Genomic DNA, 107490 nt, shown 5'->3' on the forward strand with positions numbered 1-107490 from the left:
GACTGTCCTCCAGCACCGCGACCTTGGTGGACTCGGCGCCGGCCGGCAGGGTGTCCGCGGCTTTGTCGGTGGTGACCGAACTCAGCTTTCCGCTCAACGGCCCCATGACGACCGTCAGCACCAACCACAAGCCGATCACCAGCCACGGCACCCACCGGCCTGCCAGCCGACCGGCCGGTGTTTTCCCGGACGGCGCTGCGTTGACTGCCATTCACGAGCCTCCTACGTACGTGTCACTTCGCCTGTCTGGCGACGACTTCCTACCGAGCGAATCTGAGAGGACCGTTAATGCGGTGCTCAGGCCCGTCGGTAGTCCTAAGAGGACTCAGGGAGTAGTACCGTCGTACCGCCTCCCTCCCGAAGTGACGACCGCGGTACGACGAAACGGAACGGATTTGGCCCTAGCGTTCAGGCCATGACCAAACGTGATAGTCCACTGTGGAGGTTTGGGGCGGCCACCGTGGCGCTGGCGACGGCGTTCGCTGTCGTGGCCTGCGGGTCGAACACCGGCAACGGTGCGGCGCCCGTCCCGTCCGGCTCGCACCACGCGCACACAGGTGAGTCATCGGCCCCACCGCAGCCACTGCGCGCCGGCGAGCGGTTCCTCGACCTGAAGATGGCCGAGGCCTACACGCCCGCGCCACCGGAGGGCGGCGGCACGGACGAGTACCGGTGCCAGGTCATCGATCCGGGCCTGACCAAGGCGGCGTTCGTGACCGGGACGCAGGTCACGCCGGAGAACGTCGCCATCGCACACCACGGCATCGTGTACGCGGTGCCGCCGGGCGGTGCTGCCGCCGTGCGCGAGCACGACGAGAAGACCCCCGGCCTCGGCTGGCAGTGCTTCGGCGGGACCGGCGTGGACGGTGCCGAAGTGGAGGAGGGGGACGCGACCTGGGTGGACACCTGGGCGCCGGGCGCCGCGGAGACGCTGCTCGACCAGGACGCCGGCTTCAAGCTGGAGCCAGGCAGCCTGATCGTCCTCCAGATGCACTACAACCTGCTCGCGACCGACGGCAAGCCGGGCGGGTCGGACCGCTCGGCGGTGCGGCTGCGGCTGACGGACGGCACCCCGCAGACCCGGGAACTCGACACGTGGCCGCTCTCCGCGCCGACCGAGCTGCCCTGCACCGCCGGCGAGTCGGGTCCGCTCTGCGACCGCGCGGCCTCGATCGCGGACGTGACGAAGCGGTTCGGGGCGGACACCGGCGAGATGGCGGACCGCCAGGTGCAGGAGTGCAACCAGGGCGGCGCGCCGAAGCCCGGCAACACCCAGACCTGCGACCACGAGGTGGAGGCGCCGATGACGCTGTTCGCCGGTTTCGGCCACATGCACCTGCTCGGCCGGGCCATCAAGGTCGAACTCAACCCGGGCAAGCCGAACGCCAAGGTCCTGCTGGACGTGCCGCAGTTCGACTTCGACAACCAGCGGCTGCTGAAGCTGCCGTCACCGGTGGACATCAATCCGGGAGACACGCTGCGGGTGACGTGCACGCACGACGCGGGGCTGCGCAAACAGCTGCCGCAGCTGAGCAAGCTGCCGCCTCGCTACGTGGTGTGGGGCGACGGCACCAGCGACGAGATGTGCACGGGCATCATGACGGTCTCCCCCCGCAAGTCCTGACGTGAGGGTCGAACATGCGTGAAATCACTGAGGTGTCTCAGCCCACGACGGTGTGCCCGGCCACGACATGACCCGGCTGCGTTTGGATTCCCCGAGGCGGTCGCCGGTCTGGGTGTTGTTGCCGCTGCGTGCTTTTCTGGGTGGCACCTTCGCCTACGCCGGTCTCTCCAAGCTCCTCGACACGCACTACTTGGACGACACCTCCCCACTCGGTGTCCACGCGCAGATGGTGAACGCCGCCGCGACCTCCCCGATCGGCCCGCTGGTCTCGCTGGCCGCCGACCACGCGACCGTCGCCGGGCTGGCGATCGCTTTCGGGGAGATCGCGGTCGGGCTCGCCACCCTGCTCGGGCTGTTCACCCGGCTCGCCGCGCTCGGCGGTGTCCTCCTCTCGCTCAGCTTCCTCCTGACGGTGAGCTGGACGACTCGCCCGTACTACGTCGGGGCCGACATCGTGTTCGCCTTCGCCTGGACCCCGTTGCTGATCGCGGGCGACGCCGGGGTGTTGTCACTGAGTGCCCGGCTGCGTGCGAGGGTGCGGCACGGGCTCGGCCTGCCGGTGCACCCCACGCCGGAGGAAGACGGGACGGTGCGGGACGACGTCGAGCGGCGCACGGTGCTGCGGAGCGGCCTGATCGCGGGGGCGGCGACCGCCGCCGGGGTCACCGCGGGCAGCGTGCTGGCACTCGCCCGGCGCCCTGCCGGCTCGCCTGCGGACTCGGTGAGCCACGGCCCGGTGATCGCCGCGGTCGACGACATCGCCGTCGGCTCGTCGAAGAGCTTCACGATGCCGGACGGGACGCCCGCCCATCTCCTGCGCCCGGCGCAGGACACCTTCCTGGCGTTCAACGCCACCTGCAGTCATCAGGGCTGCCCGGTCTCCTACGTCGGCCCTGGATTCCGGTGCCCTTGCCACGGCGCCACCTACGACGAGAAAGGACAGGTGACCGGAGGGCCGGCACCCACACCGCTGACCAAGATCCCGATCAAGGTCGTCGAGGGCCAGGTCGTGCTCGCCTGATCTTCGTGGCTGGGAACCGCGGTCGCACCCCCGGCGGACGCGCGAGGTGAAGCGCTAAACCGGCCGGGTGAGTCTCAGGTCGTAGGCGAGGATGACGGCCTGGATCCGGTCCCGTGCACCGATCTTGGTGAAGACCCGTCCGACGTGGGTCTTCACCGTCGACTCCGACAGCGTGAACCGTCGCGCGATCTCGCCGTTGGTGAGGCCGTGGCCGATGGCGACGAGGATCTCGCGCTCGCGGCAGGTCAGGGAGGCAAGCCGGGGATCCTCCCGCACGGGCCCGCAGAGGTCGTCGTCGAGCCGGTCGAGCAGCCGCCGGGTCAGCGCGGGCGCGATCACCGCGTCCCCGGCGGCGACGGCCCGGATGCCGGCGAGCAGCTCCTCCGGGCGGGTGTCCTCGAGCAGGAAACCGCTCGCCCCGGCCCGCAGCACGGCGAACGCGTACCGGTCCACGTCGAACGTCGTCAGCACGAGGATCCGCGAACGCCCACCGGCGGCGGCGATGCGCCGGGTGGCCTCGATCCCGTCGACGCCCGGCATGCGGATGTCCATCAGCACCACGTCGGGACGCAGCTCGGTGGTCCGCCGAACGGCCTCGGCGCCGGTCTCGGCCTCGCCGACGATCTCGGTGTCGGGGCTGCTCTCCAGCAGCACGCGAAACCCGAAGCGCTGCAGCGGCTGGGCGTCCACCACGAGCACAGAGATCATGACTTGCCGCCTTCCAGGGTCGCGTGGACGGTCCAGCCGCCGTCCGGTGCGGAGCCGGCGCTGACCGTGCCGCCGTAGCGCGGCAGTTCGGCGATGCCGCCGAGGCCGAGACCGCGTCGCCCGGCGACGCCTACTTCATACCGAGCGGACCTGAGACGACTGTTAGAACGCCAACCCCGGCGACCTCTGTCAGTGACGGCTCACTGGAAGAACCGGAAGTCGTAGTCGTCCCAGGCGGCGCGTTCCGCCTCGCGCGGGGCGAACGCGAGGCGGGACGGTGTGTCCCAGATCCGGGTGGCGCGCCCCTGGCGGTACTGCGGCCAGCCGGGGTCACCGGTGCGGGCGAACGACGTCCACGCGTGGCGCATGCCGGCCGACAGCGCGCGTGCGGCGCCGGGGTTCGCGTGGAACGCCTCGGCGCCTCCTGCGATCCCGGTGAAGCTCAGGGTCCCGAAGACGAACGGCAGTTCGGCGGTGTGCACGGCCGGGCCCCAGTCGAACTGGTAGAGGTAGCTCCTGGCCCAGCGTGCCTGGGCCTGTGCGAGCCGGGTCGCGGGGACGCGCATGGTCTGGTCGGTGAGCATCTCCAGGGACTTGCCCGGTCCGTCCGGGTAGGCGGCGGCGACCTTGTCCAGATTGAGTTCAGCCGGGAAGAACACCCGGTACTGCTCCGGTGTCAGGTGCGCGATGGACGGGTCGAACTGGGCGAAGTAGGCGATCTCGTCGCGGTTGGAGCCGATCAGGACGTCGACGCCGCGGGCGTTTCCGGCTTCGACGGCGTCGATCACGGGTTGGCGCACCAGGTCGCCGTCGACGTGGGGTCCGAAGTAGACGGCGCCGGTCAGCGGTTGGGTGCCGACGAGTTCTTCCTGTCGTTGCAGCACTTGCAGGGTGCTCATGCCGGTCAGGTCGACGTGCTGCTGCGGCTTGGAGTGCACGAGGTAGCCGGAGCCGCTCTGCAGGACCACCCGGCGGAACAGGCGTTGCGGGTGGTCGGTCGCGAGCATCGCGCTCAGCGAGAACGCGCCCTCGGACTCGCCCATCGCCGTGACGTTGCCGGCGTCACCGCCGAAGGAGCCGATGTGGTCGCGCACCCAGTCCAGCGCGGTGATCTGGTCGCGCAGGAACAGGTTGTTCGCGCCCAGCAGGCCCAGGCGGTAGTTGATCGTCACCACGACCGCGTCGCGGGCGAGTCCGGAGCCGTCGTAGCGCGGTTCGCCGGCCGTGCCGAACCGCGCGGCGCCGCCGTGGATGAAGACGATCACCGGGTGCCTGCCGGGGGTGCGCGGGGCCCACACGTTCAGGCGCAGGCAGTCCTCGTCGAGGTAGACCGGCCGGTCGTCGGGATATTCCTCGGAGATCGAGTCGCGGAACTGGGGGCAGACGGCGCTGGTGTCCGTCGCCTGGAACGTGCCGTGCCAGGGCTTCGCCGGGACGGGTGGCTGGGATCGGGGCGCGTCGGCGTAGCGGATGCCGCGGTAGACGCAGAGTCCGCCGGCGACCCGGCCCGCGACGGTGCCCAGCGAGGTCGTCGTGGTGCAAATGGGTGCTGCTGCCACGGCCGCGGGTGCGTGTGAGAGCAGCAGCGCGGCCACGAGGATGATCAGTTTCATGCGTTCAGGCTCTGCTCCCGCGGCCTCTGGCGGATCGCCGGTGAGAGCGGTTCAGTGCTCGCCCGCGATGACCAGACCCGACTCGTAGGCGAACACGACGGCCTGGGCGCGGTCGCGCAGCCCGAGCTTGCCCAGCAGGTTGCTGACGTGGGTTTTCACCGTGTGCTCGCTGAGGAACAACGCCGCGGCGATCTCCGCGTTGGACAGGCCGCGGGCGAGTTGCCGCAACGTGTCGCGCTCGCGTTCGGTCAGCTCTGCCAGCCGTGCCACCAGTGCCGGGACCGCGTGGCCGCGCCGGGAGAGGTCCGCGACGAGCCGGCGGGTCACGCTGGGGGCGAGCAGCGCGTCCCCGGCGGCGACGACGCGGACGCCGTCGACGAGCTGGTAGCGCCGGATGTCCTTGAGCAGGAACCCGCTCGCGCCCGCCGCGAGCGCGGCGTAGACGTACTCGTCGACGTCGAACATCGTCAGCACGAGCACCCTGGCTTTCGTGCGCGCGCAGATCTCGTGGGTCGCGGTGACCCCGTCCACGCCGGGCATCCGGATGTCCATCAGCACGATGTCGGGTTCCAGTTCGACGGCCAGTCTGACGGCCTCGGCGCCGTCGGCCGCCTCGCCCGCGACGGTCATGTCCGGTTGCGCGTCGAGGATCATCGCGAAGCCGCCGCGGAACAGGTCCTGGTCGTCGACCACCAGCACGCGCAGCATCAGGTCGTCGGCAGAGTCGCGTGCACGGCGAACCCCGTCCCCCGCGGGCCGGGCCCGGTCCGCACACTCCCTCCGCAGGCGGCCACCCGTTCCCGCATGCCGAGCAACCCGAACCCGTCCCCGCCCGCGGGCCCTCTGCCGTCGTCGACCACGTCCACCGCCACCGTCCGCCGCTGCCACCGCACCCGCACGCTCACCGCCCGCGCCCGCGCGTGCCGGGTGGCGTTGGTCAGCGACTCCTGGACGATCCGGTACACCGCGGCGTCCACTTCGGACGACACCGGTCGCGGCACGCCCACCACCTCCAGCGACGCTCGTCCGGCGACCAGTTCGTCGAGCGAGTCGATTCCTGGTGACCGCAACGCGTGCACGACCTCGCGCAGCTGGGCGACGGCACCGCGCCCGGTGGTCGCGATCGCCTCGAACGCGGCCACCGCCCGGTCCGGATCAGACGACACGACCAGCGGCCCCGCTTCGGCCTGCACGATCATCATGCCCACGGAGTGCGTGAGCACGTCGTGCATCTCGCGGGCGATCCGGGTGCGTTCCCGCGCGGCGGCCTCGGCGGCCTGTGCCCGCCGCGCCCTCGTGCTGGTGCCGAGCACGTAGGCCGCCGCGTACGCCACGGCCAGGTAGCGGTAGGTGGCCAGGTCGTCGTCGCCGGGCACGACCAGCGACACCGTCACGCCGCCGGCCGCGAGCAGCACCGAGGCGAGCCGCCACGGGGCCGGGCTCGACGCCGCGATCACGTACAGCGCGGCCAGCGGACCGGCGGGGATGACCGGCGCCACGTAGAACGTCGCGAGCGCCGTGGTCGCGAGTCCGACGGTCAGCCCGACGAGCAGCGGGCTGCGATGCAGCCACAACACCGGCACGGACGCGCCCACCGCGAGGGCGATCGCCTGCCAGCCCGCGTTCAGCGCGACCGGCATCACCGTCGCGGCCACCACCACCGCGGCCAACACCAGGTCACGTGTGCGCACGCCGCCAGTATGCCGACAGGCCCTCTCGCTGACCTCGCTCTCGCGAATGAGGTGCTGCTAGTCCCTGCGACCCCGTGTCCGCTGGCGAGCAGACCGAATTGTCGCGCAGCTTTGTGCTGCGTGTGTGGCGTACCTGGACGAGGTGCCGGCGCGGCGCGGTGGCCGTTGCGCTCAGGCCGTGCCGCGCAGGACGCCGACGGCTACACCGGCAGCTCGACGTGCTCCGTGTACTCCCGTGCCCCTCGCTCGTGGAACACCGACCGGGCATGCGTGAACGCCGTGTCCGCCGCCTCCGCGTCACCCCGGCGCCGGTGCAGCAGCGCCAGGTCGTACTCGGTGCGCGCCCGCCACAGTGGTGTCTCCATGGCGTCCCAGATCGACATCGCCGCGTCGAGGTAGTCCTGCGCGAGGTCCAACCGTCCCTCTGCCAGGTGCAGCTGGCCCAGGACGCGCAGGGTGATGGCCTGGCCCCAGCGGTCGTCCTTGCCGCGGACTGTGGCGAGCGCCGCTTCGAGCCGGGGCAACGCCTCCGCGCTGCGGCCCATCCGCATCTGCGCCTTGGCGTGTGCGCGCACGGCGTAGGAGTGCATGGTGAGCGAGGCGGCCTGGCCTCGCACGTCGTGCAGGTCGCGGTAGCGGCCCAGCGCCTCGCCGAAGATCTGGCGGGCCTCGGCGAAACGGTCCTGGAAGAACCGCAGGCGCGCCAGTTCGGCCAGCACGTCCGCGGCGAGGCCGGGGTCGCCGACGTGCCGGGCCGACGTCATCGCGACGCCGATGATCCGGTCGCGGAGGTCGTAGGAGTTGGACGCCTGCTCGATCGCGGCGTGGGCCGAGACGAAGTCGCACACGTGCCGGCGCAGGCCGGTGGCGGCGGCGCGTTCGACCGCCACCGCGAGCGCCGGTTCCTCGCCCCGCAGCCAGGCGCCGAGGTCGTCGGACAGGCGTTCGGCCATGGCCAGGAGATCGGCCACGGCTGGAACGGCTTCGACATCGTCCTGACCGCGGACGTGACCGGTGACGGCTACACGGACATGGTGGCGCGCAAGCCCGCCGACGGCTCGATGTGGCTGTACGCCAACAACATCATCCGCGACAACGGCCGGCCCTACAGCCAGGGCGAGGAACTCGGCTTCGGCTGGAGCATGTTCGACATCATCATGTGACGCGGTTCTCCGAAGACGCGCCTCGGCGTGTGCTCAGAGGTTCCGGTACGGCCTGCTGAAGAACCCGACCGCGAAGGCCGCCGCCACGCCCAGTCCGGCGAGGATGATCACGACCTCCGGGTCGGTCGTGCCCAGTGCGGTTCCCGTGAGCAACGCGGAGGCGGGGTAGGCGAGACCGGCGCAGGTGGCCAGCAGGCTCATCACTCTCCCCAGCGCTCGGGCGGGCACTGTCTGCTGGAGCATCGTCATGTAGAAGACGTTCACCGCGGCTTGCAAGGACGCGGCGGTGAACATCGCCGCGGTTGCCGTCGCCAGCGACGGGCCCACCGGGATGGCCGTCATGGCAAGTCCCTCTGCGATGCCGAGGCAGAGCGCGATCAGTCCGCGGCGGCGCAGGCGCAGGAGTGCCGGGCCCAGCAGTGCTCCGATGACCGAGCCGGCACCGAGGCCGGTCATCATGACCCCGAACCCCAGGGCTCCTCGGTTCAGCGAGTCCTGGGCGAAGATCGGGAGTGCGACCTCGATCAAGCCGACAGCGGCGAGGTTGAACACGAGCGTGGTCAGCAGGGTCATCCTCACCAGGGGTGAGCCGGCGGCATACCCCAGCACCGATCGCCAAGTCCGCAGTGGGTCGCTGTCTTCGGTGTGCTGAGTGGCTGTTCCCACCGTCGTTCTGGACGGTCGGATCGCCATCAGGGTCAGGCTGGACACCAGGAAGGTGATCGCGTCGATCAGCAGCCCCACACCGCTTTTGAGTGACGCGACGAGCATTCCACCCAGCGCGGGGCCGGTGATCCTCGACGTGCTCTGCATGATCTGGATCAGGGAGTTGCCCGCGGCGAGCGACTCAGGACGCACGATTCGCGGTAGTACGGCGAACGAGGCCGGCATGAAGATTCCGCCGAGGACGCCGAACGGGACCGCGACCGTGATCATGGCCCAGAGGGGGATGTGGCCATTGGCGGTGAGGACGACGAAACCGAGCACGACGACGGCTCGGAGCGCGTCCGCGGCGAGCATCACCGGGCGGGCGCCCAAGCGGTCGGCCAGTGCTCCGCCCACCGGGAGGAAGGCAAGCCTGGCCGCTCCGTAACAGGCCAGCACCACGCCCAGGTTCGCGGGGCCGCCGCCCTGGTTGAGCACGACGAAGGGCAGCGTGACGAGGTAGATGCCGTCACCGATCTGGGAGAGCAGCTGGCCGATCAGGTACAGCGCGAAGCGTCGTTCCCGCAGTGGAGTCAGCAAGCGGACGGCAGGCTCTCCGGAGGTCACGGCCGCGCGTCGCGGTCGAAGTCGGGTTCGCTGGACGGGCTGAGACGTTATCACCCGAGCTTTGCCCGCCTGAGGGGAACAACCGCTCGCGAAGTTCGTGGCCGGGGATGCAGCCCTACGCGGTAGCGGTGGTGGTAGTGCCTGCCGACGAGCCACAGTCCCCGGCCGCGATGCCCCCGATCACCTGGTCGCGGCCTGTCGGCAGTTCGGCGACGGTGATGGCGGTGAGGTCGGCGTCCGCGGTCACGGTGCCGGAGGCGAGGTTCACGCGGATCATCCAGTCCGTGCTCGTGACCGCCGCCCACACCTGCGGACGACCGTCGGCGGTCGCGCAGCGGAGTTCGCCGAGCCTTGCGGCTCGTCGGCGAGAAACGCTGGAACAAGGGAGACGCCGGGGCGTACAGGGCGCCCCGGCGTCGGGTACGGATGTCACACGACTGGCGTCAGGCGCGGTGCCACTTCTGGTTGGCGCCGCCCACGCAGTCCCACATGTGCAGGACCGCGTCGTTGTTCGGGTTCCAGTCCGCGATGTCCACGCACTTGTTCGCCTGCGGGTTCACCAGGTCGCCCGCGCTGGACAGCACGAACTGCTGGGCCGGGTTTCCGGAGCAGGTCGCGAGCTGCACGGCCGCGCCGTTGGCCGTGGAGCCCCATGCCACGTCCACGCACTTGTTGTTCTCGGTGCGGAGGGTGCCGTTCGCGAACTCGAACTTCTGGTTCGTGCCGCCCGTGCAGTTCCACACGATCAGGCGCTGGCCGTCGGCGAAGTTCCAGTTCGGCACGTCGATGCACTTGCCGTGCCAGTCGCTGACGATGCTGCTGAAGTTGCTCGCGGGCGGAGGGGTGGAGCCGCCGCTGAACGGGGTGAGGATGATGCCCGCCGAGCGCGGGTCGCCGTCGTGCACCAGTGACTCCTGGGCCTGCACGTCGTCGAAGGCGAAGCCGTAGGCCTTGCCGTCCACCATGTTCTGGTGCACCAGTCGCGAGTAGTGGTTGGTGATGGTGCCCTGGTAGAAGTCGGCCGGGCCGCCGCCGGGCTGGACGTCGATGCGGCCCAGCGTGGTGCGGTGCAGGGCTGCGCACAGGGTGCGGGCGATCGGGCCCACCACCTGGTCGTTGGGTGCGCCCAGTGCGCCGTCACAGCCCCACACGTTCGCCGTGGACGGCTTGGTGAACGATGCCACCTGCTGTCCGGCGGAGTTCGTGAAGTTCATGGTGTTGCCGGAGGTGCGGCCGAAGTACTTCACGTCCGGGCGGTCGCCGAACGGTTGCACGGTCAGCGTTTTGGTCGTGTACGCGTTCCAGGCCTGGGTGATGTACGAGTCCAGGTAGTTGCGGTCGAAGTTGCCGACGTCGGCCGCCTTGCCCGGCGCCAGCACGCGCAGGACGGTGCCGTCCGAACGGGACATGATCGACCCGGCCCAGCCCGCCTGGTTGCGGATGCCGTTGATGACGGCGTCACGGCCGCCGGACTTCAGTTCGCCGGTCTTCTTCGTCGTGCCGCTCGCGCCCGTCACGGTCACGGCGTGCGGGACGGCGAACATGTCCACCTGGGAGCTGTTCAGCCACAGGCCTGCGTCGTTGTAGGTGAACTCGCTCCAGTCGAACAGGATGCCGCTGTTCGGGTCGCCGGACGCCCACGGCGCCGGCTGCACCAGGCCGTCGGGCGTCAGGAAGAACTTCAGCTTGTCGCCGAAGGACATGTAGACGCGGCCGGAGATGAACCGGGGCACGCGCAGCGTGGCGGTGCCGCCGGGACCGGGGCCGGCGATCGACACGTCCGGTGCGGGGGTGGGCGGGTTGCCGCCGGGCGACCACGGCGTGAAGGCGCCCGCCTGGTTGACGTAGCCGAGGCGCCCGCTGCGGATGTCGGTGCCCAGGACGTACAGGTGCACGGCCTCGGATCGGCCGCTGTTGTTGGTGACGTTGAGCGGCAGCAGGTCGGGGCCTATCGCCTGTGCCTGTGGGATCGCGACAGCCGCCGCCGCGGTCGCCGCCAGTGCGGCGAGCGCGCTCAACCACTTCGTTCGGGTGCGCATGTGACTCCTTGTGCAGGGGTGCTCTGTCCGCAGACCCCCGACCGGCTTCAGGGCGGTCGGGTGCCTCCGCTCCGAGAACTGGTCCAGACCGGTTATGAGAGCGCTTCCATGGTTGTTCGCACAGGGGAGCTCTGTCAATACCGGGAAGGGAGAACGAGAGCCACCCGACCGCGGAGCACCAGGTCACCGCACGGGCGCGGCTCCGCCGACGAGGCTCGCGGCCCGCTCCGCGATCGCGATCACGGTCGCGTAGGTGTTGGCCGACGGGATCCGCGGGATCACCGAGGCGTCCGCGATCCGCAGGCCCTCGATGCCGTGCACGCGCAGATCGTGGTCCACTACGGACATCTCGTCCGTGCCCAGCTTGCACGTGCCGACGTAGTGGTAGTACGGCCCCGTGGTCGCTCTGACGTAGTCCTCGCCGCCTGACTCGAGTTCCTGTCCACGCCACGGTTTCAGGGCGCTCGCCGCGCCGATCTCGCGTGCCAGCCGCATTCCGCTGACCATCGCGGTCATGTCCCGCGCATCGGTCAGGTACCGCGGTTCCAGCGCGACTCCCCGGTCGCTCAGGCGAAGCCGTCCGCGGCTGTACGGGGTCATCAGGGACACCGTGATCACGTAGCCGTTCTCGCCCGCCGGCGCCGACAGGCAGGACTGCAGGTCCGGAGCGTCCAGTCCGGGATCGCTGCGCAGCAACGCGAGCACCTCGACGTTGTTGTTCGAGCCCTCCGGTATCGGTCGCGCACCGGTGTACATCACGAACGAAAGGGGATGATCGTGCACATTCTCGCCCACGCCCGGCAGGTCCGCGACGACGTCGATGCCCCTGTCACGCAGGTGGCCGGCGGGGCCGATCCCGCTCAGCATCATCAGCTGAGCGGTGCCGATGGTGCCCGCGCACAGCACGACTTCGCCGGCTTCGGCACGGATCCGTTGCCCGCCAACGGTGTAGTCGACGCCGGTGGCCCTGCGTCCGTCCAGCACCACGCGCTGGACCACCGCATCCGTCACCACCTCGAGGGTGGCGCGCGAGCCCAGGTAGGCGTCGGCGGCGCTCTGCCTGACTCCGTCGACGATGTTCAGGTCGACCCAGCCGACGCCCTCCTCCAGGCCTCCGCTGATGTCCGCCGCACGCCGGTGCCCCGTTTCCACGGCCGCGTCCACGAACGCCGCTGCCGCCGGATGCCGGTGCTCGGCCGGGGCGACCTTCAGGGGGCCGCCGACGCCGCGCAGGGCCGGGTCGCGCGTGGGAGCGTGCTCACTGCGCTGGAAGAACGGCAGCAGGTCGTCGAACTCCCAGCCCTTGCCCCAGTCGTAGCTGCTCCGATGACCTCGGACGAAGATCATCCCGTTGATGGCGGACGAGCCGCCCAGCGCTTTCCCGCGCGGCCAGGCGAGGGTCCTGCCCAGTTCCGGCTCCGGCAGGGTCGTGTCCCGCCAGTCCGATTCGGATCCCAGCAGGGAGAGCCACCTGTTCGGCGGGGCGGTCACCGGAGACGCGCTCCCCGCCTCCAGCAGCAGTACGTTCGCGTTCTCGGCCAGGCGAGCGGCGACCACGCATCCCGCGCTTCCGCCACCCACCACGATGTAGTCGTACTCGCTCACGTTCAGGAGACCTCGGAATCAGTTGATGGCTGTCAGGCTCCGCAGGGCCGTCACGTACTTGCGGAGCAGGGACCGGGACAGGTGCGGGATGTCACCGGTCTCCCGGACGGCCTCCCGGAAACGGGCCGACGGGACGTCCGAACCGGGCACCGCCGGTTCCGGTTCCCGGAAGCCGTGCAGCAGCGGGAGGATCGAGTACTGCCGCTGGGCCTCGGGCAGGGTGCGCAGGGCGGCTTCGACGCGCACGAGCCAGTCGCCGTGGTCCGCGATCCGTTCGATGCCGTGGCCGTCCTCGACGAGCCACTCCACGAACGTGTCGAGCGAGATGCCGTCGTCGTGCGGGTTCGCCAGGCTGAAGGTCCGGAACCCGGAGGTGTTCTGCCCCAGCGCGACGATCGACGCCGCGGTGAAGTCGACCGGCAGGCCGTCGTAGTGAGCCCCTTCACCGCGGTAGAAGGAGCGCGGGGCCACGCCCGTGGTGAGGATGCTGAACACCAACCGGCTGAACATGTCGTGCACGTTCAGCTGCCCGGCGTACCTGCTGTGCGCGAGGATCATGGTGGAGCGGAACACCGTCACCGGCAGGCCGCACAGGTCGTGCGCCTCCCGCAGCAGCACCTCCCCCGCCCACTTGCTCGTGGTGTACCCGCTGGCGTACCCGCCGTCGACGGGCTGGAGCGGCAGCGCGGCGCGCACGTCGGAGTCCTCGTCGAGGGGCTGCCCCTTGCGCGCCCTGGCCACCGCCACGCTGGAGACGAACGTGACCGGCTTGAGCCGGGCGGTCAGGGACAGGCGGATGACCTCCGCGGTCCCGAGGACGTTGGCGTCGAACAGATGCCGGTAGGGCAGCACGTGGTTCACCAGGGCGCCCGCGTGGACGATCAGGTCCACCTCACCGGTCAGCCGTTCCCACGTCGCCTCGTCCAAGCCCAGCCGCGGCTCGGCGATGTCGCCTGCCAGCACCTCCAGGTGCTCCGCGGCCAGTTCCTCGAACGTGTGCGTCAGATCGGGGTCGTTGCCGAAGGCGTCGATCAGGCGCTGCCTGGCGGCGTCCGGGTCCTTGCCGCGGACCACGACGGTCAGCTTGCCGCCGGCCGGAGCCAGTCGCTGGAGCCAGCCGAGGGCGAGGAAACGCCCCAGGTACCCGCTCGCGCCCGTCAGCAGGACGTGGCGCGGCTCCCCGGCCAAAATCGGTAGGTCGCGGGCGCCGTCCAGAGTCGCCGCGTCGATGAACCGGTCGAGGGTGAGATCCTCGGCGTGCGCCTCGTCGGCGTTCTCGCCGTGCACTGACGCGAAGGTGGGCCGTGTCGCGGTGGCCGTGCGCTTGGCCTCGACGTAGGCCGCCAGCTGCCGCAGGTCGTGCGCCGGGCTGATGATGACGTCGACCGGTACCCGGACGCCGAACGTGTCGTGCACCAGGTTCGACAGCGACACCGCCGACAGCGAGTCGCCGCCGAGGTCGCGGAAGTACGCGGAGGGACTCACCTCCGCCGTCGAGTCGGCCAGCAGCGCCCGCGCGGCCCGCTGCACGGTCTCCAGAACCGGCCGGTCGGCACCCGTGCGACGCAGGTCGAGCAGCTCCTGGGTCTCGCGGGCCGCGATCTCGTCGTACAGCTGTTCCAGTCGTTCGCCGTACCGCTCGACGAGCTTGGGCCACAACAACTTGCGCTGGTCCGACAGCAGCCCGTTGGCCTGGCTGAACGGCTCGGTCTCGACCAGCAGGCCACGCGGGATCTCGTAGGACTTCAGGCCCGTGTCCTTCGCGATCTGCCGGAACGACTCGATCAGCGACGGTTCGAGGCCGTCCCCGTACCGCTCCAGGGCATCCGCGGTGGGCACGACGACCGCGAGCAGGTACGAGCGTTCGCTGTTGCCGTACAAGAAGATCTGCCGCACCAACGGACTGGCGGCGAAGACGGACTCGAGCCGGGCGACGGCCACGAACTCGCCCTGGGACAGCTTCAGGACGCTCTTCAGGCGGTCCACGACGGCGATGCGACGTGGGCCGAGCTCCGCGACGATGTCGCCGGTCTTGTAGTACCCGTCCTCGTCGAACAGGTCCGCCGTCAGTTCGGGCTGCCTGTAATAGCCGGGGATGCCGTCCGCCTTCACCCGCAGCTCGCCGCGCGGGTGCGGGGTGTCGGTGCGGAAGTAGCCGAGCTCGGGCACGTCGGCCAGCTTGTAGTCGATCACGGGCGGGTTCATCAGGACGCCGTTGACGGCGATGCCCGGGACCTCCGTGGAGCCGTACATGTCGTACAGGGGAACGCCGAGGAGTGACTCGACGAACTCGGTCAGCGTGGCCGACAGCGGCGCGGAACCACAGGTGGCGAAGGAGACGCGCCCTCCGAGGACGTCCTCGCGCAGCCGAGTGAGCACCTCGGCCGGGTCGGCGCCGTCCAGTTCGCTCTGGTAGCGCTGGTAGAGCATCTCGCACACCCGCGGCACCAGCGACAGCTCGGTGGGCCGCACGAGAGCGACATCTTCGAGGAACGTCGAGAGGTCGCTGCTGGCCGTGAAGCAGCTGGTTCCCCCGCGCGCCAAGGTGTTCGTCAGCGTGAAGTAGCCCGCGAAATGGCTCAGCGGTGTGTAGTGGACGGTGACCAGGCCCCCGTCGGGGGTCCGTTTCGCCCTGTCCTCCCACGTCACCCTGGCCAACCGCTCGGTGTAGATCGCGCCCTTGGGCGTTCCGGTGCTCCCCGAGGTGTACACGAGCTTCGCGAGCGGGTCCTCGTCGTCGCCGGGGACGTACGGCGGTGCCTCGGGCAGGACCGCGCCGCGGTCGAGGACCTCGGACAACGCGACGACGTCCACATCGCGTCCGGCTTCGGCCAGGCTGTCACGGGCGGCGGCGAACCGTTCCGCCTGCTCCTCGGCGCGCGGGTGGTAGTCGAACACCACCAGCCGCCGGACGGAAGGCGTGCGCAGGACCAGTTCGGACGCCACGGCCAGGCGCTCGATGCTCGCGGCGACGAGGACCGGTTCGGTCTCCGCCGTGATCGCCATCAGGTTCTCGGCCGACGCACTGGTCTGCAACGGGACGCTGACGACGCCCAGATAGGCGCAGACCAAGTCCAGAGTCGCGTAGTCGCGGCTCGTGAAGCCGAGGAGGGCCACCCGGTCGCCCGCCACGAGAGGGCGGCGCGGGTGGTGGTGCCATTCGCTCGCCACCGCGCGGATGCGGCTCCACAGTTCGCGGTAGGTGGTCATCTCATAACCGGGCAGCAAACGGACCGAAACGCGCCCCGTCCGGGCGTCCCGCGCGAACTCCCTCGCGCGTTCACCGACAGCGGGCCGCTCACCGTAGCGCTCGAAGACGTCCGCCATTACTCGCGCAAGTCGCAATGTGCTCTCCGAGTCGCGAATGGGAACAGCGCCGAACGCTAGCAGCAACCGGCTGGGCAGTCACGCGATTCGAGACGCGCTTAGGCTTTTTGATAGCCGTCATTGCGACCGGCGATGGTCCTTGATAGGGATTCCAGGAGGACAGCCTTCGTTTCGAGGACGTGCCCATGGACCACGATTCCACCCTTCTGGAACTCGACGACGCGTTCGTGCAGGACCCGTACTCGGTGTACGCGAAACTCGGTGCCGAAGGCTCGGCGCACCGCGTGCGGATGCCCCCCGGGGTTCCCCTGATCGGCGGACTGCCGGTCTGGATCGTCACCGGCTACGACGCCGTGCGCTCCGCACTGGCGGACCCCCGGCTGAGCACCGACCTGAACAGGATCGACGGGCTGTTCGCCCAGAAGGAGCCGGACCGCACCAAGCGCGGCGGCTTCTCGTCGGCCATCGCCAGCCACATGATGCACACCGACCCGCCGGACCACACCAGGCTGCGCAAGCTCGTGAGCAAGGCCTTCACCGTCCGCGCGATCCAGGCACTGCGGCCGGAGATCCAGAGGATCACCGACGAGCTGGTCGAGGACCTCTCGGACCACGACGAGGTCGACCTGCTGGAGGCGTTCGCGTTCCCGCTGCCGATCAGGGTGATCTGCCTGCTGCTGGGCGTGCCGGTCGCGGAGCAGCAGGAGTTCAAGTCGTGGTCCAGGGCGCTCGTCTCCGGGGAGTCCCCGGAAGCGGCGACGGCCGCCGCGACGGCGGTGGCCGGTTACCTCGGTGACCTGGTCGAGCGCAAGCGCCGCGCGACCACCGACGACCTGCTCACCGCCCTGGTAGCGGCACGCGACGTCGACGACCGGCTCAGCGAGACCGAACTGGTCTCCACGGCCTACCTGCTGTTCATCGCCGGTTTCGAGACCACCCTCAACGCCCTCGGCAACGGCACCCTCCACCTGATGCGGAACTGGAACCAGTGGGAGGCGCTGCGCGAGGACCGGACCCTCCTGCCCGGCGCGGTCGAGGAGTTCCTGCGGCTGGAGAGCCCGCTCAAGCACGCCACCTTCCGCTGTGCGACGGAGCCGGTGAGCGTCGGTGACGTGGAGATCCCGGCCGGCGACTTCGTGCTGCTGGCGATCGCCTCCGCCAACCGCGACCCCCGGCGCTTCGACGACCCGCACGCGCTGGACGTCCGCCGCCCCGCCGCCGGGCACCTGGCGTTCGGGCACGGCATCCACCACTGCCTCGGGGCGCCGCTCGCGCGGGTGGAGGTGCAGATGGCGTTCAACGCCCTTCTCGACGCCTTTCCCGCCATGAGGCTCGCCGCCGACCCGGAGGACCTGCGGTGGCGCAACAGCACGATCATTCGCGGGCTCGATTCACTGCCGGTGCGGCTGAACCACCGTTAGACGCTTTCTCACTTTTTCCGAAAAGGTGTGGCTGACCAATGCGCATATGCGGAATCAAGGCATCACACGACGGCGGGGTCGCGGTCATCGAGGACGGCCGCCTTCTCTTCAGCTACGAGATCGAGAAGCTGCGGAACGGCGAGCGGTACAGCTCGCTGGGAGATCTCGGACGCGTGACCGAGATCCTCGCCGCGGAGGGTCTGGCGCTCACCGACATCGACCAGTTCGTGGTCGACGGCTGGTACACGAAGGACGCCGAGGGCGAGGTCGCCGTCGACGTGAACGCCGACGGTCTGCCAGTGCAGCTCCGGGTCGCGCCGTACCTCGAGAGCCCCGGCGACGACGGCCCGCTGCAACGCCACACCTTCAGCGGCCACGGTCTCGGCGACTACGCCAGCTACACCCACGTCGCCAACCACCTCATCGGCACCTACTGCTCCAGCCCGTTCGCGGCCAGGGGCGAGGACGCGTTCGTCCTGGTCTGGGACGGCCTCATCACGCCGCGCCTCTACCGGGTGCGGGCCGCGACCCGCGAGGTGGAATTCGTCGAGGCCCTCATGCCCGTCTTCGGAGGCAGCTTCGCCGCTTTCTGCGCGCGGTTCGAGCCGTACCTGCCCGACACCGACGACATCGCGTCGGACCGGTTCATCCGCCACCACCTCTCCGTCGCGGGCAAGGCCATGGCCTACGCGGCCAAGGGCCGGGTCGAGACCGGCGCGTTCGCCGTCTTCGACGACCTCATGGCCGAGTTCCACGACATCACCGTCGACAGGGTCGGGGTGCTGGGCGACAAGGTCGCCGCGAACAGGGACGAGCTGCTGCCGGGCCTGTCCAACGCGGACCTCATCGCCACCTACCAGGCCTACCTCGGCCACCACCTGCTCGAACGGCTCACCTCCGCGGTGCGCAGCCGCTTCCCGGACGGCGGCCACAACCTGGTGCTCGGCGGCGGCTGCGCGCTGAACATCAAGTGGAACACCGCGATCCGCGCCAGCGGGGTGTTCGGGGAGGTCTTCATCCCGCCCTTCCCCAACGACGCGGGGGCGGCGATCGGCACAGCGGCCTGCGAGATGTTCCGGCGCGGCACGACGGCGCTGGAGTGGAACGTCTACAGCGGACCGCGGATCACCACGGGAACCCTCCCCGACGGGTGGCGCGCACAACCCTGCGACGAACGGCAGCTCGCCGTCCTCCTGCACGCCGAGGACGAACCGGTGGTCGTCCTGTCCGGCCGGGCGGAGCTGGGCCCGCGCGCCCTGGGCAACCGCAGCATCATCGCGCCCGCGACCAGCACCCGGATGAAGGACCGGCTCAACGACGTCAAGAACCGCGCCCAGTACCGGCCCGTCGCGCCGATCTGCCTGGAGGACCGCGCGCAGGAGGTCTTCGACCCCGGCACGCCCGACCCGTACATGATCTTCGAGCACCGCATGCGGCCGGGCTGGGCCGAGCGCGTCCCGGCGATCGTGCACCTGGACGGCACCGCCCGGCTCCAGACCATCGCGTCCACTCAGGACACGGCCACGGTGCGCATCCTCACCGCCTACGCGGAGATCAGCGGGATTCCCGTGCTGTGCAACACCAGCGCGAACCTGGAGGGACGGGGCTTCTTCCCCGACGTCGAGTCGGCGGCCAGGTGGGGCGGGACCCGGTACATCTGGTCAGAGGGAACGCTGTACACGAACCCGGCCTGATCGCTCGCCTTCCTGGTCACCGGAGCATTTCGGCGACCAGGAAGGCGAGCTCGAGCGCCTGGCCGGCGTTGAGACGGGGGTCGCACGCCGACTCGTAGTCGCGGTGCAGGTCGTCGAAGCCCACTCCGCGGCCGACGCACTCGGTCACGTCCTCACCGGTCAGTTCGACGTGCAGGCCACCGGGGTGGGTGCCGAGCGCCCGGTGCACCTCGACGAAGCCCGCCACCTCGGCGAGGACGTCGGTGAAACGCCGCGTCTTGTACCCGTTGGGCGCTTGGAACGTGTTGCCGTGCATGGGATCGCACACCCACGCCACCGGTGCTCCCGAGGCGGTGACCTTCTCCACCAGTTCCGGCAGCAGGTCCCGCACCCGGCGGACACCCATGCGCACGATGAACGTCAGCCTGCCCGGCCGGCGGTCGGGGTCGAGGCGGTCGATCAGGGCCAGCGCGTGCTCGGGTGTGGTGCTCGGGCCCAGCTTCACGGCGACGGGGTTGTCGATGGACGCGAAGTAGGCGACGTGGGCACCGTCGAGCTGTCTGGTGCGGTCGCCGATCCACAGCAGGTGGCCGCTGCCCGCGTAGCGCCGGCCAGAACGCGGGTCTCGGCGGGTCAGAGCTTCCTCGTAGTCGAGCAGCAGACCCTCGTGGCTCGTGCGCAACTCCCCTCGCAGCACGTCCACCGTGTACCGCGAGGCGTCGTACACACGACGCAACCGGGCCGGATCCGGCTGCCGTTCGGCCGGGGTGAAACCGATGCCGTTCACCGCGTCACCCCGGTACACCGGCAGCGTGCGCCCGTCGACGGTCTCGGTCGGCGAGGACCTGGGCTTGGCGTACTGGCCGGCGATCCGGCCCACGGTGACCACCGGGAGCGTCGAGGCGGACGTGAGGATCGTGGACATTTGTCGCAGCAGGAGGAGTTTGCGCCGGATCGCCTGCGTCGAGAGGGTGTCGAGACGTTCGGCGCAGTCGCCGCCCTGCAACAGAAACGCTGTGCCTTCGGCGACCTGGGCGAGCTGTGCGGTGAGCGCGTCGCATTCCTGGGGTGTGACCAGCGAGGGCGAGGCCGCCAGGTCGTCGACCACCTCGTCGAGCCGGGCCCGGTCCGGCCACTCCGGTTGCTGGCAGGCGACGAGCGTCCGCCAGTCCTCGGCAGACCTCACGTCTCGACGAGGTCGTGGCTGACGCCGAGGTCGTCGAGCAGCAGCTGCAACGGTCCGGTGTCCCGCTTGGGCACGGGACGGGACGCGGCCCACTCGCGCAGCTGGTCGACGCCGATCTCGAAGCCGCCCTGGGCCGCGACGGTCACCCACGGCTCCAGGTCTGCGGAGCGGAACGCGGTCAGGCCGCTGACGAGCGCTTCGCGGAACATCCGCTGCTGCGCGCTGTCGAGACTCCGGTAGAGCGAGCCGCACAACTCTCGGAACACCACCGCGTGGCCGCTCTCGTCCCGCCGGTGCATGTCGGTGGTGATCCGGTTCATCGGCTGGATCTCCTGGGCGGTGGAGAGCGCGGAGAGGAACCCGCTGATCGTCGTCTCGGCGGCCAGGGAGAACGCGATGTCGACGATGTCGCGGTCGAACCCGGACAGCCCGGCGCGTGCCGCCGCCCGCCCCCGCACCACCGACCACGCGTCCGGAGCGAACCGCACGTCCGCCATGTCCCGGCGTCGCCGCGTGACGCCGACGGCGTTGTGGCACATCAGGATGTGGTAGTGCTCGTCGATGATCGTCTGGTGCAGCGCGTCGACGGCGACGTCGTCGCGGCGGACGGGAATCCGCTCCTGGAGCATCAACCGGCAGGCCGGCAGGATGATCTCGTCCTCGATGGCCGCGGTCTTGGCGTTGTAGGCGATCCACGCCGCGGAGAGGATGCGGTCGCGGGCGTCCCGGTCGAGCCGGTCGGCGCCCGGCAGGGCGAGCACCGGCACGAGGTGGTCCGGGAAGTCCGGCAGCGCCGCGTCGAAGTGCCCGTCCAGGTCGAGCTCGTCCTTCTTGACGGCCACCCGCCTGCCCCAGCGGCGGGTCAGCTGGACCAGCAGGTCGCGCTCGAGGTCAGCGGGCATCGGAGCCTCCTTCACGTGGTCACCACAGGGATCGAGGCGAGCGCCTCCAGTCGCGACTGCCAGCGCTCGGCCACCGTCAGATCCGCTTCGAGGAACCGGCCCAGGCCTTCGGTGACCGGCCGGACGCCGTGCAGGGCGTTCACCGTCCACACCGGAACGTCGGTCAGCTCTGCCGGAGTGGCGCACTCGGAGACGACGTCCTCCCCTGCCAGCTCACCGAGCAGGACGCGGGTGACTCCCGGCAGCAGGCCGGGGCCGGGCGGCGGGCCGTGGAGAACGTCGCCGCGCCACCAGACGATGCTCGTCGTGGATCCTTCGAGCACGTGCCCTTCCGGTGAGAGCAGCAGCGCCTCGTCGGCCCCGGCCGCGACCGCGGCGGCGCGCAGGGCGGTCAGGTGGTCCAGGTCGACGCCCTTGACCGCGGGCAGGCTTCGGCGGTCGGTCCCCGAGTTCCACAACCGGACGGTCCTGGTGCGCGGGGGCGCGGGACGCCGCCACAGCCGCAGTCGCGTCCGGGAACCGGTCTCCACGAGCTCGACGCGCGGGAACCACCGGCCCCGCGCGGGCAACGACTCGGCGACCGCGCGCAGGAACCCGTCCGTTCCCGGTCCGGAGAACCGGGAGCAGGCCTCGGCGAAGCGCTGGGCGTGCCGGCCGAATCCCCGCACTCGCCCCTCGTCCACGAGCCACGAGTCGATGACCCGCACCGACCCGGTCTCGCCGGACGGCGACCACGCGCCGTCGTCCCACCACTGGCGGCTCATCGCTGCGAACCCACGTCCGACACCGCGGGCGCACGCCACGCGCGGAGCGACGCCGCGGCCTTGAGCAGCATCTCCTCGTACTCCTCCTGGGCGTCGGAGTCGAGCACGATCGCCCCGCCCGCGCCGATGGTCAGCTGGTCGCCGACGCGGACCGCGGTGCGGATCACGATGTTGAGGTCGGTGCCGCCGGAGAGGCCGAAGTAGCCGAGGGTGCCGGAGTACACGCCCCTGGCCTCCGTCTCCAGTCCGTCGATGATCTCCATCGTGCGCAGCTTCGGCGCCCCGGTCATCGACCCGCCGGGGAAGCACTGGCGGACGCAGTCCATCGCGCTGACGCCGTCCCTGAGCCGTCCGTGCACAGTGGACACGAGCTGGTGCACGGTCTGGTAGCTCTCGACGGCCAGGTACGGGTCGACGTCGATGCTGCCCACCTCGCACACCCGGCCCAGGTCGTTGCGCAGCAGGTCGACGATCATCAGGTTCTCGGCCTGCGTCTTGGCGCTGGAGGCCAGGGTGGCGGCGATCTCGGCGTCGCGCACGGGGTCGGCGTCACGCGGAGCGGTGCCCTTGATCGGCTTGCTGGTGACCGTGCGATCCCGCTCGACGCGCAGGAACCTTTCCGGCGACGAGCAGAAGATCGTGACGTCGTCGAGGCGCAGCAACGCGGCGTACGGCGCCGGGTTCGCCCGGCGCAGCCTCCGGTAGAAGGAGGTGTCGTCGTCCCGGAACGGCAGGTGCAGCTTGTTCGTCAGGCAGATCTCGTAGCTCTCGCCCAGGCGCAGCTGCCGCTGGCACTCCGCGATGTCCGCCAGGTACCGGTTCCGGTCGCGGACCAGGAACTCCTCGGCGTCAGGAGGCGCGCACGGTTCGCCCGCGGGTTCGTCGTCGACCGGCCGCAGCCCGGTGAGGACGCCGGCCGTCCGGTCCACCCACTCCTGGGCGTCGCGCCGGGTGGCCTCGTCGTGCACGGCGACCAGGTAGGTCAGTCCCTCCTGGTGGTCGACCGCGACGATCCGGTCGGCGAACATCCAGGCGGCGTCCGGGGTTTCGGCGCTGTGGCGGGCAGTGGCACCGCACTCCGCCTTGAGCTCGTACCCGAAGTAGCCGACGTACCCGCCGGTCAGGTCGAACGGCAGGGTCGTGCCGGGAACCCGCCGCTCGCGCAGCCGCCGCTCCAGGAAGTCGAACACGCTGCCGGGGACGTCGCGCACCCCGTCGGCGTCGCGCACCTCCACCACCCCGCTGCCGCTGCGGTAGGTCACGACCTCGCTGAGCGGCCCGGACGTGTCGCCCAGGAACGAGAACCGGGACAGCCCCTCCTCGACCCGGCTGCTGTCGAGCCAGAAGCAGTGGGGGCTCTCGTCGAACAGCTCCAGGAAAACGGACTCGGCATCGGCGGCCGTCGGGACGACGGTGCTGATGAGCCCCAGCTCCCCGGACGCCGACGCGTGGAACCGGCGGGTCAGGTCGGCGAAGTTCCGCAGGATCTCCCTGCCGTAGCCGGAGGCGACCGACTCGGGGTGGAACTGCACGCCCCACTGCGGCCGGTCCCGGTGCCGCAAGGCCATCAGCACGCCGTCGTCCGCCCACGCGATCGGGACGAGCTCCTCCGGCAGGGGCTCCCGCACGCACAGCGAGTGGTACCGCACCGCGACGAACTCACGGGGCACCCCGGCGAACAACGGATCCCCGTCGTGGGAGACCTTCGCGAGGTGCCCGTGCCGCGGCTCGGGCGCGGCGGACACGGTCGCGCCCGCGAGGTGCCCGATGATCTGGTGGCCGAGGCAGACGCCCAGCACCGGCAGCGTGGTGCGGCGCAGGAGCTCCCCGACGAGCCCGACGTCGCGGGAGTTCTGCGGCCGGCCGGGGCCGGGAGAGACGACGACGTTGTCGAACTCCTCCAGCCGCAGGTCGAGCAGCGCAGGGTCGTCGTTGACCACGACCGCCGGCGCCTCGCCGTTGATCTCGGCGATCAGCTGGTACAGGTTGAAGGTGTACGAGTCGTAGTTGTCCACCAGCAGTGTGCGCGTCATGGGCCGGCCAAGGTCTTCCGAAGAGTCTGGACGTCGCCTGGTTCCAAGGTGATCCCGAAGATCTCCCCGGGAGCGGACAGCGCCTCGGCCTCGCCGAGCTCGCGGACCGTCGCGGGCTCTCCCGGCCGGATCTCGGTGAGCACCGTACCGGCGAGGAGGTGCCTCACCTTGGGCTGCGTGCGCTGGAGAACCATCCGGTGGTTGAACGGCGAACGCGGGTGCGTGAGGCAGAAGTGGTTCAGGAGCTCGAAATCCGACGGGTAGCGCACGTCCGTGGTGAAGCCGTAGAGCTCCGCGGGGCCCTCGGGCCGCAGGAACCGCAGCACGTGTTCCCCGGTCGGCTCCCGCACGAGGTCGAACGAGAAGCCGCCGTCCAGCCGCGCGTCCTGCGCGAACCGGATCGGCTCGTGCAGGCCGTGGGCACCGAAGCTCACGTCGTGGAGCCAGCGTTCGCCGTCCGCCTCCACGAGCAGGGCCACGTGCAGGGCCGGCCCGAACCTGTTCCCGGTGCGGATCCGCGTCCTGCCGGCGAACGCCGTGAACGCGAACCCGACGCGGTCCAGCACGGCCGCCATCAGCACGACCTGTTCCAGGCACCAGCCCCCGCGGCCCTGCCGCACGATCTTGCGCTGGACGCTGTCCAGGTCCAGCGGCACCTCCGTGCGCCCGAGCAGCGCGTCGAGGTTGTCGAACGCGATCGCGTCGACGTGGGCGATGTGCAGGCGCCGCAACGTGGGGAGGTCCGCGGCCACGTCGCCCTCGTAGCCCACGCGGGTCAGGTAGGCGTCGAGGTCGACGCCGCTCCCCTGCCACATCGAGTCGCTCATGTGACCTGCCCGGCGATCACGGCCGCGAGCACGATCCAGCCGTAGTTGGTGTTGGCCACGAAGGTGTCCCAGCACGCCTCCGGATCGTCGAGGTCCACGCGGAAGACCAGGTAGGCCAGGTAGATCGCCGCCAGCACGACGACCACGTAGAACGCCCACCCGATCGGCGTGAGCGAACCGGCCCACACCACGCCGGCGACGCTGAGGACGAGGAAGACCGACAGCCACGCCTTGGTGGACCCGCCGAACAGCAGGGCGGAGGACTTGACCCCGATCTTCCGGTCGTACTCCTTGTCCTGGTGGGAGTAGATCGCGTCGTGGATCATCGTCCAGAAGGTCCCCGCCGCGTACAGGCCGTACACCGGCGGCGGGTAGTCGGCGTTCCCGGTCGCCGCCGTCCAGCCGACGAACACGTAGGTGCTCATCACCAGCCCGAGGAAGGCCGACGGCCAGACGAAGAAGCGCTTCATGAAGGGGTACGCGACGATCAACGGGTACGTGGCCAGCGCGACCAGAGCCGTCTCGACGTTCGCCAGCGCGAGGACCAGAAGCGCGACCACGGCCTGCGCGGCGGCCCACAGGATCCCGTTGCGGACGCTGATCGTCCCCGCCGCGACGGGCCGCCCCACGGTGCGGGCGACGCGGGCGTCGATCTCCTTGTCGGTGACGTCGTTGCTCGCGCAGGCGAAGCCGCGGATCAGCACCGCGGCGACGGCGACGGCGACAGCCGCCACCGACAGCAGGTCCGGTCGCGTCCCCGAGGCGAGGACGACGGCCCACAGACCTGGCAGCAGGTAGAGGACGTAGCCCGTGGGCCTGTCCAGTCGCATCAGCAGGAGGTAGGAGCGGACCGAGTCCGGGCTCTTCGTGACGACGCCCGCGGATATCTTGTGCAGCATCAGGTTTCCGATCACCAGGTCACCGGGAGTTCGACCAAACCGCCGATCAGCGTGTCGTGGCGCAGCCTCAGTTCTTCCACACCGACGGCCAGGCGCAGGGACGGGAACCGCGTGACGAGCTGGGTGAGCACCACCTGCAGCTGCGTCCGCGCCAGCGCCGCGCCCGCGCAGTCGTAGGCGCCGTAACCGAACGCGAGGCTGTTCGCGGTGTCGCGCGTGACGTCGACCCGGTCCGGGTCGGGGAAGGCCGCCTCGTCGTGGTTGGCCGCGATGACGTTCAGCAGCACGAAGTCGCCTGTCCGGATGGTGACCCCGCCGACCTCGAAGTCCGTCACCGCGTACCGGGGCATGCCGCCGTTGTGCGGGTTCGGCATCGACCTGCGCAGGGTCTCCTCGACGGCGCCGGGGACGAGGCCGGGGTCGTCGACCAACGCCTGCCACTGCTCGGGGTCGGCCAGTAGCAGCAACACGCAGGTGCCGATCCGGGCGACCGTGGTCTCGTAGCCGCCGAACAACAACAACGCCGTCAGCCCGAGGACCTCGTCGTCGGTGATTCCCCCGGTCGCGCAGATCCTGGAGATCGCGTCATCGCCAGGGTTCCGCCGCTTGTCGGCGATGAGCTGCTTGCAGTAGCCGAACAACCCGCCCAGTCCCTGCTGGGACCGCACCGGGTCGCCGAGGTTGGCGGCGTCCTGGGTCCAGCCGCCGAACCGGTCCTTGTCCTCCTGCGGCACGCCCAGCCACTCGCACATCACCTGGATCGGCAGCGACAGCGCCACAGCCTCGCGGAGGTCCACGGGTGGCGTTCGCCCGGCCAGCTGGTCCAGGAGCTGCCCGGTCTGCTTCTCGACGTACGGTCGCAGCTCCGCCATGCGCTCGGGTGAGAAGTGCGGCTCCAGCAGGGCGCGCATCCGGGCGTGGTCGGTGGCGAAACTCCCCAGCAGGCTGGCGAGAAGCGCCGATCCGCCGTCCTTCGGGGCCTCGGGGTCGGGGTTCGAGCGGCTGAGCCGGTCGTCGTCGAGCAGCTGCTTCACCTGGGCGTGCCCGGTGACCAGCCACGCGTCGGCGCCGTCCGGAGTGCGCACCCGGTGGACCGCGCCCCGGGACTGCAGCGCGCGCAGCCCTGGCGCGAGCAGCAGCACGTTCTCCTGCTCGAAAGGCAGTGGGACCGGGGTACTCACTGACGACCTCCGGAAGTCACGGGTCATGCCGTGCGGTTGACGATGCGGTCGAACAGGGCGGTCAGCTCGGCGGTCGCGGCCGGGGTCAGCCCGGCTCGTCCGAGGTGCTCCAGGGCGGAGTCGAGGTGGCCGCGGGAGCGCTGCTCGGCCGTGCGACGGCCACCGGCCTCCTCCACGAGGTCGGCCATCTCCTGCAGGTGCGCCGCCGTGGTGCCGTCGCCGTGCCACAGCGCGCGAAGCCGCTCACTGACCGGGCCGCCGGCATCCAGCGCCGCCAGCACCGGGAAGGACGGGTTGCGCCGCTGGACGTCGCCCCGGACGGGCTTGCCGGTCACCGCGGGGTCGCCCCAGATGTCCTCGACGTCGTTGGAGATCTGGAAGGCCAGGCCCAGGTGCCTGCCCGCACCGCGCAGGGCGCCCAGGACGTGCTCCGCCCCGCCCGCCCGCAGTGCGGGCGTCACGAGGGCGCATTCCAGCAGTGCGGCCGTCTTCTCCTCCACGATCCGGTGGTACTCCGCGATGTCCGCGCCCGGCCCCAGCCGGGCGGTGAGCTCGCGGGACTGGCCCGCGAGCACCAGGCGAAGGGCTTCGGCGAACGCGCTGGAGATCTCCGCACGGCCGGGACCGGTGTCGTCGACGACGATCTGGAGGCTGAGGGCCTGCAACGCGTCCCCGGCCAGGATGGCCAGGTCGGGGCCGAACACCTTCCACGCGGCCGGGCGGCCGCGGCGCAGCTCGTCCGCGTCGATGATGTCGTCGTGGACCAGGGTCGAGTTGTGCAGCAGCTCCAGTGCCGCCGCCGGGGACCGGACGTCCTCCGGCCGCAGGCCGACTCCCTCGGCCGCCGCCGTCATGAGGGCGGCGCGGGTCAGCTTGCCGCTGGCCGCACCGCTGGGGTCGCCGTGCTCGTCGACGAAGCCGAGGTGGTAGGAGCAGATCCGGGCCAGGGTCGGCTCCAGCGCGGAGACGTGCTGCCGCACGAGGGGCAGCACCGTGGACCGCACCGTCCCCGGCGACGGCAGGGCCCGCAGCCCGGTCGACGAGGTGTCGAGTGTGCTCATCGGGATTCTCCTCCGGAATTGAACACCGAAAACTCGTCAGCTCCCGGTCCGCGCGCAATCTGAATCGGCACTCGGGAATTCGTGCGTCGGCTCCGACCATCCTGAACGACCCTCTCCGGCCGTGTCAACGACGCGGCGCGCGTGCGTTCGACTTTAGGAAAAACCCCAAAGAAGGCGGCACGAAGCCCGGATTGCACTATTCTGCGGATTGGTGGCTGCTGGGCGGCGCCAATGCCGCGCTTCGACCGTGCCGGCCGCATCGGGAGTTCACTCGAAGCTTGAGAGGCGAAATGGCTGTATCGGCCGATTCCAAGCAATTGCGTGAAGGCAGGCCGTTCGACCCGTACGGCGCGCATCGCGACGACCCGTACTCATTCCTGTCCGGCGTCGTGGACGCGGAGCCGGTGTTCTACGCCCCTTTGCTCGACGCGTGGTGCGTCACCCGGCGCGAGGACATGGTCGCCGTGCTGAAGGACGACAGGAGCTTCTCCGCACGTGACCACAACCCCCGCCCCAAGGTCGCGTTGCCGGAGGACGTGAGCCGGATGTTCCGCACGTGGCGCGGCGCCGGTGCGGTGGCCGTCGGCTCGCTCGACCCGCCCGAGCACACCCGGATCAGGGAGGTGCTCAACGCCGGGTTCACGCCGGCCAGGGTCAGGGCGTTCGAACCCACGATGCGGGCGATCGCGGCAGACCTCGCCGAACGCGTCGCGCAGGCGGAGGAGTTCGACTTCATCTCGGCGTTCGCCGTCCCGTACGCCCTCGAGGTGATCTGCCGGCGCCTCGGTGTGCCGGACTCCTACCTCGAGCGCTGCCGCCTGTGGTCCGAGCAGCGCATCGAGCTCATGATGTTGCAGCAGGACACCGACCCCGACCTGTTGCGCGCACACGCCGGCGGACTGATGGAGTTCGGGGCGTTCGCCCGGTCACTCGCGCAGGAGCGGCTGGCCTCACCTCAGGACGACCTGATCAGCGAGCTGCTCCACAACGGCAGGGCGGGCACCACCCTCACCGCGGCCGAGGTCGCCGTCCAGATCCCCACCCTGATCTTCGCGGGGCACATGACCTGCGCCGAGGCGCTCGGCACGATCTTCTTCCAGCAGCTGGGGTCCCCCGGCGGCTGGGCGGGGGTCGTCGACGGGACGGTCTCCACGCGGGACCTCGTCGAGGAGGGACTGCGGTTCGACAGCCCGCTGGCGGGCATGTACCGGACCGCGACGCGTGACGTGGTGGTCGGCGGCGTGCACCTGGCGGAGGGGAGCCGGTTGCTCCTGCTCTACGGGGCCGCCGGCCGGGACAACCGCGCCCACGCGTGCCCGGCCGCGTTCAGCCCCGGCAACCGGTCCGCCACGCACCTCGCGTTCGGGCACGGCATCCACTTCTGCCTCGGGGCCGGGTTCGCCCGCGCGGAGCTGGAGGTCGCGGTGCAGGCCGTCGCCGCCAGGATGCCGGCCCTGTCCCTGGCGCCGGGACCGCGGCCGCACCACCGGCCGGTGTTCCCGCTGCGGGCGTTGACCGAGCTGCGCGTGCGGCAGTGAGCGGACCGAAGCCCGGCCCCGGTCAGAACGTTCTGACCGGGGCCGGGCTTCGTGGTGTTCGTCCCGCCGTCAGCCGCGGGTCGCGGTCAGGATGAGGTAGCCGCTCTCCGGGGCGGCCGCGGCCCGGCGCATGAAGTCGAGGAGCGAGGCGGCCTGCTCCTCGCCGACCAGGGAGACGAGCTCGTCGCGCCGGGTCTCCACGCCGTCGGCCATGAGCGCGGTGGTGCGGGCGCAGTTGTCCGTGATGTCGCGGATCTCCACGTCGACGAAACCGTGGGCGGCCAGCGACTCCCGGTACTCGTCGATGGTGCCGAGGGACTTCACCGCGTAGTTCTGGCAGATGTGGTCCAGGACCTCGCGGCCCTCGGGGCTCACCGGGCCGCGCTCGATGACGTCGGCGATGGCGAGGCGGCCGCCGGGGCGCAGGACGCGGGCGATCTCGGAGAGCACCCGGCCGCGGTCGGGCATGTGCCACATCGACTCGAACGCCCAGGCCGCGTCGAACGAGGCGTCGGGGAAGGACATGTCCATCGCGTCCGTGAACTGGAACGCGGCCTTGTCCGCGAGCCCGGCCTCGGCCGCGGCCTCGTTGGCCTGCTTGACCTGGACGTGGCTGACGGAGATGCCCACCACGTTCACGCCGGCGGTGCGGACCAGCCGCAACGCCGGGTGGCCGCAGCCGCAGCCGACGTCCAGGACCCGCTGACCGGGCCGCGCGGCGAGGCCCGAGATCATCATGTCGGTCAGGCGGTCGGTGGCCACCTCGATGGAGCTGTCGTCGGCGTCGTCGTCCCAGTAGCCGTAGTGGTAGTTGGGGCCCCACGTGGAACCGTAGATCTGACCGATCCCGTCGTACACGTCGGCGACGTCGCTGGGAGCGGGAGACTGCTCGATCGTCATGAAGAACTCCGGGTAGTCGGGAAAAGGGCGGGAAGTCGGCGGCGCCCGGCCGGGAAAACCCGGCCGAGCGCCTGCGTGAACCGCTGACTCACTTCTTCTCGAAGCGCAGGAAACCCAGCTGCAGGCCCCCTGCTCGCCATTCGGCGCCCTGCGCCTGGTTGGCCAGCAGGGAGATCCTCATCTGCCTGCGCTCCACCGCGGAAAGGTCGTTGTCGCTGTCCAGCACCGCCTTCGTCCAGGCGGCGCTCTCCTCCCAGAACGGCAGGGTCTCGGCCGTGGCGTCCACTTCGTCGACCAGTTCGAAACCCGCGGCCTTCGCGGCTTCGGCGTAGTCGCGCACCGTGGCCGGCTTGCAGTAGAAGTACTCGGCCCACACGTCCGCACCGTGCGGGCGCGTGAGGAAGACCTCCTCGATGCAGACGCTCCCGCCCGGCCGGATCACGTGCGACAGGCGCTCGAACCACTGTGGGCGGTTGAAGTACCCGCTGCTCTCGATCGCGACCGCCGCGTCGTAGGGGCCGTCGTCCACGGTGAGCCGGTTCGCGTCGCAGACCAGCGCCCTGACCTTGCCGTCCAGGCCGCATTCCCGCGCGAACCCCTCGACCACCGGCGCGTGTTCCGGCGCGTTGGTGACCGCCGTGACGTCGGCGCCGTACTCCTGCGCCCAGAAGAGCGAGCCGCCGCCGAGACCGCAGCCGACGTCCAGGACCTTCCCCGACAACCGGTGTTCCGCGCCCCAGATCTTGGCCGCGTACCGCAGCAGGCCCTCCTGGTGCAGCCGGATGCTCTGGCGAATGGTCTCCGCCGTGTCGTCGGCGCGCGGCGGCGTCTCGGAGCCGGGGTAGTAGCCCACGTGGTAGTGGATCCTGGGGCCGGGCCCGTACTTGCGCACGAGCTTGGCCGTCTTGCCGTCGTAGTACTGACCGACCACCCGTACCTCGTCCTGGGGGTCCAGCGCTGCCAGAGACGTGCTTGAAAGATTTGACACGGTCACTTCTCCAGGGATTCGGATTCCTGCGCAAGCAGCGACTCGTTCGGAATGCGGAGCCGCACTCACGATCAGGAATCCTGAGTCGCCCCTGAATTGGGTGGCGGCCATCGGATTCCATCCTGGAGGACGTCCTCGGGACGTGTCAACGACGCGGCGTGCCCTGCTTCGACTTTGGGAAAAACCCCAAATGGTCCGGCACAAAGGCCGTTCTGGACTATTCTGCTGATTGGGTGGCTGCCGTGTGCGACACCTCGGCCGTGTTCAGTCCGGCTGTCTGGCCGGCGACTTCCCGATTCCACCGACCGACGCGGGCGTCCTGCGCGGAACGGAGTCAGAATGAGTGGCGGTAAGCAGGTCCTGCTGGCCGAGCCGCGGAGTTTGTGCGCCGGCGTGCGCCGGGCGATAGCCATCATCGACCTCGCACTGGAACAGCACGGCGCGCCGATCTACGTCCGCAAGGAGATCGTGCACAACCACTACGTGGTGCGCGAGTTCCAGCGCCGCGGTGTCCGGTTCGTCGACTCCGAGCAGGACGTGCCGGAGGGCGCGATATGCGTCTTCTCGGCTCACGGCGTCTCCCCGCAGGTGCGGCGGAACGCGGACGCGCGCGGGCTGGACGTGATCGACGCGACCTGTCCCCTGGTGGCCAAGGTGCACCAGGAGGCCCGCCGGTTCGCCAGGGACGGACTGACGCTGCTGCTGGTCGGGCACGCGGAGCACGAGGAGGTCGAGGGCACCTTCGGGCACGCTCCCGACCAGACGATCATCATCGAGACGGTGGCCGACGCGGAGGCGCTGGACCTCCCGCCTGACGCGCCGGTCGCGTACCTCACCCAGACCACCCTCTCGGTCGACGAGACCAGGGACATCATCGCCGTGCTGCGGCGCAGGTTCCCCGAACTGCGCGGGCCCGCCACCGACGACATCTGCTACGCCAGCCAGAACCGCCAGGACGGCATCAGGGCCGTCGTGGGCAGGTGCGACCTGGTGCTGGTGGTCGGTTCGGCCAACTCCAGCAACTCGGTCCGGATGGTCGAGGTGGCGCGCAGGCTCGGCGGCAGGGCCGAGCTGGTGCCGGACGTGACCCACTTCGACCCCGCGTGGCTGACCGGTGTGAGCACGGTCGGCGTGAGCGCCGGGGCGAGCGCGCCGGAGGTCCTCGTCGACGAGCTGCTGGACCACCTCGCCTCGCTCGGGTACGCGGACGTGGCCGTGCACCGCGTGGCGACCGAGGACGTCGTGTTCTCCCCGCCCGCACGACTCACCGGCGTGGCCGACGCGCCGTCACCGAGCTGACCGGGTCGCGAACCCCGTGAGGAGCACTGTTCGACATGGCGCTGCTGGACACCGTGCGCGCTCCGGCGCGCCTGCGCGAGCTGACCGCCGAGGAGCTGCGCGTCCTCGCTGAGGAGATCCGCGCGTTCCTGATCGAGCGGGTCTCCGCGAGCGGCGGGCACCTCGGGCCCAACCTGGGCGTGGTGGAGCTGACCATCGCGCTGCACACCGTGTTCGAGTCCCCGCGCGACCGGGTGCTGTGGGACACCGGGCACCAGTCCTACGTGCACAAGATCCTCACGGGACGCCAGGCCGGATTCGACCGGTTGCGCAGGCAGGGCGGGGTCTCCGGCTACCCGAGCCGGGAGGAGTCCGAGCACGACCTGGTGGAGAACTCGCACGCGTCCACCGCACTGTCCTATGCGGACGGACTGGCCAGGGCGGACGCCCACCTCGGCCGCCGCGACCGGGCGACCGTCGCGGTCATCGGTGACGGCGCGATGACCGGCGGCATGGCCTGGGAGGCGCTCAACAACATCGCGGGCGGACCGGACCGGCCGCTCGTCATCGTGCTCAACGACAACCAGCGCTCCTACGCGCCGACCGTCGGTGGCCTGGCCGAGCACCTGGCCGGTCTGCGCGCCGGGCGCGGGCCCGGCGTGTTCGGACAGCTCGGGCTCGGCTACCTCGGCCCCGTCGACGGCCACGACATCGCCGCGGTCCAGGACGCCCTGCGCCGCGCGGTCGCGCTGGACGGGCCGGTGGTCGTGCACGTGATCACCACCAAGGGCAAGGGATACCGGCACACCGAGACCAACGAACTCGACCTCGGTCACGCCGTCAAACCGATGGACCCGCACACGGGACGGGCGCTGAAGGCGTCGCCGCGGTCGTTCACGTCGGTGTTCGGCGAGAAGCTGGTCGAGCTGGCCGAGCAGCGCGACGACCTGGTGGCGATCACGGCCGCGATGGCCGAGCCGACCGGGCTCCTTCCCCTGCAGCGCCGATTTCCGCACCGGGTGATCGACGTCGGCATCGCCGAGCAGCACGCGGTCACGATGGCCGCCGGGTTGTCCATGGGCGGCGTGCACCCGGTGGTGGCCATCTACTCCACGTTCGTCAACCGCGCGCTCGACCAGCTGCTCATGGACGTCGCGCTGCACCGCCGCCCCGTGACGTTCGTCCTCGACCGGTCCGGGGTGACCGGCGACGACGGGCCGAGCCACAACGGCATGTGGGACCTGTCGGTGCTGCAGGTGGTGCCGGGTCTGCGGATCGCGGCGCCGCGGGACGGCGCCCGCCTGGCCGAGCTGCTGGCCGAGGCCGTGGCGTGGCAGGAGGGTCCGGCGCTGCTGCGGTTCCCCAAGGGCCCCGCCGGCGACGACCTGCCCGCCATCGCCACGTTCAACGGCATCGACGTGCTGCGCCGCTCCGGCTCGCTGGACGTCCTGATCGTCGCGGTCGGCGCGCTGGCGGGGCTCGCGCTCACGGTCGCCGACGGCGTGCGGGCCCAGGGCATCGGCGTGACGGTGGTGGACCCGCGCTGGGTCACGCCGGTCAACCCCGCGCTGGCCGACCTGGCCCGCCGCCACCGGCTCGCGATCACGGTCGAGGACAACAGCCGCGCGGGCGGTGTCGGTTCCGCGATCGCGCAGACGCTGCGGGACGCCGACGTGCACACCCCGTTACGCGAGTTCGGCATCCCGAGGCGGTTCCTCAGCCACGGGTCCAGGGCCGAGGTGCTCGCCGCCTGCGGTTTGACCGCGCAGGACATCACCAGGGCCGTGGCGGAGGTGCTGGCAAACCTGGACAGCACACCGGCCGGCGTCGACGACCCCGGCACCTGGCCGGTCCACGCAGGGGAGGAACGATGACGACCGTCGCCCTGGGAATGCCCTCACCGCGCAGGGAAGAGCTCTCGGTGGCCACCCGCCGGACCTCTCGCCGGATCATGGTGGGCGGCGTGCCCGTCGGCGGCGACGCGCCGGTGTCGGTGCAGTCGATGACCACCACGCCCACCGCCGATGTCGACGCCACCCTGCAGCAGATCGCCGAGCTCACCGCCGCCGGCTGCGAGATCGTGCGGGTCGCCGTGCCGTCGGCGGACGACGCGGCCGCGTTGCCGGCGATCGCGCGCAAGTCGGGGATCCCGGTGATCGCCGACATCCACTTCCAGCCCCGGTACGTGTTCGCCGCGATCGACGCCGGCTGCGCGGCGGTGCGGGTCAACCCCGGCAACATCCGCCGGTTCGACGACCAGGTCGGCGCGATCGCCCGTGCCGCGGGCGACGCGGGCGTGCCGATCCGGATCGGTGTGAACGCCGGGTCGCTGGACAAGCGGTTGCTGGACAAGCACGGCGGCGTCACGCCGGAGGCGCTGGTGGAGTCGGCGTTGTGGGAGTGCTCGTTGTTCGAGGAGCACGGCTACACCGACCTGAAGATCTCGGTGAAGCACCACGACCCGGTGGTGATGATCGAGGCGTACCGCAGGCTCGCCGCCCGGTGCGACTACCCGCTGCACCTCGGCGTGACCGAAGCGGGTCCCCGTTTCCAGGGCACGATCAAGTCCGCGGTCGCGTTCGGCGCGCTGCTGGCGGAGGGCATCGGCGACACGATCCGGGTGTCGCTGTCCGCACCGCCGGTGGAGGAGGTCAAGGTCGGCGCGCAGATCCTGGAGTCGCTCGGGCTGCGGCCGCGGGGACTCGACATCGTGTCGTGCCCGTCGTGCGGCCGGGCGCAGGTCGACGTGCACACCCTCGCCGAGCAGGTCACCGCGGCGCTCGAGGGGTTCCCGGTGCCGTTGCGGGTGGCGGTGATGGGCTGTGTCGTCAACGGGCCGGGCGAGGCCCGCGAAGCCGACATCGGCGTCGCCTCCGGCAACGGCAAGGGCCAGATCTTCGTCAAGGGCGAGGTGGTCCGCACGGTGCCGGAGTCGCAGATCGTGGAGGCCCTGCTGGCCGAGGCGGCCCGCATCGCCGAGGAGATGGGCGTGGATGTCGAGGCATGACCGGCTCGGTGCGACGTGCAGCTCGCGCACGAGCTGCACGTCGCGAACCGTCAATTCACGGTCTCACACGCGACACGCGGAGGCCACGAGTCCGTTCGCAGGATCTCGAGGACGAACGCCCTCGAGACCAGCGCGACGCGGTTCGGCGCCTGCAGCTTGTCCGACATGACGCGGACGTGGTAGTCGATGGTCTTCGAGCTCAGGTACAGCTCTCGCGACAGCCGCCCGCTGGAGAAGCCGGCCGCGACGCCCTCCAGGATTCTGGCCTGGACGGAGCTGAGACTCCAGCAGCCGGCCGGCGGCCGGGCACAGCCCGAGTGATGCCCGCAGTTCCGCACGTCGTTCTGCCCGTTGTACATGGCACCCATCCATTCCCGTACAGCCGACCAGGTCAGGAGCGCATTCGGAGAGGCACGGAGCGAGGAGGCGCCGAACCGCGTCTCAGCCGGTACCGCGACAGGAAGATCACCATTTCGAGCACATCCAATCCTGGGCAGGAGGACCACTCTTGTGTCTACAGTGGAACGGTTGTGGGGGAAGAACTTGACGACGTTGGCACGCGACACCGGGACCACGGCGGAGGCAGCGGACGCTCTGCTCGGGACCCTGCACGAGGACCTGAGCATGCTGCCGTCCAGCGCGCAGCTGGACGCGGTGCTGTGCCTGCTGGAGGCGGCCCGGCCGATGCTGCGCGCCCTCGGCCGGGCGCCCGGTGAGCTCTCCGGCGAGGACCTCGACCACATCCGCGCGGCCATGCGCGCCGCATCGCTGTCGGTGCGCACCTGCCTGTGGCAGAACGGTGACGGCTAGCCGCGCACCGCCGCCACCGGCTCCGGGGTCGTGCTGCGCAGGTCGGGCAGGAAGGTCATGAGGACCGCCGCGCAGGCCATGAAACCCGCGCACACCAGCAGACCGCCGCCGAACCCCGTCCCCGCCGCCAGCGCGCCCAGGGTGAGCGGGGCGAACGCGGACACGCCACGCCCGATGTTGAAGCAGAACCCGGCGCCGGTCGTCCGCACCCTGGTCGGGAACAACCCGCCCAGGTACGCGCCGAAGATGCCGGCGTAGGCCGCGAAGAACGCGAACATCGGGCCCAGCCACAACAAGGTCGTGCGGTCGGCGGCGACCACGTACAGCGGCAGGGTCAGCGCCACCCCCGCCAGCGACAGGACCAGCGCGTACTTGCTGCCGATCCGGTCGGCGATCAGGCCGAAGACGTTGTAGCCGACGAACATCCCGAGGTTGAGCACCGTCAGGAACAGCGCGACCGTCGTGGCCGGGATGCCCTTCTCGGCCTGCAGGTACGTCGGCAGCCACGTGGACGCGCCCCAAGCCCCGAACATCGCGAGCCCGGCCACGACCGCACCGAGCACGGTGCGCCTGCGCAGCTCAGGAGCGAAGATCTCCGTCACCTTCACCGGCGTGGTCTTCTGCTGGGCCCACTCGGCCGACTCGCGGAAGAACACCCCGACGATCACCAACGGGATCACGACGCCCACACCGCCGATGAAGAACAACAGGCGCCAGTCGGGGAGCAACGCACCCGACAGCACCGCGGCGACCACACCGCCGATCGGGAACGAGCTGAGCACGAACGCGATCGCACGACCGCGTTGCGCGGCCGGCCAGGTCTCGACCACGTAGGTGGACACCACTCCCCAGACCCCGCCGAGTCCCATGCCCGCCAGGAAGCGCAGCACCACGAACAGCGTGAAGCTCGGGACCACCAGGATCGCCGCGGTGAACATCCCGAACACCGCGAGCGACACCATCAACGCCCGCTTGCGGCCGTAGTTGTCGGCGAGCCAGCCGACGGTCACGCTGCTCACCCCGATGCCGAGCAACGTCGCCGTGGCGAGCAGGCCGCCCTGGGTGGTCGTCAGCTCCAGGTCGGCGCGGATCACGGGCAACGCGAACGACAGCAGCAGGATCTCCAGCGCGTCGAACATGTAGGCGACGAACGAGCCGATGAGCACCACCCACCGGTTGGATCCACTCAAGAGAACCAGTCCATTCAGTCGTCGGGTTCTTCGAAGACCGTGTGGTCATCACTTCGCGGCGGCTGTGCCGTCCGGCGGAGCCACGTGGCAGGAACGGGGTCATCTCCGCGACTGGTCCGGATCGGCACGCGTCAGGTCACGCCGCCGAGTCCCGCTGCCCGAGTGGTCGATCGTCCAGAAAGGACCAAACCGCACCGTTTCCGCTAGTGGACTGACGGTTCCTGACGGGCCTCGACGCTACGAAGACCTCCGGCCCAGGTCAACAGCCGACCCCGGCACGTCCCTAATACTGTGGTCCGGCCACGCGGCGGGGCGGTCGGTCCGGGGCGGCGGCGCCCGAAGGTACGGCCCATTTGAGATGCTTCGCCAGGGCCGGCCTCACAGGCGGACTGACCGGCTTTCCGGCGTTGGACCGGGATTCAAACACACCGGCGGCACCATGTTTTGTCAAAACCGTTTCAGACCAGGTGGTTCAGCGCACCGGCCAGGTCCACCCGGCGCAGGACGCCGAGCTTGCGGTACGAGCTCGTCAGGTGCTTCTCGACGGCTCTGGTGCTCACCGCGAGGGCGTGCGCTATCTCCTGGTTCGACCGGCCGGCCGCCGCGAGCACCACCACCCTGCGCTCGGTGCGGGTGAGTTCGGCGCGCCGGACCTCGCCGCGCAGATGGGCGGCGGCCTGTCTCACGAGGCGCTGGTCGCCGCAGCCGGCAGCGATGTCGTGGCACCGTCGCAGGTGGGTGGCGGCGGTCTGCTCGCACCGGACGCGCAGGCGGAGGCCCAACGCCAGGTGGGTGCGCGCCAGTTCCAGCCGATCGGCCGAGGTGGAGAGGACGTCCGCGGCGGCGTGCAACAGGTCCACGCCCCTGGCGCCTTCCGTCAGACCGCCGAGCACGCGCAGAGTGCGGCCGACACCGGCGGGAGCGCCCCATTCGACGGCGCGCTCGTGGTCCTCCTCGGCGAGGAGCACGGCCGCACCGATGTCGCCGAACTGCTGGTACAGCCGGACCGCCGTGGTGCGCCACGGGAAGAGAACGACGTTGCGCCAGCCTGCCTGGTCGAGCTGACGGCCCGCGTCCGTCAGGCGGCAGAGACCGCCCCACGCGTCGCCCCTGGTGACCGCGTTCGCGCCACGCAGCACCTCGAACACGAGGGCCGTGCAGGGGTTGTCCGCCTCGGCCGGGCTGCTCGACAGCAGGCATTCGGTCAGCTGCTCGTCCTGCACCTTCAGCGCCACCACGGCCAGGGCGAGCATCGCGTCCGAGCCGACGACCACACCGTGCTCGATCACTTCCCTCGTCAGGAGCCTCGCCTCGGCGACATCACCCCGGTGGGCAGCCACGAGAGCCTTGTCCACCCGGAGCAACGCCTGGTCGGTCCAGGTGGCCGCGTTGAGCGGGGCATCGGCCGCGCACAGGGTCATCACGAGCAGTCGCGTCATCTCGTCCGCCTGCCCGGCGCCCGGCGGCAGGTGGCCGGGGAGACGATCTGCCAGTGCCGCCACGTCCTCAGCGCTCGTGCGCGACACGAGCGCCGCGCAGAACGCCAGCACCGAGAGCAGTTCCGCCCTACCGGTCTTCTCCGGTTCTGGCCCGAGTCCACCGCCCGTTGTCTCCGGTTCCGGCCCGAGTTCCGCGAGCCGCCTGGTGGAGTCGGTGAGCTCGGTGAGGTCCGTGTGCCCGGCGTACCGCATCCGCGCCTCGATCCGCAGCGACAGGCCGGGATCGCCGAGCCGGCGGACGTCCCGCTCCACATCGCTGATGACGTCCCTGGCCAGCGGCAGAGACGCACCCAGTGCGGCGATGGGCATCCGGAGCACGGCTGCCGCCCGGTCCCGGCACGACTCGTACATCTGGACGGCGTAGGACAGGTGCTGCAATGCCAGCACGCTGTCCGTCGCGCACTCGGCGACGGCGAGATCGACCAGCAGCGCGGCGCGGTCAGGCCCTGGCGCCGACACCACTCTCCTCAGGTAGCTCAGCGCGATCGGCCGCTTTCCTCGCCGCAGCGCGGTGTCCGCGGCGGCGCGGAGGACCTCGATCGCCCACCCGTCGAGCACCGACCTGGTCGCGACGAGGTGGTCGGCGACATCCTCGGCCGGATGGCCCCGGTCGAACAGCACCGCGGCGGCCGCCGTGTGCCAGGTCTCGTGCTCGGAGGTCGTCATCGTGGCGAGCACGGCGTCCGGCACCGCCGGGTCGGCGAAACGCGGATTTCCCCGCGGAACAACAATTCCGAGCGAACGAAGAGTCCGCACCACAGCACTGATGTCGTCGAGCCCGGCCAGCTCGGTGATCAGACCGGTCTCGGCCTGGTCCCCGAGCACCGCGATCGCCTTGGCGACGCCCCGCACCGGTTCAGGCTGCCGGCGCAGGCAGTCGGCCAGCCGGCGCCGGGACCACCCTCCCGGCGACACCGGCCGCAGCCGCACCACGGTGCCGGGAAGCTCGATCTCGGAGCCCGGCTCGCCGTCCCGGACCGCGGCCACCACCAAGGCGCGGGCGGCGACGTCGACGAGCCACCGCACGGACGACTCGTCCGCCCACTGCAGGTCGTCCACCACGATGACGACGAAGCCGGCCGGGACGGGCCGGAGCTGGTCGGCCACACCGAGATCCCAGTCGCGTTCGTCAGGTGCTCCGCTCGCGCGCAGCACGACCGCCCCCATGCCTTCCGCCTGGACGGCCGATGCCCGCAGCAACGCCGACTTCCCCGCGCCCGCCGGCCCCCGCACGGTCACGAACGCCCCCGCACCGGAAGCCGCTTTCGGCATGGCCTGCGCCAGGTGGTCCATCCCGGCCGTGCGGCCGCGCAGCACGTCAGCCACGGGTCAGCTCCAGCAGCCCGGTCAAGGCAGGCGGGTGCCTGGCGAGGAGGCCGGGGAGCAGCTGCGCCACGAACGCTCCGGCCGCCTCCCCCGCCGGCATGCCCCGCACCACGTCCACGAACTCCAGAGCCTCCCGCAGAGCTCCGGGGGCGCCCCACCGCACGGCCAGCTCGTGGGCCTCGGCGAGGAGGGCCTCGGCGTGCGCGACCTCGCCCGCGGCCCGCCAACCCATCGCCGCGAAGAAACGCCAGGGCAGCACAGCGGGGTTGGCCACGCCCATGTCCCGCAGGCAGCGGCCGCACTCGAGGAAGGTCCCGGCCGCGGTCGCGGGTTTCGCCACCAACTCGACCAGTCCGCGGGCGAACGCCCGCCAGGCGTGCGCCAGGCCCTGCGCGACGTCGGTCGCCGTCTCGCGAGCCAACGCCTGGCGGGCTTCGTCCACCAGTCCGGCCGCGAGCAGCAGGATCACTTCCAGCACCAGGTGCCGGGCGCGGAGCAGCGGACGCCAGCAGCTGCGCGGCAGTTCCGCGTCCACGCCGGCCAGGTCCTCCGCCGCCTCGACGACCCGCCTTTGCCGCAACAGCACCGAACAACGCAGCAGTGTCGCCTCGACGACGGCCACCCGAGCGTCGTACCTGCGGCCGTCCACGAGAACGGCCTCGATGCCGGCCAGTGCGGTCTCGTACTCGGCGGCCCAGGTCATCACGTCCGCCGCGGCGATGCGAGGTGTCAGCGGACCCGGACCGCGCACTGCCAGCGCCCTGGTCGCCAGGGCCACCGCGGCCGCGGCACCGCTTCCGCCACGGGCCAGGCGCCACGCGGCCGTCCCCTGGCACACCGGGTCGGCAGGCGAGTCCGGAAGCGTTGGTACAGCGGGAACACCGAGTTCGTCAGGCTCTCCCGCAACGCTCACGACGTACCAGTAGAGGCCCCTCAGCGCCTCCTGCTCGGACTCGGCCAGACCCGGATGCGCGATCGCGGTCTCGATGGCGCGCCGGGACACCCCGAAGTTCTCCCGGCAGGCCAGCCTGTCCGCCGCACGCAGACGCGGGCGGGAGAGCGCCGGGCCGGTCATGTGCAGGACCTCGACCAGGCGCCGGTCAGCGGCTTCCGGCGCGTGGTCCAGTTCGCACTGCGCGAGCTGGACCAGGAGGTCCGCGCGCGCCGCCTCGTCCGCGGGCTCGCGCAAAGCCCGGACCAGCAGCCGGGCGGCGTCCGCCGTCCTCCCCGCGGCGGCCAGCACGCGAGCTTCGCGCTGGAGCACCATCCGGGCCCAGGCCGTGCCGGCAGGAGGCGCCCCGGCCAGGATCGCGCTCATCCGCTCGAACCCGAGCGCGGCCCGGTGACCGAGCACCGCCGCCGTCGACCGCAGGTGACCCCGCTGGTCATCGCTCATCGCGGCGAGCACGGCACGGGCTACGCCGTCGGTCAGCCCCGGTTCGTCGGCCGCGATCAGACCGAGGCAGCGCAACCTCGTCGTCGCTCGATCGGCGCGCACGCGGTCCAGGTCCGCGAGCTCACGGACCAGGGACCACTCGAAGCGTCCGCCGCACACCGCCATGGCGCGCAACAGCCTGATGTCCTGCTCTGACAACAGGTGCAGCGTCCGCGTGACCCAGTCCTCGTCCGCGGCGGGCCCCGGCAGGCGGACGACGTACCAGGGCGGCGCGGTGACCGAGCAGTCCCCGGCGAGGTCCGCGAGCACGTCCTCAGCCGCGGTGCCGAGTCCGGCGGTGGTCAGGACCACCGCCACCGGGGCCCGGTGGATCCTGCGCAGCACCGCGCGAAGCCATCCGACGGAGCTGTCGTCCATCCACTGCGCGTCGTCGAGCACGAGCACGAGAGGCCCGGCGTCGAGAAGAACGCGGCACAGCTCCGACGTCGAACGGTTCCGCGCGGCTCCCAGGTCAGCCATGACCCGGCCGAGCACGACACCGTCCACATCGGACTCGAAGACGGACGCGCGTGCGGAGATCAGGCGAATGCCCTGCGCGGTCACGTGATCGGCGATCCGCCGCACCACCGCGGTACGGCCAGAGCCCGGAGGCCCGGTCACCTCGAACACGGCTCCGGGCCCGCGACGCAGACTCCTGACGAGCTCGGTGACGAGTTCCTGTTCGCTGATCCTCCTCGTCACGCGGAACTTCGGGCCCGGTGAAGTCGATCACTGGTCACGCCACGAGGCTATTTGCTCCCTTATGACGCGTCAACGACACGGCACAAACGGGCCGATATCGGACAACGCCGCCGCAAGCCCGCCGCGGCCCCGCACGCCGAGCTTGCGGTAGGCGTTGGTCAGGTGCTTCTCCACCACCCGCACGCCGACCTGCATGGTGTCCGCGATCTCCTGGTTGGACCGGCCCGCCAGCGCGAGCTCCACGACGCGCTGCTGCGCACCCGTCAGGTCGCCCTGACGGGCAACCGGCTCCGCTCGGGCGACCAGCGGGCTCTCCCCGCAGTCGACGGCCACCGCCGAGGAGCGTTCCACGCAGCGGCGGTCCTCCGTCCGGGTGCCCAGCTGCCACAGCGCCCTGGCGAGCTCGAACCGGTTGGCCGACCCTTCGAGGACGCTCACGGCCTGCCGCAGCACCGCGACGCCGGCGTCCCCCTCGGTCATCGACCCGAGGTGGCGCAACGCTGTGCCGACGCCGGCCGCCGAACCCCACTGCGCCGCGAGCGCGTGCTGTTCCGCGGCCAGCTCCCGCGCCGCCGCGAGATCACCCATGCGCCACAGGACCCGGGCCGCCTCCACACGCCACGGGTACAGCACGGGATTGCGCCAGCCGAGCTCCTCCGCCTGCCCCCCGGCGTCTCTCAGGTGGGCGAGCCCGGCCGGGAGGTCCGCGGCCGCCACACTGACCGCGGCACACAGCATCCGGTACGCGACCGACAGCGCCGGAATGTGCGCCTGCTCCTTGACCAGCGGCACCAGCCGGTTGACGAGGTGGTCGTCCCGGGTCTGGCAGGCGACCGAGGCGAGCGCCACCAGCACCTCGGAGCCGGGCATCTCCGCCGTGGCGAGGACTTCTGCCGCGCTGCTCCTGGCCGCGGCGATCCGTCCGCTGTGCAGCAGCACCACCATCTGTTCGGCCTCGATGAAGACCTGCTCCACGACGGCGTCGGCGGCGAGCGCCCGCTTCTTCGCGATGTGCAGCCAGGCGGACACGGCATCCAGCGAGTCGGCCGCGCACAGCGTGGTCACCAAGGTCGCGATCGGCGTGTGGACGTGGTCCGGGTGGTGTGGTGTGTGGGCCAGCAACCGTCGCGCGAGCGTCGCGACGTCATCGGCACGCCACGTCGAAGCGAGCGTCGCGCAGTGCAGCCGCACCGACAGCAGCTCGCGCCCCGCGCTCGTCTCCGGGAACGTCTCATCAGGACACTCGCCCAGTCGGTCGGCGCACCGCACGACCCTGTCCGGCGTCATGCATTCGACGTGGTGCGACCGCGCCTCGACTCGCAGGGCGAGGTCACGCAGGACGTCGTCGTGCGATCGCACCGCCCGCAGCTCGTCCTCGATGCCCCGCACCAGCTCCCGCGCCGCGGGAGGCGCCTCGACCAGTGCTCCCGGCACGAACCTCGCGGCGATCGCGGCTCGTTCCCGGGTGGTGCTCACCATCCGCGCCGCGACCGACAGGTGCACCGCGGCAGCCGCACGATCGACACCGCGCTCCGCGGTGGCCAGCTCGACGAGCAACGTCGCCCGCCGGCAACCGGCCTGAGGGTGTTCGAGCAGCGCGCGGCGGAGGTAGTCCACGGCGACCAACGGCACACCCCGCTCCATCGCCGACGCGGCAGCCGTGCGCAGGACCTCGGTCGCCCAAAGCCCTTGGGCGACCGTGATGGCCAGCAGCCGGTCGGCTACCACCTCGGCGGGCCTGCCCGTGTCGTACAACAGGCGGGCAGCTCCGATCTGCAACCGGGCCCGGTCCGCGGGAGCCATCGTCTCCTCGACCGCCTCCCGCACGACGCGGTGCGCGAACCGCCCCGACCGGTCGACGAGGCCGAGCCCGTCCACCGCCCGCAGCGCGGTCGCGCACCCGGCCTCGTCGACCTCCGCGAGCGTCGCGACCAGCCCGGCCTCCAGGTCGTCGCCCAGAACCGCCATCGCGTCCAGGACGGAACGAACCCGCGGAGGCTGCGCACGCAGGCAGGTGACGAGCCGCCGTCTCGAACTCCCCGCCAGGAGCGGACGTTCGAGCACGACGACATGAGCCGCCTGGCGAACAACCTGCTCCACGAGAGGCGAGCCGGACCACACGTCGCCGTCGCGCACGCAGACCACCATCACCACCGGGATCCGGTCCAGCCGGTCGGCCGAAAGCGCGAGCGCCCGCAACGACTCCTCGTCCGCCCACTGCAGGTCGTCCACCGCGACCAGCGCCGGACCGTCCGCGACCAGCACGTCGTGCAGACCACCGAGCTCCCCTCCGGTCAGCTGGTGCACCACGCCGAGCGGGAAGTCCCGCTCCTGCCTGGTCCCGGTAGCGCTCATCACCCGCACGTCCAGGCTTTCCGCCACCCGCTCCGCGTCCTTCACCGCCGCCGAACGACCACAGCCCAACGGTCCCCGGATCACCACGAGTGAGCCCGCACCGGACCGCGCGAGGCGGAGTGCCGCCGCGACGACGTCGAGGCCCGTCATGCCCTGGTTGTCGCGAGCACGGCCACCAGATCCGCACGCAGCTCGACACCGAGCTTCCGGTACACATTGGACAGATGGCTCTCGACGGTCCTGATCGTCACGAACAGCTCCTCGGCGATCTCCCGGTTGGTGGCGCCGGCCGCCGCGAGCTCCGCGACCCGCCGCTCCCGGCCGCTGAGCGCGTCCGCCGGTCTCGCGCCCAGTCTCGGCATGCGCCCACCGGCCAGGACGAGCAGGTTCCTCGCCTCCGCCGCCGCCGCGCGGTCCCCTTGGCGGATCGCCAGGGTGACGGCGGTCCGCAGGTGTTCGCGGGCTCCCCTGGTGTCGCCGTCGGACAGCAGCGACTCGCCCAGCAGACGCACCGCGCGGACGTGCAGCGGCCGGGCTGAGCACCCGGACAGCTCCGCCACCGCGGCAGCCAGCGACTCCGCCGCCGCTTTCCCCGTGCCCACCACTCCGCTGGCCATCAGGCTGAGCCCTCTCGCTTCGGCGGTGTTCCAGCGGCTGGCGCGTTCCGCTCCGAACCCGGCCAGCTCACCGGCTTCCCCTCGCCGATCCAGGCGCACCAGCAGGCAGACGGCGTCCAGCCACCACGGGGCCCACACCGGGTTGAGAACACCCGCGGACGTCAGCTGCCGCCCGCATTCGAGCAGGAGGTCCAGCGCGCCGACGAGATCACCGCGGGCACGGCGGACAGCCGCCTTGAGGACCATCACAGGTCCGTACGTCCAGCCGAACCGCGGCTCCCCCACCCGTTCCAGGTGGTCCTCGGCCCCGGCGACATCGCCCTGCTTGAGCAGGATCGACGCCATGGGCACGCAGGCCAGCGCGGCCTCCACCGGCGTCACGGCCCGCTCGACGACCTCCAACGCGGTCCGCGCGTCGGCATGGGCCTCCGCGAGGTCACCGGCGTGGTCGAGCAGACCCGCCCTGGTCGCCAGTGCCAGCGACTGGACGTCGAGCTCGCCGTCCGCGCCGCTCGTGGTGACCAGCCTGTCCAGTGCGGCCACCGCCTCGGCCTGCTCGCCGGACAGGCCCAGCACCGCCGCGGCGGACAGCGCCGGCCGCGCGTGCGCCACCGACCCGGCGACCAGGCCGAGCCTTGCCAGGCCGACCGCCGCGGGGACGGACTCACCGGCCAGCATCTCGGCCTGCGCGGCCACACCGGAGATCAACCGCCCTGACGTGGTGCCGGGAACCCGCCGGGGTGCCACCCGGTAGCGCGCGAGCAACCGGGCGGTGCCGGCCCGGTCGCCCAGTCCCACGGCGAGCAGCACGGCGTGCACCTGGAGCAGCAGCTCGCTGTCGATCTCGGAGCTCTCACCCTCGTCCAGGATCCGGGCGAGCCGGTCGAACGCGGCCTCCGACCACGTGGCCGCGACCGCCTTGAGGCCCAGCCGGCACAGGACCCGCACCTTCTCGCCGGTGTCCGTCACCTGGTCGACGACCTCGGTGAGGCGGGGCAGCGCCGCGGCGGGCCCCAGCAGGACCAGCACGTCCGCCAGCTCCAGCAGGGTGGCCTGATGGCCGGGCACCTGCTCGAGAACCCTTGTCAGGCACCGCACGGCCTCCTCGGGTGCGCCTCGCCGGACGGCGGCCGCCGCCGCTTCCCGCAGTGCGCAGAGCATCCAGACCTCGGGCAGTTCCGGCAGCCGCAGCAGCTGGCTCGCGACTTCCGCGGCCGGGCGGCCCTCGTCGTCGAGCACCGTCGCGGCCCGGTACCGCAGCTCCACCACCTCTTCCGGTGGCAGAGCGGACAGCACCGCATCGGCGACGACCTCGTGCCGGAACGCCAGTTCCCGCGCCGCAAGCACTTCCTCGCGCCGCAACGCCTCCACCGCGCTCATCACGAACGGCTCCGGCAGCCCGGCGAACCTGCCCACCGTCCGGACGTCGGCGGGACCGAGCACAGCGATCGCGCAGGCCACCTCCTGAACGTGCCCTCCCGGCTCCCCGAGCAGGTGCGGCAGGAACCCGGTGATCATCCGCCTGCCCTGCTCGCGAGCGCGCTCCACGCCGCTCCCGTCCGGGGGCACGTCGCGCAACGAGGCCAGCAACGTGTGCAGCCACAACGGGTTCCCGCCCGTGACCAGTCCGCACGTCTCGGCGAACGACGGATCGGGGCGACGGCCGAAAGCCCGCTCGACCACGGTGACCACGTCCGGCGCGGACAGCGGCGCGAGGTCGATCATCAACGCCGGAACGGCGTCGGCCATGTCCGCGAACAGCAGGTCGGCCTGCTCGTCGACGCCGGGCCGCCAGGCCAGCACGACCACCAACGGCAGCCCGGCGGACCTCCGCGCCAGGAAGCCGATCCACCGCAACGTCCGCACGTCACAGGCGTTCGCATCGTCGAGCACGAGGACGAGCGGCCGGTCCTCCATCAGGCTGATCGCGAGCCGGTACAACTCGCGGAACACGGCGTAGTCGTCCGCCTGCCCGGTGGTCTCCGGGACGGGAAGCGGCGCGAACAGCTCGCGCACCGAGCCGTAGTCCTCCACCGTGGCACGCCCGGTCGCGCACAGCACCGTCACCTCGTCCGGGCCGAGCTCCCGCCGGACCGCGTCCAGCAGAGCGCTCTTGCCGACTCCCCTCGGGCCGCGCAGCAGGACCAGGCGCGCACCCCCGTCACGGCCGGCCCTCGCCAGACGGACGAGCTTCTCGCACTCCACCTTCCGGCCGACCAGGTCAGTCACCGTCGCTCCTCGATCACCGCTGCCGAGCCCGAGCATGGGGATTTGTCACGATTCGCGTTCGATCGGCACCTTTCCGCACGCGAGACGGGTGATGCAACCCGATGACTCACTAGGCGCTATAGTGGTTTTTGTATCGCTATACAACCTCGTATAGCGACCTCGAAAGGAGCGAGACATGGACCAGCCGGACGTCATCCGCGACTACTTCGCCGCGGACGCGCAGAAGGACACCGACGCGGTCGTGGCGTTGTTCGCCGAAGACGCCGTGGTCGTCGACGAGGAACGCACTTGGCGAGGCCCGGGCGAGATCCGGGCCTGGAGGGACGGGGTCGCGTCGCGGTTCGAGTACTCGACCGAGGTCCTGACGGTGGCGGACGAGGGCGACCACCGGTTTCTCGTCTCCGGTCGCATCGAAGGCGACTTCCCCGGCGGCACCGCCGATCTGACGTGGCGGTTCACCGTCACCGGGAACCGCATCAAGGCGTTGGAGATCGCACCGTAGATGCCCCGGACGACTCGGCGTGCCCGAGCGGGCACGCCGCAAAGGGGCTCTGGACAGCTGCCGCCCGAACCTGTTTGGATCGATCCACGACGTGTTTACAACGTTGTAAACGAGTCCGACCCTGCAGATTGGACGAGACGTTGACACCAAGGATCGCCGTGGCCGCGATAGCCGCCCTGCTGCTCGGCGGCGTGCCCGCCGTGGCCTCCCCTGTGGACTCCCGCGTGGTCTCCCCCGCGGCCGCCGTGCCCGACTTCTCCACGGCCGAGGCCGGCAACCCCTTCGTGGACGGGTGGTACGCCGACCCCGATGTCGCGGTCTACGACAACAGGTACTGGGTGTTCCCCACCTCGTCGCGGCCGTACGACGAGCAGACCTACCTGGACGCCTTCTCCTCGACCGACCTGGTCAACTGGACCAAGCACCCCAACGTGCTCACGACCGCCGGCGTGTCGTGGGCCCGGCGGGCGGTGTGGGCGCCGGCGCCCGTGCAGCGCAACGGCAAGTACTACCTGTACTTCGGGGCCAACGACATCCAGGGCAACACCGAGCTCGGCGGGATCGGCGTCGCCGTCGCGGACCGGCCGGAGGGGCCTTACAAGGACGCGATCGGCAAGCCGTTGATCGGGCAGTTCGTCAACGGTGCGCAGCCCATCGACCAGGACGTGTTCATCGACACCGATGGTCAGGCGTACATGTACTACGGCGGCTGGGGACATGCCAACGTCGTCAAGCTCAACGCGGACATGACGAGCCTGGGGCAGTTCGCGGACGGCAGCACCTACAGGGAGATCACGCCGGCGAACTTCACCGAGGGTTCGCAGATGTTCAAGCGGAACGGCAAGTACTACTTCATGTGGTCCGAGGACGGCTGGACCGGCCCGAACTACGCGGTGGCCTACGCGATCTCCGACTCCCCCACCGGTCCGTTCACGAAGGTCGGCAGGGTGCTGAGCCAGGACGCCGCCGTCGCAAGGGGTTCCGGCCACAACTCGGTGATCACCGTGCCCGGAACGGACATCTGGTACATCGTCTACCACCGGCGCCCGTTGAGCCGCACGGGAGCCAACGACCGGCAGCTCGCCTACGACCGGATGACCTTCAACGCCGACGGCACGATCGCTCCGGTGACCATGCGGGTCAAGGACAACTTCAACGACAACAACGCCATCGGCTGGACCACGTACGGCGGCAACTGGTCCACGGGCGCCGGCCGCTACGAGACCGGGGCGTCGTTCGGCGGGAAGGCGTTGCTGGACACCAGCTTCACGGACTTCACGCAGGACGTCGACGTGACGCCCAGGTCCGCGGGAGGAGACGCCGGAGTCGTGTTCCGCGCCACGCAGGCGAGCACCGGGACGGACAGCTACCGCGGCTACTACGCCGGCATCAGCGGCACCGGGAAGGTGGTGCTGGGCAAGGCCGACAACAACTGGACGCAGCTGGGCACGGCGCCGGTGACGATCAGGCCGAACGTCTCCTACCGGCTGCGGGTGGAGGCGGTCGGACCGGCGATCAGGGTGTACGTCAACGACATGGTCACGCCGAAGATCTCCGTGACCGACACCGGCTACGGCGGTGGAGCCAACGGAGTGCGCGTCTTCAACACCGGCGCGGGCTTCGACAACTTCGCCGTCGCCCACCGGTGACGACTCGGGCCGGCCTCCTCGCGGGGCCGGCCCCGGCGTGGTCAGAGGGCGGCGAAACCCTCGCGCCACGTGGGCCACTTCGGTTCCCAGCCCAGCTCTTCGCGCGCACGGCTGTTGTCCGCGCCTCGCGCCCACGGAGTGCGAGGAGCATCCACTGTGGACGGGCGGGGTGCTCCGACGCGTTCGCAGAAGGCGGGAAGCCAGCTGTGGCCCGGCGCCGGCTCGTCGTCGCAGATGTTGACGGCGCCCGGCGAAGACCAGTCCAGCGCGGCCACCGCCGCCGAGGCGGCGTCGTCGACGTGCAGGAAGCTGGTCACGTCCGCGGTGGCCGGCAGCTCTCCCGCGATCGCCGCCCGTGCCATCAGGCCACCGGGCGCGTACCAGGTGCCGGGGCCGTAGAGCATGCCGTAGCGCAGCACCACCCACTCCGGGAGCTCCTGGACGGCGGACTCGAGCACGGCGACCCCCGTCACGGAGTCGTGCCGCTCGCCCGTGGACCCGACGTCGAGCGGAACGTCCTCGGTGGCCGGGGTGCCGCCCGGCTCGTAGGCGAACGCGATGCTCTGCGCGACGATGCGCCGCACACCCGCGGACCGGGCGGCGTCCACCAGGGAGCGGGTGCCCGCCTGCCTGATCCGGGAGTTGGCCGACCGGTCGCCGCCGCGCAGGTCGGTCAGCTGGTGCACGACCACGTCGGGCGCGGCCGCCTCCACCGCCGCGGCGAGAGCGTCCCGGTCGAAGACGTCGGCCACCGCGACGTCGGCGCCGAGTGAGGAGAGCGCGGCCACGCCGCTGTCGTTCCGGGTGAGGCCGGTGACCTGGTGGCCCTGTCGCAGCAGCGACTCCGCCACCCGCCGGCCGATCACTCCCGTCGCCCCGGCCAAGAAGACTCGCATCCGTCCATCTTCCCGCAACGCCGAACCCCGGCGGCGGTGGGCCGTTCGGCGGCACGCGCCGGTGAGGCGAGGTCGCGTGACGGGGACCTCCGTGCACGACCTTACGATTGCGCCGCTCAACGCGTGTCGAGGGCGCGTGGGCGTCGTGACAGGGGAGGTGCCGTGCGCACGGGTTCTGGTGCCGTGCCGGCTGGTCCGTCGCTGCGGCGGTGGTCGGTGTGGATCTCGATGGCGCTGGTCGCGGTGTTGCTGGGGGCGACCCTGGCGGTGCTGCTGGCCATCGGTGAGCTGTCGCGGGCCCGGTCGCGGTTGCTGGACATGGTCGGGCCCGCGGTGGTCAGCGCGCAGCAGCTGGGTGCCGATCTGGTCGACCAGGAGAACGGCGTCCGGGGCTACGTGCTCAGCCGCAGCGACGACTTCCTCGAGCCCTACCAGAACGGGTTCGGGCGGCAGAGCGCCGCTCGTGCCACCGTCGCGGCCCTGCGGACGCCGGAGGTCGCGGAGAACCTCAGCGCGCTGGACGCGGCGATGAACGACTGGCGGAGCCAGTACGCCGACCCCACCATCGCCGCGGTGAAGGCGGGCGTCCCGGCTCCGAACGAGGCGGTCGGCAAGCAGCGGTTCGACGTGGTGCGCGCGGCCCTGTCGGCGTTGCAGGAGGACCTGGAGGTCGAGCGCGCCGCGGGACGGGCCGCGCTCAACGACTCGGCGACCAGGATGGCGGTCACCTGCATCGTCGCGCTGGGCATGCTGCTGGTGGCGGTGCTGGGGTCGGTGGCGGCGGTGCTCCTCCACATCGTCGGGCCGTTGAGCCGGCTGCGGCAGCACGTCGGACTGGTGGCCGGCGGCGACTTCGCGCACACCGTCACCGCCACCGGGCCGTCCGAGCTGCGGGAGCTGGGGCGCGACGTCGACGTCATGCGCACCCGGATCGTCGAGGAGCTGGGCCGGGCGCAGGAGCGCAACGCCGCCCTGGACGCCGCCACGGCCGAGCTGCGGCGGTCCAACGCGGAGCTCGAGCAGTTCGCCTACGTCGCCTCCCACGATTTGCAGGAACCCCTGCGCAAGGTCGCGAGCTTCTGCCAGCTGCTGGAACGGCGCTACCGCGGCCAGCTCGACGAGCGGGCCACGCAGTACATCGACTTCGCGGTCGACGGCGCGAAGCGGATGCAGCTGCTCATCAACGACCTGCTCGCGTTCAGCCGGGTGGGCCGGCACCGCGAGAAGCACGTGGTGGTGTCCGCGGATGAGCTGGTCGACGAGGCCCGCCGGAACCTGGCCCAGGCGTTGGAGGACTCCGGCGCACAGGTGGAGGTGGGCGACCTGCCCCCGGTCCGCGGTGAGGTCCGGCTGCTCACGGCGGTGTTCCAGAACCTCATCGGCAATGCCGTGAAGTTCCGCGCCGAACAGCCTCCGCACGTGCGGGTCGACGCCGAGACCGGCGACGACGGCATGTGGGAGTTCTCCGTGCGGGACAACGGCATCGGCATCGGGGAGCAGTACGCCGAACGGATCTTCGTCATCTTCCAGCGCCTGCACTCCAAGGACCGGTACTCCGGTACCGGGATCGGGCTGGCGATGTGCCGCAAGATCGTCGAGTACCACGGCGGCCGGATCTGGCTCGACACCGCGATCACGAGCGGGACCACCATCCGCTTCACCTTGCCGGGGGCGGACGCGGAGATCCCGGCGTCGGACGGCTGAGCGTGGGACCCGCCGGGACGGGTCCCGCGTTCACAGCGTCACTTCGTGGCGATCTTGTCCCCCGGCTTGATCAGGTCCGGGTTGGTGAGGAAGCGGGCGTTCTTGGCCACCAGGGCCTGCCAGCCGCCCTCGACGTGGAGCGCCTCGGCGATCTCGCTGAGCGTGTCACCGGGCTTGATCTCGTAGTCGCCGTCCGGGTTGCTCGTGGACGGGGCGGCCATCGGGACCACCGGCAGCGCGCGCGGCACGACCTTGCCCGTGGCGGGGACGTGCCTCACGCGGGACGGCTGCGGGCTCACGCCGGAACGTCGCCCGCACGTCGGCCAGGCGCCCAGGCCCTGGGTGGCCAGAACGCTCTCCGCGACGCGGATCTGCTCCTCGCGGGAGGCCTGGTCCGCGCGGCCGGCACCGCCGTGCGCCCGCCAGGTCGACGGGCTGAACTGCAGTCCGCCGTAGTAGCCGTTGCCTGTGTTGATCGACCAGTTGCCGCCGCTCTCGCATTGGGCGATGCGGTCCCAGTCGACCGACGGCGCGGCGGAGGCGAGTGCACCGCCCGTCGCGAGGAGCGCGGCCGTGGAGACGGCGATGAGCAGGGCGCGGATGGTGGCGATGCCACGGAGATGGCGCATGGTCCTTTTCTCGCCCCGTCGCGCTCTCGCCTGCAGCAGCGCCTGTCCGACGGGGACTTGATCCCGTGTCAAGGGTGAGGGCCCGCCGCTGGACAGGTGAGCGCACGGCGTGCCCTGGTGGTGCGGCGACCTCGCGGCCGCTGAGCAGGACCGTAAGAAGCCCGCGCCGCCTCCGCACGACCGGAGGCGGGCAAGACCACTCGATCGGTGGCTATCCGCGTCCTCGATGTTTCGGCATCAAAAAACGCCGTCGGCAGAAGGCCGGGAGCAGCGATGTCGATCAACGGCAGGCCGGGGGCCTGCCAGGCCCGCACGGCACAAAGGCCTGGTGGAAGCATGTCCAGCGAGCGCACTCGAGGCGGTGGTCATTCCGGTGAGCCGTCATGGGAGTAGGGCGTGCTCACGCCGTCGTAGGCCAGGTGCGTCACCATGCCGTTGGCCCGGTGCCGGAAGTTGTGGCAGTGGCCCATCCAGATGCCGGGGGTTGTCGGCCGTGAAGGCGACCTCGAACACCTCGCCGGGCGCCACGTTGAGGGTGTCCGTCCACCACGGACTCCCCGTCGCGGGCACACCGTCGCGCGTCAGGACGCGAACCCGGTGGCCGTGCAGGTGCATGGGGTGGTTGGTCAGGCTGCTGACGTAACCGATCCGCCCCTGGCCGAAGCCGAACCCTGCGGAACAAGGCGAAGTTCCAGCGCACGCTCGCCGACGACCTCACCCGCGTGCTCGGCCTGCTCGGGGACGGCGTGATCACCCCGCGGATCGCGGCGGAGATCCCGCTGACCGAGGCCGCGTCGGCCCTCGCGCTCGCCGAGTCCCGCACGGTCGCGGGCAAGGTCGTCATCGTGCCGTGAGCTCAGAGCTCGGTGTTGATGATGGCCTCCACCAGCACCTCGCCGTCGCCGGTCAGCGCGATCCCGTCCGGTTCGACCGTCACGAGCCCGCGCTCGGCCAGCGAGGCGAACTTCTCCCGCCACGGGCTTTCGTGCAGTGACGTGCCGTAGAGCGAGCGGTGCAGGTCCTCGCGGACCGGCCGCAGCGTCGACAGGGCCATCTTGACCGCCCTGGCCTCCTGGGCGTGGGCGTCGAACCCGGTGGCGGACCCCAGCGGGATGCGGCCCTCCTCGACGGCCTGGGAGTAGTTCTTCCAGTTCACGTCGGTGATCGCCTCGGAGGCGCGGCAGCTGGAGCTGCCGCCCAGGCCGATCGCCACCTCGGCCTCCTGCTTGTCCTGGTCCACCATGATGGACTTCCACTTCTCCGGTCCCAGGCCGTCGCGGGCGAAGTACATCGTGGGGTGCTCGGTGTAGCCGGCGGCGCGCAGGCCGTCGGTCAGGATCTCGCGCATCCGGTACTGCTCCTGCAGGGTCGGCCAGAAGTGGCCGTTCCGCACGAGCTTCTCGCGGTACTCCGGCAGCTGCCACGGCGCGGGCCGCTCCCCCGCCACGCCGGTCCTGGTCTCGGCGTAGGACTTCAGGTGCAGCTTGGTGCACACCACCGCGGTGATCTCGTTCTCCAGCACCACGTCGAGGTCGCGCCGGACGCTGTCCGACGTCTGGTCCAGCAGCCCGTACATCAGGTCGATGCTGATCCACTCGAACCCGGCGGCCTGCGCGTTGCGCACGAAGTCGACGCACATCTGCGACGAGTGCTCGCGGCCGCACTCCCGCAGCACGTCGTCGTCGAACGACTGCACGCCGCTGGACAGCTTGGTGCAGCCCAGTTCCCGCAGCGCCTCGAGCTTGGGCACGGTGAACGTGCTCGGGTCGCCCTCGAACCGGATCGTGGTGTCCTCGGTGAACCCGAAGTTCTCGCGGTAGAAGTCGAGCAGGCGCCGGATCTGCTTCTCCGGCAGCAACGATGGCGTGCCGCCGAAGACGTTGAACTCACCGACGGGAGCGGTGGCCAGCTCCGGGACGCGCCGCAGCCACAGCTCGGCCTCCCGGATGTTCCAGTCCACCCACCGCGTCAGCTTCTCCTCGGCCTGACCGCCCTTGACGAGCACGACCGGGTACTGGCAGAAGCGGCACTTGTAGGCGCACGTGGGGATGTACGACCACAGGTGGATCGGAGCGGTGCCGACGAGCTGGTCGCTCAGGTCGTCGAGGAAGTCCTCCACGCCATAGCCGGGAACGTTGCCGGGGAAGACGTGCGCCCCGAACGGGTCCTCGGTGACGTAGTCGAGCAGGTGCGCGTTGGCGGGGTCCTGCAACGCGGGCCACACCCTGGGCTCTGTCAGAACGCGATCCATCAGAACACGCCTCCATTGCCGAAGTAGTTGTGCGCCTCCCCCGATTCGCGGTCCTCGCAGTAGTACTTCACGAACTCCGCGAACCGGTCCTCCGGCACGTCGTCGAAGCACTCCGGCAACGGCGGCGGGTAGCCGATGTCCTCGCCGGCCGCGGCGCGCAGCCGCGCGAAGATCTCGTCCCGGAACTCGAGGTACAGCCGGTAGGACGGCGTCTTGTAGGAGTGGATCGGGAGGAAGTCGACGACGCTCATCTCGGCCTTGATCTCCGCGATGCGCTCCCCCAGCCGGTGGGCCAGGTCCTCGCCGAAGAACTCGGCCACCGCGTCGTCGTCCAGGAAGGACGGTGTGAGCAGGACGGGCAGGATGGTGTTCTTCGGCGTGAAGTCCTTGATGGAGAACTCCCACGCCTGCAACGCCTCGGCCTCGGTGAGGTCGACCGTCCGAGGCGGGGCCTCCGGCCTGATGTCGCGCATGACGATGATGCCGTCGTTGCCGTAGGCACGACCGGTGATCACCTCGTCGAGCGCGTGGTTGACGCGGCGGGGGTTGATCTCGACCTTGGACAGCGGCGCGTAGGTGATGTCGTACCCGGACCCGCGGACCTTGATGCCGAAGTCCCAGTCGTCGGACAGGTGGTTGACGAACTTCCCGTTCCGCAGCTGGTAGAAGATCTCGATCCCGCCGACGCGCTCGTACGCCTCGCGCTCCACCGCGAAACCCTTGCCGTCCGGGAAGCCGCCGAACAACGAGAACGTCACCGCCCGGCAGCGCAACGTGCGCTGGATCGCGTCCCAGAGCCGTGGCCTGTCGACGAAGTGCTCGGCGTTGTAGTAGTAGTCGCACACACCGATCGCGGCCTTGTCCTTCTCCATCGCCGTGAACAGCTCGGTGAGCCATCGGCGGTCCACCTTGCAGTCCGCGTCGGCGGACACCAGGTAGAAGCGCTCGCCGGGGTCCTTGCGGTTGCGGCTGCGCTGCGCGGCGAACTCCATGCCGGTCCTGCGCGCACACGCGACACCCTGCTCGCGTTCGCTGATCACGTGCACGGCGACCTGCGACCGTTCGGCGAACCGGCGGGCGAGCTCGACCGTGTCGTCCGTGGAGTTGTTGTCCACCAGGACGATCTCGTACACGTCGTGACCGATGTCGTCCTGGTCGTGCAACGACCGCAGCACGTCCTCGATGTTCGCGGCCTCGTCGAACACCGGCAGCACCACGCTGATCCGCACGTCCTCGCCCATCGGCGGCGGGAACAACGTGCTCACCAGCTCCTCCGCCGCCGCACGGGTGTCCGTGCCGAGCCGTTGGTTGTGCGCCACCACTTCCGCCCGCCTCTCCGCGTTCGTCATGAGTTCCAGGACCTGTCCGGCGAACTCCGGTGTCGGCAGGTCGTGCTCGGTGATGTCCAGCACCGGTGCCTCGAAACCCGCGTACACCGTGTCGTACAGGGCATATCTGCTCGCGATGTACGGAACGCCCGCCGCGATCGCCTCGCCGATCGGGTTTCCGTAGCTCTCGTAGTCGTACGACGTCAGGAACGACGCGATGTCGGCGTGCGCCAGCAGGTCGCGCACCGAGAACCCGTCCCCGGCCGACTCGCACGGTTCGAGCACACCACCGAACACGACGGGCACCTGGAGCTCGTCGGCGAGAGCGCGGAGCCTCGCGGTCTCCTCCGGGTTCTCCCCGGTGTCGCCCGCGATGAACAGGCAGGTCCCCGGCAGCAGCGCGAGGAGGTACAGGTCCCGGTCGATGCGCTTCTGCGGGATGATCCTGGTGGACCTGGCGATGATCCTCGCGTGCGGCGGAACGCCGAAGTGCTCGCGGAAGTCCGGGCGTCCCGGGCGGCTGGGCGGTGTGAACGTGTTCGGCAGGACGTCGAGGTTGCGCAGGTGCGGCATCCACTCCAGCGTCCGCCGCTTCGCTTCCTCGTGCAGCGCGAAGTAGTGGATGTGCGGCGAGTTCACCATCGGAGGCGTTGCCGGGTAGGGAAAACTGCCGTACTTGTCCGGTTCGCTCTGCCACATCAGGTCGTGGTCGCGCCACATCACGTACCGGCCGAGGCCGTGTGTCGTGCCGTAGACCTCGATCGCCCGGTACAACGCTCTGGTGTAGACGACGTTCTCCGGCAGAGTGCCGTTCTCGACCATCACGAGCGTGACGCCGCGGTCCTCCCAGGTCCGCACGATCGCGCCGGCGAGCTCCTCGACGAGGCGATCGGCGTGCACGACCTGGTCCCGCCGCACGGCCTCCAGGGTCGACGCCACGAACTCCTGGTCGTACCCGGTGATGTCCGAGATGCCGTCGACGCGGTCGAGAGTGATCCACTCCGGCACGCGTTCGTGCTGGTAGGACTGGAAGAAACGGCCCTTGTCGGCCTTGATGTCGTACCCGAGGTCGAGGTGAACCCCGAAACCCCGCCCCGCGAACGACTTCGCGATCTTGATGAACTCCACCACGACACCGGACATCGCTGTGGCGTCGAACGAGACACCCCAAAGGACGGGCACGGGCCGCTCCACTCCGAGTGGCTTTACTCTCAGCCGAACGTAGCATGAAAGCGCTCTCTGAGCGGTTCGCGTCTCAATCGGTGCGATCAGTCCACTCAGGACTTGCGCGGACGCGGGCGGATCCGGCCGGTGCGAGCGGCCTGGCGCAGCATCAGAGCGGTGGCGACGGAGCAGACCAGCAGCGCCATCAGACTTGCTTCGGGACCGAACGTGCCACCGGTGAGCACCGTCGGACCGTCGAGGCCCAGGTGCAGCAACCCGTTCGGCACGTCGTCCGACCCGGACACAGCGATGCCGAAGATGCCTGCGTGGGTGAAGTTCCAGGCGAAGTGCAGGCCGATCGGGAACCACAGCGACCGGGTCATGACGAAGGCGGAGGCCAGCATCGCGCCGCCGGTGAGGCCGATCGACAACGCGCCCCACAGCGTGGCGTTGACGTTGACGATGTGCGTCATGCCGAACAGCAACGACGACACGACCAGCGCGATCACGGTCCCGGTCCGCTCCTCCAGGACGCGGAAGAGCACCCCGCGGAACAGCACCTCCTCCAAGGTCGCGACGCTCGCCATCATCCCCACGAGCCCCAGCGCGCCGAAGAACGAGCCCCACGACAGGCCGTTCCACCCGCCGAACATCCCGATGACCAGCAGCATGGCGCAGAACAGCCCGAACCCGAGCAGCGCGCCCCTGCCCAGCCCCGCCGAGCGGCCCCGCGGCCCGACCTCGAGCACGGTGTCGCGCATCTCGACGTACTGCGACAACCGGCGGTAGCAGACGACACCGGCCGCGGCCAGCCCCAGGCCGATCGGCAGCGCGAGCAGGGGCAGCGGCGCGACGAGCGTGTCGATCCCGACGACCGCCAGCATCACGGCGAACAGCGTGACGAACAGGACCGGGAACCGGAACCGGCGCAACCGCCGCCTGCGCTCGGGCGACTCGACGGGCGACCGGTCCGGGAAAGCACTCTGCTCCATGACTCCGACTTCCTGGCTGTCTGCGGGGAAACCTGGCCCCGCAGACGTTAGGGAGCTTTTCGGGCCAAAGAATCCCACCGCAGCGGACACCGCCGAGTAGCTCTCACGGGGGACACGCTCAGTCGTCGGCCTCGGTTTCGGGCATCGCCACCAGGCTGACCAGCCGGCGGGTGCGGCCGGGCCCTGGCTCGCCACCGGTACGGGCGGTGATCGACGCGCGGAGCTCGGCCAGCAGTGCCGCGTGCTCCTCGTCGGTCAGCCACAACGACGCCCGCTGGTACGTCACGCCGTCTGCCGCCGGATCGGCCGGTCGGCCCTCGACGTACTGACCGAAGTCCGCCAGCAGGCTGCCGGTGAACGCCGTGAAGGCGCGCAGGTGGTCGTCGGGGGTCATCGCGGCGCGGTCGGCCCGTCGAGCTGGGCGCCGTCCACGCCATGTGGCTCGGCGGTCACGAAAGCCCGGCAGCGGTCGTCCTGCTCGCCGGCTACGCCCGTCCCGGCAAGGAAGCCCTGTTCTGGCAGGCCTCGCAGGTGGCGGGCACGCTCCCCCGCGCCGTCCGCCTCCTGCTCCCGCTCCTGCGCCGCATCGCCCTCCGGCAGCTCGCAGCGCTGGAAGGCACCACCACCGACGTGGCCCGCGTGGGGGGAACGAAGATCAACGCCCGCTGGTGGCGCGAGCAGCTGACCCACGACCCGCGCGTCGACCTGCCCGGCATCACCGCCCCGGTCCTGGCGATCACCGGTGACAAGGACCTCCAGGTCGACGCCGCCGACCTGGAGGTCATCGCGTCACTCGTCCCCGGCGCCGAGACCCGGTGCGTGCCGGGACTGACCCACCTGCTGCGCGTCGACCCCGGCTCGCCCAAGCTGACGTCCTACAGCCGGTTGCCGCGCCGGCCGGTGGATCCCGGCCTGCTGACCGAGGTGGCCCGTTGGCTGGCACAACGGCTTCGTTGAGGCGTCAGAGGGCTTTCAGGTCGATGTAGTCGGCGATCGCCTGCTGGCCTGCGATGTTGGCGTGGACGCCGTCACCGGTGTCGTAGGGCGGAAAGATGCTGTTGGGCTTCGTCGGATCGGCCAGGACCTGGTCGAAGTCCGTGAGGGACGCGCAGGTGCCGGAGCAGTCGCTGCCCTTGCGCACGAACGAGTTCACGGCGTGGCGGTCGATGTTGTTCTGGTCGGAGTAGCCGGGGCGGGGCGTGATCGGCGTGACGTGGACGGCCACACCGGCGGCACGGAGACGGGCGAAGACCGTGCGGTAACTGGCGATGATGTCCGCGAACGAACAGCCGTTCACCAGGTCGTTGGTGCCGTAGTAGTAGATGACGTCGGTGACGCCGTGCAGGGCGAGGACGTCACGCTCCAGCCGGGACACCGCGTCCAGGCCCTGGATACCGGGCGAGTTCCCGGGACAGACGGCGCTCGTGGTGCCGCTGATGCCCGCGTTGGCGACGGTCAGCTGGGCACCGGCGGGCAGTCCGGCGGCGATCCGCCGGGCCAGCACGTCGGTCCAGCGCTTGTTGGTGCCCAGCTCGGTGCAGCCAGGGCCGCAGTTGGTGCTGCCCACGCCGTCCACGACCGAGCTGCCGAACGGGACGACGGCGCCTTTCAGCCGTGGGTTGAAGACGTCCACGGCGGTGACGACGTAGGTGGACTGGATCTTCTGCGGGTAGGCCTCACCCTGCGCCGCGGTCTGGTCGCCCGCGCCCGGAGCGGTCAGGTAGTTGTCCCGGAACGCCGAGTCGTGGCGGCCCGGCACCGCCTCACCCGCCACGTGCATGCTGACGGCCAGGTCGGTGCCGGCACCGGTCGTCAGCGGGACCTCGTCGCTCCACGTCGACGTGCCGGGCCGCAGCGTCACGGCGCGGCGGCCGCCGAACGTCAGGTCGCGCACGTCCGACACCGCCGCGTCGCCCCGGCTCAGGGCGACGGTCGTGTGGTCCAGGGTCAGGGGCTGCGTGCCGAACGTGTTCTGGACGCGGATCCTGACGGCGCTGCCGCCCTGGCTCAGGTGGGTGATCATGCGCATCGACTGGTCGCGCACGGCAGGGCCGAGGTTCTGCTGCGACTGGGCCCAGGAGGTGAACCAGGCGGGTCTGCCGGCTTCGGCCGCCGGGGTGAGCAGAGCGGCCACGACGAGGACCGTGGGTGTCAGGGTGCGCCAGCGATTCGTCATGTCCCAGCACGCTAGGGGTGACGCGAAAACGGCGTCAACGACGTGACCGGTTCCTGTCCAGTGGGTTCGGGAAGTCGACATACCGGCTCGCCGCGCCCTCCGCGCGCGTCCAGCGCAGCAGCAGGTTCGCCTTCGCGGGCACGAACTGGCTCTCCAGCAACGACGTCACCAGCTCCTGCTCGCCGTGATCACGGGTGTAGGCGAGGAACACCGCCCGCGCCTCTGCCCAGACGTCCAGTCCGGGGTGCCGGTCCAGCACCGCACCGGCGATCTCGACGAGGTGGTTCACGACGAGGCAGTACTGCAGCCGCTCCCAGCCCTTGGCCTCGGACACGCCCCTCGCTCCACCTGAACCGTCCACAGAGGACAAGAGGTCGGCGTGGCGCGGCAACAGCCGCATGCCCTCGGGATCGCGGAAGATCGCCTGCACGGGCATCCCGGCGGAGTCCACTCCCACCAGGACGTTCTGCAGGTGGCACTCCATCACGACGCCGTGCGCGAAGAACGCGTGCAGCACCGGGGGAACGACGACCGAGACGTACTGCCGGAACCACCGGAGCGCTTGCGGGGAATCGAGGCGGTCCAACGGGTTTCCGTCGAATCCCTCGCTGATCCCGGCCGCCAGCAACGGGGTCACGCCGGGCAGCGCGTGCTGCCGGATGCCGTCCCGCACCACGACGGCGAGCCCCTCGAAGTGCGAAGGGGACGTCCGGTAGCCGCGGTCGATCAGGAACGCGGTGCCGGGACACGCGGCCGAGATGTCCGCGAACACCGGTCTCAACAGACGTGCGAGCGGCGGGATCCACCGCAGGTCGTACTCCCACAACCGGCGCACGTCGTTGGTGATCCGCACGTCGAGGCTGAACTTGTAGAACAGGTCGGCGGCCGGGTCGTACACCGTGCGCACCGACGACGTCGGCCACACCTCGTGATCGGCCACGGCACCTTCGACGCCGAGCAACGAGAGCTGCCACGGATGCGCGGGCAGGACCCCTTCCGGCAACGGCACGTCACCGTCGTCGACGAACGTCCCTTCCAGGTGCGCCAACGAGAACCGCGCGTGCACCTCGGGTGCGTACGGCAGCCACTCCGCCGCGGGAACGCCGCCGCGGCCCTTCGGCGCGGGGTGGTAGCGGTGCCCGGCGACCAACGCCTGCTCGGAGCGCTGGTAGAGGTCGGACGGCGGGGCGGGGCGGGCGCGCAGGACGGCCGCGACGGCCGACCGGGACTCCGAGACCTCGTCGAGGAACCCGGCCGGTGGATCACCCAGCTCCTCGCCGACGAGCGCCACGAGCTCGCGCCAGGACAGGGGCTGCCACGTCCCGGTGAACACCTCGGGGTCCGACGGCCAGCGCTCCTCGCGCACCCGCAGCACCACGCCGGTGCGCGGCAGGCGGAGCGTTCCGCCCGGCCCCTGCTCCGCCACCTCGCGACTCACGCAGTTCAGCAGCGCGGTCGTGGTGATGCCGTCGGGGTCAGTGATCGCTTCCACCGGTGTCCGCTTCCCTGAAGGCGATGTGTCAGGATCTGATCATTCTGACGCACACGCCGATCGAATCCGAGTTCGCCGCCGCGCTGACGGGTGAGCGTGCTGAGAGATTTCTCGCAGCATTGCCGGGAGCCCGCGCGGCTGTTCTCGCGCGCCTTCGCCGTGCATTCGCGATCGAGCCGTTGCCGCAGGTCAGCGTCGATCCGGACGAGTTCCTCCACCCCGTCGACCTCCTCACCGCGCTGAACTGGCCCCTTGCGGAGAACCTCGTCGCCGAGGTCGCGCACAGCGTGGCCGGACTGGCGCTGTCCCGCACCACGAGCCCGCTCTCGACGCCATTTCCCGAACGGTCGCTGGAAGAGCACGAGCAAAGCGTCGTCGACGGTCATCCGCTGCACCCGTGCTGCCGCAACCGCACCGGATTCACCGCCCGGGACCACCTCGCGTACGGGCCGGAGCACCGGCCGGTGGTCGCGTTGCGCCTGCACCCCGCGAAGGACCACGTCGTGTTCGGCGACTGGCCCGCGGAGCTCACCGACGGCGACAGGATCCTGCTGCCGGTGCACCCGTGGCAGGCCGATCACCTGGACGTGCCGAGCGCCGGAACCCTGGACGCGAGCCCTCTCATGGCGCTGCGGACCCTGTCGGCCGGTCCCTGGCACGTGAAGACCACGCTGAGCGCGCAGATCACGTCGGCCGTGCGGGACATCTCCGCCGGCTCGATCGCCACGGCCACCACGGTGTCCGACTTCCTCGCCGGTGTCGTCGAGGGCATCGAGCTGCAACCCAATCGAGCGTCGGCCGCGGTCCTCACGAACGGCGAACCGGACCGCCGGCTGGGCGTAATCCTGCGCGACAAACCCGTGCCACGTGAAGGTGAGACCCTCCTGCCGCTGGCCGCGCTGCGCCTGTCACCGCCGGACGACCCGGTCGCGTGGCTCGGGGAGTTCGCGGAGCTGACCGTGCCGCCGTTGATGACCCTGCTCGCCCGTGGCGTGGCACTGGAGGCCCACGAGCAGAATCTGCTGGTGGGCCTGGTGAACGGCAGGCCGGGCCGGGTGGTCTACCGCGACCTCGCCGACATCAGGGTCAGCCCGCGCGCGGACCTGCCGTCACGACTGCACGCCGGCCCGGAAGCGTTGCGCGCCAAGACGTTCGCCACGTTCTTCGCGACCGCGATGACCGGTCTGGTCAGCGCTCTGGACGCACCGGACGCCGAGCTGTGGGAGGTCGTGGCGAAGGCCGTCCCGGACACACCCGACCGGCACGCGTTGCTGCACGACCCGTTGCCGGCGAAGCCGCTCACGTTGATGCGGCTGGATCCCGCGACCACGGCGTGGGCTCATCTGCCGAACCCGTTCAGGCCTTGAGACACCGGGGTCACGCGAAGAGGCCCGCCAGCCCCTGCCGGGAGTTGATCTCGAGCTTGCGGTAGGCGGCGGCGAGATGGCTTTCGACCGTGCGCACCGAGACCACCAGCCGTTCGGCGATCGCCCTGTCGGTCAGGCCCGTTGCCGCGTGCCGCACGACCTCCAGCTCCCGCCGGGTGAGGCCGAGCGCCTGCTCACGACCCGCCTCCGCCAGTGCGGTGAACTTCGCGGCCTCCTCGTGCAGCCCCGCCTCGCGGTGCGCCTGCGCCGCACCCGCGAGATCGGCCCGCGACCGCGAGGCGCGGGCGCAGATCCCGATCGCGCGAGCCCTGGTGTCCGGCGCCTCGAAACTCCGGTCGCCGAGCAGGCGCACGGCTTCGGCGGCGGCGCCGTGCTCCGCCGCCGAGGCGAGGTAGAAGACCATGCAGCGCAACGATCCCGCGTCGGCGGCCTCGCGTGCGGCGACGAGGTACAGGCCGGCCGCCGGTTCGCGGCGCGCGACCGCGACCGCCGCGGACACCCAGGTGGCGAGGCCGGGCAGCACGGCCACCTCGTCCGGCCTCTCCTCACCCACGTGCCCGGCCAGCGCCTGGGTGACGACGAGACTGGCGGTCACCTCCGACCTGAACACCCCCCTGCCGCTGCTCTCCGCCGCGTGCACCTCGCGGAGCCTCGCCAGGCCGGGAGCACCGCTGTCCGGCCCGAGCAGGCGCGCGACCGCGCGGGCGAGTCCCCGGTAGTACGGCGGCACGCCGGACGCGCTGGTCAACTCGGTCATCGCCTCGGCGGCGGCTCCCGGCCGGTCCGCCATCACCAGAGCCGCGGCGCGGACCAGGGTCGCTCTGGCCCACGCGGTCCTCGGCGGGTCACCCGCGAGGACCTCGTCGGCGCGGACCAGCGCATCGGCGGGACGGGCGGAGAACAACAGCGCCACCGCGGCCGCGGAGTCCAGGTCGGCGTGGAACCGCCGGGGCGCCGCGGCGTTGTCGAGGAGTTCGACGGCCGCCGCAGGTCTCCGGTCGCACCAGATGGTCAGCGAGGCCCGGGCGAGCAGCACGGCGATCCGGTCATCCTCGTCACGAACGCGTTGGGCCGCAAGGCGCTGCGCTTGCCACGCCTCCGCAGGCGAACCGGACTCGGCGTGCGCGTCGGCCAGGACGAGCGCCGCCACCGGCCCCGGATCCGTTGCCAGGGCGCGGTCGGCGAGCTGGACGGCGAGCTTCGGTTGGTCCAGCAGCACTTCCCGCGCCGCCGCGACGAACCGGTCCGCCTCGGTGACGCTCGAGTCGAGCAGCAGGTGCGGGCGGGGATCGAGGGCGAACAACCGGTCCGCGAGCCGGCGTCGGCGCGACGGCGTGAGATGCGGTGCCGCGGCCGCCGCCAGCATCGGGTGCGCGAGCCGGACGGCCCCCGCCGCGCCCTCGACCAGGCCGCGTTCCTCGATCTCGGCGAACCCCTCCGCCGACGCGGCCTCGACCAGCACGTCCACCGGCACCGGTGCCGCGAGCACGAGCGCGCACAACGCCTCGACGCCCGCCACCGACAGGCCGGTGACCGGCTGGACCGCGACGGGCGGGACATCGGTGTCACCGCGCCACATCCAGACGCCACCGGTCGCGGTGAGATGGCCGTGCACCAGGCCGTGGTGCACGAGTTCGGTCAGGTCGCGGCCGTTGCCCCGGCTCCACCGCCAGAGCAGGTCGGCGGTGCGGGGCGCGACCTCGCCGCCGAGTCCCTCCGCCAGTGCGCCGGCGGTGGTCTCGCGGCTGAACGGCATGAGCGGCAGCTCGTCCAGGAACCCGTCCTTGGCCAGCGCGAGCACCGCGTCCGGACCGCTCGCCCGAGCCGTGACGACCAGGCGGGTGAACGTGGGGGCCAGTGCGAGCAGGGTGGTCGCGGAGGCCTCGTCGAGCAGGTGCGCGTCGTCCACGACCAGCAGCGATCGCGGGCCGAGCCGTCTGCGCAGCGCGGTGAGCACCGTGGACGGGTGCAGGCCTGCCAGGTCGTCCGGCATCAGCGCGCTGAACGCGCCGAACGGGATGGACCGGCTCGTCTCCGTCGCGACGACCCAGTGCGTCTCCATGCCGGACAGCTCGGCCACGGCCCGCGCGAACCACGTCCTGCCGACGCCCGGTTCGCCGGTGACGAGCACGCCGCGGGCGCCGACGGTCCTCAGGGCGAAGGCGATCTGCGGCTCTCGCCACCGCCTGCCCGAGGTGTCGTCGGCCTTCGGGCAGCTGCGCACGCCGACATCCGCAGGGGTCATGGGCGAGATGGTGACAGCCGTGCGGACGGGTGGCGAGTGAATTCACCGCCACCCGTCCGTCCACTGTGGATGGGCTAAATCGCCTAGTTAGCGCAGATCTGCCAGTTGTTCAGGCCCCACGAGCCGGTGGTGTTGTCGTCGTCCTCCAGAGCGCCGACGGAGACCTCCTCGCCGAGGACGTTGCCCGGCAGCACGGACAGCATGTGCGCCTGGCCGAGCGACCCGGTCAGGTCGAACATGGGCCCGAGCACCTTCGTGCCCGCCGGGCACTTCAGCGTGGTGATCTTGCCGGACGAGGTGATCGGGCCGACCTTGTTGACGATCTGCCAGCCCGCGGGCTGGAACGCGCAGACCGCGTAGGCGTCGACGAACCAGTTGCTCGCCGTGCCCGCCTTGCCCTCGAAGGCCTTCGTGAAGACCTGCGTGCTGCTCGGCAGCAGCTCGTCGACCACGACGTCACCCAGCGCCCCGCTGACCTGGAACCCGCCTCCGATGACGACCTTGCCCGGCGAGCAGGTGGCGACCGCGGGCTTCTCGAACTCCGACCCGGTGTTCACGCTGCGGCCGGTCTTGATCTCGTAGCCGGCCGGCGGCGTGGAGCACACCGCGAAGACCGTGATGCCCCAGTTCTTCGCCGTGCCGTCGGCGTCCTCGTAGGCCGTGCCGGTGACGGACGTGCTGCCCGTGATGAGCTCGTCCATGACGACCGACCCGTCGTTGCCGACCCCGGTCGCCGTGGAGAAGCCGCCTCCCGTGACGACCATGCCCGCCGGACACGTCGCGGTCGCGCTCTTGGGCTCGGTCGAGTCGATCCCGCTCACGGCCTTCACGTGCACCGTCGTGACCGCGGCCTGGGCCGTCGCCGTCGTGGTCAGCATCGCGGCCACCATGAGACCGGTGCCGACCAGGGCGGTGAGTTTCCGCATCTGAATCCCCCTCGCGTTCGGAATGTGACCCCGACATTCCAGCCGCGAGAGGGGGGAGCGGACATCCGTGGAGCGGTACTGAGATTTCACGGAGGCGGTACGGAGACGCCTTCGCCGGACACGGCGAAGAGGCCGGACCACTCGGTGGCCCGGCCTTCGCGTCGTGAGGGTGTCAGGCCCTCCAGCGCCGGGACGCGTGGACCACTTCGCCGACCGCGCGGGCGAGGCTTCCGTCGGCGTCGACGTGCGCCTCGTACTCGGCAGGAAGCGGCTTGGCCACCTCGGGCGGTGCCTCGTACATGTCGCTGTCGTCGAGACGCAGCCTGCGCGCGGCCTTCACGAACGCGACCGCCGCACCCAGCAGCAGCACCCCGACCACGGCCGGCCACAGGACCGACTCCGCGACCGCGATGGCGAACTGGACCTGGGCCACCACGACGAACACCACAGTCAGCCCGACCACCGACCACGGGGCCGATCTGCCGTCGTGTCTGCGCTTGGCGGCACCGGTTGCCCCCATTGGCGTCACCTCCACCGATGTTGCCTGGACATCGGCGATTGATCGCAAGGAGTTACACCGCTGAGAGTACTAGCCATTCGTTTGGTTGCTGACCGTCATCGCCCGACGGCCTCCCACCAGCGCCGAACGGCACGTGCGCCGCTGCGGGATTCACCCGGTGGTGTGATCATCGACGGGTGTCCGCCCAGCACGCGGGAGACCCCGCCACCTTCGCCGCCGACGTCCTCGACGAGGGTCCGGCCGAGCTCGAGCACGAACCGGGGGTGGCGTCCAGGCGCCCGACCAAGACGTCGGCGGGGGGCGCGCTGATCCGCGACTCCGCCGGACGCGTGCTGTTCGTGGTGCCCACCTACAAGGCCGTGCTCGACATCCCCGGCGGCATGACCGAGGACGACGAGTCCCCGAAGGCGGCCGCGCTGCGCGAGATCCGCGAGGAGCTCGGCCTGGACGTCCCGCTCGGACGGTTGCTCGTCGTGGACTGGACGCCCCGCAACGGGGTGTGGCGCGACTGCCACCAGTTCGTGTTCGACGGTGGCGTCGTGGACGGTGCGGTGGCGTGCGATCCCGAGCTGGAGGGCGTGCTCTACCTGACGCTCGACGAGGCCCGGCCGAGGATCTACCCGTCGCTGCACCGCAGGCTCACCCTCGCCGTCGCCGCGCTGGAGAGCGGCACCACGCGGTACGCCGAGTTCGGGCGGGAGGTCTGATGCGGATCGTCTCGCTGCTCCCGGCCGCGACCGACGTCGTCGCCGAGCCGGGGCTGGCCGAGACGTGGGTGGTGGACGGACCGTCCTGCTTCACCCGCCCCGGCCCGCGGGTCGTGCGCGGCGTCGAGGTCCTCGCCCACGTGCTGCACGGCGTCGGACCGGCCCCTGACCAGGGCGAGGCCGTTAAGCTCGCGCCATGGACCTGAGCGCGTTCCCCCGAGTGGCACTGGGCAGCTGGCCGACCCCGCTCGACGACGCCCCGAGGCTCGCCGCCGCGCTCGGCGGCCCTCCGATCCTGATCAAGCGCGACGACGTCAACGGCCTCGGCGCGGGCGGCAACAAGCTGCGCAAGCTCGAGTTCCTGCTCGGCCAGGCCCTGGAGCAGGGCGCGGACACGATCATCACGTTCGGCGCGCTGCAGACCAACCACGGCCGCCAGACCGCGGCGGCGTGCGCGAAGCTGGGCCTGCGCTGCGAGCTCGTGCTCACGGCGAAGGTGCCGATGGAGGGCGACGCGTACGAGCGCTCCGGCAACATCGTGCTGGACCACATGTTCGGCGCGAACGTGCACGTCTGCGCGGACGCCGAGGAGAGCGCGGCGGCCTACGAGAAGGTCAACCACGACAAGGCCGTCACGCTGCCCACCGGCGGCTCGAACGGCCTGGGAACCCTCGGTTACGTCGCGGCCGCCGCGGAACTGGTCGGGCAGCTGCACGAGCGCGGCATCGACAACGCGCTGGTCGTCGTGCCGGACGGCAGCGGCGCCACGGCGGCGGGAATGGCGCTGGGCACCGAACTGCTGGGCTGGCCCGGCACGGTCCACGCGGTGAGCGTCTCCCACCCCGCGGCCGAAGCGGAGCAGGTGCTGCGCTCCCTGGGCGCGGAGGCCGCCGGGCTCCTCGGCGAACCGGCGCCGGAGCTCGGCCACGTCACCGTCACCGACGACACCGTCGGCCCGGGCTACGGCGTGCCGACACCGGAGATGTGGAGCGTGCTGAAGCTGTTCGCGGAGACCGAGGGCGTGGTCCTGGACCCGGTGTACACGGGCAAGACCGCCGTGAAGTTCCGCGAGATCGCCGCGGTCGGCGAGGTACCGATCGTGTTCCTCCACACGGGTGGTCTTCCCGGCTTCTACGGCTACGCCCCCGAAGCCGTCGCGCGGTTCGGTCCCGCGTGATCAGTACCCTGGTGTGGTGACCGACCTGGCCGACGACCTGAGCCTGCTCCGCGACCTCGAACGGCGTCTGCTCGTCTACAAGTTCGCGATCGAGGAGCTGATGACGAAGCTCCGCATCCTCAGCGAGGAGTTCGACTCGGTCCACCGGCACGACCCGATCGAGCACATCACCAGCCGCGTGAAGAAGGCGGAAGGCATCCTGGAGAAGCTGCGGCGCAAGGGTTTTCCACTCGACCTCGACGCGATCGGCGTCGTGCTGGACGACATCGCGGGCGTGCGGGTCATCTGCCCGTTCGTGTCGGACGTCTACCGCGTCTCGGCGATGCTCGCGCGCCAGCACGACGTGGAGATCCTGCACACCAAGGACTACATCGCCACCCCGAAGCCGAACGGGTACCGCAGCCTGCACCTCATCGTGCGGATCCCGGTGTTCCTGTCGGACCGGGTGGAGCACGTGAAGGTCGAGGTGCAGCTGCGCACCATCGCGATGGACTTCTGGGCGACGCTGGAGCACAAGCTGTTCTACAAGTACGACGACAGCCCGCCCGCGGACTTCGTGGACGAGCTGATGTCGTCGGCGATGATCGCGGCGCAGCTGGACGAGCGGATGGAGTCGTTGCACCGGCGAATCCACTCCGACGAGCACTGATCCAGCCGCGCCGGACTCGCTACGGCTTGGTGATCTCCAACTGCAGCTCCGTCACCCAGTCCGCGGGATCCCCCTCCCCGTAGTTCAGGTACACCTCCCGCGCGAACCCGTTCTGCTTGTACCCGTGCGCCTCGATCCACGCCGCGACGGCCTGGTACGTCACGTCGACGTCGTCCATCGACCCGCGGTGCACGACGGTCGCCGCCTCGGCCAGCGCGGGCAGGTCGACCACCTCGAACTCGAAGCTCGCGGAAGGTTCGACGGCGACGGTCACGCCGGCGTGCACGACCACCTCGTCACCGGGAGCCGGTTCGTAGGTGGCGATGCCGTGGCCGGACGGGGTGACGCCCGCGCGGCCCAGCCGTTCGAAGAGCTGCGGGTACAGCGGCTGGATGACCGGGCCGATGTCCTCGGGCCCGTAGGAGGCGGCGGTGGCGCTCAGGCGGGCGACGCGGACAGCGGGCACGGCCTTCACAACGATCTCGTCGGTGGGCATGGCGCCCTCCCTTTCAATGGCGCGGAGACGTGCCTCGACCCGGCGCAACCGCGACTCGTCCGCGAGGATCTGCTGCCGCAGCTCGGCCCGCCGCAACGACAACATGCCGTGCAGCTGCTCGACGGACAGCTTCTCGTCGAGCACGACGCGCACCTGGTCGAGCGTCAGGCCGAGGTCCTTCAGGGCGATCAGGCGGTTGAGCCGGTGCAGCTGGGACGCGGTGTAGAAGCGGTAGCCGGTCGCCGGGTCGACGTGGGCGGGAAGGAGCAACCCGACCGCGTCGTAATGGCGCAGCATCCGCACCGACACGCGCCCCAGCTGGGCGAAATCTCCGATGGTGAACATGACCGTTCCTGTGTAAGGGCTGACACGGTGTGAGAGTCAAGAAATGATGGCTTGAGCAACGTCCCGGGTGCGCATCCCGCGATGTTGACGAGAGGTGGCGCATGGCGTTCGCACATCCGGCGTTGTTCTACTCCGACGAGGAGTCCTACATCGACGGGACCGTTCCGTTCGTGGTGGAGGGTCTGGCGAACGCCGAACCCGTCGCCGTGGCGGTGCCCAGCAGGAACCTGGAACTGCTCAGGGAAGCGCTGAGCGGGTTCGCGCACCTCGTGACCTTCCTCGACATGGCGGACACCGGCCGCAACCCCGGCCGGATCATCCCCGCGCTCCGCGCGTTCGCCGACCGGCACCGCAGGGCCGTCCGCGTCATCAGCGAACCGGTGTGGGACCGGCGCTCCGAGGTCGAGTACCCGGCGTGCGCGCTGCACGAGGCGTTGGTCAACTACGCGTTCAGCGGGCGCGACCTCAGCATCCTGTGCCCCTACGACACCTCGTCGCTCAGCCACGACGTGCTGGCCGACGCCGAGAAGACCCACCCCGTCGTGATCGACGCGGGTGGTCACCGTCCCAGCGACCACTTCCACCCCGCACGGGTGGTCGTCGCCGCGCACTCGCTGCCGCTGGCGATCCCGGTGGACGCGGCGAGCACGTCGGTCGGCGCCGGCGCGATGGCGGCGGTGCGGGCGTTCGCCCGCGAGCAGGCCGTGAAGCTCGGTCTCGCGCAGGGGCGTCTCGACGACTTCGCGCTCGCGGTCACGGAGCTCGCGACCAACAGCGTCCGGCACGGCGGCGGCGAGAGCACGGTTCGCGTATGGACGGAAAGCGAAAGTATTGTTTGCCAAGTCAACGACAACGGTCACATCACCGATGTTCTGGCCGGACGCACCCCTGTTCACGCAAACGAACCAGGCGGTCGCGGTCTGTTGCTTGTCAACCGTTTGGCGGATCTCGTGCGCACCCAAACGACGTCGTCCGGCACTGCAATCCAGGTCAGATTCGATCTGGGTGACAAAAAGGCAACGTGATCGACATACATTTGGGCGACTTCGTTATAGCTTGGGCACGTGCACGACGAGGAAGCGACGGAAATCGGTTACACCGGGGCTCGGTCCGGAGCCCCGGCGACCCGCGGGTGGCTGCAGGCCGACGAGCGAGGTGACTCGTACGGCCATGAGACGCAGCAGCTGCCCCGTCAGCAACCGTTGCGCCAACGCCCACCGGAGCCGCCCTCGGAGTGGCCCATGCCAGAAGAGGTACCACCCAGTGTCCCCGCGCGGGACAGCTCGCTCATCCGTCCCTACGCACGCACGGGCGGCCGCACCGCGGCCCGCCACGACCTCCGCCTGGAGACGCTGCTCTCGACGGACGAGGAACGGCTGTACCGCGCGAACAACGACCAGGCGGCGATGATGCGGCTGTGCCTGCAGCCGCGGTCGGTCGCCGAGATCTCGGCGCTCATGAAGATCCCGCTCGGCGTCACGCGAGTCCTGCTCAGCGACCTGATCACGCTCAACCTGGTCGCGGTGCACGAGCCGGGCGACAAGCCGAACATGGCGCTGCTCGAGCGGGTCCTGTCGGGGCTGCGCAGGATGTAGCCACCCGTTCGCCAACCAGCGGGACCGCACCCGGTCACCGATAATCCGGAGTGTGACGACACCCCGCGACGAGACCCAGAAGGCGCCGGTCACCGAGCCGATCCCGGCCGGGAGGCCGGCGACCCCGCCGTCCACCATCCCCCCGTCGTCCCCTCCGGCGACCGCCCAGAAGAGCGCGCAGAAGAGCGTGCAGAAGAAGACGACGCGGCCGACACGGATCAGCGGCACCTGGATCGCCGTGCTGGTGGCGATCGTCGTGCTGATCTTCCTGCTGGTCTTCATCCTGCAGAACGGCGGCACCACGACGATCCACCTGCTGTGGGGTGAGTTCAGCCTTCCGCTGGGCGTCGCGCTGCTGTTCGCGGCGATCCTCGGCGCGGTGCTGGTCGCGGTCATCGGTGCCGCCCGCATCCTGCAGCTGCGCCGTCAGACGAAGCGGCTCACCGGTCCTCCCGCGACCTCGTCACCAGTTCGACGCGAGAGCTGATCCCGAGTCGCCGGAAGATCTTGCGCAGGTGGAAGTTCACCGTGTGCGGTGACATGAACAGCTGTGTGGAGATCTGCCGGTTCGTCTGACCCTTGGCGACGAGGGTGGCGATGGCCCGTTCCGTGTCGTCCAGACCGGACCACCCGGACGCGGGACGGGCCGGTTCCGCCCGGCGTCGCCGTCCCAGCTTGCGCAGCCGTCCCAGCACGCGGGCGCTGTCGCGGGACACGCCGATCTCCCGGTAGAGCCCGAGCGCGCTCTCCAGCGACTTCACCGACGCGGCGCGGTCGTCCAGCAGCACACCGAGGTCCTCGGCCGCGTTGGCCCGCGCCCACAGGTCGCCGTCCTGCCGCACGGCCAGTTCCAGCAGCGACGCGTCGGCGTCGAGCAGACCACGCGCGTGCAACGCGGCCGTGGCCACCGCGCGGAATCCGGGGTTCTCCCCCGCCAGCTGCTCCACCCTGTCGACGACGGACTTGGCGAGCCCCTCGTCGCCCGCCTCCAGCGCCCGGCGCACGAACCACCCGGCGGCGCGGGGCTCCTCCGCGAAGAGCCCCGACGACACCAGGTCCGGGTACTCGTCGCGAAGCAGCTCCAAGGCCTTCTCGAGGCCGGAGCCGACGTACGTGACCAGCACGTCGTTCCACTGGTAGCAGGCGCGGGAGAACAGGATCCCGTCGGCGGGAACGCTCTCGCGGCAGCGCCCGACGTGCTCGACGGCGGCGGGCAGGTCGCCGGTGTGGATCGCGACCACCGCGAGCACGGCCAGCGCGGGCGCCACCAGTGCCGCGTGTCCCGTCTCCTCCGCCGTGGTCAGCGCGGCGCGCGCCTCGGTGGCCGCCTCCTCGACCCGGCCCGCCTGCACCAGGATCCTGGCCTGCACGACCGCTGTCATGATCCCCTTGGCGACCACCGCGGACGGACCGCTGCGCGCCCCGCGCAGCACGCTGTCGGCCTCGGCGAACTCCCTCAGGCCGGAGAACACGGTCGCGAGCAGCAGCCGCGGGTACGCGCAGAGGTCGTGGGACGTGACGGACCGGGCGGCCTCACGGGCCAGTTCCAGTGCGGCACCGGGCTGTCCGGTGTCGCGCGCGATCGCCGCGAGCACGGCCAGCGCCGTCGCCAGCACGTCGTCCGGCGAGCCCTGGCGCGTGCGCACGACGGTCTCCGCCAGTTCCCCCGCCCGGTTCCGGTCGTGGCCCAGCAACGCCATCATGCGGGTGATCTCCACCCACGGCACGAGTTCCGGCAGCAGGTCGGGCTCGTCCAGCAACGCCTCGCAGTGCTCGGCCGACTCGGCGTGCCGCGCGGTCAGCAACGTCGTCATGGCGACGCAGTGCCGCAGCTTCGCGGCGGGCTCGGGAGAGACCTCGCGGGACAACGCGTCCCGCGCGAGCGCCTGCGCCGCGGCGAGCCTGCCCGCCGCGATCAGCGCGCGCACCGCGATCACCGTGCGGTGCGGCAGTGACGGGGAGGCCGGGTCGGTCAGTTCCAGCGCCCGCACGGCGAGCTCGGCCGCGGCGTCCGGTGCGGTGAACAGCACGGCGGTCGCGGCGGTGACGAGTCCGTCGATCGACCGCGCGTCACCGCGCTGGGCGCCGTGCAGCAGGTGCTGGGCGGCCCTGACGGCGGAGTCGCCGCGCTTGAGCAGCATCTCGCCGGCCTCGCGGTGCAGCGCGCGCCGCACGGGCGGGGGCACGGAGCCGGCGACCAGGCGCCACACCAGCTCGTGCCGGAACGCCAGCCCGTCCTCCGGCGCCGCCACGAGGCCCGCGGCGATGACCTCGTCCAGTGCGGGCAACAGGATCGCGGTGCTGGACGCCAGCATCTCCGCGACGTCACCGGGTTCGAAGCGCGGCCCGAGCACCGAGGCGACCTGCAGGAGGTGTCTCGCCCTGCCGCTCAACGCACTGACGCGCTCGCTCAGCAGCGCCTCGGTGTTCAACGGCGAGCGGTCGGTGCGCAGCGACGCCTGGCCGTTGACGACCGCGATCTGACCGTCCGCGCGCAGCGCGTCCAGGAGGCTGGTCACCGCGGCCGGGTTGCCCCGGGCGGTCGACGCCAGCGCCAGCAGGTCGCGGTCGGGGGTTCCCCCTGCGAGGTCGGCGACCAGGTCCGCGATCACGTTGTCCGGCAACGGCCGCAGCTCGATCCGCACCGCGCCGCGGGCGAGCGCGGCGGCGAACAGGCGGTCGGCGCCCTCGCCGCGGCGGCGCGCGAGCAGCCAGACGACCTTCTCGCAGGCGGAGGCGGCCACCGGGGAACGGAGTGCGGCGAGCGTTCCCGGTTCGGCCAGGTGGAGGTCGTCGAGGACGACGAGCGCGGGGCCGCCCGGCCTGCGTTCCGCCAGTCGTGCCAGCAGGAGCGGCTGGTCCAGCTCGTCCTGAGCGGTGGCGACCTCGGCGCCGCGGTGCGCGGCCAGTGCGGCCGCCTCGGCCAGCAGCCGGGTCTTGCCCGTTCCCGCCGCGCCGTCGACGAGCACCACGCCGGTACCCGCGTCCAGCACACCGCTCAGGAGCTCCCGTTCTCCCTCACGGCCGCGGAACACCCCTTCACGATTCCCCGACACCCATTTTCCTTTCGCTCCGCGGCGGCGGAGAACAGGTCTGGTTCACCACGACGACCCGCACCGCGACCAGCCGGGGGACAGCACCCCTGGGCCGTTGGGATGATCGCGCGAGGGCGCAGTCCGGCTGCCGCTGCCCATTCGAGCAGTTGCCCGCGGGATCATACGGGCCGCACTCCTGTTGAGACGCCTGCAACGCGGGAAGCTTTACCTGGGCAAGCGGCGCACTTTCTCCTAGCATCAATTCCGCTGAATCCTTTCGGCCGCGGATTGTGGAGAGATCGTGGAAAACCGGCGGAATGCGTGGTGTGCCGGAATCAGCGACCAGGTGACGCCGGGCACGACCACCGTGCTGGAGGGTGCCCCCGGCACGGGCAAGACGGCGGTTCTCGACGACCTCTCCGCCCGCTGGGAGGGACATGTCGTGCGGGCGCGCTGCAGTGCGCTGGACGGCGACCTGCCGTTCGGGGTGGTCGCCCAGCTCTTCGACCTGGCCGACCCGGATCTCGTCCCTCCCGAGGCCGTGAGCGCGTTGCAGCTCACCGCACCGGCCGCGGACTTCCCCGTGCTGCACGGCGTCTACCGGCTGGCGGCGGCGCTGGCCTGCCGGGAAGACCTGCTCGTCGTGGTGGACGACGCCCATTGGGCCGATGCCGCGTCACTGCGCTGGCTCGCCTACCTGGCGTTGCGGGTCCAACGGCTGCCCATCGCACTCGTGCTGACCGTGGGTGCCGGCGAACGGTGTGACGACCCGTCGCACGGCGAGATCATGGCTGTGTGCCGGCGGGTCGTGCTGGACGACCTCTCCCAGGAGGCGGTGGCCGCGCTGGTCTCGTCGCTCGGCACGCCCTCTCCCGAGTTCGTCGCCGCGTGCGTGGCCGTGACGGGCGGGAACCCTCTGGCCGTGACACGTCTGGTGGCGGCACTGGCGGAGGACCGGGTGCCGCCGACCGCGGAGCACGCGTGGCGGGTCGCGCACCGGGGCGCGGAGGTCCTGGGCGAGATCACGGCGGCCCGGTTGCGCCGTCGTCCCGCCGCTGTCGTGGCCGCCGCGCAGTGCCTCGCCGTGCTCGGGCCGTCCCCGCACCCCGGTGTGCTGGCCGACCTGACCAGGCTGAGCCCCCTGGAGCTGGCCGAGGCCGTGCGGACCGTCGACCTGCTCGGCGTGGCCGGGCCCGCGGTCCTCGACGACATGCCCGCGCCCGCACGGGCTGATCTGCACCTTCGAGCGGCACGGTCGTTGCGCGCGCACGGCGCCGCGGACCGGGTGGTGGCCGACCACCTGCTGGAGACGTCGCCAGGACTGGAGCCGTGGGCGGGCGAGGTGCTGGACAGGGCCGCGCAGGAGGCGGTGAACCGGGGCGACACGGCCGGTGCCGCGCGGGTGCTGTGGCGGGCGCTGCGCGAACCGGTGGCGAACCCTTCCCGCGCCCTGCGGTTGCTGGGGATCGCCGAGCTGGTCGGCAACCTGCCCGGCGCGACGGCGCGGTTGCGCGAGGCACTCCAGTCCGATGTGGACGACGAGGAAACGGCTGTGGCGCTGTCCTACGCCCTGCACGCGGAGGGAGACGCGGCCGGGCTGGCGGCGGTGCTGGCGGACGGTTCTCCCCGGGTGCGGGCACATCTGGCGGTGCACGGGCTGGCGTGGCAGGAGGCCGTGCCGTCGCCGGTCTCGCTCGACACCCCTGCCGGGGTGCTGCACCACGTGATGGTCGGGGACATCACCGCCGCCGAGGCCGTGTCGCGGGTGTCGACCGGCGACGTGCTGTCGTCGTTGACGTCCGCGATGACGCTGAACCTCGCCGACTCGCTGGACGAGGCGCTGACCGTGCTGGACGACGTGGACCGCGCGCAGGCGCCGGCGTTGCGGGCGCTGACGTACGTGATGCGCGCGAACGTCCAGCGCCGCAAGGGAGATCTCGTCTCCGCCCGCGCCGATCTCACGCTGGCGGAGGACCACCTGCGGCAGGACCGGCGCTGGCACGCGGTCTCGGCGTGGCACGCCGCACTGCTCGCCGACATCCTGCTCGAGGAGGGCCACCTCGACGAGGCGGAGTCGTTGATCACCGAGTCCTCTACGGACGGGGCGCGGCGCGTGTGGCAGTACGGCGGACTGCTGACGGTTCGCGGACGGCTGCTGACCGCGCGGGGCGACGACCACGAGGCCCTGGAGGCATTCCTCGCCGCCGGACGGCACTGCGCGGCGTGGCCCTACCGCAATCCAGCGCCGTTGGCGTGGCGGTCCGGGGCGGCGCTGGCCTGCGCGGCGATCGGCGACTCGGAACGGGCGCGGGAGCTCGCACTCGAAGAGGTCGCGCTGGCACGTGCCTGGGGCGCGCCGAGGGCGTTGGGCATGGCGTTGCGCGCCGAAGGCCGGGTGACCGCGGGCGCGGCCGGGCGGACGTTGCTGGAGGAAGCGGTGCAGGTGCTGCGGAACTCCCCCGCTCGCCTGGAACTGGCGCGTGCGTTGGTCGATCTCGGCGTGGTGGTGCGACGTCAGGGCGACACGGCCGGTGCTCGCGCGTGCCTGCGGGACGCGCTGGACCTGGCGCAGAAGTGCGGCTCCACCGCGATGGCCGCACGGGCCTACTCCGAACTGGTGGCGACGAGCGCCGGACCTCGGCGGATGCGCCAGACCGGGCCGACCGCGCTCACCCCGGCCGAGCACCAGGTGGCGGAGCTCGCGGCACGCGGCCGTTCCGACGAGGAGATCGCATCGATGCTGCTCATGCCCGCGGACGCGGTCGGGACGGCGTTGTCGGGGATCTACCGCAAGCTCGGCGTGTCCGGCCGTGCGCAGCTGTCCAATGCCCTGTTCGTGGACTAGTTCGGACCCGTTCGGCCGATAGTCGCCTTACGACGTTCAGCCTATCTTCGGCGCATGGCGAGCGAGTTCCAGAGACACAAGGTGGCCCCGGTCTTCGAGGCGATGGACGCCAACGGCGACGGCTACCTCGCCAAGGGCGACTTCGAGGCGCTGGCCCAGCGCTGGGTGGCGTTGCGCGGCGGGGACGAGGAGAAGCTGTCCCGGGTGATGATGGGCTGGTGGGACGCCCTGCGGTCCGCGGCCGGGCGCGACAGGGTCTCGCTCGACGACGTGCTGGGCGTCGTCGACGTGCTGCCGGCCGCTCCGGAGGCGGTCTTCGGGACGGCGGACGCGATGTTCACCGCCGCGGACGCGGACAACGACGACTACGTCTCGCAGGACGAGTACCGGATGATGATCCACGCGTGGCTCGGCCACGACGGCCCGATCGACTTCGCGAGGCTCGACTTCGACGGCGACGGCAGGCTGTCGCGCCACGAGTTCGTCCAGATGTGGATGGAGTTCTGGGCCGGCGACGACGCCGGGGCCGCCGGCTCCTACGCGTTCGGCCCGGTTCAGGCGTGAACGAGGGCGAAGAACTCCTGACGTGACGCGGGGTCCTCGCGCAGCACGCCCTGCAACGCCGACGTGACGGTGCTGGACCCGGAGACGCGCACGCCCCTCAGCGCCATGCACATGTGCTCGGCCTCGATCACCACGCCGACTCCCCTGGGGCGCAGGTGTTCCTGCAGCCAGTCCGCGACCTGCTTGGTGAGCCGCTCCTGCACCTGCAGGTCGCGCGCGAACATCTCGACCACCCGCGCGAGCTTCGACAGGCCCAGGATCCGCTCCCCCGGCAGGTATCCGACGTGCGCGACGCCGTGGAACGGCAGCATGTGGTGCTCGCACAACGACTGCACCGGAATCCCGCGCGCCAGCACCAGCTCGTCGTAGCCCTCGTCGTTCGGGAACGTCGTGAGGTTGAACGCCCGCGGCGTCAAGAGCTCGGCGTACGCCTCCGCGACGCGGCGCGGGGTGTCGGCGAGGTGCACCGAGTAAGGGTCCTTGCCCAGCGCCTTGAGCAGGTCCGTGACCGCCTTCTGCGCGCCTTCGACGTCCATGCCGCCACGGTAGTTCCGCTGGCCGAATTTAGTCAACTGGAGTAGGTTTTAGAAATGGCCGATCCCGTCGCCGCCGTCGCGGCCCTGGACGAACCGACCCGGCGGAGGCTCTACGACTTCGTGGTGCGCCAGACCGCGCCCATCAGCAAGGACGAGGCCGCGCAGGCCGTGGAGCTGCCCAGGACGACAGCCGCGTTCCACCTCGACAAGCTGGTCGACCTGGGACTGCTGGACGTGGTCCACCAGCGGCGTTCGGGCCGGACAGGGCCCGGAGCGGGACGCCCGGCGAAGCTCTACCGGCGGTCCTGCGAGCAGATCGAGGTCTCGTTGCCCGACCGGCGGTACGAGGCCGCGAGCCACCTGCTCACGGACGCGCTGGTGGAGGCGGAGAGCACGGGCGAGCCCGTGCGCGAGATCCTGAACCGGCGCGCGTACGAGTGGGGCGTGGGCCTCGCCTCGTCCACGACCGGTGGCGTCGCGGAAGCGTTGGCGGGCCTCGGTTTCGAGCCGCGGGAGGACGACGGGTCTATCCTGCTGGGCAACTGCCCGTTCCACAGCCTGGCGCAGCGGCACACCCGGCTGGTGTGCGGGATGAACCTGTGCCTGGTCAGCGGGCTGCTGGACGGGGCCGAGGCGAGCGGGGTGACCGCGCGCCTCGACCCGTCACCGGACCGGTGCTGCGTCCGGCTGGATCAGACGCCGTCCTCCAGGTCGCCCTCGGTCTCCAGGTAGGCGGACCGCAGCGCGTCCAGAGTGGACTCCTCCGGGTGCTCCCACATCTTGCGCTCGGCCGCTTCCAGCAGCCGCTCGGCGATGCCGTGCAACGCCCACGGGTTCGAGGTCTGCAGGAACTTGCGGGTCTCCGGGTCGAGCACGTAGGTCTCGGTCAGCTTCTCGTACATCCAGTCCGCGACGACGCCGGTCGTGGCGTCGTAGCCGAACAGGTACTCGACCGTCGCCTGCAGCTCGAACGCGCCCTTGTACCCGTGCCGGCGCATCGCCCCGACCCAGCGCGGGTTCACCACGCGGGCGCGGAAGATCCGCGAGGTCTCCTCGGTGAGGGTCCTCGTCCGCACCGCCTCCGGCCGCGTGCTGTCACCGACGTACGCGGCGGGTGCCTTGCCCGTCAACGCCTTCACCATCGTGACCATGCCGCCGTGGTACTGGAAGTAGTCGTCAGAGTCGGCGATGTCGTGCTCGCGGGTGTCGATGTTCTTGGCCGCCACCGCGATCCGCCGGTACGCCGACTCCATGTCCGCACGCGCGGAGATGCCGTCGACCCCGCGGCCGTAGGCGTAGCCGCCCCACACCGCGTAGACCTCGGCGATGTCCGACGAGTCGCGCCAGGTGCGGCTGTCGATCAACGGCAGCACGCCCGCGCCGTACGCGCCCGGCTTGGACCCGAAGATCCGCAGCGTGGCCCTGCGCTCGTCGCCGTGCTCCTCCAGGTCCTTGAGCATGTGCGCCCGCACGAAGTTCTGCTCCGCCGGCTCGTCGAGCGCGGCCACCAGCTGCACGGCGTCGTCCATCATGGACACGACGTGCGGGAAGGCGTCACGGAAGAAACCGGAGATCCGGACCGTGACGTCGATGCGCGGCCGGTCGAGCTCGTCCAGCGCGATGACCTCGAGGCCCGTGACGCGGCGGGACTGGTCATCCCATACCGGCCGCACGCCCATCAGCGCGAACACCTCGGCGATGTCGTCGCCGGCCGTGCGCATCGCGGACGTGCCCCAGACCGACAGGCCCACCGACGGCGGCCATTCGCCGTCGTTCTCGTCGCGGTAGCGGGCCAGCAGCGAGTCGGCCATCGCCTGGCCGGTCTCCCACGCGAGGCGCGACGGGATGGCCTTCGGGTCGACGGAGTAGAAGTTGCGGCCGGTCGGCAGCACGTTCACCAGGCCGCGCAACGGCGACCCCGACGGGCCGGCCGGGATGTAGCCGCCGTCCAGCGCGTGCAGGACGTTCGTCATCTCGTCCGTCGTGCGCGCGAGCCGCGGAACCACTTCCAGCGCCGCGAACTCCAGGATCTTCTGCACGTCCGCCGACTCGTGCAGCGTCTTGGCGGCCTCGGCGTCCCAGCCCGCGTCCTCCATCGCCTGGACGAGTGCGCGCGCTTCTTCTTCCACCGCGTCGACGTCTTCGCGCGAGGTGGTCGTGAGACCGAGCGCCTCGCGCAGGCCGGGCAGCGCGGCGACCTGGCCGCCCCACATCTGCCGCGCCTGCAGCATCGCGAGCACGAGGTTGACGCGGACGCCACCGGTCGGCGCCTCGCCGAGGATGTGCAGACCGTCGCGGATCTGGACGTCCTTGACCTCGCACAGCCAGCCGTCGACGTGCAGGATGAACTCGTCGAACTCGGCGTCGTGCGGCCGGTCGTCGAGTCCCAGGTCGTGGTCGAGCTTCGCGGCCTTGATCAGCGTCCAGATCTGCGCGCGGATCGCCGGTACCTTGGCCGGGTCCATCGCGGAGATGTTCCCGTACTCGTCGAGCAGCTGCTCCAGGCGCGCGATGTCACCGTAGCTGTCGGCGCGGGCCATCGGCGGCACGAGGTGGTCGACCAGGGTCGCGTGCGCCCGGCGCTTGGCCTGCGTGCCCTCGCCGGGGTCGTTGACGAGGAACGGGTAGATCAGCGGCAGGTCGCCGAGCGCCGCGTCCGTGCCGCAGGACGCCGACATGCCGACGGTCTTGCCGGGCAGCCACTCCAGGTTGCCGTGCTTGCCGACGTGCACCACGGCGTCGGCCCCGAACGACGACTCGATCCACCGGTAGGCGGCGAGGTAGTGGTGCGACGGCGGCAGGTCGGGGTCGTGGTAGATCGCGATGGGGTTCTCGCCGAACCCGCGCGGCGGCTGGACGACCACGGTGACGTTGCCGGACCGCAGTGCCGCCAGGACGATCTCGCCGTCCTCGGACCTGCTGCGGTCGACGAACAGCTCACCGGGCGCCTCGCCCCAGTGCTGTTCCATCGACGCGCGGAAGTCGTCGGGCAGGGTGTCGTAGAACTCCCGGTAGCCGGCCGCGGAGATGCGGATCGGGTTGCTCTCGAACTGCTCCTGCGTCAGCCAGTCGGCGTCCTGGCCACCGGCGGCGATCAGCGCGTGGATCAGCTTGTCGCCGTCGAGCTCCTCGACGCCCGGCAGCTCGTCGCCGATGTCGTAGCCGTGCTCCTGCATGGCCTTGAGCAGCCGGACGGTGGAGGCGGGCGTGTCGAGACCGACGGCGTTGCCGATGCGGGAGTGCTTGGTCGGGTACGCCGACAGCATCACGACGACCTTGCGCTGCGCCACGGGGATGTGGCGCAGACGGCCGTGGCGGACCGCGATGCCCGCGACGCGCAGCGCCCGTTCCGGGTCGGCCACGTAGACGGTGAGACCGTCGGAGTCGATCTCCTTGAAGGAGAACGGGACCGTGATGATCCGCCCGTCGAACTCCGGGATGGCGACCTGCGTCGCGGTGTCCAAAGGGGACAGCCCGTCGTCGTTGGAGTCCCACGACTCGCGGCTCGACGTGAGGCACAACCCCTGCAGGATCGGCACGTCCAGCGCCGCGAGCGCGCCGACGTCCCACGCCTCGTCGTCGCCACCGGCGGAGGCCTTCGCGGGGTTCGTCCCCCCGGCCGCGAGGACCGTCACCACCAGCGCGTCCGCCTGGCCCAGCGTCTCGAGCAGTTCTGGCTCGGCGGTGCGCAGCGAGGAGCAGTAGACCGGCAGCGGCCGCCCGCCCTTGGCCTCGATCGCGTCGCACAACGCGTGCACGAACGCCGTGTTCCCCGCGACGTGGTGCGCGCGGTAGTAGAGCACCGCGACCGTCGGGCCCTCCACCGTCGAGGCCTCGCGCTCCAGCACACCCCACGTGGGGGTGGCCGCGGGGGCCTCGAAGCCGTGGCCCGTCAGCAGGATCGTGTCGGACAGGAACTTGTGCAGCTCGGTGAGGTTCGCCGGGCCGCCGTGCGCGAGGTAGAGGTGCGCCTCCGCGCAGACGCCGCCGGGCACCGTCGACAGCTCCATCAGCGCCGCGTCGGGCTGTTGCTCACCGCCGAGCACGACCACCGGCAGCCCGCTGGCGAGGAGCCGGTCGAGGCCTTCCTCCCACATCCGGCGGCCGCCGAGGATGCGCACGAGGACGAGGTCGACGCCCTCCACCAGCGCGGGCAGGTCGTCGACGGTGAGCCGGGCGGGGTTGCCGAGCCGGTACTCGGCACCGCTCGCACGCGCCGACAGCAGGTCGGTGTCGGAGGTCGACAGCAGCAGGATCACGCAGGCTCCATCCCTCGTGGGGTCCTCGCCCCAGGTTGCGGGTCGCGGCGAAGCGGAGTTCCTGACTCCCAGCGGTGTTCGCTGGTCACAGTGGCGGGACCGCGCCGGATTCGCACCGGCTTCCTCCTGCGCTTCGTCGTTCGGGCTCACCCTAACCGGCGGGTTACAGTCCGACCTATGCCCAGTGGGATTTACCGGGGTCACCCGGACGCCTGCCCCGGCGCCGTCGAGCTGCATCAGGCGGCCGACGGCGGGCTGGCGCGCATCCGGGTGCCGGGCGGCACTCTTCCCGCTGCTCGGTGGGATGCCGTCCGTCTTGCCGCCGCCGAGCTGGGGAACGGCTCGGTCGAGCTGACCTCGCGGGCGAACCTCCAGATCAGGGGGCTCGCGGACGGGGTGGAGCTGGGCGAGCGGATGCGTGCGGCGGGCCTGCTGCCGTCCTGGTCGCACGAGCGCGTCCGCAACATCGTCGCGGCGCCCCTGGAGGACAACCAGGCGCTGGTCGACGCACTGGACGCGGCCTTGTGCGCGGACCCCTCGCTGGCCTCGCTACCAGGGCGTTTCCTGGTCACGGTCGGTGCTTCGGTGAGCGGGCTGGGTGGCGACCTCGGCCTCGTCGGGAACGTCCTCCTGCTGGCCGGTACCGATACAGGTGTCCGGGTTCACGATCCCGTCGACGCCCTCGTCACCGCGGCCCGGCTGTTCCAGTCGATGCGCGGGACCGCGTGGCGCCTGTCCGAAGTGGACGGCGGTGTGCGAAAGATCACCGACCACTTCGGCGCCACCGACGCTCCGCGCATCACCCCGGCTGTGACTCCTGTCGCACCTTCCCCTTCGACCCCGGGCGTTCCACTGGGCCGGCTCGACGCTTCCCAGCTCGCCGGCGTCCCGATCCGTGTGACCCCGTGGCGCAGCGTGGTCGTGCCACCGGGCACCGACACGTCCGGCCTGATCACGGACCCGGACTCGCCGTGGCACGGCGTCAGCGCCTGCACCGGACGGCCCGGCTGCGCCAAGTCGTTGTCGGACGTCCGCGCCGACGTGCGCGAATGGGTCAGCCGCCCGGAACTGTCAGACCCGGATGGGACGATAGGAGTGGGGGCCCGAACCCCCCAGGGGGCCCGCCAATCGGGATCGATTCCGCGGCCCGTGCACTGGTCGGGTTGCTCACGCCGGTGTGGTCGTCCCGCCGGCGATGTGATCGAGTTCGTCGCGACCGGCGACGGCTACGAGGAGATCAGGTGACGCAGTACATCAAGGACGGGGCGGAGATCTACCGCCAGTCCTTCGCCACCATTCGCGCGGAGTCGGACCTCACCAGGTTCCCCGGCGACGTCGCGAAAGTCGTCGTCCGCATGATCCACGCGTGCGGCATGACCGACCTGCCGGACGACGTCGCGTTCTCGCCGAACGTCGTCCGCGACGCCCGCGAGGCCCTGCGGGCAGGCGCCCCGATCCTCTGCGACGCCACCATGGTCGCGTCCGGGGTGACCCGCCGTCGGCTGCCGAAGGACAACGAAGTCCTCTGCTACCTGCAAGATCCCCGCACTCCCGCGCGAGCGCGGGAGATCGGCAACACCCGCAGCGCCGCCGCGCTCGAACTCCTCGCGGACCGCTTCGACGGCGCCGTGATCGCGATCGGCAACGCCCCGACGGCGTTGTTCCACGTCCTCGACCTGATCGCCGCCGGAGCCCCGCGGCCCGCCGCGATCCTGGGCATCCCGGTCGGGTTCATCGGGGCGGCGGAGTCCAAGGAAGCTCTGGCCGCGACGGATCTGGAGCACCTCGTGGTGCACGGCAGGCGCGGCGGCAGCGCCATGACGGCCGCGGCCATCAACGCGATTGCGAGCGAAGAAGAATGATCACCAAAAGATCTACTACAGCGCTCTACGGCGTCGGCCTGGGTCCCAGCGGCCCGAACACCGGCACCGCGCTCAACACCCAGGCGATTGCGAGCGAAGAAGAATGACAGGCAAGCTCTACGGCGTCGGCCTGGGTCCTGGCGACCCGGAGCTCGTGACGGTCAAGGCCGCGCGGCTCATCCGGGAGGCCGACGTGGTCGCGTTCCACAGCGCCCGTCACGGCCGCAGCGTCGCGAAGACCATCGCGGAGCCGTACTTCCGCGAGGGCCAGATCGTCGAGCAGCTCGTCTACCCGGTCACCACCGAGGACACCGACGACTACCAGGGCGAGATCGACGCCTTCTACGAGCAGGCCGCCGCCCGTCTCGCCGCCCACCTCGACGCCGGGCGCGACGTCGTCGTGCTCGCCGCGGGTGACCCGTTCTTCTACGGCTCGTACATGCACATGCACAAGCGGCTCGCCGACCGCTACGAGTGGGAGGTGGTGCCCGGCGTGACGTCCGTGAGCGGCGCGTCCGCGGTGCTGGGCACCCCGCTCGTCGAACGCGACGAGGTCCTCACGATCCTGCCCGGCACGCTGCCGCCCGCCGAGCTCGCGAGCCGTCTCGCCGACACCGACTCGGCCGCGATCCTCAAACTGGGCCGCACTTTCGGCAACGTGCGCCAGGCGTTGGAGGAGGCGGGCAGGCTCGACGGCGCCTGGTACGTCGAGCGCGCCACCACCGGCAGGCAGAAGCTGGCGCCGCTCGCCGACGTCGACCCCGCGACCGTCCCGTACTTCTCCATCGCGGTGCTGCCGAGCCAGTCCAAGCCGGCGAAGCCCAGGGGCGAGGTCGTCGTCGTGGGTCTCGGTCCCGGCTCGCGGAACTGGCTGACGCCCGAGGCCCGTCAGGAGCTCGATGCCGCCGACGAGCTGGTCGGCTACTCCACCTACCTCGACCGCGTTCCCGAACGTCCCGGTCAGAAGCGCCACGCCACCCACAACCAGGTCGAGTCGGAACGCGCCGCCTTCGCGCTGGACCTGGCCCGGCGCGGTGCGCGGGTGGCCGTGGTGTCGTCGGGCGACCCCGGTGTCTTCGCGATGGCCACCGCGGTCCTGGAGGTCGCGGCGGAGGCCGCGGACGTGCCGGTGCGGATCATCCCCGGCGTCACGGCCGCGAACGCCGTGGCGGCCAAGGCCGGTGCGCCGCTGGGTCACGACTACGCGGTGATCTCGTTGAGCGACCGCCTCAAGCCGTGGGACGTCATCGCCTCCCGGCTGGAGGCCACCGCCAAGGCCGATCTCGTGATCGCGATCTACAACCCGGCGTCCAAGGCCCGCACGCACCAGGTCGCGGACATGCGCGATCTGCTGCTGCAGCACAGGAAGCCGGAGACGCCGGTCGTCGTCGGGCGTGACGTCGGCGGCCCCGAGGAGGAGATCCGCGTCCTCACGCTCGGCGCCCTCGACCCGGCCACGATCGACATGCGCTGCCTGCTGATCATCGGTTCTTCGCAGACGACCGTGACACCGCAGGGAGTCGTGTTCACGCCCCGGCGGTACCCAACCACCTGACGGCGGCGTCGACGTCGGCCACCGTGTCCGCGGGCGGGAGCGGTGGCCGGCGCACGATCACGACGGGGACTTCCAGCTGACGCGCGGCTTCGAGCTTGGCCGAGGTCATGTCGCCCCCGCTGTCCTTGGTGACCAGGACGTCGATCCGGTGCGACCGCATCAGCACCAGCTCACCGTCCACTGTGAACGGTCCGCGTGACAGCAGCACCTCGATCCGTTGGGGCATCGGCGGTTCCGGCGGCTCGACCATGCGGGCCAGGAACCACTGCGGGCACGAGGCGAACTCAGCGAGGTCCTGCCGCCCGGTCGTCAGGAACACCCTCTCCCCCGGAAGGTCCTGTGCGGCCTCGGCGACGCTGCCGACCCACCGCCAGCCGGGTTGCGGCGTGAAGCCGGGCCGGCGCAGCACCAGGAACGGCACGCCGACACGTCCACAGGCCTCGAAGGCGTTCGCGGTGATCTGGCGGGCGAACGGGTGCGTGGCGTCGACCACCGCGTCGATCTCGTTGTCCCGCAACCACTGCGCGAGCCCGTCCACGCCGCCGAACCCGCCGATCCTGACCTCGCCGACGGGCAGCCGGGGCGCGCTCACCCGGCCGGCCAGCGAGGAGACGGCGGGCACGCGGGCGGCCAGCTCGCGCGCCTCCCCCGTCCCGCCGAGGATGAGGATCATCGAGCGCGAGCGGGCGAGTACAGGTGGCTGTCGGGGAACTGCGTGGCTCCCAGCACCTGCCCGACGATGATCACCGCGGTCCGCTTGATCCCGGCGGCCCGCACCTGTGCGGCGATGTCATCGAGCGTCCCGCGCAGCACGACCTCGTCCTCCCGCGACGCGTACGCGACCACCGCGACCGGGCAGTCCGCGCCGTAGTGGGGCACCAGCTCGGCGACCACCTCGGAGATCCGCTGCACGGCCAGGTGCAGGACGAGCGTCGCGTGACTGCGGCCCAGCGTGTCCAGGTCCTCGCCGGGAGGCATCGGCGTGGCGCGCTGCGACGTCCGCGTGAGGATCACCGTCTGCCCCACGCCCGGCACGGTCAGCTCGCGCTGCAAGGAAGCCGCCGCGGCCGCGAACGCCGGCACTCCGGGCGTCACGTCGTAGGAGATCCCCAGCGCGTCCAGCCTGCGCATCTGCTCCGCCATCGCGCTGAACACCGCCGGGTCCCCGGAGTGCAGCCGGGCCACGTCCAGCCCCTGCTCGGTCGCCGCCACCAGCTCCGCGACGATCTCGTCCAGCGTCAACGACGCCGTGTCGACCTTGCGCGCCCCTTCCGGGCAGAAGTCCAGCAGCTCCACCGGCACCAGCGCGCCGGCGTAGAGGCAGACGGGCGACGCGGCGATGAGATCCCTGCCGCGCACCGTGATCAGGTCGGCGGCGCCCGGACCGGCTCCGATGAAGTGCACGGTCACCTCGTCACGCTCCACGTCGTCACGGGCATGTGCGGCCGCCACCCGGTGAACCCGCCGACCGCCGATCCCCGGTTCACCGCGATGCGCACCAGGTCACCGCCGAGTCGCGCGTACCACTGCGCCACCACGGCCTCGGACTCCAGCGTCACGGCGTTCACCACGAGCCGCCCGCCGGACGGCAACGCGTCCCAGCACTTCTGCACCACACCGGGCACGGTCAGCCCGCCGCCGATGAAGATCGCGTCGGGCTTCTCCAGCGGCTCCAGCACGTCCGGCGCGCGTCCGATGTGGACCTCGACGCCCGGCACGCCGAGCGAGGCGGCGTTGCGCACGATCCGTCCGGCCCGCTCCGCCGACTGCTCGACGGCGATCGCCCGGCACGTGGGGTGCGTGCGCGCCCACTCGATCGCGATGGACCCGGACCCGGCCCCGACGTCCCACAGCAGCTGCCCCGGCAGGGGCGCCAGTCTCGACAGGGAAATCGCCCGCACCTCGCGCTTCGTCAGCTGGCCATCGGTCTCGTAGGCGTCGTCGGGCAGCCCCGGCGCGCGAGAATACGCCGCACCCGCGTACTCGACGGCGATGACGCACAACGGGTCCGCGGCCTGTCCGGACCACTCGTAGACCCGCTCGGCGGGCCCGCCGAGCTGCTCCAGCACGGTGATCGGCCCCGCGATCCCGGCGACGGTCTCCGGGTCCCCGCCCAGCACCAGCACGCGCCGTCCCGGGCTCAACGCGGCCCGCAGCAGGTCGGGAGAACGCCCGACCAGTGACACGACCTCGACCTCGTTCAACGCCCACCCGAGCCGCGCCGCGGCCAGCGACACCGACGAGGGGTGCGGAACGACCCTGACCCGCGACCCCAGCAGCCGCACCAGCGTCGTGCCGATGCCGTGGAACATCGGATCGCCGGACGCGAGCACGCACACGTCGCGGTGCTTCTCGAACAGCTCCGGCAACGCCGGTACCAGCGGCGACGGCCACGCGACCCGTTCGAACTCCCCCGGCACCAGGTCGAGCTGGCGGCGCGACCCCATCAGCACCTTCGCGCTCCTGACGGCTTGCCGCGCGGCGGGCGACAACCCGTCCCAGCCGTCGGCCCCGATGCCGACGACAACGACGTCAGACTGTTCCGGTGACACGCTTCACCTGGATCTCGATCACGACCCGAGTCGGGTTCACCCGCGGCTGCCGGTAGCGCAGCGCGTACCGACGCTCGGCCTCCGCGACGGACTCCGCGTCATCCCTGACCACCGCCGGACCCTCCAGGGTGGACCAGCGCCGACCGTCCACCTGGCACACCGCCGCGTACCCGGCCTTGCGGACGTGCTTGACCTTCCACGAGGCCCCGTCGGTGATGACGCGCGCGACACCGGCCTCCTGGTCGAGCGTGACCCCGACCGGCACGACCTGCACGGTGCCGTCCGGGCGCGCGGTGGACAGCGTGCACAGGTGCCGCTCGGACCAGAACTCGGCGAACTCGGCGCCCCGCTCGATCGACATGCCCAGCATCATGCAATGAGAGGGCCGGGAAACGAAATCAGCCCTTCACGGGCGGGCGAACCGCGGCCTGCCGTCACCCGGTGCGTCCCGGCTGTTGACCTCGACTTTGGTCGAGATCCTACGGTTGCCGCGGACCATCCTCGACCACGCGGAGTAATGATGATCTTGGTGACGGGCGCCACCGGCAACATCGGCAGGGCTCTGCTGACGGAGCTGCGGGCGAGCGGTGCGGGGCCGGTGCGAGGTCTCACCCGCGACGCGGCACGGGCCGGGTTCCCCGCGGACGTCGAAGCCGTCGAGGCGGACATCACGCGTGCGGACCGGCTCGGAGCGGCGCTCAGCGGTGTGTGCTCGCTGTTCTTGTTGCAGGGCTTCGGATCGGAGGCACAGACCATCGAGGCCGCCAGGCAGGAAGGCGTGGAGCACGTGGTGCTCGTGTCGTCGATCACGGTCCAGACCCACCCGCACCTGCGCGCCGCCGGGGCGAACCTGGCCGTCGAGGAGTCGTTGAAGAGCAGCGGCATGGCCTGGACGGTCCTGCGGCCGACGCAGTTCGCCTCGAACACCCTGATGTGGGCAGGGTCGATCCGCGACCAAGCGGTGGTCCGCGTTCCGTACGCCGACATCGGGCTTCCCACCGTCCACCCCTCGGACATCGCCGCTGTAGCGCGAGCGGCGCTCACCGAACCCGGCCACCGCGGCCAGACCTACCCGCTGACCGGGCCGCGGCGCGTCACGCCGCGGCAGCAGGTGGCGGACATCGCCGCCGCCGTCGGGCGTGAGCTGTCGCTGGTGGAGATCAGCCGGGAACAGGCCCACCAGGAGATGAGTCCCCACATGGGGGACGAGACCGCGGACGCGGTTCTCGACCTGATGGGCGGAGACGTCAACGACGCACTGCTGGCCGTGCACGACACCGTGGCGCGGGTCACGGGTCGTCAGGCCAGGCCCTTCTCCGACTGGGCGGGGGAGAACGCCGCCGCTTTCCGCTGAACGACAGCGCGGCCCGCCACCTGAGGTGACGGGCCGCGCTCTCATCTGTCCGCTACGGGTAGCTGACGACGTTCACCGGCACCGTGCCCGGCGGCGTCACCCCACCCACGTTGTTCACGACGTGGGTGATCGTTCCCTGGTAGTTGAGCGACACGGTCAGCAGGTTGTGCAACCTCACGCCGGACCGGTTCGGCACCTCGAACGCGTTCTCCGCCCGCACCGACGGGTTGACGTTGAAGAAGCAGTAGCTGCCGAGCCCCCACGCCTCGTGGTTCGTGACGTTGTCGCCGACCTTGTAGGCCGCGTACCCGGCCTGCCCGTTCGGCCTGTTCCAGGTCGCCTGGTTCGGCACGTCGTACGGCATCTCGTTCTGGAAGAAGATGGTCCGCCCGCGTTCGCCGTTCCAGATCACCTGGTACTTCTGGTAGTGCTCGACGAACAGGCCCGTGGCCAGCACGTCGTTGCCGTTCACGACGAGACCGGTGTCCCCGATCGCCTCGTTCCAGCCCCAGGTTCCGGCGTTGCCGTGGTCGGCGCGCCAGATCCAGGTGTGGTCGATGATCGTGTTGTGGCTGTTGACGACCAGGCTGTTGGTCGCCTTGCCCGGGACCGCCCCGCCGACGCGGAAGAACACGTCCTGCAGCGTGGTCGGGTTGGACGCGTGCGACGCCGACGAGCCGGACGGGCCGACGGTCAGCAGCGACGGGGACAGGGTCGTGCCCGCGTCGAACAGGATGCCCTTGATCCGCACGCCGTCGACGTCGGCCACCTGCATGGCGGTGACGCCGTTCTGCGGCACGATCGTCGCGTAGCCGATGCCCAGCACGACGGTGTTGGGCCGCGTGATGTTGATCGTCTGGTTGACGTTGTAGATGCCGGGCGTGAAGAACAGGTTGCAGCCGGACGCCAGCGCCGCGTTGATCGTCGAGGCGGTGTCACCGGACTTGACGACGTAGAACTGGCTCATCGGCAACGAGCTGCCGGGCGTGCCACCGTTGACCCACGACGCACCGGAGGCGTTGGTGCGCAACGAAGGCAGGAACACGCGGTACTTGCCGTCCTCGAAGTAGAGGTAGGGCACGTCACGTGAGACCGGCGTCGTCGCCAGGTTGGTCGACGGCGGGTTCGGGAACGTCGTCGCCGGAGCGCCGGGCGTCCCGGAGAACACCATGTTCCAGACGCCACCGTTCCAGCTGCCGTAGTTGCTGTCACGGGTGTACCACTGCTGCTGCGACACCGAAGCCGTCTGACCGGACACGCGCGTGTCGGCCGTGTAGCCACCGGACGCGAAGCCGTAGGACGCCGGGTACAGCGCCAGGTTGCCGCGGATGTCCATGCGGCGGAACGGCGCGGCCTGCGCGACGGCCCAGCGGTTGGTGCCGGTGCTCGGGTTGACGGCCATGTTCTCGGCGGAACGCCAGAAGTTCTGCAGCGCCACACCCTTGTCGGACTCGTTGAACGCGTCCACGGTGATGTCGCCGTTGATCACGACGTCACCGGGGTTGCGCCCCAGGCCCGAGACGGACGTGTAGAAGCCGACGTCGTCGTGCACGTTGTACGTGCCCGGCTTGAACAGGTGCGCGACCCGGCGGGACGCCATCTGCGCGGTCAGCGTGTCCTTCTGGTTGTTGAAGTCGGTGTCGAGCTGCGTCTGGATGCTCGCGGCGGACATGCTCGGGTCGAAGACGCGCGTGTTCGGACCGAAGCTCGGGTTGTCCGACTGGACGCACCCCTGCTGCGTGCCGATCGTGTAGGTCGCGCTGGCGACGGACGAGTTCGCGAGACCGGACTTGATGCCGATCGCGTTGACCGTCCGGCTGCTGGGCACCGAGATCGGCCCGCTGTAGACAGGAGACGACGCCGTCGGCGTAGAGCCGTCCACTGTGTACCGGATCGTGGCGCCGCTCGTGGCGGTGGAGATCGTCACGGTCTGACCGGACGTGTACGCACCACCCGGCGGGCTGAACGTAGGCGTCGCGACCGGCGCCTGCGTGCTGCCGTGGGTGTAGGTGAAGTGCGGGGTGTCGTACTGCGGTCCGCTCTTCTCGTAGGTGAACCAGTACTCGAGCTGCGTGCCGGACGACAGCGACCCGACGGTCTTCTGCCAGGTCCCGGCGTTGTTGGTCATGCGGAAGTTCTGCTGGTTCGCACCGGAAACCAGGTAGTGCACGTCGACGTACAGGGCAGGGGTCGTCGGCGTGAAGTTGATCCTCGCCTGAGTGGCGTCCAGCGCCGTCACGCTCTGCGTGTAGTCATCGGCCGCGGAGGCGACGGAGGACGACGCGAATGACGACAGGGCAATCGCTGTGGCGGCCAGACCGGCCAGCCATCTCACCTTTGAGAGCGCTCTCACACCTGAAACGGTAAACATGAGATGACATGGAAGGGAAGAGGCAAGTTGTGAGAAAGGTGCGAGGCTCGACCGGTCCTTGATCCGGCAGCGCCACCGTTTTCACCCGAACGAGCAGACGCTTGGACCGCCTTCGAGCCATAGCGTCGGCGCATGACTGCATCCACCGCGTACAGCAGGGACCTGGGCGACGAGCTGCGCCGCATGCGGGAGACCTGCACCGGGCTCAAGGGCCACGAGCTCGCCAGGAAACTCGGCTGGGACCCGAGCAAGGTGTCCACTATCGAACACGGCAAAGCACGCGCCAGCGAGGTCGACCTGGTGCAGTACTTCACGGCGTGTGACAAGGACGTCGACTTCTACGAGAACTTCAAGCACCGCTACCGGTACGCGTTCGACGAGTACATCGTGCAGTTGTCGGGCAACCTGCGGACGGTCGCGATGGCCGAGTCGACGGCCAGGGCGATCATCAGCTACGACACACTGTTGGTGCCGGGCCTCTTCCAGACACCGGAGTACGCGGAGAGCGTGTACGAGGTGACCGGGTTGGTCGCGGAGGAGCGCATCCCGGTGCTCGTGCGGTGCCGGACGGACCGCCAGGCGATCCTCAACCGGCACGACCGGCCGGATTGCTTGTTCTACGTCCACGAGGTGGCCCTGCAGCAGCCGATGGGTGACGACCAGGTCATGCAGGGCCAGTACCGGCGGCTGCTCGCCAAAGCGCACATGATCCGGATCGTGCCCGCGGAGGTCGCCGTGCTGTCGGCCGGCTTCATGCTCTGGGAGTACGAGAAGGCCAAGCCGGTCGCCTACAGCGAGACGGAGTTCGCGCGCGTGTTCGTGCAGGATCCGGGCGCGATCGCCCAGGCGAGGGTGCACCTGAAGCAGCTGGGCAGGGTCGCTCTGGACGAAGAGCAGACCCGTGCGAGGTTGAGGCAGTACCTCACCCAGCCAGTCGGCGCCCGCTGAGACCGGCCGCGCCGCACGCCCGCAGGGAGCCGAAGAACGCGAGCGGTGACGTCCTCGCGTTCTCCTCCCCCGCCTGGGCCGCCCTGCTCAGGTCCCTCGGTTCTCGTTGAGGTAGTTGTAGATCGTGTAGCGGGTGACCTCCAGGACGCCCGCCAGGTGGTCGACCGAGTCGCGGATCAGGAAGAACCCCGCCTCGTCCAGCACCCGCACCACCTGCGACTTGTGCACCTTCTTCATCAGCTCGACCGGCACGCCGACGTCGGCGATCGCCTTCTCGACCAGCACCCGTTGCAGCGTGTCCACGTCCTGCGGGAACGACTCGACGGGGCCGGAGGCCTCGTGCGCGGCCAGCTTGTTCACGCACAGGCAGCCCACGGCGACGCCGGCCGCGTCGCGCACGAACGTCGTCGACGACCAGATCGCGCGGCCGTCCGGGGCGTAGGTCTCGTAGCCCGGCATGTCGGTGGTCGTGCCGCGGCGGACGAGTCCGAGCAGCAGGTCCGTCATCGGGCCGCCCACCTGGCGGCCGGTCAGCGAGCCCGCGATCGCGATGATCGAGTTCGGCAGCCGGGACAGGTCGTGCACCACGACCTCGGTGTCGGGGCCCAGTGCCGAGGCCAGTGAGTCCACCGTCGGCACCAGGGCCGACAACGCCGCCGGCACCGGCGACGACGCCGAGCCCGACAGCGACTTCAGGGCGGCGCGGACGCGTTCCAGCGTGCCGCGCGAGGTCGTGGCGTGCGGGGACAGGCGGACGTGCTCGGGGCGGATGGTCGCGGTGATGCCGAAGGCGTGCAGCGCTTCGCCCACCACCGAGGCGGCCTCGGGCATCGTGAACGCCAGGATGCCCGCCCGGCGGTCTCGGGCGGAGACGATCTTGCCTCCGCACGACAGCACGATCTCCTCCAGCTCGGTCACCAGTGAACTCACGGCGGAGTCCAGCGACGGGACGCCGGCCAGCTCGACCAGTTCCAGGGCCTCGGCGAAGGCGCCGGAGACGATCGGCGAGAGGTTCGTGATGTTCCAGGCGGCGGCGTCGGGGGCCGCGTCGTGCACCGCGTTGTCGAACAGGCCCGCGTCCACCGCGCCGGTCCAGCCCGACAGGACGGGCGAGAGCCGGTCCAGGGCTCGGTCCGAGAGCACGACGAAACCCGTGCTCCACCCGGCGCGCAACCACTTCTGGCCGCCGACCACCAGCACGTCGGCGAGTTCCCACGGTTCGTCGACGACGCCGAAGCCCTGGATGCCGTCGACGATCAGCAGGCGGTCGCCGATGGCCTCGCGCAGCGCTGAGAGGTCCGCGCGGTAGCCGGTCCTGAAGTCCACGGCGGACACCGACAACGCCGAAACTTCCGGCGTCAGACGGGTTGCGACCGCGGCCGGTGCGACCGGGCCGTCGAAGACCACCGACGGGAGGCCCGCCCGCACCCAGGGGTAGGTGTTGGACGGGAACTCCGACGCCGAGTACATGACGGTGCCGGACAGGCCGAAGGCCGCCTGGAACAGGCCGATCGACGTGTTCGGCACCAGCGCCACGTGGTCGGTGTCGGAGCGGCACAACCGCGCGACGGCGGCCTTCACGCGCTGTTCCTCGCGCATGAGCGTGTCCACTGTGGTGGGTCCGGCGAGTGAGGCCTGTTCCATCAGACGCGCGGTCGCCGTCACCACCGGGAGCGACGGCGGACCGAAGCGGGCGAAGTCGAGATACCCCTCCGGTTCGCGGAACTGGGAGAGGTACGCGGCGTCGATCAACTCAGAGCACCTTTGCCAGGAACTGTTGCGTGCGCGGCTGCTGCGGATTGTCGAGCACGTCGGACGGGGTGCCGGTCTCCACGACGGCCCCGTCGACGAGGAACACCACGCGGTCGGCGACCGAGCGGGCGAAGCCGATCTCGTGGGTGACCACGATCATCGTCATGCCGTCGCGGGCCAGCGAGGTCATCACGTCGAGCACCTCGCCGACCAGCTCCGGGTCCAGCGCGGAGGTGGGCTCGTCGAACAGCATCAGCTTGGGCTTCATCGCCAGCGCTCGCGCGATCGCGACGCGTTGCTGCTGACCGCCCGAGAGCTGCCCTGGGTAGGCGGAGGCCTTCTCGGCCAGTCCCACCCGTTCCAGCAGTGCCAACGCCTCCGCTCCCACCTCGGCCTTACGACGCCCGAGCACCTGGACCGGGCCCTCCATGATGTTCTCCAGCGCCGTGCGGTGCGGGAAGAGGTTGAACCGCTGGAACACCATCCCGACGTCGCGGCGCTGGTGGGCGGCTTCGCGTTCGCGCAGCTCGTGGAGCTTGCCGCCCTGCGAACGGAACCCGACCGGCACGCCGTCGACCCAGATCCGGCCGGCGTCGATGGTCTCCAGGTGGTTCACGCAGCGCAGGAACGTCGACTTGCCCGCGCCCGACGGCCCGAGCAGGCAGACGACCTCGCCGCGCTCGACCTCTAGATCGATGCCCTTGAGCACCTCGGTGTGGCCGAACGACTTGCGGACACCGATCGCCTCAACGAGGGCCATAAGCACGCTCCAGGTAGTGCTGCCCGATCGACGCGAGGGAGACCATCACGAGGTACCAGGCCGCGGCGGCGAACAGGGTTTCCATGATCTCCAGGTTGCGCGACGAGATGTTGTTCGCGGCGTGGATGAGCTCCAGGAAGGCGATCACCGACGCCATCGAGGTGCCCTTGATCATGTTGATGAAGTTGTTGCCGGTCGGCGGGATGATCACGCGCATCGCCTGCGGCAGGACGACTCGGCGCAGCGTCGTCAACGGCGTCATGCCGATCGACTTGGCCGCCTCGGTCTGGCCGGAGTCGACGCTGCTCAGGCCGGCGCGGACGATCTCGGCCATGTAGGCGCTCTCGTTGAGGCCCAGGCCGAGCAGCGCCGCCACGAACGCGGTCATGACCACGTTGGTGGGCACCGAGAACAGCATCGGGATGCTGATGTTCTTGAACACCAGCGCGAGGTTGAACCAGATCAGGATCTGCAGCAGCACCGGCAGGCCGCGGAACAGCCAGATGTAGCCGACCGCGAACCACCGGGCGACCGGGTTCGCCGACAGCCTCATCAGCGCGACCACGACACCGAGCACGATCGCGCCGCCCTGGGCCGCGAGGGCGAGCACGATGGTGTTGAGGACGCCTTCGAGCATCGCGGGGTGCGTGAAGAACCCCGGCACGTCCTCCCACTGGATCTGCGCCTCGGCCATCGACCAGCCGAGACCGGCGATGACCAGCAGGATCACCGCGCCGCTGACCCACCTCCACGGGTGGCGCAGCGGCACGACGACGAGCTCGGAGGGCCGGACCTCCTCGGCGGTGCGGAGATCACTTGCCATTGATCGCGGCCTTGGTGATCGCACCCTGCTTGATGTCCCAGGTGGTGAGGATCTTCTCGTAGGTGCCGTCGTCGATCAGCGACTGCAGCGCGGCCTTGATCGCCTCGGACAGCTTGGCGTTCTGCTTGTTCACGCCGATGCCGTACGGGCCGCCGTTGATCGGCGCGAGCGGCACGACCTCGAAGTACTGGCCGTCACCCGCGGTCTTCGCGACGTAGACGGCGGTCGGCAGGTCGTTCAGGATCGCGGCGACACGACCGGTGCGCAGCTGGTTCTGGTTGCCGGTGTCGCTGTCGGTGACGCTGAGCTGGACCTCGGGCTTGCCCTGGGCCTTGCACTTCTCGCTCTGCTCCTTGGCGAACTGCTCCTGCGAGCTGCCGAGGTTGACCGCGATCCCCTTGCCGCACAGGTCGTCGACCGACTTGACGCCCTGCGGGTTGCCCTTCTGCACCATGATCGTGATGCCGGAGGTGAAGTAGTCGACGAAGTCGATCTTCTGCTGGCGCTCGGCGGTGTCGTTCATCGCGGCCATGGTCACGTCGACGCGGCCGGTCTCGAGGCTGGTGATCAGCGAGCTGAACGCCATGTCGCTGTGCTCGGCCTTCAGCCCGAGCTTCGCGGAGATCGCCTTGATCAGGTCGACCTCGGACCCGAGCGGCGTCTTGCCGTCCTGGTCGTAGAAGTTGTTCGGCGGGTTCTGGATGTTCGACCCGACCCGCAGCTTGCCCGCCGAGACGATCTCGGGCGGCAGCAGCGCGGCGAGCTTGTCGTCCTTCTTGACCGAGCCCAGGTCGGACGACGGAGGCGTGGACGTCTGAGAGTTGGTGTCAGACGTGGACCCGCAGGCGGCGAGCCCCAGTACGAGCAGCGAGGTCACGAGCAGGCGCGGCTTCATGGCGGGGACCGTACAACGTCGAGTTGAAGACGTCCACAAAAAGTTGAAAACAGGCGTGACCGGCGGCACTCGGGGAATTCCACCGGCGCCTGGTTCGTTGACGGGAGAGCACCGGCAAACGAGGAGGACCCCCCATGGCGACGGTCGAGCTGACGACGGAGAACTTCGACGAGGTGGTCGGCGGTTCCGGCATCGTCCTGGTCGACTTCTGGGCCGAGTGGTGCGGTCCGTGCCGCGCGTTCGGGCCCACGTACGAGGCCGCTTCGGAGAAGAACGAGGACATCACGTTCGGCAAGGTCGACACGGAGGCGCAGCAGGAGCTCGCGGCCACGTTCGGCATCCGGTCGATCCCCACGCTGATGATCGTGCGCGAGGGCGTGGTGCTGTTCTCGCAGCCGGGCGCGCTGCCGGGCAACGCGCTGGACGACCTGATCGAGCAGGCGCGCAAGGTGGACATGGAAGAGGTCCACGCCAAGGTCGCGGAAGCCCAGGCCCAACAGGGCTGATTGGTACAACGCCGCTCGGGGTAGCCGACGTGCATGAACACCGACACGTCGACCGCGCAGCTGGTGAACCAGCTGTCCGAGCAGGTGAGCAGGCTCGCACGCGATGAGATCCGTCTCGCTGTCGCGGAGCTGAAGGAGAAGGGCAAGCACGCCGGTGTCGGCGCCGGGATGTTCGGTGTGGCCGGCGTGTTCGCGTGGTGGGGCGGGCTGAGCGTTGTCGCGGGCCTGATCCTGCTGCTGGCACTCGTAGTACCGCCGTGGGCGGCCGCGCTGATCGTCGCGGCCGCCCTTCTGCTGTTCGCGGGCGTCTTCGCGCTCGTGGGCAGAGGTCAGGTCAAGCAGGCCGCTCCCCCGGTGCCGCGGCAGGCGATGGACAACGTGCAGCGGGACATCGCGACGATCAAGGAGAGTGCGCACCGATGACCGACCCGAAGGAACAGCTCCAGCGCGACGTCGAGCGCACCCGCCGAGAGCTGGGTGAGACCGTGGAAGCGTTGGCGCACAAGGTCGACGTGCCCGGTCGCGTGAAGGAGCAGGCGCACGAGACGGTCGTGCGGATGACCGCCGCGACCAACCAGGCCATCGACTCGCTGCCCACCCCGGTGGCGGAGCAGGTCGAGAAGGCGCGCCGGCACCCCGGAGCCATCGCGGCGGTGCTGATCGCCCTCGTCGTCGCGATCTGGGCCATCTCGAGGAGGAACCGATGAAGATCCTGTACCGGCCCCTGGGCATGCTGGTCGGCGCGCTGGGAGGTTTCCTCGCGACCGCGATCTTCGGCCAGATCTGGAAGGCCGTGGCCGGCGACAAGGAAGCGCCCAGCCCCACGATGCGCAACCGCACCTGGAGCGAGATCCTGCTGGCCGCGGCGTTGCAGGGCGCCATCTTCGGCCTGGTCAAGGCCGCGATCGACCGCGGCGGCGCCAAGGGCTTCCAGAAGCTCACCGGCGAGTGGCCCGGCGACGAGGAAGACTGATCACGCAGGACCAGGGACACGGCCCGCGAGGCCGGTCTCTGGTCCTGCGAACGTTTGAACCCTCAACTATTCTGCTCGCATGCCACAGCCAGAGGGTGCCGAGCTCGAAGCCATCAGGGCCAAGCGCGACGAACTGCGCGAACGCTACGTGAAGCCGCTCGCCGAGCGAGGTGGTTCGCCCACCCGCGGCGTGCACCACATCGCGCTCATCTGCAAGGACGTCGAGGAGACCATCCGGTTCTACCAGGAGTTCCTCGGTTTCCCGCTGGTGGAGCTCGTCGAGAACCGCGACTACCGCGGTTCCAGCCACTTCTTCTTCGACCTCGGAGCCAAGAACCTGCTGGGGTTCTTCGACTTCCCGGGCCACGACCACCCGCCGTTCTCCGAGACGATCGGCGCCGTCCAGCACCTCGCGCTGTCGACCTCGCCCGAGCGGTTCGACGAGATCAGGGCCAAGCTCGACGCCGAGGGGATCGACTACCTGGGGCCCGACCGGGGCGTCGAGGACAGCCTGTACATCCGCGACCCCAACGGTGTAGGGATTGAGTTCTACCGGGAAGATCTCGGCGAGTTCGAGGGCACGACCCTGATCAACTGAGAACGGAGTCGCAGTGGCGCAAGAGGTCAAGGGCATCGTCGCCCGGGGCAAAGGTCAACCCGTGGAACTGACCTCGGTGCTGGTGCCCGACCCCGGCCCCGGCGAGGCCGTCGTGAAGGTCCAGGCGTGCGGTGTCTGCCACACCGACCTGCACTACCGCGAGGGCGGCATCAACGACGAGTTCCCGTTCCTGCTGGGACACGAGGCAGCCGGTGTCGTGGAGTCGGTCGGCGAGGGCGTCACCGACCTGGAGCCCGGCGACTTCGTCGTGCTGAACTGGCGCGCGGTCTGCGGCACGTGCCGCGCGTGCAGGCGCGGCAAGCCCTGGTACTGCTTCTCGACGTTCAACGCCTCGCAGCCGATGACGTTGACGGACGGCACCAAGCTCTCGCCCGCGCTGGGGATCGGCGCGTTCGCGGAGAAGACGCTCGTCCACTCAGGACAGTGCACGAAGGTCGACCCGTCGGCCCGCGCGGCCGCCGTCGGCCTGCTGGGCTGCGGCGTGATGGCCGGTGTCGGCGCGGCCGTGAACACCGGTGGCGTCACGCGCGGCGACTCGGTGGCCGTGATCGGCTGCGGCGGTGTCGGTGACGGCGCCATCGCGGGCGCCCGCCTCGCCGGCGCCGCGAAGATCATCGCCGTCGACACCGACCCGCGGAAGCTGGAGTGGGCCAAGGGTTTCGGCGCCACGCACACGATCAACGCCCGCGAGGTCGACGACGTCGTGACGGCGATCCAGGACCTGACGGACTCGTTCGGCGCGGACGTCGTGATCGACGCGGTGGGCCGCCCCGAGACGTGGAAGCAGGCGTTCTACGCCCGCGACCTCGCCGGAACCGTTGTCCTGGTGGGTGTTCCGACGCCGGACATGCAGCTCGAGATGCCGCTGATCGACTTCTTCTCGCGCGGCGGTTCGCTGAAGTCCTCGTGGTACGGCGACTGCCTGCCCTCCCGCGACTTCCCGATGCTCGTCGACCTGTACCAGCAGGGCCGCTTCGACCTCGACGCGTTCGTCACCGAGGAGATCGCGCTCGACGGCGTCGAAGGCGCGTTCGAGAAGATGCACCACGGCGACGTGCTGCGATCGGTCGTGGTGTTCTGATGGCACTGCGCGTCGACCACACCGTCACGTCCGGCACGTTCTCGCTGGACGGCGAGACGTTCGACGTCGACAACAACGTGTGGGTCATCGGTGACGACAGCGAATGCGTCGTCATCGACGCCCCGCACGACGTGAACGCGATCCTGGAGGTCGTCAACGGCCGCAAGGTCGTCGCGATCCTGCTGACGCACGCGCACGACGACCACGTCCGCGTCGCACCGGACCTGGCGCACGAGACGGGCGCGCCCCTCGCGCTGCACCAGGCCGACCACGTGGTGTGGAGCCTGACGCACACGGGCGTGATCCCCCACCAGGCGCTGGAGGACGGCCAGGTGATCACCGTCGCCGGCGAGGAGATCCACGTGCTGCACACGCCCGGCCACTCGCCGGGCGCCGTGTGCTTCCACGTGCCGTCGCTGGGTGCGGTGTTCACCGGCGACACGCTGTTCCAGGGCGGGCCGGGCGCGACCGGGCGGTCGTTCTCGGACCGGCCCACGATCGAGCGGTCGATCCGGGAGAAGCTGCTGACGCTGCCGGGGGAGACCGTGGTGCACACGGGCCACGGCCCGGACACCACGATCGCCGCCGAGGTTTTCTAGAACGCTAGAACCGCGGAGGCCGCTTCTCCAGGAACGCCGACACGCCCTCCGCGTAGTCGGGGCTGGAGGCGGCCTCCGCGTACAGCCCCCGCACGGAGTCGTCCTCGCGCCCGCCGTCGGTGATCGAGCCGACGATCTTCTTGGCGCCGCGCACCGACACCCGCGCCCGCCCCGCGATCTGCTCGGACAGCTCCTTCACGCGGGTGTCGAGCGAGTCCGCGACCTCGTTGACGAGACCGATCCGCAGCGCCGTCGCCGCGTCGATCAGGTCCGCCGAGAACAGGATCTGCTTCGCCCACGCCGGGCCCACCGCGTCCACGAGCTGCTTGGTGGACGTGAAGTTGTAGACGATGCCGAGCTTCGCGGGCGTGATGCCGAAGCGGGCGTCGGCGGAGGCCACCCGGATGTCGCACGCGAGGGCGATCTCGCAGCCGCCGCCCACGCAGAACCCGGAAATCGCGGCGATCGTCGGCTTGTCCAGCCCGACGATCGCGCGTTCGCCGTTGTGGACCGCCTCGCCGTAGTGGGCGGCGCCGGCGGCACCTCGGCGCAGGGTCGAGAACTCGGCGATGTCGGCGCCCGCCGAGAAGTGGTCACCGCCCCGGATGACGAGGACGCGGATGCTCTCATCTGCGGAGACCTCGGCCATCAGGCCGGGCAGGGCGGACCACATGTCGTAGCTCATGGCGTTGCGCTTGGCCGGGCGGTTGATCGTCAACGTGGCGACCGGACCGGCCGCGGACAGCTCCAGGAACTCGCTCACAGGCCGCACGATACCCACCGGTTCCGCGAACGCATGCGATCTCATATGGGTCGCAGGTGTTCATGCCCTTGTAAAGTTCCGTTGCCGGTGAGGGGAGGCAACGTGACGGCGGCGAGCATCGGCGCTTCCACGCTTCGCACGTTCGCCGTGCGGTTGCGCACCACCGCGCCGGTCTCCGCGCGGATCCTCTCGGAGCTCGCCGGTGAGCTCGACCGCGGCGGGGCGGTGGCCGACCTGCTCTGCTCGCACAGCGCCGTGCACAGTCCCCTGTTCGGCATCCAGGCGCTCGCGGGTGTGCGGTTGCTGATGCTGTCGGGCAGGGCCCCGGAGCTGAGCCGGCGGTTCACCAGCGCGCACGCCGCGGCGATGGCCGGTGAGTCGGACTCGGCGGCGTTGCTCGCCTGGCTCGCGGCACGGACCGCGATCATCGAGAACGCGGGCGAGATCCTCGCGGCGCTGGACCGCACGGTGCAGCAGCACCAGCCCAAGACGGCCGGTTTCCTGCTCCGCGGCCTCACGATGATCGGCGCGCCCAGGGTCCGGCTCCTCGAACTGGGCGCGTGCGCGGGGCTGAACCTGATCCTGGACCGGTACCGGTGGTTCGGGCTCGGCTGGGAGTGGGGCGACAAGGACTCCCCCGTCCGCCTGGCCGCCGTCGGGCCGCGGCCGGCGGACCTGGAGATCGTCGGACGCGCAGGGTGCGACCTGCAGCCGCGCGACCCCGCCGACCCCCGGCACGCGATGATCCTGCACTCGTTCATCCCGCCGGAGCACGACTCGCTGCGGTGGGACCTCGACGACGCCATCGAGGTCGCGACGAAGGTCGGCGTGAAGGTCGAGCGCTCCCCCGCCGGTCGGTGGCTGCGCGAGAACCTCGTGCCGCCCGGCGACCGCGACACCTGCACGGTGGTCTGGCACAGCTCGTTCTGGCCGTACCTGACCGAGGACGAGCGCAACGAGATCGAGACGACGCTGACCGCGGCGGCGGGTTCGATGCCACTCGCGCGCGTTGCCTACGAGTCGACAGATTTTCGCTCGAACCCCCGCTTGACGGTCACCATCTACAGCTGACGTGCGCCGTCGTGACAACGATCCGCGCCTCCCTGCTGGCCGTCGCTCTCATCACCACGGCCCTGACCGCGCCCGCCAGGGCCGACGTCTCCGACCACGACCTGGCGTTGCACTGGGCCCCGATCCATCACCAGGACACCGACAGCTCGGACCACGACGCCGACTACCTGTCCACTGTGGACTTCGATGGCGACTGGAACACCCTGAACAACTGGGAGAACCAGCCGCAGCTCGCGAAGCTCACCGGCGCCGCCTACTACTCCGTGGTCGAGACGTCCACGCACTGGTTCATCGTCTACGGCTTCTTCCACCCGCGAGACTGGGACGACCAGCCGGACCCGTTCGGCACGAAGACCCACGAGAACGACCTGGAGGGCGTGCTCCTGACCGTCCGCAGGGACAGCGGGTACGGCAAGCTCGAAGCCGCGGTCACGGTGGCGCACAGCGACTTCTACTCCTACGTGCCCGCCGGGTCGCCGTTCCAGAACGGCGCGGAGACCATCGACGGCACGCTGCTGATGGTCGACGGACGGCCCGCCACGCGGCAGGAGGCCAAGGGCCACGGCCTGTACCGCTGGGACGGCAACGACTTCCCCGGTGGTGACGGCGTGGTCTACCGTCCGTCCGCCACCGGTGAGGTCCCGTCGGGCGGCAACGACCGCAGCGTCGGCTACCGACTGGTGAACACCCTGGAGGCGAACGGGATGTGGGCCCGCCGGACCAACTCCGAGACCTTCGCGTCGTTCGGCACCTTCCGCGGCGACAACGGCAAGGACAACGCCGCCAACGCGCCGTGGGGCTGGGACGACCAGAACGACGGGCCGATCTACAAGGGCTACCTCGCCACCGACCCGGCGCTGCTGGTCGACCGGTACTTCTCCGGCAAGGGTGACTTCAGCCTGACCTACACGCGCAACGCCTTCCGCTGAAACGCTGCCAAGGCCTCGTCGATCGCCTTGTCCTGCCACCGCTGGAGGTTGATGGCGAGCGACACCTGCCGCTCGCCATCGGCGCTGTGGAACGACCACGTGCCCGCTCCCCACACCGACCCGTCGTGGCCCCAGAAGTCGCCGTGGCGGTGCAGACCGAGCCCGTAGTCGACCGTCGAGCCGTCGAACGCGACCACCGGGCCGGTCTTCTGCATCTCCGCCAACGACTCCGGTGACACCACCCGGCCGTCGAGCAGCGCGGCGAAGAACAGGTTCAGGTCCTCCACCGTCGAGATCAGCGACGCCGCCACCCCGACCCACGACATGTCGTAGACGCTGTAGTCGCGCGGCGGGTCGAGCAGCCCGAACAACGCCTCGAGCATCCGCGGGTGCGGTCCCTCGATGCGCGTCCCGGTCGGGAACATCGTGTTGCGCAGCCCGGCGCGTTCGACGACGTGGCGCGTGATCCACCGTTCGGCCGTCATCCCGGTGACCTTCTCGATCAGCCTGCCCAGCAGCAGGTAACCGGTGTTGGAGTAGGTGCCGGGCGGGACGGCGGGCGCGCTCGTGCCCAGCTCGATCAGCTCGCGCGGGTAGAAGTGCCGGAACCGGTTGTCCTCCAGGCTCCGCGGCGAGCCTTCCAGCACCGACGGGAACGCGAGGAACCGGTAGTCCGCCAGGCCGCTCGTCATGTTCAGCAGCTCGCGGACCGTCGCCTCGCCGTGGACGGGCATGTCGAGACCGATCTTGCCGCGTTCCACCAGTTGCAGGACCGCGGCGGCGGTGAACGTCTTGGTGACGCTGCCGACCCGGTGCCGCATGTCCGGTGCCGCCTCCCCGGCGGCACCGCGCCACACCTCGCCGTTCTCCCGCACCTCCGCCCACACGCCGGGAACCCCGGCGCGGTGGATCGCCTCCAGCTCGGCCCTCATGCCAGCGCCCTGCGCAGCACGTCGCCGATCTCGGCGAACTGGCGCTGGGAGACCGCGGCCGACAGCAGCGCCTGCGACCCGTGGAACGTGCCGGGGAACTGGTGCAGCTCGACCCGCACGTCCGACTGCATGAGCCGCACCGCGTAGGCGATGCCCTCGTCGCGGCTCGGGCAGAGCTCGGCCGTCGCGACGTACGCGGGCGGCAGGTCGGACAGGTCCTCGGCGCGCGACGGGGCCGCGTACGGCGTGGCGGGCCGCCCGCCCAGGTAGTGCGCCCACGCCTGCGCGGCTTTGGCGCGGTTGTACCAGGGCGTCTCGGTGAAGTGCCGCGCCGACCACGTGGTCAGCCTGTCGTCGAGCCCCGGCTGGTGCAGCAGCTGGAACCGGATCGGCGGCCCCTGCTCGTCGCGCGCCCTCAACGCCAGCGCCGCCGCCAGCCCGCCGCCCGCGCTGTGCCCGGCGACCGCGACGAGGTCCGGGTCGGCGGCGTTCTCGTGCGCCCACCGCAACACCGTCCACGCGTCGTCCAGCGCGGCCGGGAACGGGTTCTCCGGGGCGAGCCGGTAGCCCACCGAGATCACGGCACAGCCCGACCGCGCGGCGACGCGGGACGCCCACGGGTGTTCGGTCTCCACGTCACCGATGCACCAGCCACCGCCGTGCATCCAGACGACCGTGCCGCGCGCCTCGTGCGGCCGGTAGACCCGCACCGGGACCGGCGGGGTTCCCGGCACCAGCAGGTCCTCGACCTCCATGCCGTCCGTCTCCGCCGGGATGCCGGCCGCGAGCCCGGCGAGGACCGCCCGCTCCGCCACCACGTCGGTCAGCTCGGCTTTCGGGAAGAACGGGACGAAAGCTTCCAACTCGGGATCCATGCGGTCCATCCTCACGGCCTCCGCGCTCCCGTTCAGCCGACGCCCGTCGCACGATTCGGGGTACCGGCGCGCCGATCGTCGCTATCGTCGTGCGCATGGAGGCGTTGGCGACCCGGCTGTCGAACCTCGACTCGCACGTCGAGGGCGCGATCAGGGTCGTGATGTTCTACGACACGCTCATGCGCCGCCGGGTCGACCTCCCCGCTCTGGCAAGGGCTTCCGCGGGTCTCGCGGAGTGCGTGGCGGGCATCCGCCTGCACAGCACCGGGAAGGTCGTCCGCATGTCCCCCGGCGGCACCGAGGCCGCCGCGCCGCG

At 70.7% G+C, this 107490-nt stretch carries 95 protein-coding genes, 2 pseudogenes and 1 riboswitch; of the genes and pseudogenes, 41 read left to right on the forward strand and 56 right to left on the reverse strand.

Annotated features, from left to right (window positions below; all coding sequences use genetic code 11):
* Positions 1-211 (reverse strand): hypothetical protein (locus VM306_RS24420; RefSeq protein WP_325519005.1); only part of this gene is annotated, 211 nt, incomplete at its 3' end.
* A 204-nt stretch (positions 212-415) separates the two neighbouring features.
* Between VM306_RS24420 and VM306_RS24425 the strand changes: the two genes are divergently transcribed.
* Complete coding sequence (locus VM306_RS24425; protein ID WP_325519007.1) at positions 416-1624, forward strand: hypothetical protein; 1209 nt, start codon at positions 416-418, stop codon at positions 1622-1624.
* Positions 1625-1691: 67 nt separating this feature from the next.
* Positions 1692-2645 carry a Rieske 2Fe-2S domain-containing protein gene (locus tag VM306_RS24430; RefSeq protein ID WP_325519009.1) on the forward strand — a complete coding sequence of 318 codons (954 nt, stop codon included), beginning with the start codon at positions 1692-1694 and terminating at the stop codon, positions 2643-2645.
* 54 nt (positions 2646-2699) lie between these two features.
* Here VM306_RS24430 and VM306_RS24435 read toward each other — a convergent pair whose 3' ends face one another.
* The 5 genes from VM306_RS24435 to VM306_RS24455 all read right to left on the reverse strand — a co-directional run bounded on the left by VM306_RS24435 (position 2700) and on the right by VM306_RS24455 (position 7547).
* The gene (locus VM306_RS24435; RefSeq protein ID WP_325519011.1) at positions 2700-3353 is read right to left on the reverse strand and encodes a response regulator transcription factor; all 654 of its coding nucleotides are present in this window, start codon (positions 3351-3353) and stop codon (positions 2700-2702) included.
* Positions 3354-3553: 200 nt separating this feature from the next.
* Positions 3554-4966: a carboxylesterase/lipase family protein gene (locus tag VM306_RS24440; RefSeq protein ID WP_325519013.1), complete on the reverse strand. Its 1413-nt coding sequence runs from the start codon at positions 4964-4966 to the stop codon at positions 3554-3556.
* 51 nt (positions 4967-5017) lie between these two features.
* The gene (locus tag VM306_RS24445; RefSeq protein ID WP_325519015.1) at positions 5018-5674 is read right to left on the reverse strand and encodes a response regulator transcription factor; all 657 of its coding nucleotides are present in this window, start codon (positions 5672-5674) and stop codon (positions 5018-5020) included.
* Positions 5674-6657, reverse strand: coding sequence for a sensor histidine kinase (locus VM306_RS24450; protein ID WP_325519017.1), 984 nt, complete (start codon positions 6655-6657; stop codon positions 5674-5676). The genes VM306_RS24445 and VM306_RS24450 overlap by 1 nt, the downstream gene beginning before the upstream one ends.
* A 200-nt stretch (positions 6658-6857) precedes the next feature.
* Entirely contained in the window at positions 6858-7547 is a 690-nt protein-coding gene (locus tag VM306_RS24455) for a tetratricopeptide repeat protein (protein ID WP_325519019.1), read from the reverse strand.
* On the opposite strand from VM306_RS24455, the gene VM306_RS24460 reads away from it, so the two are divergent.
* A complete protein-coding gene (locus tag VM306_RS24460; RefSeq protein ID WP_325519021.1) occupies positions 7506-7820 on the forward strand; it encodes a hypothetical protein in 315 nt (104 codons plus the stop codon). The two genes, VM306_RS24455 and VM306_RS24460, sit on opposite strands and share 42 nt — an antisense overlap.
* A 33-nt stretch (positions 7821-7853) precedes the next feature.
* Here the strand turns inward: VM306_RS24460 and VM306_RS24465 are convergent, their stop codons facing one another.
* The 5 genes from VM306_RS24465 to car form a co-directional block, all read right to left on the reverse strand.
* Positions 7854-9065 (reverse strand): MFS transporter, encoded by a 1212-nt coding sequence (locus VM306_RS24465; protein WP_325519023.1) that lies wholly within the window; start codon positions 9063-9065, stop codon positions 7854-7856.
* Positions 9066-9207: 142 nt separating this feature from the next.
* Complete coding sequence (locus VM306_RS24470) at positions 9208-9525, reverse strand: glutaminyl-peptide cyclotransferase (protein WP_325519025.1); 318 nt, start codon at positions 9523-9525, stop codon at positions 9208-9210.
* Between the two features lie 10 nt (positions 9526-9535).
* The gene (locus VM306_RS24475) at positions 9536-11131 is read right to left on the reverse strand and encodes a glycoside hydrolase family 64 protein (RefSeq protein WP_325519027.1); all 1596 of its coding nucleotides are present in this window, start codon (positions 11129-11131) and stop codon (positions 9536-9538) included.
* A 183-nt stretch (positions 11132-11314) separates the two neighbouring features.
* Positions 11315-12736 (reverse strand): GMC family oxidoreductase, encoded by a 1422-nt coding sequence (locus VM306_RS24480; RefSeq protein ID WP_325519029.1) that lies wholly within the window; start codon positions 12734-12736, stop codon positions 11315-11317.
* 18 nt (positions 12737-12754) lie between these two features.
* Entirely contained in the window at positions 12755-16129 is a 3375-nt protein-coding gene (gene car, locus VM306_RS24485) for a carboxylic acid reductase (protein ID WP_325519031.1), read from the reverse strand.
* Between the two features lie 119 nt (positions 16130-16248).
* Between car and VM306_RS24490 the strand changes: the two genes are divergently transcribed.
* Together VM306_RS24490 and VM306_RS24495 are read left to right on the forward strand one after the other, a co-directional pair.
* Positions 16249-17484: a cytochrome P450 gene (locus VM306_RS24490; RefSeq protein ID WP_325519033.1), complete on the forward strand. Its 1236-nt coding sequence runs from the start codon at positions 16249-16251 to the stop codon at positions 17482-17484.
* A gap of 38 nt (positions 17485-17522) precedes the next feature.
* Complete coding sequence (locus VM306_RS24495) at positions 17523-19178, forward strand: carbamoyltransferase N-terminal domain-containing protein (protein WP_325519034.1); 1656 nt, start codon at positions 17523-17525, stop codon at positions 19176-19178.
* Between the two features lie 16 nt (positions 19179-19194).
* Here VM306_RS24495 and VM306_RS24500 read toward each other — a convergent pair whose 3' ends face one another.
* Genes VM306_RS24500 through VM306_RS24535 form a run of 8 tightly spaced genes read right to left on the reverse strand, consistent with a single transcriptional unit; the run spans position 19195 to position 28010 of the window.
* Positions 19195-20343, reverse strand: a complete 1149-nt coding sequence (locus VM306_RS24500; protein WP_325519035.1) for a 3-deoxy-7-phosphoheptulonate synthase class II — start codon at positions 20341-20343, stop codon at positions 19195-19197.
* On the reverse strand, positions 20340-21245 hold the full coding sequence (locus VM306_RS24505) for a diiron oxygenase (protein ID WP_325519037.1): 906 nt from the start codon (positions 21243-21245) through the stop codon (positions 20340-20342). The genes VM306_RS24500 and VM306_RS24505 overlap by 4 nt, the downstream gene beginning before the upstream one ends.
* Before the next feature lie 11 nt (positions 21246-21256).
* Complete coding sequence (locus tag VM306_RS24510) at positions 21257-22009, reverse strand: aminotransferase class IV (RefSeq protein ID WP_325519039.1); 753 nt, start codon at positions 22007-22009, stop codon at positions 21257-21259.
* Positions 22006-24042 (reverse strand): aminodeoxychorismate synthase component I, encoded by a 2037-nt coding sequence (gene pabB / locus VM306_RS24515; RefSeq protein WP_325519041.1) that lies wholly within the window; start codon positions 24040-24042, stop codon positions 22006-22008. Before pabB ends, VM306_RS24510 begins: the two co-directional genes overlap by 4 nt.
* Positions 24039-24869 (reverse strand): arylamine N-acetyltransferase family protein, encoded by an 831-nt coding sequence (locus VM306_RS24520; protein WP_325519043.1) that lies wholly within the window; start codon positions 24867-24869, stop codon positions 24039-24041. Before VM306_RS24520 ends, pabB begins: the two co-directional genes overlap by 4 nt.
* Positions 24866-25768 (reverse strand): 4-hydroxybenzoate octaprenyltransferase, encoded by a 903-nt coding sequence (locus VM306_RS24525; protein WP_325519045.1) that lies wholly within the window; start codon positions 25766-25768, stop codon positions 24866-24868. The genes VM306_RS24520 and VM306_RS24525 overlap by 4 nt, the downstream gene beginning before the upstream one ends.
* An 11-nt stretch (positions 25769-25779) precedes the next feature.
* Positions 25780-26949: a cytochrome P450 gene (locus VM306_RS24530; protein WP_325519047.1), complete on the reverse strand. Its 1170-nt coding sequence runs from the start codon at positions 26947-26949 to the stop codon at positions 25780-25782.
* Positions 26950-26972: 23 nt separating this feature from the next.
* Positions 26973-28010, reverse strand: coding sequence for a polyprenyl synthetase family protein (locus VM306_RS24535; RefSeq protein ID WP_325519049.1), 1038 nt, complete (start codon positions 28008-28010; stop codon positions 26973-26975).
* Positions 28011-28327: 317 nt separating this feature from the next.
* Here VM306_RS24535 and VM306_RS24540 point away from each other — a divergent pair, with 317 nt between their 5' ends.
* The gene (locus tag VM306_RS24540) at positions 28328-29548 is read left to right on the forward strand and encodes a cytochrome P450 (RefSeq protein WP_325519051.1); all 1221 of its coding nucleotides are present in this window, start codon (positions 28328-28330) and stop codon (positions 29546-29548) included.
* A 69-nt stretch (positions 29549-29617) separates the two neighbouring features.
* On the opposite strand, the gene VM306_RS24545 is transcribed toward VM306_RS24540, so the two are convergent.
* Positions 29618-30448, reverse strand: coding sequence for a methyltransferase domain-containing protein (locus VM306_RS24545; protein WP_325519053.1), 831 nt, complete (start codon positions 30446-30448; stop codon positions 29618-29620).
* Positions 30449-30536: 88 nt separating this feature from the next.
* A complete protein-coding gene (locus VM306_RS24550) occupies positions 30537-31436 on the reverse strand; it encodes an SAM-dependent methyltransferase (RefSeq protein ID WP_325519055.1) in 900 nt (299 codons plus the stop codon).
* Between the two features lie 339 nt (positions 31437-31775).
* Between VM306_RS24550 and ispH the strand changes: the two genes are divergently transcribed.
* The 3 genes from ispH to ispG are packed head-to-tail and all read left to right on the forward strand — an operon-like array spanning position 31776 to position 35721.
* Positions 31776-32735 (forward strand): 4-hydroxy-3-methylbut-2-enyl diphosphate reductase, encoded by a 960-nt coding sequence (ispH, locus tag VM306_RS24555; protein WP_325519057.1) that lies wholly within the window; start codon positions 31776-31778, stop codon positions 32733-32735.
* A 35-nt stretch (positions 32736-32770) separates the two neighbouring features.
* Positions 32771-34588 carry a 1-deoxy-D-xylulose-5-phosphate synthase gene (locus VM306_RS24560; protein WP_325519059.1) on the forward strand — a complete coding sequence of 606 codons (1818 nt, stop codon included), beginning with the start codon at positions 32771-32773 and terminating at the stop codon, positions 34586-34588.
* The gene (gene ispG, locus VM306_RS24565) at positions 34585-35721 is read left to right on the forward strand and encodes a flavodoxin-dependent (E)-4-hydroxy-3-methylbut-2-enyl-diphosphate synthase (RefSeq protein WP_325519061.1); all 1137 of its coding nucleotides are present in this window, start codon (positions 34585-34587) and stop codon (positions 35719-35721) included. Before VM306_RS24560 ends, ispG begins: the two co-directional genes overlap by 4 nt.
* Positions 35722-35771: 50 nt before the next feature.
* On the opposite strand, the gene VM306_RS24570 is transcribed toward ispG, so the two are convergent.
* Positions 35772-36080: a helix-turn-helix transcriptional regulator gene (locus tag VM306_RS24570; protein ID WP_325519063.1), complete on the reverse strand. Its 309-nt coding sequence runs from the start codon at positions 36078-36080 to the stop codon at positions 35772-35774.
* 169 nt (positions 36081-36249) lie between these two features.
* Here VM306_RS24570 and VM306_RS24575 point away from each other — a divergent pair, with 169 nt between their 5' ends.
* On the forward strand, positions 36250-36531 hold the full coding sequence (locus tag VM306_RS24575) for a hypothetical protein (RefSeq protein WP_325519065.1): 282 nt from the start codon (positions 36250-36252) through the stop codon (positions 36529-36531).
* Here the strand turns inward: VM306_RS24575 and VM306_RS24580 are convergent.
* From VM306_RS24580 to VM306_RS24600, 5 genes are all read right to left on the reverse strand, one after another.
* Positions 36528-37721 (reverse strand): MFS transporter, encoded by a 1194-nt coding sequence (locus tag VM306_RS24580; RefSeq protein WP_325519066.1) that lies wholly within the window; start codon positions 37719-37721, stop codon positions 36528-36530. The two genes, VM306_RS24575 and VM306_RS24580, sit on opposite strands and share 4 nt — an antisense overlap.
* A gap of 458 nt (positions 37722-38179) precedes the next feature.
* Entirely contained in the window at positions 38180-40546 is a 2367-nt protein-coding gene (locus VM306_RS24585) for a LuxR family transcriptional regulator (protein ID WP_325519068.1), read from the reverse strand.
* The gene (locus VM306_RS24590; protein ID WP_325519070.1) at positions 40539-42683 is read right to left on the reverse strand and encodes an ATP-binding protein; all 2145 of its coding nucleotides are present in this window, start codon (positions 42681-42683) and stop codon (positions 40539-40541) included. The genes VM306_RS24585 and VM306_RS24590 overlap by 8 nt, the downstream gene beginning before the upstream one ends.
* A 69-nt stretch (positions 42684-42752) precedes the next feature.
* Positions 42753-45188, reverse strand: coding sequence for a helix-turn-helix transcriptional regulator (locus VM306_RS24595; protein ID WP_325519072.1), 2436 nt, complete (start codon positions 45186-45188; stop codon positions 42753-42755).
* Positions 45185-47884 (reverse strand): LuxR C-terminal-related transcriptional regulator, encoded by a 2700-nt coding sequence (locus VM306_RS24600; RefSeq protein WP_325519074.1) that lies wholly within the window; start codon positions 47882-47884, stop codon positions 45185-45187. The genes VM306_RS24595 and VM306_RS24600 overlap by 4 nt, the downstream gene beginning before the upstream one ends.
* Before the next feature lie 175 nt (positions 47885-48059).
* On the opposite strand from VM306_RS24600, the gene VM306_RS24605 reads away from it, so the two are divergent.
* Complete coding sequence (locus VM306_RS24605; protein WP_325519076.1) at positions 48060-48386, forward strand: nuclear transport factor 2 family protein; 327 nt, start codon at positions 48060-48062, stop codon at positions 48384-48386.
* Positions 48387-48544: 158 nt separating this feature from the next.
* The gene (locus tag VM306_RS24610) at positions 48545-50035 is read left to right on the forward strand and encodes a family 43 glycosylhydrolase (RefSeq protein ID WP_325519078.1); all 1491 of its coding nucleotides are present in this window, start codon (positions 48545-48547) and stop codon (positions 50033-50035) included.
* A gap of 41 nt (positions 50036-50076) precedes the next feature.
* Here VM306_RS24610 and VM306_RS24615 read toward each other — a convergent pair whose 3' ends face one another.
* Positions 50077-50931, reverse strand: a complete 855-nt coding sequence (locus tag VM306_RS24615) for an NAD(P)-dependent oxidoreductase (RefSeq protein ID WP_325519080.1) — start codon at positions 50929-50931, stop codon at positions 50077-50079.
* A 228-nt stretch (positions 50932-51159) separates the two neighbouring features.
* Between VM306_RS24615 and VM306_RS24620 the strand changes: the two genes are divergently transcribed.
* Entirely contained in the window at positions 51160-52635 is a 1476-nt protein-coding gene (locus VM306_RS24620) for a sensor histidine kinase (RefSeq protein ID WP_414672445.1), read from the forward strand.
* A gap of 38 nt (positions 52636-52673) precedes the next feature.
* Here the strand turns inward: VM306_RS24620 and VM306_RS24625 are convergent, their stop codons facing one another.
* From VM306_RS24625 to VM306_RS41435, 3 genes and pseudogenes are all read right to left on the reverse strand, one after another.
* Positions 52674-53264: a transglycosylase family protein gene (locus tag VM306_RS24625; RefSeq protein WP_325519084.1), complete on the reverse strand. Its 591-nt coding sequence runs from the start codon at positions 53262-53264 to the stop codon at positions 52674-52676.
* 365 nt (positions 53265-53629) lie between these two features.
* Positions 53630-53734 (reverse strand): hypothetical protein, encoded by a 105-nt coding sequence (locus tag VM306_RS41430; protein WP_414672442.1) that lies wholly within the window; start codon positions 53732-53734, stop codon positions 53630-53632.
* Between the two features lie 70 nt (positions 53735-53804).
* A pseudogene (locus VM306_RS41435) lies at positions 53805-53879 on the reverse strand (hypothetical protein); the annotation flags it as partial.
* A 56-nt stretch (positions 53880-53935) separates the two neighbouring features.
* Between VM306_RS41435 and VM306_RS24630 the strand changes: the two are divergent.
* Entirely contained in the window at positions 53936-54118 is a 183-nt protein-coding gene (locus tag VM306_RS24630) for a zinc-binding dehydrogenase (protein ID WP_325519191.1), read from the forward strand.
* Between the two features lie 2 nt (positions 54119-54120).
* Here the strand turns inward: VM306_RS24630 and VM306_RS24635 are convergent, their stop codons facing one another.
* The 4 genes from VM306_RS24635 to VM306_RS24650 form a co-directional block, all read right to left on the reverse strand.
* On the reverse strand, positions 54121-55515 hold the full coding sequence (locus VM306_RS24635) for a radical SAM protein (RefSeq protein ID WP_325519086.1): 1395 nt from the start codon (positions 55513-55515) through the stop codon (positions 54121-54123).
* Complete coding sequence (locus VM306_RS24640; RefSeq protein WP_325519088.1) at positions 55515-58025, reverse strand: glycosyltransferase; 2511 nt, start codon at positions 58023-58025, stop codon at positions 55515-55517. Before VM306_RS24640 ends, VM306_RS24635 begins: the two co-directional genes overlap by 1 nt.
* Before the next feature lie 95 nt (positions 58026-58120).
* Positions 58121-58999 carry a CPBP family intramembrane glutamic endopeptidase gene (locus VM306_RS24645; RefSeq protein ID WP_325519090.1) on the reverse strand — a complete coding sequence of 293 codons (879 nt, stop codon included), beginning with the start codon at positions 58997-58999 and terminating at the stop codon, positions 58121-58123.
* Between the two features lie 118 nt (positions 59000-59117).
* Positions 59118-59393 (reverse strand): hypothetical protein, encoded by a 276-nt coding sequence (locus VM306_RS24650; protein ID WP_325519092.1) that lies wholly within the window; start codon positions 59391-59393, stop codon positions 59118-59120.
* A gap of 41 nt (positions 59394-59434) precedes the next feature.
* Here VM306_RS24650 and VM306_RS24655 point away from each other — a divergent pair, with 41 nt between their 5' ends.
* The gene (locus tag VM306_RS24655) at positions 59435-59956 is read left to right on the forward strand and encodes a hypothetical protein (RefSeq protein WP_325519094.1); all 522 of its coding nucleotides are present in this window, start codon (positions 59435-59437) and stop codon (positions 59954-59956) included.
* A gap of 4 nt (positions 59957-59960) precedes the next feature.
* On the opposite strand, the gene VM306_RS24660 is transcribed toward VM306_RS24655, so the two are convergent.
* Both VM306_RS24660 and VM306_RS24665 read right to left on the reverse strand, forming a co-directional pair.
* Positions 59961-61175, reverse strand: coding sequence for a GDSL-type esterase/lipase family protein (locus tag VM306_RS24660; protein ID WP_325519097.1), 1215 nt, complete (start codon positions 61173-61175; stop codon positions 59961-59963).
* A gap of 34 nt (positions 61176-61209) precedes the next feature.
* Positions 61210-62667: an IucA/IucC family protein gene (locus tag VM306_RS24665; RefSeq protein ID WP_325519099.1), complete on the reverse strand. Its 1458-nt coding sequence runs from the start codon at positions 62665-62667 to the stop codon at positions 61210-61212.
* A 23-nt stretch (positions 62668-62690) separates the two neighbouring features.
* Between VM306_RS24665 and VM306_RS24670 the strand changes: the two genes are divergently transcribed.
* Positions 62691-64034 (forward strand): IucA/IucC family protein, encoded by a 1344-nt coding sequence (locus VM306_RS24670; protein WP_325519101.1) that lies wholly within the window; start codon positions 62691-62693, stop codon positions 64032-64034.
* A 10-nt stretch (positions 64035-64044) separates the two neighbouring features.
* Here VM306_RS24670 and VM306_RS24675 read toward each other — a convergent pair whose 3' ends face one another.
* From VM306_RS24675 to VM306_RS24685, 3 genes are all read right to left on the reverse strand, one after another.
* Positions 64045-66300, reverse strand: a complete 2256-nt coding sequence (locus VM306_RS24675; RefSeq protein ID WP_325519103.1) for a LuxR C-terminal-related transcriptional regulator — start codon at positions 66298-66300, stop codon at positions 64045-64047.
* An 83-nt stretch (positions 66301-66383) separates the two neighbouring features.
* Entirely contained in the window at positions 66384-67226 is an 843-nt protein-coding gene (locus VM306_RS24680; protein WP_325519105.1) for a hypothetical protein, read from the reverse strand.
* 172 nt (positions 67227-67398) lie between these two features.
* On the reverse strand, positions 67399-67746 hold the full coding sequence (locus VM306_RS24685) for a hypothetical protein (RefSeq protein WP_325519107.1): 348 nt from the start codon (positions 67744-67746) through the stop codon (positions 67399-67401).
* Positions 67747-67922: 176 nt separating this feature from the next.
* On the opposite strand from VM306_RS24685, the gene VM306_RS24690 reads away from it, so the two are divergent.
* From VM306_RS24690 to VM306_RS24705, 4 genes are read left to right on the forward strand one after another with little or no spacing between them, the layout of a single operon-like run.
* Positions 67923-68453, forward strand: coding sequence for an NUDIX hydrolase (locus VM306_RS24690; protein ID WP_325519109.1), 531 nt, complete (start codon positions 67923-67925; stop codon positions 68451-68453).
* Entirely contained in the window at positions 68453-68659 is a 207-nt protein-coding gene (locus VM306_RS24695) for a hypothetical protein (protein ID WP_325519111.1), read from the forward strand. Before VM306_RS24690 ends, VM306_RS24695 begins: the two co-directional genes overlap by 1 nt.
* Positions 68650-69630: a D-cysteine desulfhydrase family protein gene (locus VM306_RS24700; protein WP_325519113.1), complete on the forward strand. Its 981-nt coding sequence runs from the start codon at positions 68650-68652 to the stop codon at positions 69628-69630. The genes VM306_RS24695 and VM306_RS24700 overlap by 10 nt, the downstream gene beginning before the upstream one ends.
* Before the next feature lie 16 nt (positions 69631-69646).
* Positions 69647-70279, forward strand: a complete 633-nt coding sequence (locus VM306_RS24705) for a GTP pyrophosphokinase family protein (protein WP_325519114.1) — start codon at positions 69647-69649, stop codon at positions 70277-70279.
* Positions 70280-70298: 19 nt separating this feature from the next.
* Here VM306_RS24705 and VM306_RS24710 read toward each other — a convergent pair whose 3' ends face one another.
* Positions 70299-71120, reverse strand: a complete 822-nt coding sequence (locus tag VM306_RS24710; RefSeq protein ID WP_325519116.1) for a MerR family transcriptional regulator — start codon at positions 71118-71120, stop codon at positions 70299-70301.
* Positions 71121-71221: 101 nt separating this feature from the next.
* Between VM306_RS24710 and VM306_RS24715 the strand changes: the two genes are divergently transcribed.
* The 3 genes from VM306_RS24715 to VM306_RS24725 are packed head-to-tail and all read left to right on the forward strand — an operon-like array spanning position 71222 to position 73202.
* Positions 71222-72145 (forward strand): anti-sigma factor RsbA family regulatory protein, encoded by a 924-nt coding sequence (locus VM306_RS24715; protein ID WP_325519118.1) that lies wholly within the window; start codon positions 71222-71224, stop codon positions 72143-72145.
* Between the two features lie 39 nt (positions 72146-72184).
* Positions 72185-72715 carry a DUF742 domain-containing protein gene (locus tag VM306_RS24720; protein ID WP_325519120.1) on the forward strand — a complete coding sequence of 177 codons (531 nt, stop codon included), beginning with the start codon at positions 72185-72187 and terminating at the stop codon, positions 72713-72715.
* A gap of 52 nt (positions 72716-72767) precedes the next feature.
* Positions 72768-73202: a LapA family protein gene (locus tag VM306_RS24725; RefSeq protein ID WP_325519122.1), complete on the forward strand. Its 435-nt coding sequence runs from the start codon at positions 72768-72770 to the stop codon at positions 73200-73202.
* On the opposite strand, the gene VM306_RS24730 is transcribed toward VM306_RS24725, so the two are convergent.
* Complete coding sequence (locus VM306_RS24730; protein WP_325519124.1) at positions 73156-75771, reverse strand: LuxR C-terminal-related transcriptional regulator; 2616 nt, start codon at positions 75769-75771, stop codon at positions 73156-73158. The two genes, VM306_RS24725 and VM306_RS24730, sit on opposite strands and share 47 nt — an antisense overlap.
* A gap of 280 nt (positions 75772-76051) precedes the next feature.
* On the opposite strand from VM306_RS24730, the gene VM306_RS24735 reads away from it, so the two are divergent.
* Positions 76052-78595 (forward strand): AAA family ATPase, encoded by a 2544-nt coding sequence (locus tag VM306_RS24735; RefSeq protein ID WP_325519126.1) that lies wholly within the window; start codon positions 76052-76054, stop codon positions 78593-78595.
* A gap of 54 nt (positions 78596-78649) precedes the next feature.
* Positions 78650-79159: an EF-hand domain-containing protein gene (locus VM306_RS24740; RefSeq protein WP_325519128.1), complete on the forward strand. Its 510-nt coding sequence runs from the start codon at positions 78650-78652 to the stop codon at positions 79157-79159.
* On the opposite strand, the gene folE is transcribed toward VM306_RS24740, so the two are convergent.
* Positions 79150-79695 (reverse strand): GTP cyclohydrolase I FolE, encoded by a 546-nt coding sequence (gene folE, locus VM306_RS24745; RefSeq protein WP_325519130.1) that lies wholly within the window; start codon positions 79693-79695, stop codon positions 79150-79152. The genes VM306_RS24740 and folE overlap by 10 nt on opposite strands.
* Before the next feature lie 54 nt (positions 79696-79749).
* On the opposite strand from folE, the gene VM306_RS24750 reads away from it, so the two are divergent.
* Positions 79750-80427: a helix-turn-helix transcriptional regulator gene (locus tag VM306_RS24750; protein ID WP_325519132.1), complete on the forward strand. Its 678-nt coding sequence runs from the start codon at positions 79750-79752 to the stop codon at positions 80425-80427.
* Here the strand turns inward: VM306_RS24750 and cobN are convergent.
* Positions 80388-83954 carry a cobaltochelatase subunit CobN gene (cobN, locus tag VM306_RS24755; protein WP_325519134.1) on the reverse strand — a complete coding sequence of 1189 codons (3567 nt, stop codon included), beginning with the start codon at positions 83952-83954 and terminating at the stop codon, positions 80388-80390. The genes VM306_RS24750 and cobN overlap by 40 nt on opposite strands.
* Before the next feature lie 55 nt (positions 83955-84009).
* Positions 84010-84080, reverse strand: a riboswitch (cobalamin riboswitch).
* A gap of 51 nt (positions 84081-84131) precedes the next feature.
* On the opposite strand from cobN, the gene VM306_RS24760 reads away from it, so the two are divergent.
* The 3 genes from VM306_RS24760 to VM306_RS24770 all read left to right on the forward strand — a co-directional run bounded on the left by VM306_RS24760 (position 84132) and on the right by VM306_RS24770 (position 87371).
* A complete protein-coding gene (locus tag VM306_RS24760) occupies positions 84132-85199 on the forward strand; it encodes a hypothetical protein (protein WP_325519137.1) in 1068 nt (355 codons plus the stop codon).
* Positions 85196-85816, forward strand: coding sequence for a precorrin-8X methylmutase (locus VM306_RS24765; protein WP_325519139.1), 621 nt, complete (start codon positions 85196-85198; stop codon positions 85814-85816). Before VM306_RS24760 ends, VM306_RS24765 begins: the two co-directional genes overlap by 4 nt.
* A 103-nt stretch (positions 85817-85919) precedes the next feature.
* Positions 85920-87371, forward strand: coding sequence for a precorrin-2 C(20)-methyltransferase (locus tag VM306_RS24770; protein ID WP_325519141.1), 1452 nt, complete (start codon positions 85920-85922; stop codon positions 87369-87371).
* Here the strand turns inward: VM306_RS24770 and VM306_RS24775 are convergent.
* From VM306_RS24775 to VM306_RS24790, 4 genes are read right to left on the reverse strand one after another with little or no spacing between them, the layout of a single operon-like run.
* Positions 87343-88044, reverse strand: a complete 702-nt coding sequence (locus VM306_RS24775; protein WP_325519143.1) for a cobalt-precorrin-6A reductase — start codon at positions 88042-88044, stop codon at positions 87343-87345. The genes VM306_RS24770 and VM306_RS24775 overlap by 29 nt on opposite strands.
* Entirely contained in the window at positions 88041-88781 is a 741-nt protein-coding gene (cobM, locus tag VM306_RS24780; RefSeq protein WP_325519145.1) for a precorrin-4 C(11)-methyltransferase, read from the reverse strand. The genes VM306_RS24775 and cobM overlap by 4 nt, the downstream gene beginning before the upstream one ends.
* Positions 88778-89923, reverse strand: a complete 1146-nt coding sequence (cbiE, locus tag VM306_RS24785) for a precorrin-6y C5,15-methyltransferase (decarboxylating) subunit CbiE (RefSeq protein WP_325519147.1) — start codon at positions 89921-89923, stop codon at positions 88778-88780. The genes cobM and cbiE overlap by 4 nt, the downstream gene beginning before the upstream one ends.
* A complete protein-coding gene (locus VM306_RS24790) occupies positions 89904-90284 on the reverse strand; it encodes a TIGR03618 family F420-dependent PPOX class oxidoreductase (RefSeq protein ID WP_414672443.1) in 381 nt (126 codons plus the stop codon). The genes cbiE and VM306_RS24790 overlap by 20 nt, the downstream gene beginning before the upstream one ends.
* 159 nt (positions 90285-90443) lie before the next feature.
* Here VM306_RS24790 and VM306_RS24795 point away from each other — a divergent pair, with 159 nt between their 5' ends.
* Positions 90444-91277, forward strand: a complete 834-nt coding sequence (locus tag VM306_RS24795; protein ID WP_325519153.1) for an SDR family oxidoreductase — start codon at positions 90444-90446, stop codon at positions 91275-91277.
* 52 nt (positions 91278-91329) lie between these two features.
* On the opposite strand, the gene VM306_RS24800 is transcribed toward VM306_RS24795, so the two are convergent.
* Positions 91330-93603, reverse strand: coding sequence for a chitobiase/beta-hexosaminidase C-terminal domain-containing protein (locus VM306_RS24800; RefSeq protein ID WP_414672446.1), 2274 nt, complete (start codon positions 93601-93603; stop codon positions 91330-91332).
* A gap of 177 nt (positions 93604-93780) precedes the next feature.
* Between VM306_RS24800 and VM306_RS24805 the strand changes: the two genes are divergently transcribed.
* The gene (locus tag VM306_RS24805) at positions 93781-94596 is read left to right on the forward strand and encodes a helix-turn-helix transcriptional regulator (protein WP_325519157.1); all 816 of its coding nucleotides are present in this window, start codon (positions 93781-93783) and stop codon (positions 94594-94596) included.
* 87 nt (positions 94597-94683) lie between these two features.
* On the opposite strand, the gene VM306_RS24810 is transcribed toward VM306_RS24805, so the two are convergent.
* Genes VM306_RS24810 through VM306_RS24825 form a run of 4 tightly spaced genes read right to left on the reverse strand, consistent with a single transcriptional unit; the run spans position 94684 to position 98826 of the window.
* On the reverse strand, positions 94684-96348 hold the full coding sequence (locus tag VM306_RS24810; RefSeq protein WP_325519159.1) for a PAS domain-containing protein: 1665 nt from the start codon (positions 96346-96348) through the stop codon (positions 94684-94686).
* 1 nt (position 96349) lies between these two features.
* Positions 96350-97108, reverse strand: a complete 759-nt coding sequence (locus VM306_RS24815; RefSeq protein ID WP_414672444.1) for an amino acid ABC transporter ATP-binding protein — start codon at positions 97106-97108, stop codon at positions 96350-96352.
* A complete protein-coding gene (locus tag VM306_RS24820) occupies positions 97095-97931 on the reverse strand; it encodes an amino acid ABC transporter permease (protein WP_325519163.1) in 837 nt (278 codons plus the stop codon). Before VM306_RS24820 ends, VM306_RS24815 begins: the two co-directional genes overlap by 14 nt.
* The gene (locus tag VM306_RS24825; RefSeq protein ID WP_325519165.1) at positions 97921-98826 is read right to left on the reverse strand and encodes an ABC transporter substrate-binding protein; all 906 of its coding nucleotides are present in this window, start codon (positions 98824-98826) and stop codon (positions 97921-97923) included. The genes VM306_RS24820 and VM306_RS24825 overlap by 11 nt, the downstream gene beginning before the upstream one ends.
* A gap of 134 nt (positions 98827-98960) precedes the next feature.
* Between VM306_RS24825 and trxA the strand changes: the two genes are divergently transcribed.
* The 7 genes from trxA (at position 98961) to VM306_RS24860 (ending at position 102604) form a co-directional block, all read left to right on the forward strand.
* Entirely contained in the window at positions 98961-99332 is a 372-nt protein-coding gene (gene trxA / locus VM306_RS24830; protein WP_325519167.1) for a thioredoxin, read from the forward strand.
* Positions 99333-99365: 33 nt separating this feature from the next.
* On the forward strand, positions 99366-99755 hold the full coding sequence (locus VM306_RS24835) for a phage holin family protein (RefSeq protein ID WP_325519169.1): 390 nt from the start codon (positions 99366-99368) through the stop codon (positions 99753-99755).
* Entirely contained in the window at positions 99752-100039 is a 288-nt protein-coding gene (locus VM306_RS24840) for a DUF3618 domain-containing protein (protein ID WP_325519171.1), read from the forward strand. Before VM306_RS24835 ends, VM306_RS24840 begins: the two co-directional genes overlap by 4 nt.
* The gene (locus VM306_RS24845) at positions 100036-100305 is read left to right on the forward strand and encodes a DUF4235 domain-containing protein (RefSeq protein WP_325519173.1); all 270 of its coding nucleotides are present in this window, start codon (positions 100036-100038) and stop codon (positions 100303-100305) included. The genes VM306_RS24840 and VM306_RS24845 overlap by 4 nt, the downstream gene beginning before the upstream one ends.
* Before the next feature lie 79 nt (positions 100306-100384).
* Positions 100385-100903, forward strand: coding sequence for a VOC family protein (locus VM306_RS24850; protein WP_325519175.1), 519 nt, complete (start codon positions 100385-100387; stop codon positions 100901-100903).
* A gap of 13 nt (positions 100904-100916) precedes the next feature.
* The gene (locus VM306_RS24855; RefSeq protein ID WP_325519177.1) at positions 100917-102005 is read left to right on the forward strand and encodes an S-(hydroxymethyl)mycothiol dehydrogenase; all 1089 of its coding nucleotides are present in this window, start codon (positions 100917-100919) and stop codon (positions 102003-102005) included.
* Complete coding sequence (locus VM306_RS24860; protein WP_325519179.1) at positions 102005-102604, forward strand: MBL fold metallo-hydrolase; 600 nt, start codon at positions 102005-102007, stop codon at positions 102602-102604. Before VM306_RS24855 ends, VM306_RS24860 begins: the two co-directional genes overlap by 1 nt.
* Before the next feature lie 4 nt (positions 102605-102608).
* Here the strand turns inward: VM306_RS24860 and VM306_RS24865 are convergent, their stop codons facing one another.
* Complete coding sequence (locus VM306_RS24865) at positions 102609-103367, reverse strand: enoyl-CoA hydratase/isomerase family protein (RefSeq protein ID WP_325519181.1); 759 nt, start codon at positions 103365-103367, stop codon at positions 102609-102611.
* Positions 103368-103469: 102 nt separating this feature from the next.
* On the opposite strand from VM306_RS24865, the gene VM306_RS24870 reads away from it, so the two are divergent.
* Positions 103470-104438, forward strand: a complete 969-nt coding sequence (locus tag VM306_RS24870; protein WP_325519183.1) for a DUF2332 family protein — start codon at positions 103470-103472, stop codon at positions 104436-104438.
* An 11-nt stretch (positions 104439-104449) separates the two neighbouring features.
* Entirely contained in the window at positions 104450-105367 is a 918-nt protein-coding gene (locus VM306_RS24875) for a hypothetical protein (protein ID WP_325519185.1), read from the forward strand.
* Here the strand turns inward: VM306_RS24875 and VM306_RS24880 are convergent.
* Positions 105343-106299 (reverse strand): serine hydrolase domain-containing protein, encoded by a 957-nt coding sequence (locus VM306_RS24880; RefSeq protein ID WP_325519187.1) that lies wholly within the window; start codon positions 106297-106299, stop codon positions 105343-105345. The two genes, VM306_RS24875 and VM306_RS24880, sit on opposite strands and share 25 nt — an antisense overlap.
* Entirely contained in the window at positions 106296-107174 is an 879-nt protein-coding gene (locus VM306_RS24885; RefSeq protein WP_325519189.1) for an alpha/beta hydrolase, read from the reverse strand. The genes VM306_RS24880 and VM306_RS24885 overlap by 4 nt, the downstream gene beginning before the upstream one ends.
* 95 nt (positions 107175-107269) lie before the next feature.
* Between VM306_RS24885 and VM306_RS24890 the strand changes: the two are divergent.
* A pseudogene (locus VM306_RS24890) lies at positions 107270-107490 on the forward strand (PucR family transcriptional regulator); the annotation flags it as partial.

The sequence above is a fragment of the Lentzea sp. genome, assembly GCF_035525475.1.
GTDB lineage: Bacteria > Actinomycetota > Actinomycetes > Mycobacteriales > Pseudonocardiaceae > Lentzea.

What these genes read in the sequence shown, in the direction of transcription:
- VM306_RS24700 (WP_325519113.1), top strand. Translation starts at nt 68,650, where the DNA reads ATGGACCTGAGCGCGTTCCCCCGAGTGGCACTGGGCAGCTGGCCGACC.
- VM306_RS24425 (WP_325519007.1), top strand. Translation starts at nt 416, where the DNA reads ATGACCAAACGTGATAGTCCACTGTGGAGGTTTGGGGCGGCCACCGTG.
- VM306_RS24680 (WP_325519105.1), bottom strand. Translation starts at nt 67,226, where the DNA reads ATGCGGAAACTCACCGCCCTGGTCGGCACCGGTCTCATGGTGGCCGCG.
- VM306_RS24775 (WP_325519143.1), bottom strand. Translation starts at nt 88,044, where the DNA reads ATGATCCTCATCCTCGGCGGGACGGGGGAGGCGCGCGAGCTGGCCGCC.
- VM306_RS24660 (WP_325519097.1), bottom strand. Translation starts at nt 61,175, where the DNA reads ATGACGAATCGCTGGCGCACCCTGACACCCACGGTCCTCGTCGTGGCC.
- VM306_RS24675 (WP_325519103.1), bottom strand. Translation starts at nt 66,300, where the DNA reads ATGACCCCTGCGGATGTCGGCGTGCGCAGCTGCCCGAAGGCCGACGAC.
- VM306_RS24545 (WP_325519053.1), bottom strand. Translation starts at nt 30,448, where the DNA reads ATGACGATCGAGCAGTCTCCCGCTCCCAGCGACGTCGCCGACGTGTAC.
- VM306_RS24860 (WP_325519179.1), top strand. Translation starts at nt 102,005, where the DNA reads ATGGCACTGCGCGTCGACCACACCGTCACGTCCGGCACGTTCTCGCTG.
- VM306_RS24520 (WP_325519043.1), bottom strand. Translation starts at nt 24,869, where the DNA reads ATGAGCGACTCGATGTGGCAGGGGAGCGGCGTCGACCTCGACGCCTAC.
- VM306_RS24525 (WP_325519045.1), bottom strand. Translation starts at nt 25,768, where the DNA reads ATGCTGCACAAGATATCCGCGGGCGTCGTCACGAAGAGCCCGGACTCG.
- VM306_RS24535 (WP_325519049.1), bottom strand. Translation starts at nt 28,010, where the DNA reads ATGAGCACACTCGACACCTCGTCGACCGGGCTGCGGGCCCTGCCGTCG.
- VM306_RS24795 (WP_325519153.1), top strand. Translation starts at nt 90,444, where the DNA reads ATGATCTTGGTGACGGGCGCCACCGGCAACATCGGCAGGGCTCTGCTG.
- VM306_RS24490 (WP_325519033.1), top strand. Translation starts at nt 16,249, where the DNA reads ATGGACCACGATTCCACCCTTCTGGAACTCGACGACGCGTTCGTGCAG.
- VM306_RS24510 (WP_325519039.1), bottom strand. Translation starts at nt 22,009, where the DNA reads ATGAGCCGCCAGTGGTGGGACGACGGCGCGTGGTCGCCGTCCGGCGAG.
- VM306_RS24605 (WP_325519076.1), top strand. Translation starts at nt 48,060, where the DNA reads ATGGACCAGCCGGACGTCATCCGCGACTACTTCGCCGCGGACGCGCAG.
- VM306_RS24885 (WP_325519189.1), bottom strand. Translation starts at nt 107,174, where the DNA reads ATGGATCCCGAGTTGGAAGCTTTCGTCCCGTTCTTCCCGAAAGCCGAG.
- VM306_RS24625 (WP_325519084.1), bottom strand. Translation starts at nt 53,264, where the DNA reads ATGCGCCATCTCCGTGGCATCGCCACCATCCGCGCCCTGCTCATCGCC.
- VM306_RS24715 (WP_325519118.1), top strand. Translation starts at nt 71,222, where the DNA reads ATGGCGTTCGCACATCCGGCGTTGTTCTACTCCGACGAGGAGTCCTAC.
- VM306_RS24710 (WP_325519116.1), bottom strand. Translation starts at nt 71,120, where the DNA reads ATGTTCACCATCGGAGATTTCGCCCAGCTGGGGCGCGTGTCGGTGCGG.
- VM306_RS24445 (WP_325519015.1), bottom strand. Translation starts at nt 5,674, where the DNA reads ATGCTGCGCGTGCTGGTGGTCGACGACCAGGACCTGTTCCGCGGCGGC.
- VM306_RS24615 (WP_325519080.1), bottom strand. Translation starts at nt 50,931, where the DNA reads ATGCGAGTCTTCTTGGCCGGGGCGACGGGAGTGATCGGCCGGCGGGTG.
- VM306_RS24770 (WP_325519141.1), top strand. Translation starts at nt 85,920, where the DNA reads ATGACAGGCAAGCTCTACGGCGTCGGCCTGGGTCCTGGCGACCCGGAG.
- VM306_RS24595 (WP_325519072.1), bottom strand. Translation starts at nt 45,188, where the DNA reads ATGACGGGCCTCGACGTCGTCGCGGCGGCACTCCGCCTCGCGCGGTCC.
- VM306_RS24750 (WP_325519132.1), top strand. Translation starts at nt 79,750, where the DNA reads ATGGCCGATCCCGTCGCCGCCGTCGCGGCCCTGGACGAACCGACCCGG.
- VM306_RS24805 (WP_325519157.1), top strand. Translation starts at nt 93,781, where the DNA reads ATGACTGCATCCACCGCGTACAGCAGGGACCTGGGCGACGAGCTGCGC.
- VM306_RS24825 (WP_325519165.1), bottom strand. Translation starts at nt 98,826, where the DNA reads ATGAAGCCGCGCCTGCTCGTGACCTCGCTGCTCGTACTGGGGCTCGCC.
- VM306_RS24570 (WP_325519063.1), bottom strand. Translation starts at nt 36,080, where the DNA reads ATGTACAACGGGCAGAACGACGTGCGGAACTGCGGGCATCACTCGGGC.
- VM306_RS24430 (WP_325519009.1), top strand. Translation starts at nt 1,692, where the DNA reads ATGACCCGGCTGCGTTTGGATTCCCCGAGGCGGTCGCCGGTCTGGGTG.
- VM306_RS24840 (WP_325519171.1), top strand. Translation starts at nt 99,752, where the DNA reads ATGACCGACCCGAAGGAACAGCTCCAGCGCGACGTCGAGCGCACCCGC.
- VM306_RS24820 (WP_325519163.1), bottom strand. Translation starts at nt 97,931, where the DNA reads ATGGCAAGTGATCTCCGCACCGCCGAGGAGGTCCGGCCCTCCGAGCTC.
- VM306_RS24815 (WP_414672444.1), bottom strand. Translation starts at nt 97,108, where the DNA reads ATGGCCCTCGTTGAGGCGATCGGTGTCCGCAAGTCGTTCGGCCACACC.
- VM306_RS24695 (WP_325519111.1), top strand. Translation starts at nt 68,453, where the DNA reads ATGCGGATCGTCTCGCTGCTCCCGGCCGCGACCGACGTCGTCGCCGAG.
- VM306_RS41430 (WP_414672442.1), bottom strand. Translation starts at nt 53,734, where the DNA reads ATGGGCCACTGCCACAACTTCCGGCACCGGGCCAACGGCATGGTGACG.
- VM306_RS24475 (WP_325519027.1), bottom strand. Translation starts at nt 11,131, where the DNA reads ATGCGCACCCGAACGAAGTGGTTGAGCGCGCTCGCCGCACTGGCGGCG.
- ispH (WP_325519057.1), top strand. Translation starts at nt 31,776, where the DNA reads ATGAGTGGCGGTAAGCAGGTCCTGCTGGCCGAGCCGCGGAGTTTGTGC.
- VM306_RS24560 (WP_325519059.1), top strand. Translation starts at nt 32,771, where the DNA reads ATGGCGCTGCTGGACACCGTGCGCGCTCCGGCGCGCCTGCGCGAGCTG.
- VM306_RS24645 (WP_325519090.1), bottom strand. Translation starts at nt 58,999, where the DNA reads ATGGAGCAGAGTGCTTTCCCGGACCGGTCGCCCGTCGAGTCGCCCGAG.
- VM306_RS24635 (WP_325519086.1), bottom strand. Translation starts at nt 55,515, where the DNA reads ATGGATCGCGTTCTGACAGAGCCCAGGGTGTGGCCCGCGTTGCAGGAC.
- ispG (WP_325519061.1), top strand. Translation starts at nt 34,585, where the DNA reads ATGACGACCGTCGCCCTGGGAATGCCCTCACCGCGCAGGGAAGAGCTC.
- VM306_RS24655 (WP_325519094.1), top strand. Translation starts at nt 59,435, where the DNA reads ATGTGGCTCGGCGGTCACGAAAGCCCGGCAGCGGTCGTCCTGCTCGCC.
- trxA (WP_325519167.1), top strand. Translation starts at nt 98,961, where the DNA reads ATGGCGACGGTCGAGCTGACGACGGAGAACTTCGACGAGGTGGTCGGC.
- VM306_RS24505 (WP_325519037.1), bottom strand. Translation starts at nt 21,245, where the DNA reads ATGCCCGCTGACCTCGAGCGCGACCTGCTGGTCCAGCTGACCCGCCGC.
- VM306_RS24880 (WP_325519187.1), bottom strand. Translation starts at nt 106,299, where the DNA reads ATGAGGGCCGAGCTGGAGGCGATCCACCGCGCCGGGGTTCCCGGCGTG.
- VM306_RS24435 (WP_325519011.1), bottom strand. Translation starts at nt 3,353, where the DNA reads ATGATCTCTGTGCTCGTGGTGGACGCCCAGCCGCTGCAGCGCTTCGGG.
- VM306_RS24845 (WP_325519173.1), top strand. Translation starts at nt 100,036, where the DNA reads ATGAAGATCCTGTACCGGCCCCTGGGCATGCTGGTCGGCGCGCTGGGA.
- VM306_RS24740 (WP_325519128.1), top strand. Translation starts at nt 78,650, where the DNA reads ATGGCGAGCGAGTTCCAGAGACACAAGGTGGCCCCGGTCTTCGAGGCG.
- VM306_RS24850 (WP_325519175.1), top strand. Translation starts at nt 100,385, where the DNA reads ATGCCACAGCCAGAGGGTGCCGAGCTCGAAGCCATCAGGGCCAAGCGC.
- VM306_RS24440 (WP_325519013.1), bottom strand. Translation starts at nt 4,966, where the DNA reads ATGAAACTGATCATCCTCGTGGCCGCGCTGCTGCTCTCACACGCACCC.
- VM306_RS24670 (WP_325519101.1), top strand. Translation starts at nt 62,691, where the DNA reads ATGTGTCAGGATCTGATCATTCTGACGCACACGCCGATCGAATCCGAG.
- pabB (WP_325519041.1), bottom strand. Translation starts at nt 24,042, where the DNA reads ATGACGCGCACACTGCTGGTGGACAACTACGACTCGTACACCTTCAAC.
- VM306_RS24790 (WP_414672443.1), bottom strand. Translation starts at nt 90,284, where the DNA reads ATGTCGATCGAGCGGGGCGCCGAGTTCGCCGAGTTCTGGTCCGAGCGG.
- VM306_RS24620 (WP_414672445.1), top strand. Translation starts at nt 51,160, where the DNA reads ATGGCGCTGGTCGCGGTGTTGCTGGGGGCGACCCTGGCGGTGCTGCTG.
- VM306_RS24685 (WP_325519107.1), bottom strand. Translation starts at nt 67,746, where the DNA reads ATGGGGGCAACCGGTGCCGCCAAGCGCAGACACGACGGCAGATCGGCC.
- VM306_RS24495 (WP_325519034.1), top strand. Translation starts at nt 17,523, where the DNA reads ATGCGCATATGCGGAATCAAGGCATCACACGACGGCGGGGTCGCGGTC.
- VM306_RS24650 (WP_325519092.1), bottom strand. Translation starts at nt 59,393, where the DNA reads ATGACCCCCGACGACCACCTGCGCGCCTTCACGGCGTTCACCGGCAGC.
- VM306_RS24760 (WP_325519137.1), top strand. Translation starts at nt 84,132, where the DNA reads ATGCCCAGTGGGATTTACCGGGGTCACCCGGACGCCTGCCCCGGCGCC.
- VM306_RS24835 (WP_325519169.1), top strand. Translation starts at nt 99,366, where the DNA reads ATGAACACCGACACGTCGACCGCGCAGCTGGTGAACCAGCTGTCCGAG.
- folE (WP_325519130.1), bottom strand. Translation starts at nt 79,695, where the DNA reads ATGGACGTCGAAGGCGCGCAGAAGGCGGTCACGGACCTGCTCAAGGCG.